The organism is Kitasatospora sp. NPDC059408 (assembly GCF_042751525.1).
In the GTDB taxonomy this organism is placed as follows: domain Bacteria; phylum Actinomycetota; class Actinomycetes; order Streptomycetales; family Streptomycetaceae; genus Kitasatospora.
Genome location: NZ_JBHYWI010000039.1, coordinates 1 through 86,616, shown reverse-complemented (window position 1 = coordinate 86,616; position 86,616 = coordinate 1). Strand labels below are relative to the sequence as shown.

The following is an 86,616-nucleotide window of genomic DNA, read 5'->3' as shown; positions in this document are numbered from 1 at the left end:
TCCCGACGAGGAGGCGGGCCCGTTCGCGCGTCCGTGACCGCTACCGCTCCACCGCGAGCAGCGAGGTCAGCCGCCCGGCCAGCAGGTCCCAGCGCCAGGAGCGCTCCACCCAGCGCCGTCCCGCCTCGCCCATCCGCCGCCGCAGCTCCTCGTCGTGCAGCAGCCGGACGATCCGCTCGGCCGACGCCGACGCCGAGCCGCCCGGCACGACGTACCCGGTCTCGCCCTCCAGCACCGCGTCCGGCGCGCCGCCGGAGTCGCCGGCCACGACGGGCAGACCGGTCGCCGAGGCCTCCAGGTAGACGATGCCGAGGCCCTCGACGTCGAGCCCGCCGCGCCGCGTCCGGCAGGGCATCGCGAAGACGTCCCCGGCGCCGTAGTGGGCGGGCAGCTCCTCCCACGGCACGGAGCCGGTGAAGCGCACCGAGGCGCGCACGCCCCTGGCGTCGGCCAGCTTCTCCAGGTCCGCCCGGTACGGGCCGCCGCCGACGATCAGCAGCACCGCGTCCGGCACGTCGGCGAGGATCTGCGGCATCGCCTCGATCAGGGTGTCCTGGCCCTTGCGCGGCACCAGGCGCGAGACGCACACCACCACCGGCCGGTCCGCCAGCCCCAGCCGGCGGCGCACCTCGGCGCCCCCGGAGGCCGGGTGGAAGGTCGTCTCGTCCACGCCCGGCGGCAGCTGCACCATCCGGCCGGCGGCCTCCGGTCCCACCGCGCCCGCGATCCGGGAGCGGGTGTACTCGCCCAGGTACGTCAGCACGTCGGTGCCCGCGCCGATCCGGCGCAGCAGCTGCCGGGCGGCCGGCAGCTGGGCCCAGGCGGCCTCGTGCCCGTGCGTCATGCCCAGCAGCCGCCCGGCCCCGGCCCGGCGCAGTGCGGGAGCCATCAGGCCGAGCGGCGCGGCGGCGCCGAACCAGACCGAGTCGCACTTCTCCGCGCGGAGGATCTCGGCGGCCCGCCGGGTGACCCGCGGTGTGGGAACCATCACCTTCGTCCGGTCCCGGATCACCGGGAACGGCTGCTCGGCGTCGAAGCGCGCGACCTCGGTGCCGTCGCGCCAGGTCGAGGCGTAGACCACGATGCTCCCGGCGGGCTGACGGACGGCCATGTTGTGCACGAAGGCCTGGATGCCGCCGGGTCGCGGCGGGAAGTCGTTGGTGACGATCAAGGTTCTGTGCATCAGGCCACGGCTCGCTCGGTCGGGGGGTGCTCGGTGTACCGCTGGGTGATCCGTACGATAGGTCAACACCATGACCCGCCGGGAACGGAAGCACGCACGGCAACCGTTCCACCCCCGGGTCAGTCCTAGTACCTGAGCCGCTGAGGACGGCGGCCCGGGCGTCCGTCGCGCGACGCCTCCGGTGGGGACGTCCGAGACGAACGAGGGAGCGCTGTGGAGTTGGCCCCGGCCACCGAGACCGGTACTTCCCGTGCCCGCACGGGCCGCCCGCTCGGGGCGCTCGCGGCACTCGTCGCCACCTGGGCGGGCACCCGGACGCTGCTGCTGCTGTTCGTGACCGGCGTGCTGCGCTCGCCGGGCGGCGACGTCACCGCGGACGTCTGGATGATCTACCACGCCTGGTACGGCGTCCTGCAGACCGGCACCTTCCCGTTCGACGACGTCACCTGGCAGTACCCGCCCGGCGCCGCCCTGGTGATCCTGCTGCCCGGCCTGCTGCCGTGGTCGTACGTGGTCTCGTTCTGGGTGATCTGCGGGGTCGCCGACGCCCTCGTGATGGCCCTGCTGGTCCGCACCGGCCTGCGCCGGGGCCGGGCGCTGACCGGCGCCTGGCTGTGGGTGGTGGCCGTGCCGCTGCTCGGCCCGATGATCTACAACCGCTTCGACATCATCGTCACCGCGAGCGCGGTGGCCGGCCTGCTGGCGCTGATCCGCCGCCCGGCCGTCGGCGGGATGCTGCTGGGCCTCGGCGGGATCGTCAAGATCTGGCCGCTGCTCGGCCTGATCGGCACCCCCTCCGGCCGCCGCACCGGCCGTTCCTGGACGCTCGCGGCGGCCACCGCCGTCTCGCTGGGCTTCCTGCTGGCCGCCGGGATGAACGGCGCCTTCGGCTTCCTGGCGTTCCAGAAGGACCGCGGCGTCGAGGTCGAGTCGCTCGGCGCGCTGCCGCTGCACTACGCGAGGATCGCGGGCGGCTGGGACGGCCGGGTGACGATGAACTACGGCTCGGCCGAGATGCTCGGGCCCTGGGTCGGCGTCGTCGGCAAGGTCATGATGGCCGGCACCGTGCTGGGCTTCGCGTGGCTGCTGCTGTGGCGCTACACCGCCAAGCGCCGCAACGCGGCCACGATGTACGACGCGGCGCTGACCGCGCTGCTGATCTTCACCGTCACCAGCCGGGTGATCAGTCCGCAGTACCTGGTCTGGCTGATCGGCGTCGCGGCGGTCTGCCTGACGGTCCGCGGCAGCAGCCAGCGGCCGGTGGCACTGCTGATCCTGCTCGCGGCGCCGCTCACGCTGCTCGAATTCCCGCTGATGTTCACCCAGGTCCTCGCGAGCGACCCGGCGGCCATCGCCGTCCTGTCGGCGCGCAACCTGCTCCTGCTGGCGGCGACGGTCCTGTCCTGCGTCCGCCTCTGGCGCTCCACGCGGGGCACGGACCGGCTGCCGCCGACCGTCGTGCTGACGCAGCCGGAGCCCGTCCCGGCCGGCTCCTACCCGGTCCGCCCGGGCATCGCCTACGAGCAGGACCTGCTCGACGGGATCGACCGGCCCAACACCCCGGCCGGGCGCTAATTACCCGTCCTAGGCGTTGAGGGCGGCCACCTCGGCCACCCACAGCCGCGTGAACTCGTCCTTCCCGAGGCCCAGTTCGGCCCGGAACAGCCGGTCCATCCGCTGGTCGCGGTCCTCCCCCGCGCCGTCCGCCGCGCCCACCGCGCGGTAGAACGCGACCAGGCGGGCGGTGCCGAAGCGGGCGGCGATCAGCCGGCAGGCGAGCCAGGCCTGTTCGTAGGCCTGGGCGATGCCGGTGGTGCCCGCGGCGAAGTCGCGGTCGGCGGGCAGGGCCGTGGGCACCCTTCCGGCGGCCACGTCCCGGGCCAGCTCGGGGGCGATCTGGCGGGGCGTGCGGCCGGAGTCGCGGTAGGCCGTCCAGTCGGCGACGCCCTCGGAGAGCCACAGCGGCGTCCAGGCCCGGGTGTCGGCCCGGGTCGCGACGTGGGTGGTCTCGTGGGTGACGACCACCTGGCGGCCGAAGTCGCTGAGCCGCCCGAACGCCTCGGGGTTGATCAGTACCCGGTCGGCCGGGGTGTGCGAGGGCGCGCCGGGGGCGGCCACGGTGACCGCCGCCATGCCCGTCCAGCCGGCCGGGTCGGCCTCCAGCAGGCGGGCGAACTGCGGCTCGGTGGCGGGCAGTTCCAGCAGCAGTCGGCCCGCCCAGCCGGTGCCCCAGACCGCGCTCACCGCGGGGACGGCGCGGTCGCCGATCGCGACCGGCCCGGCCGGGTCCGGTCCGGCGGCGAGGCCGAGCACCAGGCACTGCGCGCCGCGCGCGGACCGTCCCGTCCCGAAGTCCCAGAGCGCCGGCGGCCCGCTCGCGGCGTCCTCGCGCTCGACCCGCCAGCCGTCGGCCCGCGTCAGCGTGAGGCGGCGGGGGTAGACGGCGGGGTACTCGTCGTAGCCGGCGACCCGGACGTCCAGGTCGGCCGTGACGGTCAGTCGGCCGGGGCCCGTGCCCGGGGAGACGACGAGGTTGCGGTAGCCGGCGGTCAGCGGCAGTCCGGTGGTGGCCGACAACTCGCGCGCGCGTTCGTCCAGCACCGCCGCCACCTCGGTCCGCTCGTCCGCCCCGCCGAGCCCCCGGCCGGTCGCCGCGGGGGCGACGGGCGGCAGCGACAGCTGGGCCAGCCCTCCGGCGGCGAGCAGCAGGGCGCCGCGCCGGGACAGCACGCAGGGCCGTATCGCGTCCGGTCCGGACGGGGTCGGGCTCAGAGCCGGACCACCCCCGCGACGGGCATCGCGTTGACGCTCTCGTACCGCACCCTGGCCCCCGGGTACGGGGCGTGCACGATCACCCCGCCGCCGGCGTACATGCCGACGTGGTGCATGTCCCGGTAGAAGATCACCAGGTCTCCCGGTCGCGCTTCGGACAGGCTCACCCGCTGGCCGGCGTAGGCCTGGGCCTGCGAGGTGCGCGGCAGGCTCACTCCCGCCTGCCGCCAGCTGTAGTACATCAGACCGGAACAGTCGAACGCGCGGGGACCGGTGGACCCGTACACGTACGGCGACCCGATCATCCGCACCGCCGCCGCGAGCGCCGCCGCCCCGCGCTCGGAGGCGGGCGGGGTGGTGCCGAGGTCCAGCCGGTCGGTGCCGCGGGTGGCGCGCTGCTCGGCCTCCTGGGCGTCCTGCGCGGCCATCCGGGAGCGCTCGGCGGCGCCCAGGCTGTTGAGCAGCCGCTGGGCCTTGGCCAGCCGCTGCTGGATCTCCTGCTTGCTGTCGGCGAGCGTCCGGCGGGCCTGGTCCAGCTCGGCGAGCTTGGCGGCGGTCTCGGTGCGGCGCTGGTCGAGCCCGCGCTGACGGGTCACCAGCTCGTGCAGCGTCTCGTTCTGCCGCTCGGTCGCCTGGTCGAGGCTCCGGGCGCGGGCGAGGTAGCCCTCCGGGTCGGTGGCGAGCATCAGCTGGACGGTCTGCGCCATGCCGCCGGAGCGGTACTCGGCGCCGGCCACGGTGGCGAGGTCGCCGCGCAGCTGGTTGAGCTGGTCCTGGGCGGCGGCGATCTCGCCCTGGAGGACGGTGGTCTCACCCTGGAGCCGCTGCTGGGCCTCCTGCGCGGCGTTGTACTTCTCCGACGCCTGTTCGGCCTCGTTGTACAGCTGCTCGACCTGCGCCTTGACGTCCTTGCGGCTGGGCGCGTCCGGGGAGCCGGGGGCGGCCTGGGCGCTGCCGCCCGTCGTGACGCCCAGGGCGGTGGTGGCGGCCGCGGTCAGCACCAGCGCACGGGCGAGCAGTTGGGAACGGCGGTGCACGGGCATGGCGGCGGCTGCTCCAATCCTGCGGACCGGTCCCGCCGCCGCACCCAAGCGGGCGGTCCTGGAGCGGGAGTCCGGTGGCAGACGTTAGCGAGTCCGGGCAACCGAGTCCAAACCCCTCCCAACCCGAATATTTGATCCTGAATCGGACATCAGTCCGAGGAAAGGAAACGCCGCAGGCCCGGACCTCCGGGGAGGAGGGCCGGGCCTGCGGGAAGCCGAGCGGGGAATCAGACCCGCACGATGGACGAGAGCGGCATGTTGGTGACCGCCTCGTAGCGGACGCTCGCACCCGGCTTGGGCGCGTGCAGCACCTGGCCGTTGCCGGCGTAGATGCCGACGTGGTGGGCGTCGTTGAAGAAGATCAGCAGGTCACCGGGCTGGGCCTGGGAGAGGTCCGTGCCGATCCGGGTCCCGGCGCCGGCCTGCTCCTGCGAGGTGCGCGGCAGCGAGACGCCGGCCTGGTCGAAGGCCCAGACCATCAGGCCCGAGCAGTCGAAGGAGTTCGGGCCGGTGGCGGCCCAGACGTACGGGCTGCCGATCTTGGTGGCGGCGTAGGACAGCGCGGCGGCACCGCGCGAGCTGCCCGCCGCCGGCGGCTTGGCGACCGGCGAGGACGACGGGGCCGAGCCGAGGTCGGTGCGGCTGCTGTCGCGGGAGGCGCGGTCGGCGGCGGCCTGCTGGGCCTTCGCGGCGTCTGCCTTGGCCTTGGCATCGGCGGCGGCCTTGTCCTCGGCCGCCTTGATGGCCTGGCGCTCCTGCTCGGACAGGGTGTTGAAGAGGTTCTGGGCGGCCGTCAGCTTCCCCTGGATCTGCTCCTTGGACGCCTTCAGCTGCTGGGTGGTCGCGTCCAGCTCGGCGAGCTTGCCCTGGGCCTCGGTGCGGTCCTGGTCCAGCTTGCGCTGCTGGTCCTGGAGCTCCTTCAGCTGACCCTTCTGAGTGCTGCCGGCCTGGTTCAGGGCGTCGGCCTGGCTGAGGAAGTTGTCCGGCTTGGACGAGAACATCAGCTGGACGGTCGGGGATATGCCCCCGTTGCGGTACTGCTCGCCGGCGATCTGGGCGAGGCCGCCCTGGAGGTCGGTCACCTGCTCCTGCTGGCGGGCCACCTGGTCCTGCAGGCCGCTGACCTGCTTCTGCAGCTCCTGCTGCTTGGCCTGGGCGGCGTTGTACTGCTCGGTCGCCACCTCGGCCTGCTCGTTGAGCTGGTCGACCTGCTCCTTGACCTGGTCCTTGGTCGGCGCGGGGTCGGCGTGGGCGCCGGACTGCGCGGAGAGGGCGACGGCTGCCGCGGCAACTCCGGTCAGGAAGGAAACTCGGGCACGACCGGCGGGCTTGGGACGACGATGGGACGCCACGAAGGCGGACTCCTTCTTCCTACGTCCGCCTACCGGGTGAGCTGACGGGTTCGGGCCGGAAGCATGCCCTACGACGCCTCACGGCCGTTCCACCGGCCGACCTGGCGCCGATTCACCCCGGAGGAACGTGGTTCCCCGGCTCCGCTCCACAGCGCCCCCTGTCACTGGGCTCCCCTGTCGGACGGTCGCTTCGACCCGTCCCGCTGCTTCACGAACTCGGCGGGAACCACCGCCGCCACCCTGGCTGGGCGATCGACAGTGCGGTGGTCCGGGTCACGACCCTAGTAACTGAACCGTGATCGGTTCAAATCCTTGTCAGAAAAAAGGCGGAAGAATAACCAAGTTCTTTTGTGAAGATGACAGAAGGTGATCGCGGCAGTACGCAAGGCTGATCACTTGTCACGCGAACGCGGCGAAACGCAGGGAAACGCGCTCAAGCGAACGCGCCACCCCCGCTCGGGAGGTGGCGCGGATCACAGGGCCGTCGCGCCGGCCCGCGGCGTGTCGGGGGGTCAGACCCGGCGGATGGTGTTGATCGGCATCGCGTCGGCCTTCATCACCTTGACGACGTCGCCGGTGTGCGGCGCGTGCACCACCATGCCGTTGCCGATGTACATCGCGACGTGGTGCATGTCGGGACCGTAGATCACCAGGTCGCCGGGCTGGGCCTGGTCCAGCGAGGGCACCCGGGTGCCGTAGTGGCCCTGCTCCTGCGAGGTGCGCGGCAGCGAGACGCCGGCCTGGCCGTACGACCAGAGCATCAGGCCCGAGCAGTCGAAGGTGCTGGAGCCGACGGCACCCCACACGTACGGCGAGCCCTGCTTGCTCATCGCCTTGGCCACGGCCACGGCCGCGTAGCCGCTGGCCGGCGGCAGGCTGCTCAGGTCGACCCGGTCGGTGCCGCGCGAGGCGCGGTCGTCCTGGGCCTGCTGGGCCTTCAGCGCGGCGCGCTCGGAGGCGCTGAGCGAGTTGAGGAGGTCCTGGGCCTGCTTGAGCTTGGCGTTGACGTCCGCCTTGGACTGGTTCAGGTCCTTGGTGGTGGAGTCCAGGGAGGCCAGCACCGCGGCGGCCTCGGCCTTCTCCTGGTCCAGGCGGCGCTGCTGGTCCAGCAGGCCCTTGAGCGCGTCGGTCTCGGTGGCGGTGGCCTGCTGCACGCTGGAGGCCTTGGCCAGGTAGTTGTTCGGGTCGGAGGAGAGCATCAGCTGGACGGACGGGTCGATGCCGCCGGTGCGGTACTGCTCGCCCGCCACGCCGGCGAGGCCGGTCTGAAGCTGGGTCATCTGCTCCTGGCCGCGGGCCACCTGGTCCTGGAGCTGGTCGGCCTGCTTGCGCAGCTGGTCGGCCCGCTCCTTGGCGCCGTTGTACTTCTCGGCGGCCTGCTCCTGCTCCTGCTGCAGCTCGTCGATCTGCGCCTTGACGTCCGTCTTGTTCGGCTGCGGCGCGGCGTGCGCGGCCACCTGGGCGGAGAGCGCGACCGCGGTCGCAGCAGCAGCGGTGAGCACGGAGACCCGCGCGCGGCTCGGCTGCTTGGGACGGCGGTGGGAGGCCAAGGGACCTGCTCCTTCTTCCATGGACTCACCGGTTCGGGTGAGAAATCCGGAAAATAGGTTTGACGCCAGACCCTAGTGAACATCCAGGCATTGCGCCACTCCCCCAAAGGCGTGAACTCCGAGCCCCCACGCCGCTTCACCGAATCCGCACATCACCGCAAACCGGACGCTGAGCGGCCGTCATCCCCATCGGCACGGAATCAGGGCCGCGCCAGCCGGTTCAGCAGCAGAACCGAGGCGACCGGGCGCGCGCCGGCCTTCCGCACGCCCTCCGCGACCTCCCGGTCGGCGGAGACCACCACGACCGGACGGCCCTGCGGCTCGGCCCGCACCAGGCGTCTGATCAGCTCGTCCGCCGTCTCGCCGGTCCGGCTGAAGCGCACCCGGACCCCGCGCGGCGGCGCCATGATCACCGGCACGTCCAGGTCCTGCCCGTCGAACACGCACGTGACCTCCGCCTGCGTGCGCTGGGCCAGCATCGCCAGCCCGCCCAGCAGCCGCAGCCGCTGCTGCTCCAGCGGCAGCGTCGGATAGCCGGTCTTCGTCACGTTGTAGCCGTCCACCACCAGGTGCACCTGCGGGATCGCCAGCAGCTGGTCCAGCAGGGCCGGATCGTCTTCCGCGAGCCCGCGCCGGGCCACGTCGTGCGGCGAGGCCGAACCCGGCACCACCGCCTCCACCAGGTCCGCCGGACGGATCTGCGACACCGGCAGCGCCAGCTCGCGCTGCAGCCCCTGCGCCGACTGCAGCACGGTGTCCAGCAGCAGCCGCAGCCGCATGTCCTCCACGCTGCGCCCCTCGCGGGCCGAACGGCGGCCCTGCTCGGCGGCGGTCTCCAGCTCGCCGACGCGGTGCCGCAGCCGCCGGGCCTCGCTCTCGGCCGCACTGCGCTCGGTCGCCGCCTGCGCGCGCAGCGCCTCCAGCTCGCCGGCCAGCCGACGGGTCTCGGCCTGCGCCCGGCGGGTGTCGCTCTCCAGCGAACGCACCTTCTTGCGCAGCGAGTCGGCCTCCCGCCGGACGTCCTCGGACTCGGCCCGCTGCCGGTCCAGGTCCGCGCGCGCCCCGGCCCGCACCTCGGCCAGCTCGGCCTGCAGCTTCTCCACCAGCCGGGCCGCCTCCGCGGCCGCGCCCTCGGCGCCGGCCCGCTCGGCCTCCTCGCCGGCCTCGGCGACCAGCCGGCTCCAGCCCGCCGACCGCACCAGGTAGGCGGCGGCCGCGACGTCCATCGGATCGGCGGCGCCGGGGACGCTGCCCGACTCCAGCGCCTTCACCAGGTCCGGCTGGCCCAGCCGCAGCCGCTCCGCTATCCGCAGCCGGAAGGCCGGCTCCGACTCCAGCGCCGCCGCGATCGCCGTGGCCGCGTACTTGGCCCGCCGGGCCGGGGTGAACTTGGCGTACTGACGCAGGCTCTGCGGCAGCTCACCGGGCGGCAGTCCGCCGAGCGCGTCCGCGGCCAGGCCGACCACGCGCCGGCGCACGCCCTCCGGCAGCGGCCGGTCGAGCTTCTCGGCGGGACGGCCGGCTCCCGGGTCCGCGGCGGTTCCGGACGCGGCGGCACCGTCGGCGGCCCCCGCCGTCCCGGCGGCCGGCTCCGCAGCGGGCTGCCCCTGCGGTCCGGCGGGCTCCCTCGCTGCGTCCACCACGTCCTCGGCTCCGATCCTGGTCCAACGGGTGCGGCCCCGCGGCCGCCGTCCCTGTCGTCACGCTCCGTGCGTTCTGTCTGTATTGTCCCGTGCGGCGGACGGCCGTGCCGTGCACCGTCCACCGCACCGGCGGGGCATCAACCCTGCTCGGCCTCGACCGCCGCGTCGTCCGCGCCCGGGCGGGCGACCAGCTCGACCTGGTCCACCGCGTTGCACCAGCGGCAGCGCACCGTCTCGACCGTCTCGCTCAGGACTTCGGTCTCCTCGACCTTGGACTCGCCGGCCAGGTCGAAGTGCAGGAACTCGGTGACCCGCGCGGAGCGGGTCACGTCGAAGCGGGTGAGGTTGCCGCACAGGGTGCAGCGCCAACGCGTCTCGGCGGTCAGAGCGGGGACGGTCATCGGGGGTCCTCTCGGGTGGTCCCTGGGTGGGCTAGGCGCTCCCCCCGGAGCCCCGGCATCGGCGGCGGGAGGCGGGAATGCCCGCCCCAAGCCTATTGCCTGGGGCAACCATCACGGCCACCGGTTCGGGCGATCGGGACGGCTAGTCCACCTGCCGTACAGCGCGGTGTCACGGAGGGCCCGCGGAGGGATGCTTGGCCGCATGGCGCTCGCGGCCCCCGGCCACACCGACGCGCGGGACCGCGGCCCCGCGGTGCCCGCCCCGGCGGTCACCTACGCCCTGATCGCGCTCAACACCCTGGTCTTCCTGTTCGGGCCGGCCGCCGGACTCAACCCCCTCTACGGCACCGGGCAGGCCCGGCTCTGCGCCGAGCAGCGGTACGAACAGCGCTGGGGCGCCGTCCCCGCCGAACTGCTGGCCGGGCGCCCGCTGACGGCCGAACAGCTCGCCGAGGCCCCGGACCCGGTCCCCGGCTGCCCGGCCGCCCCCACGCCGGGCAAGCGCCCGGCCGTCTCCGTCCTCACCGGCCTCTTCCTGCACGCCGGCTGGCTGCACCTGGCCGGCAACCTCCTCTTCCTCCACGTCTTCGGCCCCACCGTCGAACGGCGGGTCGGCCGGGCCCGCTTCCTCCTCTTCTACCTGGCCGCCGGGAGCCTCGCGACGTACGGCTTCGCCCTCGCCGAGGCGCACTCGGCGGACTCCACCCGCGTCCTGATCGGAGCCTCCGGCGCGATCTCCGCCGTCCTGGGCGCCTACCTGCGCTTCCACCCGCGCTCCCGGGTGACGACGCTCGTCCCGCTGCTGCTCTTCCTGCCGCTGCGGTTCCCGGCCTGGCTGGTGCTGGGCCTCTGGTTCGCCCTGCAGTGGTGGTCGGTGCACTCGGCCGGGCCCGGGGTCGCCTACCTGGTCCACGTGATCGGCTTCTGCGCCGGCTTCCTCTACGCCTGCACCGTCGTCGGTCACCCCCCGAGACGACCCGGCTGAGGCCCGATACGCTGGCGCCACCCCACGAAGGAGCCGGAACAGTGATCACCGCCATCGTCCTGATCAAGACCAGTGTCGACCGCATCCCGGAGATCGCCGAGGCCATCGCCGCCATCGAGGGCGTCAGCGAGGTGTACTCGGTGACCGGCGGCTACGACCTGGTCGCGATGGTGCGGGTGCGCAAGCACGACGACCTGGCCGACGTCATCCCGGGCCGGCTGAACAAGGTCCCGGGCGTCGCCCACACCGAAACCCAGATCGCCTTCCGCACCTACTCCCAGCACGACCTGGAGGCCGCGTTCGCGCTCGGCCTGGACGAGTAGTCCTCAGTCCTCACGGCGAGTGTCGGCGACGCAACGGCCGCCCTCGTTCCGGTAGTTCCACGCCGCGCCGTCCGTGACCAGCTCGCGGACGGCGGTCAGGAAGCGGTCGACGTGCTCGTCCGGGGTCCCGGCGCCGAAGCTGACCCGGATGGCGTTCAGGCTGCGCTCGCCCGGCAGCGACGGCTCCGGCGCGCCGCACTCGGACGGCGCCACGTCCTCGTCGCCGAGCAGCGTGCGCACCAGCGGGTGCGCGCAGAACAGCCCGTCGCGCACGCCGATGCCGTACTCGGCGGAGAGCGCGGCCGAGAAGTGCGAGCTGTTCCAGCCCCGGACGACGAAGGACAGCACGCCCACCCGCGCCGAGTCGGAGCCGAACAGGCTCAGCACCTTGACCTGCGGGATCGCCGCCAGCCCGGCCGTGAGCCGGGCGATCAGCGCCTGCTCGCGGGCCTCCAGCGCGTCGAAGCCGGCCTCGCTCAGCGCCCGGCAGGCGGACGCGATGGCGTAGGCGCCGATGACGTTCGGCGAGCCGGCCTCGTGCCGGGCCGGGCCGGTGTGCCACTGGACGGCCACCGAGCCGTCGGCCTCCCGGGCCACCGTCCGGGTCGCGCCGCCGCCGGCCAGGTACGGCTCGGCCGCGTCCAGCCAGTCCGCCCGGCCGGCCAGCACCCCGGCGCCGAACGGCGCGTAGATCTTGTGGCCGGAGAAGGCGATCCAGTCGACGTCCAGCTCGGCCACCGAGACCCGGTGGTGCGGGGCGAGCTGCGCGGCGTCCAGCACCACCCGGGCGCCGTGCCGGTGCGCGGTCGCGGTGAGCTCGGCGACCGGCCACAGCTCGCCGGTGACGTTCGAGGCGCCGGTGACGCACAGCAGCTTCGGGCCCTCGGGCGCCCCGGCGAGCGCGGCGTCCAGCGCGGCGACGGCCTCGGCGTGCGAGCGGGGAGCGCGCAGGTAGGCGACGTCGAGCCCGGCGTGGGCCCAGGGCAGCAGCGAGGCGTGGTGCTCGGTCTCGAACGCGAACACCCGGGTGCCGGCCGGCAGCGCGGCGGCGAGCAGGTTGAGCGAGTCGGTGGTGGCCCGGGTGAAGACCACCTGGTCGCCCTCGCGCAGGCCGAGGAACTCGCCGACGGTCCGGCGGCTCTGCTCGAACAGGTCGGTGGACAGCTGCGAGAGGTACCCCGCGCCGCGGTGCACGCTGCCGTAGTAGGGGGCGTACGCGGCGACGTCGTCCCACACCCGCTGCAGCGCCGGAGAGCTGGCCGCGTAGTCGAGCGGCGCGTAGCCGACCTTCTCGCCGTTGACGAGCGGCACCTGGACGTCGTGGCCGAGGACGGCGAGGGGGGCGTTCGAAAGGGGGCGGGCGGAGCTCGTCGCAAGAAGGGCGGTGGTGGGCGACGGCTGGGCGGCGAGAGACATGAGGATGCACTCCTTCGGAGGTCGAGGGACCCCGGGAGTGCTAGTCGTCGGGCGTCCGCGCTTGCCTCGCGGACGGTTCGCCGCGTGGCCCGGTCCTCACCCAGGGCACCCCGCCACGGACGGAGGGTTGCCGGACAGCAAGCTGGGGCTTGTCGCTGTCACTCATGACCTGGACAGGACTCTAGGTCGCGTCCGCCCGGTGGTCAAACAGGCATCCACCATCCGGACAGCCGAAGGGGCCCGCGGCGACGAACTGCCACGGGCCCCTCAACTCGCTTGTCAGTCCCGGCCGGTGGCCTCCGACCAGCGCCGCAGCAGCTCCTGCGCCGCGCCCGAGTCCACGGCCGCCGCGGCCCGCTCCATGCCGGCCGCCAGTTGCTCGGCGAGCGGCGCGTCCGTCAGGTCCAGCGCCACCAGCGCCGCCGCCGTGTTGAGCAGGACGGCGTCCCGCACCGGCCCGCGCTCCCCGGCCAGCAGCCGGCGCGCGACCTCGGCGTTGTAGGAGGCGTCCGCCCCGCGGAGCGCCTCGATGCCGACGAGCTCGATGCCGACGTCCCGCGGGTCGAAGGCGGTCTCGGTGACGATGCCGTCCCGCACGATCCACACCTGCGACGTCGTGGTGACGGTCAGCTCGTCCAGGCCGTCGTCGCCGCGGAAGACCAGCGCCGTGGAGCCGCGCCGGGCGAGGACGCCCGCGATCAGCCCGGCGAGCCGGGTGTCGAAGCAGCCGACGGCGTGCGCGGTGACCTTCGCCGGGTTGGTCAGCGGGCCGAGGATGTTGAACGCGGTCGGCACCCCGAGGTCGCGCCGGGCGGTGGCGGCGTGCCGCATCGACGGGTGGAACTTCGCCGCGAAGCAGAAGGTGAGCCCGACCTCCTCGGCCACCTCGGCGACCCGCCGGGCCGACAGGTCCAGGGCGATGCCGAGCTTCTCCAGCACGTCCGACGACCCGCTCGCCGAGGAGGACGCCCGGTTGCCGTGCTTGACCACCTTGGCACCGGCGGCCGCCGCGACGATCGCGGACATCGTGGAGATGTTGACGGTCTTGGCGCGGTCGCCGCCGGTGCCGACGATGTCCACCGCCGGGCCCGGGATGTCCAGCGGCTCGGCGTGCGCGTACATCGCGTCCACCAGGCCGCTGATCTCGTCGACCGTCTCGCCCTTGGCCCGCAGCGCCACCATGAACCCGGCGACCTGGACGGGGGACGCCTCGCCGCTCATGATCCGGTCCATCGCCCACGCGGTGGCCGAGCGGTCGAGGTCCTCCCCCTTCAACAGCGCCGCCAGGAGGTCCGGCCAGGTGCGGACCACCTGCGCGGGGTCGGTACCACCGTTCGCAGGGTTCACGTTCACCATGGCTGACTCCAGCTGTTGTCGGTTCCCCCAGGGGGGACGTCCGTACGGATGGAGTCAGCCTATCGAGCGGCGGGGTACCTCCGGCCCTGTCTTCTCTAGTACTGAGACGGCGCCGCTCAGCGCGTCGCGGGGGCCCGCTTGGCCAGGCGCGCCCGCAGCAGCGTGGCCACCGCCCCGGCCAGCGCGACCGGGTCGACCGGGCGCGAGATCGCCGCGTCGGCCCGGCTCCAGGCGGCCAGCCAGGAGTCCTGCGGCCGGCCGATCAGCACCAGCACCGGCGGGCAGCCGTAGATCTCGTCCTTGAGCTGGCGCCCGAGTCCGAGCCCGCCGGCCGGCACCGCCTCGCCGTCCAGGATGCAGAGGTCGACGCCGCCCTTCTCCAGCGCCCGCAGCACCGCGGGGGTGGTCGCGCACTCCAGGTAGGACAGCTCCGGCAGATCCTCGGCGGGCCGGCGGCCGAGCGCCGTCAGCACCTGCTCGCGGGTGTTGCGGTCGTCGCTGTAGACGAGGACGGTGAGCGTCTCATCGGTCGTGTACGCCATTGACCCTGCTCCCTCAAGTGTGATCCGGACCACGTTCGCCTGACCCGGATGCTACTCCGGATCACCCCCGGCCGAGCCCTCCCCCGCGCGCGTTCCTCCTCAAGGCGCCGCGCCCGGGGCTCACCCGCCCGGAGGACGCCCCGTCACCCGGGCACGCGCAGTCCACCCGGACGGCCGACAGCCGGGCCCGCTCCCCTACCTCCGGGCACTGCGCCGACCGTGCATCGACACGCTGGGCAACGGGGTCCAAGGGCCCTCCGAGGAACCGTCAGAAAAGGGACACGCCGCTGCTCAGGTACCGTCCGGGCACCTGGGTGCCCCCCAAGCGGGCATACCGCACGCACCGGACACTCCGAGGGAGACCCCCCGGCGTGAAGACGGAATAAGGGACCGACATAATGTCCGTCGTGGCGACAGCAACAGCAGTAGAAACCGGGCACGCGCACGGATCGGTCAACCGGCCGAACATGGTCAGCGTCGGAACGATCGTCTGGCTCAGTTCCGAGTTGATGTTCTTCGCGGCCCTCTTCGCGATGTACTTCACGCTCCGCTCCGTCAAGGGGCCGGAGTTCTGGACCGAGAAGGCGCACGCCCTCAACGTGCCCTTCTCCTCGGTCAACACCACGATCCTGGTGCTCTCCTCGCTGACCTGCCAGCTCGGCGTGTTCGCCGCCGAGCGCGGGGACGTGAAGAAGCTCCGCTCGTGGTTCGTCATCACCTTCGTGATGGGCGCGATCTTCATCGGCGGTCAGATCTTCGAGTACACCGAGCTGGTCAAGAAGGACGGCCTCTCGCTGTCCTCCGACCCGTACGGCACGGTGTTCTACCTGACCACCGGCTTCCACGGTCTGCACGTGACGGGTGGTCTGATCGCCTTCCTGCTGGTCCTGGGACGGACGTACGCAGCCAAGCGCTTCACGCACGAGCAGGCCACCGCCGCCATCGTGGTGTCGTACTACTGGCACTTCGTCGACGTCGTGTGGATCGGCCTGTTCGCGACCATCTACCTGATCAAGTAACCAGCTGATCAGGTCGCTGGCCACCGGCTGCGGCCCCCGCCCTCACCGGCGCAGGGCCGCTTCTGCCGGTGCCGACGCTCCCACCGACCGACCGCGCGCGCAGCCCTAGCCGGGCCGCCTCGTGCCGGCCAGACCGGCAGCCGGGTGCACCCACCAGTCGACCAGATCCTGACACCGGGGTTATTCCGTGAAAAAGCTCTCCGCACGACGGCGCCACCCATTGGCGGCGCTGGTCGTCCTACTTCTCGCCCTGGCGGCAACCGGGGGGCTGTACGCCGTGTTCGCGCCCGCCGGCAAGGCGCAGGCCGACGTCGCCGCGCAGTCGCTCGCGATCGACGAGGGTAAGAAGCTCTTCGCCGTCGGCTGCTCCTCCTGCCACGGCCTGAACGGCGAGGGCAGCAGCGACGGCCCGAGCCTGGTCGGCGTCGGTTCCGCCGCCGTCGACTTCCAGGTCGCCACCGGCCGCATGCCGGCCCAGCAGCCCGGCTCGCAGGTCCCGCGCAAGAAGAACATCTACTCGCAGGCCGAGATCGACCAGCTCGCCGCCTTCGTGGCCTCGCTCGGCCCCGGCCCGGTGACGCCGACCCAGGAGCAGTACACCTCGACCAACCCCGAGGACATCTCCAAGGGTGGCGAGCTGTTCCGCACCAACTGCGCCCAGTGCCACAACTTCGCCGGCCAGGGTGGTGCCCTGACCAAGGGCAAGTACGCGCCGTCGCTGGAGGGCGTGGACGCCAAGCACATCTACGAGGCCATGCAGACCGGCCCGCAGAACATGCCGTCGTTCCCGGACACCACCATGCCCGAGGAGCAGAAGAAGCAGATCGTGGCCTTCGTCCGCCACACCACCAACGATGAGCCCAACCCCGGCGGTCTCACGCTCGGCAGCCTCGGTCCGGTGACCGAGGGCCTGTTCGGCTGGATCTTCGGTCTCGGCGTGCTCATCGCGGTCGCGATCTGGGTCGCCGCCCACACCCCCAAGGCCAAGAAGTCATGAGCCACGACATGTCAGAAGAGAAGCTTCCGGAGCACCACGGCTCCGCCGGCGAGGTCGCCGAGCACGGCGACCCGTTCGCCGACCCGGGCCTGCCGGCCCACGAGCCCCGTCGCACCGACATCGACGAGCGGGCCGCCAAGCGCGCCGAGCGCCAGGTGTCGCTGATGTTCGTGATCTCGATGATCGCCACCATCGGCTTCATCGCGTCGTACGTGGGCATCGACCCCGACAAGATCGTCTACATCTTCCCGCTCGGTCACGTCAGCGCGCTGAACTTCGCGCTCGGCCTGACCCTGGGCGTCGCGCTGTTCCTGATCGGCGCGGGCGCGGTCCACTGGGCCCGCACCCTGATGTCGGACGTCGAGCTGCCGGCCGAGCGTCACCCGATCGAGGCCGACGACGAGGTCCGCGCGGACGTCATCGACCAGTTCAAGACCGGTGCCGCCGAGTCCGGCTTCGGTCGTCGGAAGATGATCCGCAACACCCTCATCGGCTCGATGGCGCTGGTCCCGCTCTCCGGCGTGGTCCTGCTCCGCGACCTCGGGCCGCTGCCCGAGAAGAAGCTGAAGGAGACGGGCTGGAAGGAGGCGACTCCGGCCAAGCCGCTGCAGCTCATCAACATGAGCACCAACCTGCCGATGAAGGCCGACGACATCGTCATCGGCTCGCTGACCTTCGCCATGCCCGAGGGGCTGCACGTCCACGACGAGGACTTCCAGCAGGCCATCGCCAAGGACGCCCTGATGCTGGTGCGCATCGCGCCGGACGACATCAAGGACGACAAGTCCCGGGAGAAGGGCTTCGAGGGCATCCTCGCCTACTCGAAGATCTGCACCCACGTCGGCTGCCCGATCAGCCTCTACGAGCAGCAGACCCACCACGCGCTCTGCCCGTGCCACCAGTCGACCTTCGACCTGTCGGACGGCGCGCGCGTCATCTTCGGCCCGGCCGGCCACCCCCTGCCGCAGCTGAAGATCACCACTGACGAACAGGGTCACCTGGTCGCCACCGGCGACTTCGAAGAGCCTGTCGGCCCGAGCTACTGGGAGCGTGCTCGATGAGTAGCGCGAGCAGCACCACCTCCGGTGCCGCCAAGCCCACCAGCACGCGCGCCAACCCCGCCAACAAGTGGGAGGCCGCGGCTGACTGGACGGACGGCCGGCTGGGGATCTACTCCCTCGCCAAGGCCAACCTGCGCAAGATCTTCCCGGACCACTGGTCCTTCATGCTGGGCGAGATCTGCCTCTACTCGTTCGTCATCATCATCCTGACGGGCGTGTACCTGACGCTGTTCTTCAAGCCGTCGATGGCCGAGGTCGTCTACAACGGCTCGTACGTGCCCCTCAAGGGCATCGGCATGTCCGAGGCGTACGCGTCGACCGTGAACATCAGCTTCGAGGTCCGCGGCGGTCTGCTGATCCGCCAGATCCACCACTGGGCCGCCCTGGTCTTCGTGGCGGCGATGCTCGTGCACATGATGCGCGTGTTCTTCACCGGTGCGTTCCGCAAGCCGCGTGAGATCAACTGGGTCTTCGGCTTCCTGCTGCTGGTCCTGGGCATGTTCGACGGCTTCTTCGGCTACTCGCTCCCGGACGACCTGCTGTCGGGCACCGGTATCCGCTTCATGGAAGGCGCGATCCTCGCCGTCCCGCTGGTGGGCACCTACATCCAGATGTTCCTGTACGGGGGCGAGTTCCCCGGCACCGACATCATCCCGCGGTTCTTCACGATCCACGTGCTGCTGATCCCGGGCATCATGCTCGGCCTGCTGGTGGCTCACCTGATCCTGGTCTTCTACCACAAGCACACCCAGTGGGCGGGCCCGGGCAAGACCGAGAAGAACGTCGTCGGCATGCCGCTGATGCCGGTCTACATGGCCAAGGCCGGTGGCTTCTTCTTCCTGGTGTTCGGCATCATCGCCGCCATCTCGGCGATCGCGTCGATCAACCCGATCTGGGCGTACGGCCCGTACCGCCCCGACCAGGTGTCGACCGACGCCCAGCCGGACTGGTACATGGGCTTCTCCGAGGGCCTGATCCGCGTCATGCCGGGCTGGGAGATCAGCCTGTGGGGCCACACCCTGAACCTGGGCGTGTTCGTCCCGCTGATGATCTTCCCGCTGGTCCTGGTCGCGATCGCGGTCTACCCGTTCATCGAGGGCTGGATCACCGGCGACAAGCGCGAGCACCACATCCTGGACCGCCCGCGCAACGCCCCGGTCCGCACCGCCCTGGGCGCCGCGTGGATCAGCCTCTACCTGGTCCTGCTGATCGGTGGTGGCAACGACCTGTTCGCCACGCACTTCCACCTGTCGCTGAACTCGATCACCTACTTCGTGCGCGCCGGCTTCTTCGTGGTGCCGGTCATCACCTTCATCGTCACCAAGCGCTGGTGCCTCGGCCTCCAGCGCCGTGACAAGGAGAAGGTGCTGCACGGCCGCGAGACCGGCGTCATCAAGCGCCTGCCGCACGGCGAGTTCGTCGAGGTGCACGCCCAGCTGCCGCAGAAGGAGCTGTTCAAGCTCACCGCGCACGAGCAGAACCAGCCGGTCCAGCTGCCGGCCCAGACGGACGAGAACGGCGTGGCCGCCAAGGCCGGCGTCTTCACCCGCACCCGGGCCAAGCTGTCCCGCGGCTTCTACGGCGAGGGCAGCCAGATCCCCAAGCCCACCGCCGAGGAGCACCACGAGATCACCAGCGGCCACGGCCACCACTGATCCCGTCCGCACCGCAGCGCCACACCCGAGGGCCGCTGACCAGAGTTCTTCTGGTCGGCGGCCCTCGGGCTTTGCCGTCTCCCCAGCCCCCAGGCACCCTCAGGAGCCCATCGTGCAGCTGTCCGTCGACCCCGCCTCCGCCACTCCCCCGTACGAGCAGATCCGCGCCCGGATCGCCGAGCTGGCCCGCTCGGGCGAACTGCCCACCGGGCTGCGGCTGCCCACCGTCCGGGCGCTGGCCGAGGAGCTGGAACTGTCCGCCGGGACGGTCGCCCGCGCCTACCGGGAGCTGGAGGCCGACGGCGTCGTGGAGACGCACGGCCGGCGCGGCACGCTGATCGCGTCCACCGGCGACACCGCGCACCGGCTGGCCGCCGAGGCGGCCACCGAGTACGCCGAACGGGTGCGCCGGCTCGGGCTGTCGCGCGGGGACGCCCTGGCGGCGGTGGACACCGCGCTGCGGGTCGCGTTCCCGGAGGACTAGGGAGGACCAGGAGGACCGGGAGGGCCGGGAGGGCCGGGAGGGCCGGGAGGACCTGCGGAGGGCCTGCGGAGGGCCGCTCAGACCTCCGGGCGGATCATCCCCGTGGCGGGGGCCTGGGAGGCCGCGACGGTGGTGCTGAAGGGCTTCCCGAGGGAGCTGTGCTTGACCCAGTCCGCCCAGGACACGTTCCAGTCCCCGAAGCCGTTGCCGAACGGCTCCATCGTGGCGCCGTGGCTGTTGACCACCGTCACCAGGTCCCCCACCCGGGTGTTGTCGTAGAACCACTTCGCGTTGTCGGTGCTCATCCCGGTGCAGCCGTGGCTGACGTTCTCGTAGCCCTGCGAGCCGACCGACCACGGCGCCGCGTGGACGTACTCGCCGCTCCACGTCACCCGGGTGGCCCACTCGACGTTGAGGTCGTAGGCCTCCGAGCTGCCCGCGGATATGCCGATCGTCTCGCCGTTCATCCGCACCGAGCGCTCCTGGCCGAGCACCACCTTGACGCCGTTGCGGGTGTCGAAGCCGGGCTTGCCGGTGGTCACCGGGATGGTCCGGATCACCTCGCCGTCGCGCTTCAGGGTGAGCTCGTGGGCGGCGGCGTCGATCACCGACTCGACCCGGGCCCCGATCCGCAGCTTCAGGCTGCTGCGGTCGCCGCCGTACAGGCCGTCGGCGATCCGGGTGCCGGTGCCGTCGAAGGCCAGGCCGACGGTGGTGCCGACGGGCCAGTACTCCTCCGGGCGGAAGTGCAGGTTCTTGTCGTCCACCCAGTACCACGCGCCGGTGACGGCGGGCTGGGAGCTGACCGTCAGGGCCTGCTCGACCTCCTGCCGGGCCTGCGGGTCCTTGACGGCCTCGGAGAGCTGCACGGTCAGCGGCTGGCCGACCCCGTACACGCCGCTGCCGGAGGAGTCCGGGCCGAGCTTCGCGGTCAGCAGGCGCTGGGCGGCGAGGGTGCTGAAGTCCTGGGTGGTCTCGCCGCGCCCGCCCCTGCCGTCGTCCGCCGCGATCCGGACGCTGTACGACGCCGAGGCCTTCAGCCGGCCGGTCGTCTGCCAGCTGCGCTGGTCGTCCGCGAGCCTGCCGGCCACCACCCGGCCGTCCGGGCCGACCACGGTGACGTCGGTCAGCCTGCTGCCGGCGACGGCGGTCACGGTGACCGACTGGGCCGGGTCGACCTTGCCCTCGGCCGAGAGGTGGACCAGCCGCGCCGCGTCGACCTTGTGCGGGCCGGTGCGATCGTCGTCACCACCGGCCGAGCAGGCGGCGAGCGGGGTCAGTACTGCGAGGGCCAGCGAGATGCCGCCGAGACCCGCTATTCCGCGCCTGTCGGCCATGACCGCCTCCGGGGGTTCGCACGATTGATCAGATCGTAGGAACGCCTTGCCGTGGAGCGACATCCGAGCGACCCCGCGTTCACCCGGGTGAGTGAGGGGCTCACCCCGGGGACGCAACAGGGGCCGGACCTCCCGTGTGGGAGGTCCGGCCCCTGCCGGTGCGGCGGAACCTACTGGTTCTGGTTCTCGCCCCGGTAGAACTCGAAGACCCAGCCGAACAGACCGATCAGGATGATCGGGATCGACCAGAACAGCAGCCACCAGCCGAAGATCACGCCCATGAAGGCCAGCGAGCCGCCGATGGCCAGCGAGAGCGGCTGCCAGCTGTGCGGGGCGAAGAAGCCCAGCTCACCGGCGTCGTCCGCGACCTCGGCCTCGGGGTTGTCACCCGCGCCGCTGTCCACCCGGCGGGCGGTGAAGGCGAGGTAGTACCCGATGAAGGCGCACAGCGCGAAGGCCAGGAACAGCGCCGTCGTGCCGGCGGCCTCGACGCCGTGGTCCGAGTGGGTCGTCCACAGGCCGTAGGTGATCGCCATCGCCAGGACGAAGACCGCCAGGCCGAGGAAGATCTTTCCCTGTTCCTTCATCAGGCGTCGCCGTCCTTCTTGCCCTTGCCCAGCTGCGGGGCGTCGTACTTCGCCGGGGTCACGCCAGCGAGGTGCTTGGCCTCCTCACCGTGGTTCTCCAGGTAGTCCAGCGCGGCGATCTCCGGGTGGTGGAGGTCGAAGGCCGGGGATTCGGAGCGGATCCGCGGGAGGGTGAGGAAGTTGTGCCGCGGCGGCGGGCAGGAGGTCGCCCACTCCAGCGAACGGCCGTAGCCCCACGGGTCGTCGACCTCGACCTTCTCGCCGTACTTGGCCGTCTTCCAGACGTTGTACAGGAACGGCAGGATCGACATGCCGAGCACGAACGAGCCGATGGTCGAGACGGTGTTCAGCGTGGTGAAGCCGTCCGAGGCCAGGTAGTCGGCGTAGCGGCGGGGCATGCCCTCCGCGCCGAGCCAGTGCTGCACCAGGAAGGTGGTGTGGAAGCCGAAGAACAGCGTCCAGAAGGTGATCTTGCCGAGGCGCTCGTCCAGCATCTTGCCGGTCATCTTCGGCCACCAGAAGTGGAAGCCGGCGAACATCGCGAAGACGACGGTGCCGAAGACCACGTAGTGGAAGTGGGCGACGACGAAGTACGAGTCCGAGACGTGGAAGTCGATCGGCGGGGAGGCCAGCAGGACGCCGGTCAGACCGCCGAAGAGGAAGGTGACCAGGAAGCCGACCGTCCAGAGCATCGGGGTCTCGAAGCTCAGCGAGCCCTTCCACATGGTGCCGACCCAGTTGAAGAACTTCACACCGGTCGGGACCGCGATCAGGAAGGTCATGAAGGAGAAGAACGGCAGCAGCACCTGTCCGGTGACGTACATGTGGTGCGCCCACACCGTCACGGACAGACCGGCGATCGCGATGGTGGCCGCGATCAGGCCGGAGTAGCCGAACATCGGCTTGCGGCTGAAGACCGGGATGATCTCCGACACGATGCCGAAGAACGGCAGCGCGATGATGTACACCTCGGGGTGACCGAAGAACCAGAACAGGTGCTGCCAGAGCAGCGCACCGCCGTTGGTCGGGTCGAAGACGTGCGCACCGAACTTGCGGTCCGCCTCCAGGGCGAACAGCGCGGCGGCCAGCACCGGGAAGGCCAGCAGGACCAGCACCGCGGTCAGCAGGACGTTCCACACGAAGATCGACATGCGGAACATCGTCATGCCCGGAGCGCGCATGCAGATGATCGTGGTGATGAAGTTGACCGCACCGAGGATCGTGCCGAAGCCGGAGAAGGCCAGACCCATGATCCACATGTCGCCGCCGACGCCCGGCGAGTGCACGGCGTCCGACAGCGGCGAGTAGGCGAACCAGCCGAAGCTCGCGGCGCCGTTCGGGGTGAGGAAGCCGGCGACCGCGATGGTCGAGCCGAACAGGTACAGCCAGTACGCGAACATGTTCAGACGCGGGAAGGCCACGTCCGGTGCGCCGATCTGGAGCGGCATGATCCAGTTCGCGAAGCCCGCGAACAGCGGGGTCGCGAACATCAGCAGCATGATCGTGCCGTGCATCGTGAACGCCTGGTTGAACTGCTCGTTCGACAGGATCTGGGTCCCGGGACGAGCCAGCTCGGCACGCATGACCAGGGCGAGGATGCCACCGATCAGGAAGAAGGCGAACGACGTGCCCAGGTACAGGGTGCCGATCGTCTTGTGGTCAGTGGTCGTGAGCCACTTGATGATGGTCGCACCCGGCTTGCGGGTCCGCTGCGCCCCGACCGTGACGGCCTCGGCGCCCCCGCCGGCCGCGGCGGGCTCGTTGAGGATGGTCACTTCTCTTCACTTCCCATGGAGATGACGCCCGAGGGCACCGCGCCGGCCTGGCCCTTGGCCCGGAGGTCAGCCAGGTGCTTGTCGTAGTCGGCTCGGTCGACGACCTTGACGTTGAACAGCATGCGCGAGTGGTCGGTGCCGCAGAGCTCGGCACACTTGCCCCTGTACTCGCCCTTGACGGTCGGCGTGACCTCGAACTTGTTCACCACGCCCGGCACGACGTCCATCTTCATCATGAAGTTGACGGGCCAGAAGTCGTGGATGACGTCACGCGAGGTGAGACGGAACTGGACCGTCTCGTTGACCGGCAGCCACAGCGTGGGCGCGTCCTTGGGGGTGCCCACCTCGTACGCGGCGTCCTTGTTGGCCGGGTCGGGGTTCTCGGTGTTCTCGTAGTTGAACGCCCAGCTCCACTGGAAACCGACCACGTTGACGTAGTGCTGCGGCTTCGCGGAGACGGCGGTCAGCTTGTTCTCGTCGCGGGCGACGAAGTAGAAGAGCACCGAGACGATGATGATGGGGACCGCGGTGTAGAGCGCCTCGATGGGCACGTTGTACCGGGTCTGCGGGGGGATCTCCACGCCGGTGCGGCTGCGCCGGTGGAAGATCACGCTCCAGATGATCAGACCCCACATCAGTACGCCGACCACCAGCGCCGCGATCCAGGAGCCCTGCCACATCTGAAGGACCATGGGTCCTTCCTTGGTGACGGGGCTCGGGAGGCCAAGCCTGGGGAGGTCGTTGGCCGAGCAGCCGGTGGCGGTCGCGATGACGAGGCCCAGTGCCAGCGCCTGAGGCAGCTTCCGCCGCATCGTGCGCCGCGGCGAGCGGTCGGAGCCGTTGGGACTCACGTAGCGCCTTCCCGAAGTCTCGCCCGCCTTCGCGTCGCCCCGAGGAGGACTGCCCTCCCCGGCGACCCGTCCACGGGCACGGTTTGAATGCTTATGCGGGCCAAACCCTACTCCAGCCTTATGCGCTCCTGACGGGCAGCCCCCGGTAACGCGCCGCCCGGTCGCCCGATCAGGCCCGGCAGGGGCTGCGCCGCAGGTCACCGCAGGCATTCGAGGTCCGTACCCCCGATCGGGGGATGACCTCCCGCAACGTGGGTGACGGTCCGTCGGACGCGGACGAAGCGGACATTCGGGATGATCGACTGACGGGCGGTGAGCACCTGCGCCGGGCTCCGGAGCGGCCCGGCGTGTCGTTAAATGTGACCGTGTACTTCGACGTGGCTTCGACGGCGCCGCTCCACCCCGTCGCGCGGCAGGCCCTGACCGCCGCGCTGGACGAGGGGTGGGCCGATCCGGCGCGACTGTACCGGTCCGGACGGCAGGCCCGGATGCTGCTGGACGCCTCCCGCGAGACGGTCGCCGAGGTGCTCGGCGCCCGGGCCGACGAGATCTCCTTCACCGCGAGCGGCACGCAGGCCGTCCAGCTCGGCATGCTGGGCGCGCTGGCCGGGAACCGGCGGCGCGGCGGGCACCTGGTGCACTCGGCGGTGGAGCACTCCAGCGTGCTGCACGTCGCCGAGAAGCACGAGGCGGCCGGCGGATCCGTCTCGGTGGCGCCGGTGGACCGGGCCGGCCGGGTCGCCGCGGACGGCTTCGCCGGGCTGCTCCGGGAGGACACCGCGCTGGCCGCGCTGCAGAGCGCCAACCACGAGGTGGGGACGGTCCAGCCGGTCGAGGAGGTCGCCGGGCTCTGCCGCGAGGCCGGGGTCCCGCTGCTGGTCGACGCCGCCCAGAGCGCCGGCCGGGTCGGCGTGCCCGCCGGGTGGTCGCTGCTGGCCGCGAGCGCGCACAAGTGGGGCGGGCCGCCCGGGGTCGGGGTGCTGGCGGTGCGCAAGGGCGTCCGGTACGCCTCGCCGCTGCCGGCCGACGAGCGCGAGGGCGGCCGGGTGCCCGGCTTCGTCAACGTCCCGGCGATCGTGGCGGCCGCCGCCTCGCTGCGGGCCGTGCGGGCCGAGGCCGAGCGGGAGAACGCCCGGCTGCACGCGCTGGTGGAGCGGATCCGCAGCCGGGTGCCGCAGCTGGTGCCCGAGGTCGAGGTGGTCGGCGACCCGGTGCGGCGACTGCCGCACATCGTCACCTTCTCCTGCCTGTACGTGGACGGCGAGGTGCTGCTGACCGAGCTGGACCGGGCCGGTTTCGCCGTCTCCTCCGGCTCGTCGTGCACCTCGTCCACGCTGACGCCCAGCCACGTGCTGGCCGCGATGGGGGTGCTCACCGAGGGGAACGTCCGGGTCTCGCTGCCGTACGGGACGGCCGAGGCGGACGTCGAGCGGTTCCTGACCGTCCTGCCGGAGCTGGTGGCCGGCGTCCGGGCGCCGCTCGGGCTGGACCTGCCGGCGCCGGAGCCGGCCGTGGGGACACCGCCCCGAGCCGAAGGGCGGGCCGGTGCCGAGAGCGAAGGAGCGGGGGAGCGAGGAGTTTCGGCACCGGACAGCCGGAGGGCGCGCCCGGAGGCGAGCGGGCGAGTCACAGTGATCGACGCGCTCGGCAAGCGCTGCCCGCTGCCGGTGATCGAGCTGGCCAAGCGGATCGGCGAGGTGCCGGTGGGCGGCACGGTCGCCGTGCTGGCGGACGACGAGGCGGCCCGCCTCGACATCCCGGCCTGGTGCGGGATGCGCGGCCAGGAGTACGCGGGCGAGGCCCCGGCCGCCGACTACGGCGGCGACCGGGGCTCGGCCTACCTGGTGCGGCGGACTACTTGACCAGGTGCGAGCGGACGTCCGCGGCGGCGTCGGCGCCGTAGGCGTTCTCGAAGCGCTTCAGGAAGGCGGCCGGGCGCAGCTCGTACTCCTGGGTGCCGACGGTCTCGATCACCAGGGTGGCGAGCATGCAGCCGAGCTGGGCGGCGCGCTCCAGCTCCAGGTCCCAGGAGAGGCCGGTGAGGAAGCCGGCCCGGAAGGCGTCGCCGACGCCGGTCGGGTCGGCCTTGGTCTCCTCGGGGGCGCAGCCGACCAGGATGGCGGGCTCGCCCTTGCGCTCGATGCGCACGCCCTTGCTGCCGAGGGTGGTGATCCGGGTGCCGACCCGGCCGAGGATCTCGTCGGCGTCCCAGCCGGTCTTGCTCTCGATCAGCGCGGCCTCGTACTCGTTGGTGAACAGGTACGCGGCGCCGTCGACGATCTCGCGGATGTCGTCGCCCTCCAGGCGGGCCAGCTGCTGGGAGGGGTCGGCCGCGAAGGCGTAGCCGCGGGTGCGGCACTCCTGGGTGTGGCGGACCATCGCCTGCGGGTCGTCCGCGCCGATCAGGACGAGGTCCAGGCCGCCGACGCGGTCCGCGATCGGCTTCAGCTCGATGCTGCGGGCCTCGGCCATGGCGCCGGTGTAGAACGAGGCGATCTGGTTGTGGTCCTCGTCGGTGGTGCACATGAACCGGGCGGTGTGGCGGGTCTCGGAGATGTGGACGGACCGGCAGTCCACGTTGTTGCGCTCCAGCCAGCTGCGGTACTCGGCGAAGTCCGCCCCGGCCGCGCCGACGAGGATGGGGTTCAGCCCGAGCACGCCCATGCCGAACGCGATGTTCGGGGCGACGCCCCCGCGGCGGATGTCCAGGGTGTCGACCAGGAAGGACAGCGACACGGTGTGGAGCTGCTCGGCGACCAGCTGGTCGGCGAACCGGCCGGGGAACGTCATCAGGTGGTCGGTAGCGATCGAGCCGGCGACGGCGATGCGCACGGGAGGTCTCCTCAGGATGGCGGCAGGGCCATGGGCGAGCGGGGTTGTTAACCCGTTCACGGTACCGGGCGGGCGCCACGAGGTCCCACGAGTGCCGGAAATGGCACCGGCTGCGGGCGAACGTGTACTACCTCCGAGTAGCACTGGTGGGCGGGAAGAACGTGGTCCTAGGTTGGCCGCAGGGGCGCGCCGGACCGGCCGGCCCCGGTGACCGCGGCAGTGCGGCCGCGGCACGACCCGGATCGGAGCGGTGCCCGATGATGCCCAGCCCTTCCTCGCTCCCCGTGCTGCGCGGCGACGCGGACGGCGAGACGCTCGACGCCCTGGTGGACTCCTCCCGGCGGCTGCGCCGGTTCTGGCCACTGCTGGCGGCCGGCCCCCAGCCGAGCGCCCCCTCGCTCGCCGGCTTCCGGGTGCCGTCCGGCGCCCAGCGGCTGGTCGCGGGGATGGCCGAGTACGGCAACTGAGGCTTCCTGGGGCCCGGACGGAACCGGATCCGTCCGGGCCACGTCACATCCGCGCGGAGCGGCCCCGGAGGCGGCACCGCTGAGCCCTCGGGAGGATGTGCACATGGAGCAGGAGAGGATGCCGCGCGGTCGGCGGGCGGTGGCGCTGGCGGGTCTGGTGCTGGCGGCGGCGGTGACGGTGGCCGGGTGCAACGGGGACGGCAAGTCGTCCTCGGAGGCGGCGGCCACGGCGACGGCCGCGGCGACGGCGACGGGCTCCCCGGTGGCGCCGGTGCCGTCCGACGGCGCGTCGGCCGGCGCGTCCGCGGGCGCGCCCACCGCAGGCGCCTCCGGCGGGCCGGCCTCGTCGGCCACGGCTCCGCCACCGGCCGGGACGACCCCGGGCTCGGTGCCGCCGACCCCGGCGCAGCCGACGGGGGCCACTCCCCCGGGACCCGGCATCGCGGTCGGCGAGCCGAACCCGAACGGGCCGTCGCCGGCGGCGCGTCCGGCGGTCACCTACCGGGTGGACGGCAGCAACAAGCTGACCGTGTACTTCTACGGCGGGGTGTGCCAGCAGTACGCGCTGAAGGCGGACGAGTCGCGCCCGGGCCAGGTGGACGTCAAGGTCGTCGTGGCGGCGCCGGTGAAGTCCGGGCAGGTGTGCAGCGAGCTGGCCAAGCGGCAGACGGTGACGGCCGACCTGCGCGCGCCGCTGGCGGGGCGGACGGTGAACGACCTGTCCACCGGCAACGCGCTCCCGCTGGAGGCGGACCCGCACATGGGCCCGGACCCGGTCTCGCCGGACGGTGCCGCGAAGTAACGGGAGAAGCAGCCGGACGCGGGCACGACGAAGGCGGCCCCGGGGTGCTCCCCGGGGCCGCCTTCGTCAGTCGTTCGAGCGCTGAGCCGCCGGGGCCTAGCTGAACGAGTCGCCGCAGGCGCAGGAGCCCGTGGCGTTCGGGTTGTCGATCGTGAAGCCCTGCTTCTCGATGGTGTCGACGAAGTCGACGGTGGCGCCGCCCAGGTACGGGGCGCTCATCCGGTCGGTGACGACCTTCACACCGCCGAAGTCCTTGACGACGTCGCCGTCGAGCGAGCGCTCGTCGAAGAACAGCTGGTAACGCAGGCCGGAGCAGCCACCGGGCTGGACGGCGACACGCAGCGCGAGGTCGTCGCGGCCTTCCTGCTCCAGCAGGGCCTTGACCTTGCCCGCGGCGGCATCGGTGAGGAGGATGCCACTCTCTACGGTGGTCTCGTCCTGGACGGTCATCTGCTTTCTCCCGGTCTTTGAGAACGGTCTGCCGCCAGTGCCAACCAAAGGCCGTCCGGATTCATTTCCCTGACGGCTGTGGTTTTGCGGCCTCTCGGCGGCGGATTTTCCGTGGGCCGGGTGTGCCACCCGCGTCCCCTACGGTTCCCATGCTCGCACAACCCGGATGGAGCGGGCACCGCCCGAGCCCCCGATCCGGGCGAAGCGGCCTCGCGGCGGCGCCGCGGACGCCAGGATGGTGGGCATGATCCTGCGCCAGGTCAGGGACACCGCCGCCGACGCGGAGGCCGTCCAGGAGATCGCCCTCGCCTCGTCCGCCGCCTCCGGGCCCGGGACCCCGGGCGCGGCACCGACGCCGGTCCAGTCGGCGCGCACCAGACACCTGGCCCGCACGGATCCGTCGGGCTGCTGGCTCGCCGAGAGCGCCGGGGAGGCGGTCGGCGTGGTGCTGTCGATGCGCCGGGAGGGGCTGTGGATGCCGTCCCTGTTCGCCGTCCGGCCGCACGCGCAGGGCAAGGGCGTCGGGCGGCTGCTGCTGGAGCGGGCGGCGGCCCACGGGCGCGGGTGCCTGCGCGGGATGGTGTGCGTGCCGCAGTCCGCGGCGGCGGCCCGCCGCTACCGGCTGGCCGGGTTCACGCTGCACCCGGCGATGCGGCTGGACGGCCGGGTGGACCGGGCCGGCCTGGTCGACCCCGGGGACATCCCGGTGCACCGCGGCAACGCGACCCACCTGCACCTGCTGGACTCGGTGGACCGGCGCCTGCGCGGCTCGGCGCACGGGCCGGACCACGAGCTGATGCTCGGCCACTTCGAGGAGCTGCTGATCGCCGACGCGCTGGCCGGCAGCGGCTACTGCTACCGCGACGGCGGCGAGGTGAAGCTGCTGGCCGCCACCTCCAAGCGGATCGCCGCCCGGCTGCTGCGCGAGGCGCTGGCCCGGGTGCCGGAGGGGGTGCGGGCGCGGGTGGACTTCCTCACCGCCGAGCAGGAGTGGGCGCTGGACGTCGGCCTGGAGGTGGGGCTCAGCCCGGAGCCCGGGGGCTACGTCGGCCTGCACGGGATGCGGCCGCCGGCGCCGTACCTGCCGAACGGGGCCTTCCTGTAGCGGCCTTCCCGTGGGCGCACCGCGGCCCCGCCGGAGGTGCTCCGGCGGGGCCGCGGTGAGGTGTGCGGGGCTCAGGCCATGGTGTCCAGGATCTCCCGGACCATCTCCATCGTGGTGCCCGGGTGCAGGAAGGCGAAGCGGGCGACCGTCTCGCCGTCCCAGCCGGTGGGGGTGACGAAGCCGATCTGGTCCGCGAGCAGCTGCTGCGACCAACGGTAGTAGTCGTCGTTGGTCCAGCCCGTGCGCTTGAAGCAGACCGCGGAGAGCTGCGGGTCGAACAGCAGCTCCAGGTGCTCGGTGTCGCGGATCAGCCGGGCGGTGTCCTGTGCCAGCTTGAGGCCGGTCTCGATGGCGTCGGTGTACGCCTGGGTGCCGTGCACGGCGAGCGAGAACCAGAGCGGCAGGCCGCGGGCGCGCCGGGTCAGGTGGTAGGCGTAGTCGGTGGGGTTCCACTCGTCGCCCTCGGTGTGCAGGACGTCGAGGTAGGAGGCGTCCTGGGTGTGGACGGCCCGGGCGAGCTGCGGGTTGCGGTAGATCAGCGCGGCGCAGTCGAACGGGGCGAACAGCCACTTGTGCGGGTCCACCACGAAGGAGTCGGCGTGCTCGATGCCGTTGTAGCGGGCCCGGACCGAGGGGGCGAACAGGCCCGCGCCGCCGTAGGCACCGTCCACGTGGAACCACATGTCGCGCTCGCGGGCGACCTCGGCGAGGCCCTGGAGGTCGTCGACGATGCCCTCGTTGGTGGTGCCGGCGGTGCCGACGACCGCGATCACCGTCTCGGGGTTCGGGTCGGCGGCCAGGGCCGCGCGCAGCGCCTCGCCGGTGAACCGCCGGTCGACGGTCGGGACCTTGAAGGCCTCGACGCCGATGATGTTGAAGGTGTTCTTGACCGAGGAGTGCACCTGGTCGGCGACGGCTATGCGCAGGCGCGCCTCCGGCCCACTGGGTCGACCGTCCTTGGCGAGCTTGCGGCGCGCGGTGTCGCGGGCCACGACCAGGGCGGACAGGTTGCCCGCCGAGCCGCCGGAGACGAAGCAGCCGCCGGCCGTCTCGGGCAGGCCCGCGCGGTCGGCGATCAGCCGCAGCACCTGGTTCTCGGCGGCGATCGCGCCGGCCGCCTCCAGCCAGGAGATGCCCTGGAGGGAGGCGCAGGAGACGACCATGTCGAACAGCAGCGCGGCCTTGGTGGGGGCGCACGGGATGAAGGACAGGTAGCGCGGGCTGTCGGCGGAGATGACGGCGCGGGACAGCTCGTGGTCGTAGAGCTTGAGCACGTCGGCCGGGCTGTTGCCCTCGGGGTTCAGCAGGCCGGCCAGCTGGGCGCGCAGGTGCTCGCCGTCGCCGGGGTGGTCGAGCGGGACGGGGTCGTACTGCAGCCGCTCCCGCATGTAGTCGAATACCAGGTCGACCAGGTCGTTGTCGGGCCGGTGCATGCGGTCGGGTGCTGCGGACACGGCTGTCCCTCTCGGCTGTGGGGTCGGGGGATCCGGCCGGGCGGGGAGCGTTCACCGCGCTGACCGGACGTGATCAGCGTAGGCAGCGAAGGGGGTGGGCCGCGCGTCGGAACGCGGCTGGTCAGGCAGGTTTCGAGCGTCTTCGGGCCGGTCCGCGCAGGATTCCTGCGTACGCCCCGGAGAGGGCCGTCCGGGTCAGCCGATCAGCTGGGACAGGACGACGGAGGAGCGGCTGCGCTGGACCCCGGGCTCGCGGCGGATGCGCTCGATGACGGCCTCCAGGTGGCGCATATCGGCGGCGCGCAGGTGGACCAGGGCGTCCGGGTCGCCGGTGACCGTCCAGGCGGCGACCACCTCGGGGAACTGGCGCAGGCTCGCGAGGATCTCCTCGGGGGCGGTCCGCTCGCGGCAGTACACCTCGACGAAGGCCTCGGTCTGCCAGCCGAGCACGGCCGGGTCGAGCACCACGGTGAAGCCGCGGACCACCCCGCGCGCCCGCAGCCGGTCGATCCGGCGGCGGACGGCGGTGGCCGAGAGGTTCACCTGGAGGCCGATCTCGGCGTAGGAGGCACGGCCGTCGCTGCCGAGGCGGGCGAGGAGCAGCCGGTCGGTCTCGTCCAGGTCCGCCCCGGTCACCTCGTGCGCTCGGCTGCTGCTCATCGGTGCGGGGCTCCACGGGTCGTGCGGGGATCGGCGGACGGGACGGCAGTGGCCGGTCTGCCGAAACGGTTCGGCATCCATTCTGGCGGATGACATGAGCGAGTTCACCGCTGACAGATGACCGGGAGGCGTACACCAGGGCGCCACTCGTGGTTCAGGTCACCGGCAGCACGATCTTCTCGCGAGTGCGGCCCCCGGCGCTCGGCGCACACCCGGAGCCGCCCGGATACCGATTCGGCCACGCCCGGAAGCATCCGATCCGGCAAGCGGTTCTCGTCACATCGACAGGATGGCCATCGTCACTCTGACGCTAACCGGTTATCATAGATAGTGTCAGATAGACGAAAAGGCTTCACCGCTTGATCGGCCGCACAGAAGGGCACCCGCCCGTGACCACCACCATCACCGAGACCTACGGCGTCGACCCCACTCCGACGCCGCTCGCTCTGCTGCTGCTCGGCCGGGAGGCCGACCCGAACAGCGAGCGCGGCGTCGAGTGCCCCGGTGACCTCCCCCCGGCCTCCGACCCGAACCTCGTCGAGCGCGCCCGGGCGGCCAAGGCCGCGCTGGGCGAGCGCGTCTTCATCCTCGGGCACCACTACCAGCGCGACGAGGTGATCGAGTTCGCCGACGTCACCGGTGACTCGTTCAAGCTCGCCCGGGACGCGGCGGCCCGCCCGGAGGCCGAGTTCATCGTCTTCTGCGGCGTGCACTTCATGGCCGAGTCCGCGGACATCCTCACCGGCGACGACCAGAAGGTCGTCCTGCCCGACCTCGCGGCCGGCTGCTCGATGGCCGACATGGCCACCGCCGAGCAGGTCGCCGAGTGCTGGGACGTGCTGACCGACGCCGGCATAGCCGACGTGACCGTCCCGGTCTCGTACATGAACTCCTCCGCCGACATCAAGGCCTTCACCGGCAAGCACGGCGGCACCATCTGCACCTCCTCCAACGCCAAGCGCGCCCTGGAGTGGGCCTTCGAGCAGGGGCAGAAGGTCCTGTTCCTGCCCGACCAGCACCTCGGCCGCAACACCGCGGTGCGCGACATGGGCTTCTCGCTGGACGACTGCGTCCTGTACAACCCCCACAAGCCGAACGGCGGCCTGACCGCCGAGCAGCTGCGCGACGCCAAGATGATCCTCTGGCGCGGCCACTGCTCGGTGCACGGCCGGTTCAGCCTGGACTCGGTGAACGACGTCCGCGAGCGCATCCCCGGCGTCACCGTCCTGGTGCACCCGGAGTGCAAGCACGAGGTCGTCGCCGCCGCGGACATGGTCGGCTCCACCGAGTACATCATCAAGGCGCTCGACGCCGCCGAGCCCGGCTCCAAGTGGGCCATCGGCACCGAACTGAACCTCGTCCGCCGCCTCGCCAAGGCGCACCCGGACAAGGAGATCGTCTTCCTGGACCGCGCGGTCTGCTTCTGCTCGACCATGAACCGGATCGACCTGCCGCACCTCGTCTGGGCGCTGGAGTCGCTGGTCGAGGGCCGGGTGCCGAACGTGATCACCGTCGACCCGGAGACCGAGCGGTACGCCAAGGCGGCGCTGGACCGGATGCTCGCCCTGCCGTAGCACTCGCCCTGCCGCAACAGCGGCGGACGCACGAAGGGCGGGCCCCCTCCGAGTGGAGGGGGCCCGCCCTTTCGTCTGGCGCCAAGCGGTGCGGAAGGCTACTCCGGGTACCCGGGGATGACGCCCTCGTCATCGGCCATCAGCAGCGCGCGGACCTCGTCGATCGTCGCCTCCGCGGCCGGCAGGATCAGCTCGGACGGCTCCAGCGAGTCGTCCGGCAGCCTGGTGCCGTACTGCTTCACGGCGTCCAGCAGCTTGCCGTACGCCGAGCGGAAGAGCTCCTCGTCGCCCGAGTCGACCGCGGTGACGAGCTCCGCGTCGAGCTCGTTGAGCAGGTTGAGGTGGGCCTCGCCGACCTCGAACTGCCCCTCACCCATGACCCTCATGATCATGCCGTGCGTCTCCCTGGTTCGTGGGTGGAGCTCAGCTCACTTGTTGTAGTTGATGCGCGGGGTGTCCTGCGGCGCATCGTGCGGCTGCTGCTGCGGCTTGCCCTGCTCGATCGCGGCCGGACCGGCAGCCGGACCGCCCGACAGCTCGGCCTTCATGCGGGCCAGCTCCAGCTCGACGTCCGAACCGCCGGCGACGCGCTCCAGCTCCGCCTCGATGTCGTCCTTGCGGCCGAGACCGCTCGCGTCGTCGAGCGCGCCGGAGGCCAGCAGCTCGTCGATCGCGCCGGCCCGCGCCTGCATCTGCGCGGTCTTGTCCTCGGCGCGCTGGATCGCCAGGCCGACGTCGCCCATCTCCTCCGAGATCCCGGAGAAGGACTCGGCGATGCGGGTCTGCGCCTGGGCCGCGGTGTAGGTGGCCTTGATGGTCTCCTTCTTGGTGCGGAAGGCGTCCACCTTGGCCTGCAGCCGCTGGGAGGCGAGCGTGAGCTTCTCCTCCTCGGCCTGGAGCGCCTGGTACTGCGCCTCCAGGTCGTTGATCTGGGACTGCATGTTGGCCTTGCGGGTCAGCGCCTCGCGCGCGAGGTCCTCGCGGCCGAGCGACAGCGCCTTGCGGCCCTGGTCCTCGTACTTCGCGGACTGCTGCTGGAGCTGGGTCAGCTGGAGTTCCAGGCGCTTGCGCGAGGTCGCGACGTCCGCGACGCCACGCCGTACCTTCTGCAGCAGTTCGAGCTGCTTCTGGTAGGAGTAGTCGAGCGTCTCACGGGGATCCTCCGCCCGGTCCAAGGCCTTGTTCGCCTTGGAGCGGAAGATCAACCCCATACGCTTCATGATTCCGTCGCTCATGGGCCTCGGGTGCCCCCTTCTCCGGCCTGCGGTCTCTATCTCGTTACCAGACACGACGAGTGTATGTGCAGCGAGCCCGTCGCCGCAGTGCACCTGCCTGCAACAAGACTGCTACAGCGCTGGGTGCCTCTTCCTCATCCCCCGGGTGGATCCCATTCTCATCCCCCCAATCCTCCACCCGACCGATCCCCTACGGGAAGGGGCCGGAAAACCCCGGGCGGGTTCCCACCTCGCGGATCGATACGCGTTTGCGTCCGAGGCCGCCCCGAGAAGCGCCGCCGCACCCCGTACGCTGGTGGTGTGTTCCGACGCCGTTCAGATGATGCCGCTGCCTCCACCGTGCTGGAGAAGCAGGACGAGACGACCCAGGCCCGCGACCCGCAGGCCAAGAAGGGCCGGCCCACGCCCAAGCGCAGTGAGGCCGAGGCCAACCGGCGTACCCGGGTGGTCGTGCCCAAGGACCGCAAGGAGGCCGCCAAGCAGGCCCGCGACCGGATGCGGGTCGAGCGCGAGAAGCAGCGCCAGGCGCTCATGGACGGTGACGAGCGCCACCTGCCCGCGCGCGACAAGGGTGCGGTGCGCAAGTTCGCCCGCGACTACGTGGACGCCCGCTGGTCGCTGGCCGAGTTCTTCCTCCCCGCGGCCGTGCTCATCCTGGTCCTCAGCATCGTCAAGGTGCCGGCCCTGCAGCTGCTCTCCACCCTGCTGTTCCTGCTGTTCTTCGTGCTGGTCGCGCTGGACTTCGTCCGCCTCGGCCTCGGCCTGCGCAAGCAGCTCGGCGAGCGCTTCGCGGGCCAGAACACCCGCGGAACGGTCGCCTACGGCCTGATGCGCATCCTGCAGATGCGCCGGCTGCGGCTGCCCAAGCCGCAGGTCCGTCGCGGGGAGCGGCCCTGACCGCCGAACCGGTGGACTCCGGCTGGGCCCCGCCGTCCTGGGAGGGGCCCGGCCTCTACGCGCTGCCGGGCCAGGGCGACGGCGGGCACGACCGGCTCGGCCAGGAGCGGGCCGGCCAGGAGCGCCGGCTGCCCTCCCGCAGCGGCTCCTTCGCCGGCGGCACCGCCGCGTGGCTGGACCGGCTCGGCGGACTGCGCAACTTCGTGCGCCAGGAGCTCGTCAGCCGGCAGCTCGCCGACCAGCTGGCCGGCCGCACCGCGCAGCGCGTCCTCGACATCGGCTGCGGCCAGGGCACCCAGGCGCTGCGCCTGGCCCGGGCCGGCCACTACGTCACCGGCATCGACTCCGACCCGGTCGCGCTCGGCGTCGCCCAGGGGGCGCTCGCCGAGGAGGCGCCCGAGGTCCGCGGGCGGATCCAGCTGCTCAGCGGCGACGGCCACCAGTGCGGGCGCTGGTTCGGCCCGCGCAGCTTCGACGTCGTGCTCTGCCACGGCGTCCTGATGTACCTGCCCGACCCGGACCCGATGATCGCCTCGCTGGCCCGGCTGCTCGCGCCCGGCGGACTGCTCTCGCTGCTCGTCCGCAACCGCGACGCGCTCGCCCTGCGGCCCGCCGCCGCCGGGGACTGGCGGGCCGCCCTGCACGCGTTCGAGAGCGACCGCTACTACAACCGGCTCGGACTGGCCGCCCGCGCCGACCGGCTCGCCGACCTGTCCGTCACGCTCTCCGAGGTGTCGGTGCCGCTCAAGCACTGGTACGGCGTGCGGGTCTTCACCGACAACGCCCCCGACGACGCGGCCCCGCCGGTGGACGGGCGCCAGCTGGCCCAGCTGCTGGAGGCCGAGGACCGCGCCGGGCGCACCGACCCCTACCGGCAGGTGGCCGCGCTGCTGCACGTCATCGGGGCCAAGTAGCGCCCCCTGACGGGCGGTTGCGCCGGTCAGTCCTCGTGCAGGCTCATCGAGTAGACGACCCGGTCGTCGTCCAGCAGGACGGCGTTGTCGACACCGTCCTCGGCGAGCTGCTTCCAGGTCTCGCCGATCCAGGTCTCGGCGTCGCCCTGGCCGGCGAACTCCTCGTGCCCGACGCCCGGCGCCACCTCGGTGCCGTCCGCCTTCTCGTACCGCCACGTCCAGACCATGCCCGGCTCCTCCCGCCGACGACCCTGCCAGTGTGCTGCGCACCTTAGCCTGCCCGGCACGATCTTCCGTATGCCCGGTCCGGCAGGATGGGAACCATGGCGACCCACCCCGAACCCTCCCGCACGCTCCTCCTCGGCGGTGCGCGCTCCGGCAAGTCCACCAAGGCCGAACTGCTCCTCGCCGACCGGGCGGACGTCCTGTACGTCGCCACCGGCGGCACCCGGGACGGCGACGCCGAGTGGGCCCAGCGGGTCGCCCTGCACCGCGAGCGGCGCCCGGCGAGCTGGCGCACCGCCGAGACCTGCGACCTGGAGGCGGTCCTCGCGGACACCGCCGATCCGGCCCCGGTGCTCGTCGACTGCCTTGCGCTGTGGCTGACTTCGGTGATGGACGAGTGCGGCGCCTGGGACGACGCGGCCTGGGCTGGCGGCGCGGAGGCCGCCGTGCAGCGGCGGTGCGACGCCCTCGCGCGGGCCTGGGCGGCGACCGGGCGGCACGTCGTCGCCGTGAGCAACGAGGTCGGCATGGGCGTCGTCCCGGCGACCGCGGCCGGCCGCCGCTTCCGCGACACCCTGGGACGGCTCAACATGGCCGTGGCGGACGCCTCGCAGCGTGTGCTGCTGGTCGTGGCCGGGCAGGTTCTGACGGTCAAGCCAGCCGCAGCGTGAACACCTGCGGCGTGTAGCCTCTCGGACGATGGACACGACCGTGGATCTCGATACGTTCTCCTCGCTCGTCGAGCGCCCCGACGAGAGCGCCCGGCGGGCCGCCGACGAACGCTGGCAGGCGGCCGACCGGCCGCGCGGCGGGCTCGGCAAGCTGGAGGAGCTGGGCAGCTGGCTGTCGTCCGTGCAGGGGCGCTCCCCGGTGCGGCCGGTCTCGGCGCCCAAGGTGCTGCTGTTCGCCGCCGACCACGGCGTGGCCGCGCTCGGGGTGTCCCGGCTGCCCGCCGCGGGCGGCACCGCGGCCCGGGTGCGGGCCGTGCTCGACGGCACCGCGCCGGTCGCCCGGCTGGCCTCCCGGTACGGCGCCGACGTGCGGATCGTCGACGTCGCGGTGGACACCGACCCGGCGGACTTCCCGGACGAGGTGGTCGGCCACCGGATCCGGCGCGGCTCCGGGCGGATCGACATCGAGGACGCCCTCACGCCCGAGGAGACCGTCCGGGCCTTCCGGGCCGGCATGGCCGTCGCCGACGAGGAGGCCGACGCCGGGACGGACCTGGTGCTCCTCGGCGACCTCGGGGTCGGCTCGACGACCGTCGCCGGGGTGCTGATCGGCGCCCTGTGCGGGACGGACGCCGCCGCGGTGACCGGGCGCGGCTCGGGCATCGACGACCGCGTCTGGATGGTCAAGTGCGCGACCATCCGGGACTCGCTGCGGCGGGCCCGGCCGGTCCTCGGCGACCAGCTGGCGCTGCTCGGCGCCACCGGCGGCGCGGACTTCGCCGCCATCACCGGCTTCCTGCTCCAGGCCGCCGTGCGCAAGCTGCCGGTCGTGCTGGACGGGGTCGTCTCGGCGGCCTGCGCGCTGGTCGCGCAGCGGATCGCCTTCCGGGCGCCGGAGTGGTGGCGCGCCGGGCAGTCCAGCGGGGAGCCGGCCCAGGCCAAGGCGTACGACCGCCTGACGCTGACGCCGATGCAGGAGCAGGGGATCACGATGGGCGAGGGCGTCGGCGCGCTGCTGGCGCTGCCGCTTCTCCAGGCCGCCGGGGACGCGCTCGCGGACGAGGCGCCGCGCGCGTACGTGCCGGCGGCGCCCAAGGAGCAGCCGAGGCTGCCGTCGGCGGCGGACCTGCTGCGGCGGCTGTAGGCGCGCACCGGTACGGACAACCGGCGGACGGCGGCTCGGATTTCGGGCCGCCGTCCGCCGTCTCACACAGTTAGGAAGTGCGGCGTGGAGCGGGCCGGCTGGGGCGACGGGCTGCGGTTCGCGTTCGGGACGCTGTCGGTCCTGCGGGTGCGGGTCGAGCGGTGGGACCGGGCGGCCGGGGGGCGGGCCATGGTGCTGGCGCCGGCCGTGGGGCTCGTGCTGGGCGGGATCGCGGCCGGGGCCGGGGCACTCGTCGCCTGGCGGGCGGGCGGGCTGCTCGGGGCGGTCACGGCGGTGGGCGTGCTCGCGGCGCTCACCCGGGGGCTGCACCTGGACGGGCTCGCGGACGTCGCGGACGGACTGGGCAGCGGGAAGCCCGCCGAGGACGCGCTGCGCATCATGAAGCAGTCCGATATCGGGCCCTTCGGCGTACTTGTGCTGCTTCTCGCCCTGTTCGCCCAGATCGCCGCATTGGCCGGACAGTTCGGGCACTCGCCGCTGCGCGGGGCGCTGGCGGTTGTGTGCTCCGCGGTGGCCGCGCGGTGCGCGCTCGCATGGGGCTGCCTGCGGTCGGTTCCGCCCGCGCGGCCGGGCGGACTCGGGGCGATGGTGGCGAGCACCGTCGCTCCCCCGGCCGCCCTGGCCGCGACGGCCGCGACGGCGCTCCTTCTGGCCATTCTCGGCCTGTTTGACGGCTCGTCATCCGTTCGCCTCCCCCTGGCCCTCGCCCTCGGGGTCGGCTGCGCGTGGCTGCTGCTCCGCCGCTGCGTACGGCGCTTCGGCGGCATCACCGGGGACGTGCTCGGCGCCGTGGCGGAGACCGCCGCGACCGGCTCGTTGTTCGCCCTGGCGTTGCTGGCCTGACACCGGGCGGCGCGTGATCCCACCATGCGGACTACCATGCGGGGAGCACCGCAGCCCTGCACCGTCGCAGGTCCTGCCCGCCCGGCGCCGAGCGTGGAGCCGGGGCCTCTGGTGTGCGTGTCCGCGAACGGCGGGTGCGCGTAGCCAGGGGACCCGGACCCGGACCGCGCCGGAGGGACACCCGCGACGCCCGCCGGGCTGCGCCGGTGCGGCAGCCTCGCCGCACCCGGCCGTGGACCGCGAAAGAACAGGACGCATTACGTGACTGCATTGTCTGTGAGCACCTCCGCCGCCGCCTCGCTGCGTGCGGACGCGCTGGTGGTCGGTGTCGCGAAGGGCCCCAAGGGCATCGTGCTGGCCGCCGGCACCGACGCCGTGAACGAGGCGTTCGAGGGCAAGCTGGCCGAGGTCCTCACCACCCTGGGCGCGACCGGCGCCGAGGGCGAGGCCGTCAAGGTCCCCGCTCCCGCCGGGCTGAAGGCCGCGCTCGTGCTCGCGGTCGGCCTCGGCGAGGCGGCCGAGGAGGGCTACGGCCTGGAGACGCTGCGCCGCGCCGCCGGTGTCGCCGCCCGCACCCTGGCCGGCGCCAAGAAGGCCGCGCTGGCCCTGCCCGCCGAGTCCGCGGACGAGGTCGAGGCCGTCGCCCTCGGCGGTCTGCTCGGCTCGTACGCCTTCGGCACCTACAAGGGCGAGGGCGGCAAGGAGCCGGTCGGCGAGCTCGTCGTGCTGGCCCCGCGCAAGGGCAGCAAGGACTCCAAGGCCGCCGTGGAGCGCGCCGCCGCGATCGGCGAGGAGATGAACCGGGCCCGCGACCTGGTCAACACCGCCCCGAACGACCTGAACCCGAAGAGCTTCGCCGCGATCGTCCAGGCCGCCGGCAAGGAGCACGGCCTCAAGGTCGAGGTGCTGGACGAGAAGGCGCTCACCAAGGGCGGCTTCGGCGGCCTGCTGGGCGTCGGCAACGGCTCGGCGAACCCGCCCCGGCTGGTGAAGGTGGCCTACACCCACCCGAAGGCCAAGGCCACGCTCGCCTTCGTCGGCAAGGGCATCACCTACGACTCGGGCGGCATCTCGCTGAAGCCGGCCGGCCACAACGAGACCATGAAGTGCGACATGGCCGGCGCCGCCGCCGTCTTCGCCACCGTGGTCGCGGCCAAGCGCCTCGGCCTGGCCGTCAACGTCACCGGCTGGCTCGCGCTGGCCGAGAACATGCCGTCCGGCTCCGCCACCCGCCCGGGCGACGTGCTGCGCATGTACGGCGGCAAGACCGTCGAGGTGCTGAACACCGACGCCGAGGGCCGCCTGGTGCTGGCCGACGCGATCGTGCGCGCCGGCGAGGAGAACCCGGACGCCATCGTCGACGTGGCCACCCTGACCGGCGCCATGGTGCTGGCCCTGGGCAACCGCACCTTCGGCGTGATGTCCAACAACGACGAGCTGCGCGAGACCCTGCACACCGTCGCGGGCGAGGTCGGCGAGCAGTCCTGGCCGATGCCGCTGCCGGCCGAGCTGCGCAAGGGCATGACCGAGTCGACCATCGCCGACCTGGCCAACATGGGCGAGCGCATGGGCGGCGGCCTGGTGGCCGGTCTGTTCCTGAAGGAGTTCGTGGCCGAGGGCACCGACTGGGCGCACCTGGACATCGCCGGCCCGGCGTTCCACGAGGGCGCGCCGTTCGGCTACACCCCGAAGGGCGGCACCGCGAGCGCGGTGCGCACCCTGCTCGCCACCGCCTCGCGCCCGCGGCCGGCTACGGCCTGACCCCCCCCACCCGTCGGGGGGGGCCCCGGCCCACGTGCGCCGGGCCCCCTCCGGCGTTCCGGACGGGTTACCCGCAGGTAGGCCGCCACCCGGCCCCGCACCCCTGTTCGCTGCGGGCGAAACTTTGTTCCGCAGTGCGGAAGCAGCGGCGCCCGAAGGCCGTCACAGCGCCCGCCCGGTGGCTGTCAACCCGGCGTTGAGCTGCAATGATGCCCTTCCGTCGGGGGTGTTCCCACCCCCGTGACCACCCGGTGGGACACCCGCGGGGCGGACCCGGACATCAGCCGCCGTGAACAAGTGCGAAGATGTATTTCCGGCACGACTGGGCGCCCCACAAAGGCTTCCGACCCACCGGACCGCGACCGGCCCGGCGACCCACCCCATTGCATGGAGGACGTGACGTGGCGAACGACGCCAGCACCGTTTTCGACGTAGTCATTCTCGGAGGCGGAAGCGGCGGTTACGCCGCGGCGCTCCGCGCCGCTCAGCTGGGCCTGAGCGTCGCCCTGGTCGAGAAGGGTGAGCTGGGCGGCACCTGCCTGCACCGCGGCTGCATTCCGACCAAGGCGCTGCTGCACGCGGCCGAGATCGCCGACGAGACGAAGGAGGCCGCCGAGTTCGGCGTGCTGGCCACCTTCCAGGGCATCGACATCAACGGCGTCCACAAGTACAAGGACGACGTCATCGCCGGCCTGTACAAGGGCCTCCAGGGCCTGGTCGCCTCCCGCAAGGTGACCTTCATCCAGGGCGCGGGCAAGCTCTCCTCGCAGACCTCGGTGGACGTCAACGGCCAGCGCATCGAGGGCCGCCACATCGTCCTCGCCACCGGCTCCGTGCCGCGCTCGATCCCGGGCCTGGAGATCGACGGCGACCGCGTCATCTCCTCCGACCACGCGCTCAAGCTCGACCGCATCCCGAAGTCGGCCGTCATCCTCGGCGGCGGCGTCATCGGCGTCGAGTTCGCCTCGGTCTGGAAGTCCTTCGGCGTCGAGGTCACCATCGTCGAGGCGCTGCCGCACCTCGTCCCGCTGGAGGACGAGAACTCCTCGAAGCTGCTGGAGCGCGCGTTCCGCAAGCGCGGCATCAAGTTCGAGCTGAAGGCCCGCTTCTCGGGCGTCGAGTACACCGAGGCCGGTGTCCGCGTCTCCACCGAGAACGGCAAGCAGATCGACGCCGACCTGCTGCTCGTCGCCATCGGCCGCGGCCCGGTCTCGGCCGGCCTCGGCTACGAGGAGAACGGCGTCGCGATGGACCGCGGCTACGTCCTCGTCGACGAGTACATGCGCACCAACGTGCCCACCATCTCGGCCGTCGGTGACCTCGCCCCGACCCTGCAGCTCGCCCACGTGGGCTTCGCCGAGGGCATCCTGGTCGCCGAGCGCCTGGCCGGCCTGAAGCCGATGCCGATCGACTACGACGGCGTCCCGCGCGTGACGTACTCCAACCCCGAGGTGGCCTCCGTCGGCATCTCCGAGGCCAAGGCCGTCGAGCTGTACGGCAAGGACAAGGTCGTCACCCTCAAGTACAACCTGGCCGGCAACGGCAAGAGCAAGATCCTGAAGACCGCCGGCGAGATCAAGCTCGTCCAGGTCAAGGACGGCGCCGTGGTCGGCGTCCACATGGTCGGCGCCCGCATGGGCGAGCAGGTCGGCGAAGCCCAGCTGATCTACAACTGGGAGGCCCTGCCGGCCGAGGTCGCGCAGCTGATCCACGCGCACCCGACCCAGTCCGAGGCCCTGGGCGAGGCGCACCTGGCGCTGGCCGGCAAGCCGCTGCACGCGCACGACTGATCACGCCCCCACCCCCGTTCCGGTACTTCCGTACTTCCCGTACTCCCGTACGCAAGACTTGATAGGAGTCGCTGAAACCATGGCGGTCTCAGTAACACTGCCCGCGCTGGGCGAGAGCGTTTCCGAGGGCACCGTCACCCGCTGGCTGAAGGCCGAGGGTGAGCGTGTCGAGGTCGACGAGCCGCTGCTCGAGGTCTCGACCGACAAGGTCGACACCGAGATCCCGGCGCCGGCCTCCGGCATCCTGGCCTCGATCAAGGTCGGCGAGGACGAGACCGTCGAGGTGGGCGCCGAGCTGGCGATCATCGACGACGGCTCCGGCGCCCCGGTCCCCGCCGCTGCTCCGGCCGCCGCGGCCGCGCCCGCCGCCGCTCCGGCTCCGGTCGCCGCCCCGGCCCCGGTCGCCGCTCCGGCCCCCGTTGCCGCTCCGGCTCCCGTTGCCGCTCCGGCCGCTCCGGCCGGCGACGCCACCCCGGTCGTGCTGCCCGCGCTGGGCGAGTCGGTCACCGAGGGCACCGTCACCCGCTGGCTGAAGGCCGAGGGTGAGACCGTCGAGGTCGACGAGCCGCTGCTCGAGGTCTCCACGGACAAGGTCGACACCGAGATCCCGTCGCCGGTCGCCGGCGTCGTCGTCAAGATCCTGGTCGGCGAGGACGAGACCGCCGAGGTCGGCGCCCAGCTCGCGCTGATCGGCGCCCCGGGTGCGGCTGCTGCCGCTCCGGCTCCGGTCGCCGCCCCGGCCCCGGTCGCTGCTCCGGCTGCTCCGGCTCCGGTCGCTGCCCCGGCCCCCGTTGCCGCCCCGGCCCCCGTTGCTGCCCCGGCCCCGGTTGCCGCTCCGGCTGCTCCGGCCCCGGTTGCCGCTCCGGCCCCCGTTGCCGCCCCGGCTCCGGTCGCCCCGGCCGCCCCGGTGGCCGACGCCGGTGACGCCTACGTCACCCCGCTGGTGCGCAAGCTCGCCGCCGAGCACGGTGTCGCGCTGTCCGCCGTCACCGGTACCGGTGTCGGCGGCCGCATCCGCAAGCAGGACGTCATCGCCGCCGCCGAGGCCGCCAAGGCCGCGCCGGCTCCGGTCGCCGCTGCCGCCCCGGCCGCCGCGCCGAAGGCCGCCGCCGCTCCGTCCGCCCTGCGCGGCCAGACGGTCAAGATGACCCGCATGCGCAAGGTCATCGGCGACAACATGCTGAAGGCCCTGCACGAGCAGGCCCAGCTGACCAGCGTGGTCGAGGTGGACGTCACCAAGATCATGTCGCTGCGCGGCAAGGCCAAGGACTCCTTCCTCGCCCGCGAGGGCGTCAAGCTGTCCCCGATGCCGTTCTTCGTCAAGGCCGCCGCCCAGGCGCTGAAGGCCCACGCGGCCATCAACGCCCGGATCAACGAGGCCGAGGGCACCATCACCTACTTCGACACCGAGAACATCGGTATCGCGGTGGACTCCGAGAAGGGTCTGATGACCCCGGTCATCAAGGGTGCGGGCGACCTCAACATCGCCGGCATCTCGAAGAAGACCGCCGAGCTGGCCACCAAGGTCCGCGACAGCAAGATCACCCCGGACGAGCTGTCCGGTGCGACCTTCACCATCAGCAACACCGGCTCGCGCGGTGCACTGTTCGACACCGTGATCGTGCCGCCGAACCAGGTCGCCATCCTGGGCATCGGCGCCACCGTCAAGCGCCCGGTCGTCATCGAGGCCGACGGCGGCACCGCCATCGGCATCCGCGACATGACCTACCTGTCGCTCTCCTACGACCACCGCCTGGTGGACGGCGCCGACGCCGCCCGCTACCTGGTCGCGGTCAAGGAGATCCTGGAGGCCGGCGAGTTCGAGGTCGAGCTCGGCCTCTGACCCCCCGTGGTCCCCGCGGAACCCCGCACCGTCCCCGGACGGCGCGGGGTTCCGCCGTTCCCGGCCCGGCCGCCGACGAACGTTCCGCCGGGCGTCACCAGCGTTTCGCCGGGCCATGGCATGCGCGGAGGCGGGCGAACGGGGATGCTGGAGCGGTGATGGACGAGACCGACTTCTGGCAGATCATCGACGAGACCCGGGAGGCCGCCGACGGCGACCCCGACGAGCAGGCCGACCGGCTGGTGGAGCACCTCGTCCAGCTGACCCCGGACGACGTCATCGACTTCGGCCGGCTCTTCGAGGCCCGCTTCCAGCGCGCCTACCGGTACGACCTGTGGGGCGCCGCCCACCTGCTGCTCGACGGCGCCTCCGAGGACACCTTCGACTTCTTCCGCTGCTGGCTGATCGGCCAGGGCCGGGACGTCTTCGAGGGCGGGCTGCACGAGCCGGACGACCTGGCCGACCTCCTGCCCGAGTTCGACGAGGAGGAGGACGGCGAGGCCGAGGACCTCGGCTACGCCGCCGACGAGGCCTACGAGCAGCTCACCGGCCTGCCGCTGCCCGAGGTGGGCGGGCGGCAGGCGGGCCGTCCGGCGGGGACGCCGCTGGACTTCGAGGACCCGGACGCGATGGCGAAACGCTTTCCCAAGCTCTGGGAGCGCTACGGGGATTAGAGCGCCGTCCTCCGGAGGGTCAGGTGGTGCTGCCCGTGCCGGCGCTGCCGTCCTGCTTGATGCCCCGGAGGATCTGGTCCAGGACGGAGGCGTCCGGCGCGGCCGGGTCGTCGTCCACGCCGCCCTCGAACACGACGAACCCGCCGCCCTTGGCCGGGACGGTGGCCAGCAGGACGTAGCCCTGGGTGCCGTCCGAGGTGCGCACGTGCCAGCGGGAGGCGTAGCCGAGCACCCCGGCGACGGTGACGTAGGCCGAGCCCGAGTCGGTGTGCGAGGTGATCCCGGTGAAGATCGCGGCCGCGTAGTCGGGCATCGCGGCCTCGGCGGCGGCCTTGGCGGTGGCGCCCTGGGCGGTGTCCTTCTGGATCGCGAACTGGCCGCGGATGCAGGTGTTGTTCCCGTCCGGGCAGGTGTAGCGGCCGGAGCCGAGGTAGACCGTCGACTTGGTGTTGTTGGTCTGCGCCTCCCAGCCGTCGAACAGCGGGACGGTGATGGCGTGCTGGGCGTCCGGCACGGTGCCCTTGAGGACGGGCGCGGGCTTGGGCGCCTGCTGCGTCTGTGTCGGGGTCGGCACGGTGGTGGGGAGCGTGTAGGTCGGGCTGGGGGCCGGCTCCTGGCTCCGGGTGACGGTGACCGTCGGGTTCGGGGTCGGGTCGGCCGACGGGGAGCCGCCGGCGAGCGTCAGGCCGGCGATCACCGCACCGACGACGAGGACCGCGACGGCGATGCCGATGACGACGCCCGGCTTCACGCCTCCGCCGCGGGCCGGCGGCGGGTAGCCGTAGCCGGGCGGCTGGGCGCCTGGGTAGGCCGGGCCGTACTCCTGGTTCCCGTAGCCCTGGCCGTACTCGGGGGCGCCGTAGCCCTGGCCCGGGTAGCCGTAGCCGGGGGCCTGGCCGCCGGGGTAGCCGTAGCCGGGCGGCGGCGCGTCCTGCGGGGCCGGGGCTGGGGCTTGGGCGCCGTAGCCGTACCCGGCGGCCGGGGCCGAGGGCCCCGGCGGCTGCCAGCCCTGGGTCGGCGCGTCGGCGACCCGGGCGGCGCCGCCCTGGAGCGGGCGCACCTCGGAGGTCCAGGCGTTGCCGTCCCACCAGCGCTCCTGACCGGGCGCGCCGTCCGCACCGGGTACCGGGTACCACCCGGGAGGCGTCGAGTTGCTCACGGGCGTACCGTACCCGGCACGACGGCGGTCGAGACAGCGCGGGTCGGTCACGACTCTGCACCACTCGTTCACAACTGACACACCGTCAGGAGTGGTGGGCGAACGACCGGCCGGGGCGCTCAGCCGGTGAGGCGGCGGGCCATCCAGATGTCGTCCACGTACGAGCCGTCGATCAGGAACTCCTCGGCGAGCGAGCCCTCGACGACGAAACCGCAGCTCTCGTAGAGGCGCCGGGCCGGGGTGTTCCAGCCGAGGACGCGCAGCGTCATCTTGCGCGCGCCCTCGGCGTGCGCCGCGGCGCACGCGGCCTCGACCAGCTTCCGGCCCACGCCCCGGCCGCGCACGGAGGCGTCGACGGCCAGGCCCTGGATCTGCCGGACGTGCCGGTTGCTGGCGAGCGGGGTGGCCGGGACCGGGCGGATGTAGCCGACGATCCGGCCGTCGAGGAGGGCGAGCAGGTACTGCTCCGGGGCGTGCCGCTCGTCGAAGACGCCGTCCTCCTCGGGCGGCTGCGGGGCGACCTCGGACAGGGGGGACCACGCGGCGCGGTTGAGGGCGGCGAGTTCGCGCTCGTCCTCCGGCCTGGCCGGTCGGATGATCAGATCGTCATCGTGCATGCGCGTCAGCCTAATGAGGGGTGTCCAAACTTCCTACGGGTTAAGAGCTGGGAGGATGGGGCCCATGCGCATCGCTGTCACAGGCTCCACGGGTTTGATCGGTTCGGCGCTCGTCCGCTCCCTGACGGCGGACGGCCACGAGGTGGTCCGGCTGGTCCGGCACCGCTCCAGGACGGGTCCGCAGCCCGACGGCACCACGGCCATCGGCTGGAACCCGCTGCTCGGCCAGGTGGACCGGGACGGACTGGCCGGCGTCGACGCCGTCGTGCACCTGGCGGGCGCCGGGGTCGGCGACCACCGCTGGACGGACGCCTACAAGCGGGAGATCCGGGAGAGCCGGGTGCTCGGCACCGAGACCCTCGCCGTCGCGCTGGCCGAGCTCGCGGAAGCGCCGAAGGTCTTCGTCAGCGCCTCCGCGGTCGGCGTGTACGGGCAGACCGGCGACCGGGTGATCGACGAGGAGTCCCCCCTCGGCGACGACTTCCTCGCCGAGGTGTGCGTGGAGTGGGAGGCCGCCGCGCGGCCCGCCGAGCGCGCCGGGATCCGGGTCGTCCACCCGCGCACCGGGCTCGTGCTGTCCGCGGCCGGCGGGGCCGGCGGGCGGCTGTTCCCGCTGTTCAAGCTCGGCCTGGGCGGGCGGCTCGGCGACGGGCGGCAGTACTGGAGCTACATCTCGCTGGCCGACGAGGTCGCCGCACTGCGCTTCCTGATCGACCGGGAGGACCTGTCGGGTGCCTTCAACCTCACCGCGCCGGAGCCGGTGACCAACGCCGAGCTGACCGCGGCCCTCGGGCGCGTGCTCAGCCGGCCGGCGCTGTTCCCGGTGCCGGAGGCGGTGCTGAAGGCGGTGCTCGGGGAGCTCGCGATCGAGGTCGTCGGCAGCCACCGGGTGGTGCCCCGGCGACTGCTCGACGCCGGCTTCGAGTTCACGCACACGGACGTCGACGCGGCGGTGCGGGCGGCCCTCTGACGGCCCTCCCGTCCCGGGGCCGGGCGTGCGTGCCCGGGGCCGGGAAACGTACCGGGCGTACGGCATTCGTGCTGGCCACGGGCATATGCCGAGCGGGGGTCGGACGGGGCTCCGGCAGGGGGCGCACGGGAGCACGCGGTGGGCGCGTTGCACGCCCCCGGTGACCGTGCGCGCCCGCCGACCCCCGAACCCGGCCGCCACGGCGCACAGTCCGTGACCGCGCCCCCGCCCACGCCCTTCCCGGCACCCGATCCGGCCCGATGCGTTTGTCTGACGCTCACACTGACTGGGCATCACATCGTCGGACCGTGTCCCGGCACCCCGCTGCCTGCGTCGGCCGGAGCCCCGGGAACCAGGGAGGGAGCACGCCCGTGCCCACGTACGACTTCACCCGCCGCGCCCGCCGACCGTCCGACCCGGACGTCGTCGTGGTGGGCGGCGGCCTCGCGGGCCTGACCGCCGCCCGCGCGCTCACCGGCCAGGGCCTCACCGTTCAGCTCCTCGAACGCGCCGACCGGATCGGCGGCCGCATGGCCACCCGCGAGCTGGACGGATTCCGGCTCGACGACGGCAGCCACCTGCTCAACACCGCGTTCCCCGAACTGCGCCGCGCGCTCGACGTCGACCGCCTGGAACTGCGCCCGCTCGCGCCCGGCGTACTCGTGCACAGCGCCGGCCGCCGCTACCGCGCCGGGGACCCGCAGCTCACCGCCGCCCGGCAGGCCGCCGTCCGGGCCCCGCTCGGCAGCCCGTTGGACAAGGCCCGCCTCGGCAGCTACCTGGCCCGGCTCGCCGCCACCCCGGCCGGGCGGATCCACGCCCGCCCCGAGACCACCGCCGCCCGCGCGTTCACCGGCCACGGGCTCGCCCCGCGCACCGTCGACGGCTTCCTGCGGCCGCTGCTCAGCGCCCTGCTCAGTGACCCGGCGCTCGGGACCAGCAGCCGGATCGCCGAACTGGTCCTGCGCTCCTACGCCCGCGGGCGGCTCTGTCTGCCCGCCGGCGGCATCGCGACCGTGCCGGCCCAGCTGGCCGCCGCGCTGCCCGCCGGCACCGTGCGCACCGGGATCGAGGTCACCGGGATCGCGGCCGACGGCGTCGAGACCGCCGCGCACGGCAGGATCGGCGCGCAGGCCGTCGTCATCGCCACCGACGCCCGCTCCGCCGTCGAGCTCATGCCCGGACTGCGGCTGCCGGACTTCCACCCCGTCACGACCTTCTTCCACGCCGCCGACCGGTCCCCGGTGAACGAACCCGTCCTCCTCCTGGACGCCGACCGGCCCGGCGGCCAGCCGCCGCTCGTCTCGCACTCGCTGGTGCTCAGCGAACTGGACCCCTCGTACGCCCCGCCCGGTCAGGCGCTCGTCGCGACCACCGTGCTCGGGCGGCGCGCCTTCGACGCGGGCGGCCCGGCCGGGCTCGAACCGGCCGTCCGGGCCCGGCTCGCGGAGCTGTACGGGACGTCGACCCGGGGCTGGCAGTTCCTCAGCGTCCGGCACCTGCCCGACGCGCTGCCCGCCATGCCGCCGCCGCACAACCCGCAGCGGCCGGTCCGGGTGCTCGCCGGGCTGTACGTCGCCGGGGACCACCGGGACACCAGCTCCGTGCAGGGCGCCCTGGTCTCCGGACGGCGGGCGGCGCGGGCCGTGCTGCGCGACCTCGGGCTGCCGGCCTCCGCGCGGGAGGCGGAGGCCGCGGCCTGACGGCGGTCACGGCTGCCCGGAACACGCGGACAGCCTGCCAGGACGGCGGTCACGGCTGCCCGGAACACGCGGACGGCCTGCCAGGACGGCGGACCGGCATCGTGCCAGGATGCCGCTATGCCCGCTATGACTGCTATTCGTGGGGTTTCACCCGTTGCGGCGCCCGCCGCCGCCCGGGCCCTGCGGCCGGTCGCGCGGTGAGCGCCGCCGTCCACCCGCTCACGCTGATCCTGATCCCCGCCGCCGCGGTGGCCGCGCCGCTGCTCGCCGACCGGCTGCTGCGGTGGATCGCCGTCCCGACCGTCGTGTTCGAGATCGTGCTCGGCGTCCTGATCGGACCGGACGTCCTGGACTGGGCGCACGTCGACGACCTCGTCACCGCGCTCTCCCAGTTCGGCCTCGCGATGCTGATGTTCCTGGCCGGGTACGAGATCGACTTCGCCAAGCTGCGCGGCGGCCCGCTGAAACGGGCGGGCACCGCGTGGCTGGCGACGGTCGTCCTCGGCCTCGGGGTGGGCGCGCTGGTCAACCCGAACCCGCTGGACGGCGCCTTCGCCGGACTCGTGCTCACCACCACCGCACTCGGCACGATCCTGCCGATCCTCCGCGATTCGGGCGAACTCCCCACCCCCTTCGGCTCGTTGGTGATGGCCACCGGCGCCGTCGGCGAGTTCGGGCCGATCATCGCGATCGCGGTCCTGCTCAGCGGCAACTCCCCCGCCCGGACCGCCGTCATCCTCGGCGCCTTCGCCGTCATCACCGCCCTCGCGGTCCTCGGCGCGCAGCGGCCCCGGCCGGACTGGGTCACCCGGCTGATCGAGCGCACCCTGCGCACGTCCGGGCAGTTCGCGATCCGCGCGGTGATCCTGGTGCTCGCGGTGATGGTCGCCGCGGCGATCTGGCTCGACCTCGACATGCTGCTCGGCGCGTTCACCGCCGGGATCGTCTCCCGGATGCTGCTCTCCGGCGTCCGGGCGCACGAGGAGGAGGTGATCGAGGCGAAGCTGGAGAGCATCGGCTTCGGCTTCCTGGTACCGGTGTTCTTCGTGGTCAGCGGGATGAACTTCGACCTGAACGCGCTGCTGGACGACCCCGGCACGCTGCTGCTCGTCCCGGTGTTCCTGGTGCTGCTGCTCGCGGTGCGCGGGGCGCCTGCCGCGCTGCTCGCCCCGGCCGGGCTCGGGCGGCGCGACCGCGGCGCGCTCGGGCTGTACGCCGCGACGGCGCTGCCGCTGGTCGTGGTGATCACGACGATCGAGGTCGAGGCCGGGCACATGCCGTCCTCGACGGCCGCCGCGCTGGTCGGCGCGGGGATGCTCTCGGTGCTCGTCTTCCCGCTCGCCGCGCAGCGACTGCGCGGCGACGTCCGGCCGCCGGCGCCGGAGGCGGGGCGACCGCGGGTGCGCGCCGAGAGCTGGTGAGACTGGGGCGTCTTTCGTCTTTGGGGTCGGGCCGGGCCAGGCGTCTTTCGGGCCGGGCCGGGCCGGTGCGGGCCGGGCGTCGTCGTGCGCCCGGCCCTAGCATCCGTCGGCCTCCGTTGTCCGGCCTGCCGGGGTCAGATCACCCCCGCCTGGCGGGCCGTCTCCTCGAACGCCCGCGCCACCGGGCTGCCCCGGTAGGGCGTGAGGCGGCGGTGGAAGTCCCGGACGTACTCCAGCGAGCGGGCCGAGCGCATCTCCCCCGCCGCCCGCAGCGCGTCGGTGGCCATCGTGCAGGCCTCGTCGAGGTCGCCCATGCCGAGCCGCGCGGTGGCGAGCACCAGCCGGCAGAAGATCCGGCTGCGGGCGTACGCGGGCGAGCGCAGCCGCAGCGACTTCTCGGCGTGCTGGGCGGAGGTGCGCCACTGCTGGAGGTCGCGGTAGCAGTGGGCGAACTCGTCGGAGAGCTGGGCCTCGTCGAAGTACCGTGCCCAGGAGGGCAGTTCATCGCCGGGCCGGGCCGCGGCCAGCGAGCGCTCGGACCGTACGAGCGCCGTGGTGCACGCCCGGACGTCGCCCAGCAGGCCGTGCCCGCGCGCCTCGGCGGCGTGCAGCAGAGACTGGACGACGGGCGGCACCGCGGTGCCCACGCCCTGCTGGGCGACCCGGGCCAGCTGGACCGCCTCCCGGCCGTGGCCGAGGTGGACGGCCTGCTGGCTCATCGTCACCAGCACGTAGCCGCCGAGGGCGCGGTCGCCCGCGGCCTGGGACAGGCGCAGCGCCTGGACGAAGTAGCGCTGGGCGAGGCCGTGGGCGGCGATGTCGAAGGACGTCCAGCCGGCCAGCCTGGTGAGGTCGGCGACCGCGCCGAACAGGGCGCGGCCGATCTGCTCGCCGTAGCGGCCGCGCAGCATCGGCTCGGCCTCGCTCTCCAGGTAGCGCACCAGCGCCTGGCGGGCGTGGCCGCCGCCGTAGGCGTGGTCGAGCGCGCGGAAGAGGTCGCCGACGGCCCGGATGGCGGCGATGTCGCCGCGGCCGACGCGCAGGGCGGGGCGCTGCTCGCGGGCCGGGTCGGCGTACGGGGGCTCGACGGCCGCGGGCGGGCGGCGGCTCTGGGTGGGGACGCGGCTGAGCGCGGCGGCCGTGGCAGCCGGGCGCGGGCCTGGGCCGCCGGGGACCGGTCCGCGTGCCGGGCCCAGGGCCGCCGCACCGGGCGCGTTGGCCGTCGGCGGGCCCGCGGGCGGTGGGCCGGTGGCGGCGTCCGGGCGGGCCAGCGTGGAGCCGTCCCGGGCGACGCGCTCGTCGGTGCGGCCGATCAGCCAGTCCCGGCTGGGGACGACCAGGCCGGCCGGGGTGAAGGCGATCCGGCGCAGCTCGGACTGCGGGCCGTTGTCCTTGCGCCACATGCTCGCCACGATGTCCACCGCCTCCTGCGGTGTCTCGGCGAACTCCAGGCCCGCGTAGACCGGGGCGCAGGCGTCCAGGCCGAGGTCCTGGGCGGTCAGGCGGCGGCCGAGGCGGCGCGTGAAGACCTCGGCGATCAGCGCGGGCGTGGCGCCGCGCGGCTGCTGGCCGCGCAGCCAGCGGGTGACCGAGGTCTTGTCGTAGCGCAGGTCGAGGCCGTGCTCCAGGCCGAGCTGGTCGACCCGGCGGGCCAGGCCGGCGTGCGAGAAGCCGGCCTCCTCGATCAGCGCCGCCAGGTGGCCGTTCTGCGGGGCCGGACCGGAGTGGCCCGCGTGGCCGCCCGGGTGGCCGGCGGCGGGTGCCGGGGGCGCGGCGGTCGCGGTGGCCGTGGCAGTCGCCGTCGCGGTGCCCGCGACGGCCGTGGGTGTCGCGGGCTGGTGCCGGTCGGGCATGGCCTGCTCGGGCAGCCGCAGCTCGTCGGCGGCCGGGGCGTGGGCGGTCAGGGCGTCAGGGGCGTCCGGAAGGGCCCGGCCGACCGGACCGCGGTGCTGGTCGAGCGGGTCGAGCGGTCCGTACGCCGGGCTGTCGGTTGCAGGCCGTTGGGGCATATCAGTCAACACCTCTCGGACGCCGCACCGGGCTCTACCAGCGCTTCGGCTGCCTGTGGCGGCGCCCCCTGTCGGGAATCGGCGTGAATGTAGCGAGCATTCGGGCGCTATGGGTGGATCTGACCGAGCAATCCTCCGAACGGGTGAAGCAACCGCGCCCATTGTGGGGAAGCCGGGACAGGATGGGTTTGGACTTCCAGGGTCGAACCGTCGATCGACCGTCATAGTGGTGACCACCACCGTCCATCAACATGCTGTAGTGGCCCGGCACATGGGAGGCGAGCCGCCGGATTCCTACCGTTCTGGCCCATGGACACCACTACAGCCCGCCCGCTCGACGGCCGCACGGCCCTGGTCACCGGCGCCGCCTCGGGCATCGGCCGGGCCTGCGCCGAGGCCCTCGCCGGGGCCGGCGCCCGGGTCTACGTCGTCGACCTGGCGGCCGAACCGGCCCGGGAGCTCGCGGCCCGGATCGGCGGACACGCCGTCGTCGCGGACCTCGCCGACCCGGCGGCCGTCGACGCCCTGCCGACCGACGCCGACATCGTGGTCAACAACGCCGGCCTCCAACACGTCGCCCCCGTCCACGAGTTCCCGCCCGAGCGCTTCTCCCTCATCCAACGCGTGATGGTGGAGGCCCCGTTCCGCATCCTGCGGCGCACCCTGCCCCACATGTACGCGCGGGGGTGGGGCCGCGTCGTGAACGTGTCGTCCGTCCACGGCCTGCGGGCCAGCGCGTTCAAGTCCGCGTACGTGACGGCGAAGCACGGGTTGGAGGGGCTCAGCAAGACCGTCGCGCTGGAAGCGGCGCCGTACGGGGTCACGAGCAACTGCATCAACCCGGGGTACGTCCGGACTCCGTTGGTGGAGAAGCAGATCGCGGCCCAGGCGGAGGCGCATGGCATCCCGGAGGAGGAGGTGGTCGAGCGGATCATGCTCGACCGCACGGCCGTCAAGCGGCTCATCGAGCCCTCCGAAGTAGCCGCGCTGGCCCTCTGGCTCTGCACGCCCGCTGCTTCCTACATCACGGGCGCGAGCCTGCCGGTGGACGGCGGCTGGACGGCGCACTGAGCGCGGCGGCGCTCCCGCTGCACAGAAAGTCCAGAAACGAAGGCCAGTCCTCGCCCTCCCACCCGCCGCCTCCATCACGGACGCGCGCCCGCCGGCCGACGGGGGCTGGGCGGCACACTGAACGCGGCCACACCCCCACTGCGTAGGAAGTCGATCGGACCGACTTCCTACGCAAAAGCAAAGTCAGCGGCCGCCCGCCACCCGCCGCCTCCATCACACACGCGAGCCCGCCAGCCAACAGCGGCCGGACGGCACACTGAACGCGGCGCCCCACTACACAGGAAGTCGACCGAGCCGACTTCCCACGCAGAAACGAAGGCCAGTCCTCGCCCTCCCACCCGCCGCCTCCATCACGCACGCGAGCCCGCCCGCCGACAGCGGCCGGACGGCACACTGAACGCAGCGGCACCCCACTACGCAGGAAGTCGATCGGACCGACTTCCTACGCAAAAGCAAAGTCAGCGGCCGCCCGCCACCCGCCGCCTCCATCACGCACGCGAGCCCGCCAGCCAACAGCGGCCGGACGGCACACTGAACGCGGCGCCCCACTACACAGGAAGTCGGTCCGGCCGACTTCCTACGCAGAAACGGAGTCGGCGGTCGACCGCATCACGGACGCGAGCTTGCCGGCCGACGGGGGCTGGGCGGCGCGCTGGGGGCGCTTCTCGGTGCCGTACGGGCACGAGTGGCGCCGACGCTATGGCTGACGGCGACCGATCGAAGGCCGCTACAGGTGCGGCAGAGGCCCGGGCGGGGGACGGGGTCGCGGCATTCCGCGCACTCGGCGTACCGGGGTGCGGAGGGGCTTTCCGGGGCTCGGCAGGGCGGCATCTTGTGCTCCAAGCGGTAGCGGAGCACGGCTGCGGCGGAGTGGATCGGGTTGGGCAGGCCGGGGAGCAGGGCTTGGGCGAGGTCGCCCGGGGTGCTGCCACGCTCCATCCACTGGGCGACGAGGGGTGCCAGGAACTCCGCTTCGGCTTGGCCGAGGCGGAGGCGAGGTTCGGGGCGGATCGCCCGGAACAAGGCGGCCACTGCCTGTCGGGTCTGCTCGTCGGCAGCCGGGCTCGCGGGGAGGGTGGGTTCTTGCTGCCGGTCCTTTACGGGAGGGCTGCCTGTGCGACCGACAGCCGGGCCACCGGGCGCCGGACGGGTGGCACCCGGCAGGGAGGACCAGGGGGTGTCGTAGACGTGGGCCTCGCTGCGGAGAGTGCCGTCGGGCAGGCGGACGGTCTCGACGCGGTAGAAGCCGGCGTCGGCGAGCTCCTTGAGGGCTTTGCGGACGGCGCCGCGGCCTTGGGGGCTGGTGGCGGCCATGTGGCGGCCGTCCTCGCGCCAGCCGTCGGGGCGGGAGAGGAGGTCGGCGAGGAGGCCGCGGGCGGTGTAGCTGAGCTTGCGGTACTGGAGGACGGCGTTGGGAAGCACGGTGAAGTGCCGTACCTGTTCGGTACGATGGATGCGCATGGGAGTGTCGACTCCTGGTGCCGGACCCCGGAGCGTTGGCGCGCTGCCGGGGTCACCTGTTTGCTGTTTGGTTCGGAACGTAACACGCGGGGTGGTCGGCCAACTGCCCATCGCCGGAAGGGTGCTTATCGCACTAACCGGCCGCTTCAGACCTCGCCGAACTCGCCAGCCCGGACGGCAACGACGAAGGCCGACCAGGCCTCGACAGGGAAGGCCAGCACGGGACCCTGGGGGTCCTTGGAGTCACGCACGGGAACAGTGTGAACGGAGTTGGCCGCGACCTCGATGCAATCGCCGCCGTTGCTGCTGTAGCTGGACTTGAACCATTCGAGGGGCGTCACAGTTGCCTCCGTAGCTCGCGGATCACCACCAACAAGCATCAGGCTGCAGCAGCCAAGCAGCAAGAAGCCCCTACCCGATTAGGTAGGGGCTCGGCAACGCGGAGCGTCAGACCTCGCCGAACTCGCCAGAGCGAACGGCGGCGACGAAGGCAGCCCAGGCCTCGGCCGGGAAAGCCAGCGCAGGCCCCTCGGGGTCCTTGGAGTCACGGACAGGGACCGCGCCAGGCACGCTGCTGGATACCTCTATGCACTGTCCGCCATTGCTGCTGTAGCTGGACTTGAACCATTCAAGGGGCGTCATAGTTGCCTCCGTAGCTCGCGGATCATCGCCACCGAGTCCGCCTGTGAACAAGCATGGGTCTGTAGCTGATAGTAGGCCGTCAGCCCCGCCGTCACCGCGTTGGTTTCCCGCTCCAGGCGGCCCTGGTGCGCACTCTCCGCATAGGACATGAGCGATCGATCCGGCAATGTCAGGATGGAAACCGGAAGATCGAAGGCCCGGTCCTCGCCGAGCGTGAACGGGGCGATCTGCAGCCGCACAGTGGGCTCGTTGGCGAAGCTTACGAGCCGATCAAGCTGAGCTGCCATTACGGCATCCCCGCCCACGGGGCGGCGGATGCAGCTCTCATCCATGACGACGTGGACAAGGGGCGGCGAGTCCCGGCGCAGGATTGCCTGTCGGTCTATGAGGACTTGCACTCGCTCATCCGCCTTCGCCTGGGTAATGCTGCCCCGGCGAACGGCGGCCGCTGCGATGGCCGTTGCGTAGTCCGCTGTCTGGAGCAGCCCCGGAATCAGGCCGACCTCGAATAGACGCAGCTCGACAGCCCGGCCTTCTTGGGTGACGAACTCGGAGAACCCCGCCAGAAGTGCACCATGCTTGACGTCGCTGGCCTTGTGCCGGAACACCGCCTCCTCAGATGTGTCAAACACTCTGTCAAGCGCTGCCGAGATTGGGGCAGTTGCTCTGCGCCGGCCATTTTCCAGCGCTGAGACGTGCGACGACGTGCAGCCAATTAGCCGCGCAAGATGCTCCTGCGTCCAGCCTCGCTGCTCCCGCCACCTGCGAAGGAAGGATCCGAACTCCGCAGCAGGGGAGGCCTGGGGCTCAAGTTCACGTTTGTTCAAGGCTAGTCGTCCTACCAATCAAGCAGTGTGGACAAGTTGAACACCTGCTGAGCATAGGGGACATTGGGCACTCCCGGTAGTCATCGCGCTACGGATCGGAGTCCCCCTGATGAACAAGAGCACCCCCATGTCCGAAGTCCCCCTCCCCCACGAAGTGGTCATCGACCGCGGACACCTCAGCGACGGCCGGCCGCGCGAGGGGGTCTTCATGGAGCAGTGCGGCGGCATCATGTACCTCCGCCCGGTCGGCGGCGGCGTCGAATGGACCACCCGGGCCGACCAGGTCAGCGTCCTCAACCCCCGCCAGATCGCGCCCGGTTCCGGTGCCCGCTCCCACCGTCGGCTGCTCCAGGAAGAGCCGCCGTGAGCCCGAGCAGCCTCCTGCTGCTCGCCACGCTCCACCTAACTTCCCTGGCCGCCGCCGGATTTGCTGCCGCAGAACACGCAGCGCGAAACCGGCTCCAAGGGCGCGTTGGCGCACAGCCCTTGTCGAGCCGAACCGCTCCCCGCCGGAAGCCTCCTCCAGCGGGGAGCACCAACCCCTCAACTCCTCTCCCAAGGAGCAACGTTGAACGACGACATCGTGCGGAAGCCGCCCGCCCGACGCCTGGGCCAGCAGGCCTTCGTCCTCCGCCACAGCCCCGACGGGCAGGACGAACTCCACGTCCTCCTCGTCGACCCCGTCTACCGCGACGGCTACACGCTCCCCGGCGGCAGCGCCGAGGCCGACGAGCCGCCCCACCTCGCCGCCCGCCGCCACCTGGAGACCGAGACCGGGCTCGTCCTCCCCTTCCGAACGATCCTGACCGTCGACTACGTGGCGCGGCACCAGTACCCCGAGGGCATCAACTTCGTCTACGCGGGCGGCGTCGTCACCCCCAGGCAAGCGAAAGCCGTGAACCTGCACCGCCCGCCGCCGAACATCCGAGCCCTGCACTGGGTCCCGCGCTACCTGCTCGACACCGTGATGCCGCCCGACCAGGCCCTCCGCGTCCACGACGCCTGGGACGCCTGGGAACACGGCGCCGGCCGCCCCCTCCTCCTCCACGGCACCCCCGTCCCGGTCTGCTGATCACACACCACCGGCCTCCCGCCCAAGACTTCCGGGCAGCCTCAGCGGCCCGGCAGCGGGTGGCCGCGCGCTCTCCGCGTGGCTGCTCGACATCACCCTTAGAGAAGAGGAACCATGACCGAGAACCTCTACGAGCTGGCGCTGGAAGGCGAGTTGGTCGCCCAGTGCGGCGGCAACCTCGACAGCGAGGCCGAGTCGTGCGTCAGCGTCGCGCCGCTGACGGGCGTCGCCGACGCCTTCGCGCTCGGCGACACCAAGCCTGAGGGCGCCGGCCTCCAGGTGCGCTACACCGGCACCGAGCTCGACACCTTCGCCGTCCAGTGGGCGCGGAGCCGAGGCCTCACCCTCTGATCGATCCGATCGCCTGAGGCGATCACCTCACAACGCACAGCCGGGTGGCCGTTCCCACCCTAATTGGGAGCGGCCACCCGGTCCTTGGAGGATACCCATGACTCCCGAGGCATTCGCCGAACGCGGTGGACACTGGCACGGCTACGGCCCCTGGGTCGGATCACGCAGGCTCATGGAACTGGAATACCTGCGCCGCCCCGCATCACTGGACATGAGCCTCCTGCGCGTCCCCAGCGGAATGAACGCACACCCGCAGGAGACCTTTCTGCCCTTCGCCCAACGCACCATTCCGCCCATGATGACCGGCCACTACCTCCTGCGCCGCCCCGAAGGCCTCGACCAGCGCACCTGGACCACCGTGCCCCCGGCCGTCGACTGGCTCACCACCATCTACAAGCAGTTCCCGCCCCTGCGGCGGCCCGACGGAAAGCAGGCCTACGCGTCGCTTGAGTGGCACCAGGAGTGCGCTCACCGCACCCTGCTCCACGGCTCGGACGTCGTGTGGTCGCACTACCTCGAAGACCTGCGGTTCACGAGCTCCGCCGTGATCTGCTGCCCGTCTCTGCCGTTCCACCCCGCCATCAAGTGCCCATTGTCCTAAGGAGACGACGTTGTCTCTGCACGAGCTTCTCGGCGCCCGCGCCAGTGACCTGCTCGCCGCCTGCCCCACGGAACCACGCCTCTTCCGGCGCGAACACGGGGCACTCGACCAGGCCATCACGCTGGACCTGATGAACACGTACATCGACCACGGCCTCACTGCCCCGTCGCGTACTGCGGCGGTCAAGGACGGCCGGGCCGTTCACCCCGGACGCTTCTCCGAGAACGGCCGGATGCGTCCCGGGAAACTGCGCGGCCTCATCGCGGAGGGGCATACGGTCAACCTCCGCGAGATTCAGCGGAACGCACCCTTCCTGACCGAGTTCTGTGCCCGGGTCCAGGCCGAGACCGGTTACACCCTGTACGTCTCCGCGATCATCACGCCCGCCGGGGAGACCGGCCTGACCCACCACTGGGACCAGACCACCGTCCTGGTCGCCCAGATGTCCGGCCGAAAGCGCTGGCCGCTGTGGGCTCCGACCGTGCAGCACCCGATGGACGACCACCTCGGCTCCCCCACCCAATGGACGCGGGAGATGCAGCGGATCTGGGACACCACCGACCCGTTCGCCACCTACTCCCTGGAGCCCGGCGACACCCTGGTGGTCCCGCGGGGATGGGTCCACGCCCCTGTCTGCACCGGCGAAGAACCGAGCTTCCACCTGACGTTCGCCCTGCGCGAGCGGACCCCGCTCGACCTCGCCCACCAACTGATCGCCTCCGCACTCGACCACGACACCTTCCGCGAGGGCCTCGCCCCTGCTCAGCTGCGCGCCGACAACCTCGGCAGCACCTTGGGCAACGTGCGCGAGATGGTCACCGACTACCTGGCCGGCCTCGACCTGGACCGCCTCGCCGACCGCATCGCCCCGCAACTGACCGGCACGCCCTGACCATCCCGCCGAAACGCTCTCCTCCCCCCTGCGCAGGAAGTCGGCCTGCCCGACTTCCTGCGACTACGCCATGGCGGATCTCTGCCCCCTGCCGCGAGCGTCGGCAGGGGGCAGAGGCACATGTCCGCGTAGGAAGTCGGCCTGGCCGACTTCCTACGCGCAGCGCACCCCATCGGCCCACGCCATGAACGCCGCGAGTGAAGCGAATTGGAGCCGGGCCGGCCATGGACGGCCGCGTCGCCGATGGTGCGCAGCCGGGAACAATCCGGGTGGAGCCGATGTTCGGCGATCTTGGAAGTCATCGGTACTGCGACTGCAGAGAACGGGTGGACGATCATGTCGAGCAGCATCAGCGTCATAGTGACGATGAAGGCCAAGCCCGGCCGGGAGGCCGAGATGCGCGCACAGGCACGCTCGATGATCGAGCCGAGCCGGGCCGAGCCCGGGTGTCTCTCGTACAACAACTACGTGGACCCGGAGGATCCGTACTCCTGGGTGGTCATCGAGGAGTGGGCCTCCCGCGCGGCGTTCGAGACGCACATGGCCAGCCCGCACCTGGCGGACTCGCTGGCGAAGGTCGGCGATCTGCTGGCCGAGCCCCCGTCGGTTCGGATCCTCAGCACGGCGAACTGAACGAGTCCGGCGCCCCCGCGCAACTGCGGGCCGCCAACCTCGGCAACATCCCGGGCGCCGCGCGCGAGATGGTCACCGACTACCCGGCCACCGACTACATCACCCCGCACAGGAAGTCGGCGCGGTCGACTTCCTGTACGGCTGAGCGATGACGGATCTCTGCCCCCTGCCGCGTTCGCCGGCAGGGGGCCGAGGCACATGTCTGCGCAGGAAGTCAGCTTCGCCGACTTCCTGCGCAGAAGGGGCGGACGCCACCCGGTGCCGAGGTAGATGTATCCGCGTTTCTTGTATCGCGCTGAGGCCGCTCCGGCGCACGCTTGCGCTCGCCGAACAGTCGTCATTCTCACAGCGCGAACGGCCGGTAGGCGAGGGCGAGTTCGACAACCTCAGCCGCTGTCGGCTCCGGCCCGTCGGGCCAGTAGATCAAGTTGCTGACATAGCCACTCGGACAGCCAAGACCCCTGTCCAGCGCCTCAAGTGCGCGGTCGATCTCGGCGTCGTCGGCGCAGTCCCCATCCATGATCTTCTGCACCATCGCAACAGCCGACACACGAGTCATCACCGCTCCAGCCACCCCCTCCGGAATAGTGAGACCTTAGCGAGCTATGTGATCGACCGGCCAAGCCCCAAACCATGCTCGCCGCCTCCCCCAGGTGCGCAGGAAGTCGGCTGGGCCGACTTCCTGCGCGTAGCACGGGCTGTCGGCATGAAGGCCGGAAGTAGAACGCTTCGGAGCCCGGCCGACGCGAGGAGTAGCGGCCCTGCGACTTCCGGTGCTGCTTCGGTGGGCACCGAAGCAGCACCGGAACGGGCAACAGGAGCGAGAGTGGTCAGGCTCGACTGGTTGTGGGGTTTAGGGCTACACAGCTGACGCCGTTGGTCACGCGGGGCATCGTTCCGCGTCGCAGCAATGGTCAGGCCGTGTCGCGCTCCGCAGCCGACGATGAGAGTGGCTGCTCGTCGCGGCTCTCCGGGGTGAAGGCATCGCGGCGGGCGAGAGTCACCGACAGGGGCAGGCCCAGCCGCTCGGCCGCGCGTCGCCGGACACGCACCTGCGCTTGGGTTCTGGGCCGGAACGAGGGAAGCTTCGAGCAGCCGCAACCCGGCCGGTGATCGTAGGTCAGCCCCTCCGCGAGCACGGTGGCAACGACGGACCACGCCTTCGTGTCGCGTCGCCGGGGCGCGGCGAAGTCATAGCCGGCGAAGACGAGCTGCTCACGACAGCCGGGACAGATGCGCTTCCGGATCGGCCACGTACTGCCCTTGAAGGAGAGCCGGCACGCAACGCACGCGTAATGCCGGAAGGCGCCGTTGAACGCGTGGTAGCACATGGTTCGACAGACTACGCATCGGCTGCGGACAGGCCCAGCGGACCGGTGATGCCCGATCTTGGCCAGTCAGTGCCCATCAGTCGCTGAAGCGCACAAGCAAACGAGCGATCCGCCCCTCTGCGACTCCCCCAAGTGCGCAACTCCCCCTTCCTGCGTGGAAAGTCGGCCGGGCCGACTTCCCACGCAGAGCGCGAGGCATCGACGTGAACGTCTACTTGAGGCCGGCAACGTCGCCGCTTCGGTGCTGCCGAAGCGGCGCCGAGACAAGGCGACAGAAGTAGGAAGACGGGCTGGTGAGCTCAAGTCCGAACCTCTGCGCAGGAAGTCGACCAGTCCGACCTCCTACGCAGAAAGGGCGGACACCCACCGGTGCCACTTCGGCGAAGCGACACTGGCACGAACCGCGCCTCGCCCGTCTGAGGCTTCCCTTCAACGCGCAGCCTCTTCTTCCGCATGGGAAGTCGGCTCCGCCGACTTCCTGCGCAACATCATGAGTAGATCGAAAACGGTCTGGGCCTGCGCGGGAAGCGCAGGCCCAGACCGTTTCTGGTCGGCAACGAGACAAGGCAGCCGGGCAGGAGTAGCGGGAAGGCTGGTGAACGTCCTCTTGGCGGACAGCACTAAGCCGGCACCGCCCTTCGGGCTCAGACCCCTTTCTGCATGGGAAGTCGGCCATGCCGACTTCCTGCGCACAGCGTGGGCCGTCGGCCCGGCCCGATCTTCGTCGGCAACCTCGCTGGAACGTTTCTTCTCTTCCCGACCCTGCGACTTCCGGTGCTGCTTCGGCGGGCACCGAAGCAGCACCGGAACGGGCAACTGGAGCGGGAGCAGGGGGTGGGGGGTGCGGGGCGAGGGGTGGGCAGCGGTCCTCTCGGGCTGGGCTGGTTATGGGGTGGAGGGCTGCAAGATGCCGGTGGACTATGTGGGTTGGGCACATGGGCCTCGGGCGCCGGGCTTCCTACGTTGTGGCGACATCGTCGTCCCCGGACCGGAAGTGGTGACCCATGGCAGCATCGGTTGAGAGGCGCTCACTCCCTCGGGTAGTGGCGGCGAGTCTGATCGGGACCACCATTGAGTGGTACGACTACTTCCTGTACGGAACAGCGGCTGCGCTCGTGTTCGGGAAGGTGTTCTTCCCCAACAGCGATCCGCTGACGGGCACGCTCCTCGCGTTCCTCACGTACGCGATCGGCTTCGCCGCGCGGCCGCTCGGGGCGCTGGTGTTCGGGCACTTCGGGGACCGGGTCGGGCGCAAGCGGCTCCTCGTCGTGAGCCTTCTGCTCATGGGCGGATCCACCACCCTCATCGGGGTGCTGCCCACCTACAGCAGCATCGGTGCCGCCGCGCCCGTGCTGCTGACGGTGCTTCGACTGGTGCAGGGGTTCGCGCTCGGCGGGGAGTGGGGCGGGGCCGTCCTGCTGGTGTCGGAGCACGGGGACCAGCGCCGGCGCGGCTTCTGGGCCTCGTGGCCGCAGGGCGGCGCGCCGGCCGGGAACCTGCTGGCGGCCGGGGTGCTGTCGCTGATGACGGCGGTGCAGTCGGACGCCGCGTTCCTCGCCTGGGGCTGGCGGGTGCCGTTCCTGCTGTCGGCCGTGCTGGTGGGCGTGGGCATGTGGATCCGGCTCGCGGTCGACGAATCACCGCTCTTCCAGGCCGCGTTGGCCGCGCAGAAGAACCGCAAGACCGTCGAACAGCCGCCGCTGGTCGCCGTCCTGCGGCACCACTGGCGGGAGGTCCTCGTCGCGATGGGGGCTCGCATGGCGGAGAACATCTCCTATTACGTGATGACCACATTCGTCCTCGCCTACGCCGTCAGCCACGCGCACTTCACCAAGCAGACCGCGCTCAACGCCGTACTGATCGGCTCGGCCATCCAGTTCGCCCTGATCCCGCTGTTCGGCGCGCTGTCGGACCGCGTCGGCCGCAAGCCGGTGTACCTGGCGGGCGCAGTCGGCGTCGGGGTCTGGGCGTTCGTCTTTTTCGGCCTGGTGGACGCGAAGTCGTTCCCCGCCCTCGTCGTAGCCGTCACGGTAGGCCTGGTCTTCCACAGCGCGATGTACGCGCCCCAAGCCGCCTTCTTCTCCGAGATGTTCGCCACCCGGATGCGCTACTCGGGCGCGTCGATCGGGGCCCAGTTCTCGTCCGTCGCCGCGGGGGCGCCGGCTCCCCTCATCGCCACCGCGCTCCTCAAGGACTACGGCAGCCCCACACCGATCGCCGTGTACGTGGCTGCGGCGGCGGCGCTCACGGTGCTCGCCGTCCTCTGCGCACGCGAGACGAAGGGACAGGACTTGGCAGAGACCGACGCCGAGACCGACGCCGAGACCGATGCCGAGACCGACGCCGAGGCCCCGGCGGCCGATACCACCCCGGTCGGCAAGCCCGCCACCGCGTGACGGCCCAGCCGCTACTATCGCGCTCCCGCCCCACTGCCGATTGGCGGCACGCACCATGAACGACCCCCAGACCGGCGCCGCGCCCGCCCTGCGGCAGCTGCTCGACCTGCTCGGATCCGGCGCCGCCACCGAGGACTTCGCCGAGGTGCTGGCCGACGCCCGCCGCCGGGGGGCGCCGGCCGCGGTGCTGCAGGAGATCGACGACGCCACCTGGCAGGCCCTGCGGGTGCACCGCACGCTGCGCCAGCACCGGCGCCGCGAGGCCGAGTTGACGGCGCTGTTCGACACCGCCGGCGACCTCGCAGCGTCCCGCGACCTGGACACCGTGCTGCAGGCGATCGTCCGCCGCGCCCGCCTGCTGCTCGGCACCGACACCGCCTACCTGACCCTCCCGGACGAGGCCGCCGGCGACACGTACATGCGCGTCACCGACGGCTCGGTGTCCGTCCTCTTCCAGACCCTGCGGCTCAGCCTCGGCGACGGCCTCGGCGGCCTGGTCGCGCAGACCGCCCGCCCGTACGCGACCCCCGACTACCGCACCGACGACCGCTTCCACCACACCGGCACCATCGACGCGGGCGTGCTCGACGAGGGCCTGGTCGCGATCATCGGTGTGCCACTGCTGCTCGGCGGGCAGGTCATCGGCGTCCTCTTCGCCGCCGACCGCTCGCCGCGCGCCTTCTCCCCCGACGAGGTCGCGCTGCTCTGCTCGCTGGCCGCGCACGCCGCGATCGCCCTGGACACCGCCAAGTCGCTGGCCGACACCCGTGCCGCGCTCGCCGAACTGGGCGCCGCCAACGAACTCGTCCGCGCCCACTCCGCCGCCGTCCAGCGCGCCGAACAGGCCCACGACCGGCTCACCGACCTCGTCCTGCGCGGCGCCGAGGTGCCGGACGTCGCCGCCGCCGTCGCGGCCCTGCTGGACGGCGAGATAGCGGTCCTGGACGCCGAGGGCGAGCCGCTGGCCGGCCGCGTCGCGTCCGCCGCCGGGCTGGCCGAGGCGATCGCGGCCTCGCGCGCCGAGGGCCGGTCCGTCCGCCACGGCGGCCTGTGGGTGTGCGCCGTCCTCGCCGGGCAGGACGCGCTCGGCGCGATGGTCCTGCGCGGCCGGCCCGGCCTCGACGACGCCGACCGCCGACTGTTCGAGCGGGCCGGCGTGGTCACCGCACTCCTCCTGCTGCTGCGCCGCTCCGTCGCCGAGACCGAGAACCGCGTCCGCGGCGAACTGCTCACCGACCTCCTGACCGCCCCCGACCGCGACCCCGCCGGGCTCACCGCGCGCGGCCGGCGGCTCGGCGTCGACCTCGGCCGCCCGCACCTCGTCCTGGTCGCCGAACCCGCCGGGGCCGCCGGAGCCACCGGGAGCGCCGCCACCACCGACCGCGGCCGGCTCGCGGGCGCGGCCGGGCGCTACCTGTTCGGCTCCCGGGGCATCGCCGCCGAGCACGGCGAGGCCGTCGTCCTGCTGGTGCCCGACGGCGGCGACCCCGAGGAGACCGCCCGGCAGGCCGCCGAACGGCTGGCCCGGCTGGCCGGCTTCCCGGTGACCGTCGGCGCGGGCCGCCCGGCCGCGGGCCCGCCGGCGATCGCCGCCTCGTACGCCGAGGGCCTGCGCTGCCTGCGGGCGCTGCGGGTGCTCGGCCGCGCGGGCGAGGGCGCGTCGGCGCGGGCGCTGGGCTTCCTCGGGGTGCTGCTCGGCGACGGGCACGACGTGGACGGCTTCGTCGGCGCGACGCTCGGCCCGCTGCTCGACTACGACGCCCGGCGCGGCACCGAGCTGGTCCGCACCCTCCGCGCGTACTTCGACTGCGGGGGCAGCCTGACGCGGGCCAAGGACGAGCTGCACGTCCACGTGAACACGGTGGTCCAGCGGCTGGACCGGGTCGAGGCGCTGCTCGGGCGGGACTGGAACGTGCCGGAGCGGTCGCTGGAGCTGCAGTTGGCGCTGCGGCTGCAACTGCTGGCGGAGGCGTGAGTCCACGGTGAGGGGTGGGGGGCGGACGGCTGACGGGTCCGATCGGGCTTGGGCGTACAGTGGCGAGGTTGGTCTCGAACGCCCGGCAAGGAGCGGCAAACGGTGAGCGAGAACGTACGTTTCGTTTCGTTGGGCATAGGCGAGCGCACGGTGCCCTACCAGGAAGCCTGGGAGGAGCAGCAGCGCCTGCACGCGCTGCGGGTCGCGGACGAGATCCCCGACACCGTGCTGCTGCTGGAGCACCAGTCCGTCTACACGATGGGCAAGCGCACCAACCCGGCCGACCTCCCGCTGGACGGCACGCCGGTGGTCGAGGTCAACCGGGGCGGGGAGATCACCTGGCACGGCCCCGGCCAGCTGGTCGGCTACCCGATCGTCAAGCTGCCCGACCCGATCGACGTCATCGCGTACGTCCGCCGGCTGGAGGAGGCGCTGATCCGCGCCGCCGCCGAGTTCGGCGTGGGGACCACCCGGGTCGAGGGCCGCAGCGGTGTCTGGGTGCTCGGCGACACCATCCCGGACGCGGTCGTGGACCCGTCCCAGGTGGTCGACATCGGCAAGCTCACGCTGCGGCTGGGCCTGCCGCTGGGCATCGACCCGCGGCTGGCCGGCCCCGAGTACGCGCCGTCCAACGCCGGGCAGCGCGGCGACGACCGCAAGCTCGCCGCGATCGGCGTGCGCGTCGCGCGCGGCGTCACGATGCACGGCTTCTCGCTGAACTGCGCCCAGGACATGACCTTCTTCGACAAGATCGTGCCGTGCGGCATCCGGGACGCGGGTGTGACCTCGCTCTCCAACGAGCTCGGCCGCGAGCTGTCCGTCGGCGCGGCGCTGCCGGTGGTCCAGCGGCACCTGGCGGACGTGCTCGCCGAGCTGCCGGAGCCCGCGCTCAGTCGCTGAGGCTCCCGGCCGCGGCCCCCGACGACCCGGGACGACCCGGGACGACCGGTGATCACCGGGGAATCTACTGGCCGGTAGCTCTGTTGCCCTGCGATTGCAGGGCGGCACGCCCGGCGAAGCCCGTACAACCACAGGCGTACCCTGGGGGTACCCCGTCTAGTTCTAGGAGTCGCACGTGTCCGCTGTCGCACCCGACGGCAGGAAGCTGCTCCGCCTGGAGGTCCGCAACAGCGAGACCCCCATCGAGCGGAAGCCCGAGTGGATCAAGACCCGCGCGAAGATGGGCCCGGAGTACAACGCCCTCCAGTCGCTGGTGAAGAAGGAGGGGCTGCACACGGTCTGCCAGGAGGCCGGCTGCCCCAACATCTTCGAGTGCTGGGAGGACCGCGAGGCGACCTTCCTCATCGGCGGTGACCAGTGCACCCGCCGCTGCGACTTCTGCCAAATCGACACCGGCAAGCCCGCCGAGTTCGACCGGGACGAGCCGCGCCGCGTCGCCGAGTCCATCGTCACCATGGACCTCAACTACGCGACCATCACCGGCGTCGCCCGCGACGACCTGGAGGACGGCGGCGCCTGGCTGTACGCCGAGACCGTGCGCCAGGTGCACGCGATGACCGCCGACCGCGAGGCCGGCCGCACCGGCGTCGAGCTGCTGATCCCCGACTTCAACGCGGTGCCCGAGCAGCTTGCCGAGGTCTTCTCCTCCCGCCCCGAGGTGCTCGCGCACAACGTCGAGACGGTCCCGCGCATCTTCAAGCGGATCCGCCCGGCGTTCCGCTACGAGCGCTCGCTGGACGTCATCACCCAGGCCCGCGCGGCCGGGCTGGTGACCAAGTCCAACCTGATCCTGGGCATGGGCGAGACCCGCGAGGAGGTCAGCCAGGCGCTGGCCGACCTGGTCGGCGCCGGGTGCGAGCTCATCACCATCACCCAGTACCTGCGGCCCTCGCTGCGCCACCACCCGGTCGAGCGCTGGGTGAAGCCGCACGAGTTCGTCGAGCTCCAGCAGGAGGCCGATGAGCTGGGCTTCGCCGGGGTCATGTCGGGCCCGCTGGTGCGCTCCTCGTACCGGGCCGGCCGGCTGTACCGGCAGGCGCTGGAGCGGCGCGAGCAGGCGTCGGTCTGAGAGCAGTCCTGAGCGGTCCTGAGCCATCGGAAGGGCGGAGCTTCGGCTCCGCCCTTCCGTTTTCACCAGGTTTTGACCGCCGGATCACGGACTGGTAACACGGGGTGGTGACGATGGACCCGACGAGGCCGTTCGGCCCTTGGCCGTTCGGTCCGTCGTCGTTCGGTCCGTCGTCGTTCGGTCCTTCTCAGCCACGAGGGGAGTTGCCCGGGATGCGCATGCGGATCCGGTCGGTCGGAGTTGCGGTGCGGTTCGCCGAGAGCGTCCTGATGGCCGGCGGGCAGCGGCACGCCCGGCGCAACGCCTGGGCGGCGGTCTGCGAGAACCGCCGGCACGCGGCGGACCGGCACCACGACGACGCGGCGCCCGCGGGTGGTGCGGCGGCGCAGCCGGCCCGGAGCTGACGGAAGCGGGCGTTTCGTCGCTGTCAGCGACGACTGCCCGGCACACGGGTCACGGTTCGGTGCGAACGGGTACCCGGGCTTGGAGTTCCCGTACCCGTGGCACGTACCATGAGCGTTATGGCGAGGGAAACATCCGAGAACCCCGGGCGGCTGAAGCAGATCCGCCAGGCGTACATCATGACCAAGAAGGTCGACACCAAGATCGGCCTGATCATCGCCGGCGTCGGCCTGCTGACCTTCGGCGTGTTCCTCGCCATCGGCTTCGCAATCGACCACCCCGTCTATCTGGGCATCCTGGGCTTCATCGTGGCCTTCCTGGCCATGGCGATCGTCTTCGGGCGCCGGGCCGAGCGCGCCGCGTTCGGGCAGATGGAGGGGCAGCCGGGCGCCGTCGCGGCGGTGCTGAACAACATCAAGCGTGGCTGGAGCTCCAACTCCACCCCGGTTGCCGTCACCCGCAACCAGGACGCGGTCTACCGCGCCGTGGGCCGGGCCGGCATCGCGCTGATCGGCGAGGGCAACCCGAACCGGGTCCGCCAGCTGCTGGCGTCCGAGAAGAAGAAGATGGCCCGTGTCGTCGGCGACGTGCCGGTGCACGACATCGTCGTGGGCAACGGCGAGGGTGAGATCCCGCTGAAGAAGCTGCAGATCCACCTCATGCGCCTGCCCCGCGCCATCACCCCGGCCCAGGTCACCGAGACCAACGACCGCCTGCGCGCGCTGGGCGACCTGCTCTCCAAGGCGCCGATCCCCAAGGGCCCGATGCCCAAGGGCGCCCGGATGCCCAAGGGCGGCCAGGTCCGCTGATCCCCTCCCCCGTCGACACGAACGGCCCCGCCACTCCTCTGGAGCGGCGGGGCCGTTCGGCGTTCGCGGGCCTCGGCTAGATCCGGGCCTCGGCTAGATCCGGGCCTTGACCAGATCCGGGCCTCGGCTAGATCCGGACCTCGGCTAGATCCGGACCTCGATGGTGCCGACCGCCTTGTCGTGCAGGCCGCGGGTGTCGCGGTCCCACACCAGCGGCGGCACCAGGAGGCAGAGCAGCAGCGTGCGCAGCAGCACCTGCGGGATCGTCGCGCGGCGGCCGTCCAGCCGGACCACCCGCAGACCGAACAGCCGCTTGCCGACCGTCGTACCGGAGGTGGCGAGCAGCAGTGCGGTGACGCCGAAGAACAGCGGCGTCGTCCACAGGTTGGCCGAGGACGCGGTGCCCTTGCCGAGCAGTCCGTAGGCGACCAGGGAGACCAGCCAGCCGTCCACGAACAGGGCGCCGATCCGGCGGCCGGGGCCGGCCATCGAGCCGGGGCCCTCCTTGGGCAGTCCGAGGCGCTCGCCGCGGTAGCCGAAGTCGGCGCCCATCTTCTCGGCGGCCGCCTTCGGGCCGTCGATCCACGATCCCAACGCTTCTCTGGTGTCCACGAATCCACACTAACCGGGCGGTCGCCGCGCGCCGCCACCGGCTCCCCCGTCGTCCGCGAGCCTTCCCCGACCGAGTGAATCCCGGTGACCGGGCTTACCGAATGGTCCAGACCACTTATCGGAAGACCTGCAGGCCGGTGGGGTGTTTTGCCCTGGACCGTACGACTTTGCCGCCCGTTCGGCGGGTGTGGTTAACATCTAGGAAACGAGCGGGTCACCGGTCGGAAACGGACCGTTCCTAGGGTGAGCCGCATTCGCACGCCGAGGAGGATGCTTTGTTCAACAACGCCGCCGAAGTGAAGCAGTTCATCCAGGACAACGACGTCAAGTTCGTCGATGTCCGCTTCTGCGACCTGCCGGGCGTCATGCAGCACTTCTCCGTACCTGCGGCGACCTTCGACCCGTCCGAGACCCTGATGTTCGACGGTTCGTCGATCCGCGGCTTCCAGGCCATCCACGAGTCCGACATGGCCCTCGTCGCGGACCTCGCCACGGCCAGGCTCGACCCGTTCCGGGCCGAGAAGCACCTCAACATCAACTTCTTCATCCAGGACCCGGTCACCGGCGAGGCCTACAGCCGCGACCCGCGCAACGTCGCCAAGAAGGCGGAGGCCTACCTCGCCTCCTCCGGCATCGCCGACACCGCGTTCTTCGGGCCCGAGGCCGAGTTCTACGTCTTCGACTCGGTGCGGTTCGACACCAGCGCGAACGCGTCCTTCTACCACATCGACTCCGAGGCCGGCGCCTGGAACACCGGTGCGGCCGAGGGCGACGTGCGCGGCTACAAGGTCAAGTACAAGGGCGGCTACTTCCCCACCCCGCCGGTCGACCACTTCGCCGACCTGCGCGCCGAGATGTCGCTGGAGCTGGCCAAGTCCGGCCTGGAGGTCGAGCGCCAGCACCACGAGGTCGGCACCGCCGGCCAGGCCGAGATCAACTACAAGTTCAACACCCTGCTGCACGCGGCCGACGACCTGATGCTGTTCAAGTACATCATCAAGAACGTCGCGTGGCGCAACGGCAAGACGGCCACCTTCATGCCGAAGCCGATCTTCGGCGACAACGGCTCGGGCATGCACGTCCACCAGTCGCTGTGGACCGAGGGCTCGCCGCTCTTCTACGACGAGCAGGGCTACGCCGGACTCTCCGACACCGCCCGCTACTACATCGGCGGCCTGCTGCGGCACGCGCCGTCGCTGCTGGCGTTCACCAACCCCTCGGTGAACTCCTACCACCGCCTCGTCCCGGGCTTCGAGGCGCCGGTCAACCTGGTCTACTCCCAGCGCAACCGCTCGGCCGCGATCCGCATCCCGATCACCGGCTCCAACGCCAAGGCCAAGCGCATCGAGTTCCGCGCGCCCGACCCGTCCTCCAACCCGTACCTGGCCTTCTCGGCGATGCTGATGGCCGGCCTCGACGGCATCCGCAACAAGATCGAGCCGCTGGAGCCCGTCGACAAGGACCTCTACGAGCTCGCTCCCGAGGAGCACGCGAACGTCCCGCAGGTGCCCTCCTCCCTCCCGGCGGTCCTGGAGGCCCTGGAGGCCGACCACGAGTACCTCCTCGCGGGCAACGTCTTCACGCCCGACCTGATCGAGACGTGGATCGACTTCAAGCGCACCAACGAGATCGCCCCGATCGCCCTCCGCCCGCACCCGCACGAGTTCGAGCTGTACTACGACCTCTAAGAGGCACGTCCCGCCCGCGGAATCGCGGGTGGATCCACTCCCGTATGTGCAGGCCGACGATCCGTCGGCCTGCACATACGTCGTTCCGGGGTCCGGCGGCGGGGCGGTTCAGACCTTCCTGCCCAGCGTGTCGGTCTCGGCCAGGATCGTTCCGGTGACGGCGAGGTTGCCCTTGATCGTCATCCCGCCCATACCCGTGCCCGCCGAGACGCAGTTGAGCTCGTCGATGTGGACGTAGATGCCGTTGTGGAGCTCGAGCACGCCCTCGATGTCGCCGCCTCCGGAAACCGACAGCCCGTTGTACACCTGAACCCCGCTGTCGGTGGCTTCCAGCGCGCGCTCGCCTTCGTCGCTGACCTCCAAGCCGCCTTGGACGACGAGGCGGCCCTTCACCCGTCCCTGGCCGGCGAGCAGGTCGTCCAGGTCGGCCTTCCCGGCCTTGACGGTGCCCAGGTCGTTCTGCCCGTCCCGGACCCGGATTCCGGCCTTCGGGAAGTCGATCCAGCCGTCGTCGGAATCGCGACCGTGCACCGACCCGGTGTTCACACGGTCCACGTCCGCCGTACCGGCCGTGACGGTCCCCCGAGCGCCGGTCCCGTTCCGGATCTCCACCCCTTCCGGGGAGAAGTCGACGCGGCTCCTGCTCGGCGTCCCCTCGACCCACGGAGTGCGCGTCCCGCCGTCGAACTCGGGGACGAGCGCATGGACCGTGGTGGTGAGGAAGTAGCCCTGCGACTGTTGCCCGGCACCGGCCGTCCCGGCGATGAGGACGTAGGTGGTGCCTCGCTTCGGCGGGGTGGGTGGCGACCAGGTGTAGGACTGTTGAGTCACCTGCGGTCCCTTGGCCGCCGACTGGACGGGCAGCTCGTTCCCTTGCGGATCGCGGATCCAGTAGTCGAGGTTGTCCGGCCCGTCCCACCGCAGAACGACGTTCCGGCCCGCGTCCACGTCCACCAAGGAGTTGCTCTCCGGGCGGAAGTTGCGCGGGATCCTCGGAGCCTGTTTCACCACCCCGAGAGTGGTGGTGAAATTCGCCCGCCGGATGGGGATGTTGTCGTCACCGCCGCCGGACCGCTCGTGGATCTTCAGGCGGACCGGTCCCGCCAGGTCGGAAACGGGGATGTTCTCCAGGACCAGGACCAGCGACTCCTCGTCGGGCAGGGTCAGCCTCCCCCCGGAGGGGGCATGCGCTCTGAAGCGGCCGAGGGTGCCGTCCCAGCCGAAGGTCGGGTCTTCCTCCCGCCAGACCGTGTAGTCCTTCTCGATGCTCGCACTGATCGCCGTCGGATCACCCGTCAGGTCGTCGCGGCCGCTGCCCACCGGTATCTCCACGTCGATGAAGTCCCACTTCACCTCGGACTGATGGGTGTTGGAGACGATCACGTACACCGTTCCCACCGACGGTGCCCCCGGCAGCGACGCTTGCAGCGAGGTCGGATCCGTGACGACGGCGTAGTGCAGCAAAGAGGGCACGATGAGGACTCCCTACCTCGGCGTTTCACACGATGCGGACGGAAGACACGCAGTGGAGGCTCGGTGTTGGCGGGTGCACGATCGGTGCGGTGACAGCATCGCGCGGGACGCTGGAAGTTCCGGGGCAGGCGTACGGCGCCGATACCAACAGGATTGTACGGATGGGCAGTTGAGGATCCACGATCCTGTATGACTGGCTCGAACACGGCCCCTGGTGACCGAAAGCCGAAGCAGAGGACACGCGCGGTACGGAGCCCGGCCCGGGTCAGGTGGGCTCGGGGGTGAGGGCCAGGAGGGCGAGGTCGTCGGCGAGGAGGCCGGCGTACTCGTGGACGTCCTGGGCGAGGAAGGCGACCACGCGGTCCGGGGACGTCGTGCCGAGGGCGGCGAGGCGTGGGGCCAGGGGGTAGAACGTGCCGGTGGCGTCGCGGGCCTCGCTGACGCCGTCGGTGTAGAGCAGGACGGTGCTGCCCGGCGGCAGGGCCACGGCGGTGGGCTTGCCGTGCTCGTCGGCGGGCGCCAGGTTGCCGAGGCCGAGCGGGAGTTCGTCGGGGCAGGCGATCGGGGTGATGGTGCGGCCGGCGAGCAGCAGCGGGGTGGTGTGGCCGCGGTTGACGATCTCCACGCAGTCGGAGCCCGGGCGGTACTGCAGCAGGACGGCAGTGGCGAACAGTTCGTCGTCGCCGCGGTCGGCGGCGTCACGGAGCACCGCGCGGTCCAGCTGGTCGGCGATCTCGACCAGGTCGGGGGTGTCGTGCGCGGTGGCCCGGAAGGCGCCCAGCACGTCCGCCACCGTCCGTACCGCGCCGAGGCCCTTGCCGCGGACGTCGCCGAGCAGCACCCGCACGCCGAAGCGGGTGTCGCACACCTCGTACAGGTCGCCGCCGACCAGCACCTCGGCCTGGGCCGGGCGGTAGAGGCCGGCCACCCGCAGGCCGCCGGCGCGCTCCGGGACCGGGCGCAGCACGGTGCGCTGGAGCGTCTCGGCGACGGTGCGGGCGTGCAGCAGGTTGCGGTTCTGCCGGATCCGCTGCCAGGACAGGGCGGTGCCCATCACTCCGGAGAGCAGCGTCGCGATGTACACCCAGACGTGGTGCTGTTCGTCGATGTGGCCGGCCCGCAGGGCGAGGACGAGCTGCAGGGCGACCGAGCCGACGGTGGTCGCGGCGGTCACCGCCGGGCCGTAGCTGAACGCCGCGACGACGGGCAGCGCGGTGAGCAGGAACCCGGCGGCGACGGCGTCCGGGACGATCGCCTCGGTGAGGAGGTCCAGGACGAGCAGCAGGACGGGGAGCCAGGGCACCCAACGCGGCACCCTGGATTCCACGGCCGCCCGGAACGGCGGGCGGGGCGCTGCGGGCACGGCGGGAACCTCCTGGACCACCGGGCGGAATGACCCGGTTCGTCCCTCCATGCTCCACCACGGTGGACCCCGCCACGAATGGTCGAACGTCCCGGATGCATGCGGTCAGGGGCGGGCGGCGGAGGGTGACGGGCGGAGGGCCGGTCGGCGCAGGGCCGGTCGGCGGCGGAGGGTGACCGGCCCCGGCGGGGGTCAGCGGACGGTGACCGGGAGCGTCTCGTAGCCGCGCAGGACCAGGCGGTCGCGGCGGGTGGGCACGCCGCCCGGGGCGAGCCGGGGGAAGCGGTCGAGCACGGCCGCGACCGCGATCTCGGACTCCAGGCGGGCCAGCCGGGAGCCCAGACAGAAGTGCGGCCCGGCGCCGAAGCTGAGCGGCTGGCTGCCGGTGCGGGTCGGGTCGAAGACCTCCGGGCGGTCGTAGCGGGCCGGGTCGTGGTTGGCGGCGCCGATCATGACGAGCACCGTGCTGCCGGGCGGCGCGGGCAGGTCGTCGACGGTGAGGCCCTCGGCGAGCGCGATCCGCGAGGTCAGCTGGACCGGTGCGTCGTAGCGCAGCACCTCCTCGGTGAAGGCGGCCGGGGAGAGCGCGCCGGTCCGCAGGGCGGCGGCCGTGCCGGGGTGGCGAAAGAGCAGGGCGAGGCCGTTGCCGAGCAGGTTGGTGGTGGTCTCGAAGCCGGCCACCAGGAGGAGCACCAGGTTGGCCAGCAGCTCGCGGCCGGTGAGGCGCGCGGGGTCGTCCGCGGCGATCCGGGCGAGGTCGGTGACGAGGTCGTCCTGGGGGTGGCGCAGACGCTCGGCGACCAGCCCGGTGAAGTACCCGGCCAGCTCGTCGGCGGCCTCGTCGGCGACGTCGAGCTCGGCCGGGTCCTGGACGAACTCCAGGGCGACGGTGAGGTCCGCCGCGAGGCCGCGGAAGAGGTGGCGGTCGCCCTCGGGGACGCCGAGCAGCTCGCAGATCACGCCGACCGGGAGCCGGTGCGCGAAGGCGTCCATGAAGTCGACCGGCGAGCCGTCCGCACCGGCCCCGGCCATCTCGTCGAGCAGCCCGGCAACCGCGGCCTCGACGGCCGGCCGCAGCGCGGCGACCCGGCGGGCGGTGAACACCGAGGCGATCAGCGAGCGGACCCGCGCGTGGTCGGGCGCCTCGCGTTCCAGGATCGAGCGGCCGAACAGGTCCAGCGAGGAGTGCTCGGCGAACTCGGGGGCCAGGCCGGCCTGCATCTCGGGGGTGGCGACGCCGAAGCCGGGGGTGCGCAGCACCCGGTCGGCGGTGCCGTGGCCGAGCGCCAGCAGGAAGCCGGGCCCGGCCGGGGCGGCACCGCCCAGCTCGTGCGCCCGCGCGTACAGCGGGTACGGATCGGCCCTGCCCTCGCTGGTCAGAAGGTGCTCGACGATCGCCGCGCCGTCCATCCGCTGCTCCCCTCCCCGGCCGGTGTCCCGGGCCCGGACCGCTGCTTCCGGCTCGTGAACCACCGCCGGGCGCCCGGGAGTTCCCGGGGCACGGCCGGTTCGGGTCCGCGGCCCGGACCGGGAGCGCGGCCGGGTCGGGTCCGCTGTCCGGGCGCGCGGCCGGTTCGGGTCCGCGGCCCGGGCCGGAGCGCGGTCCCTCGGGCACGGCGGCGCTCGGTAGGGTGGGCGGCATGGAGATCTGGATCAACCCCCGCTGCGGCAAGTGCCGGTCGGCGCTGACCGAGCTGGAGGCCGCCGGGGCCAAGTACACCGTGCGGCGCTACCTGGAGGACCCGCCGAGCGCGGCCGAGCTGGAGGCGGTGCTGGAGCGGCTCGGCCTGGAGCCGTGGGACATCACGCGCATCGACGAGCAGGTCGCCAAGGACCTCGGGATGAAGCAGTGGACCAAGGAGCCCGGCGACCGGGCGCGCTGGATCGCGGCGATGGCCGAGCACCCGATCCTCATCCAGCGCCCGATCATCACCGCGGACGACGGCCACGCCGTCGTGGCCCGGACCCCCGAGGCGGTCAAGTCCGTCCTGCCGTAGCGCGGCCCGGCGCCCGGGCCGGTCAGTGGAGCATGGTGCGCTCCACCGGCCGGCCGGGGTGCCAGCTGAAGACCCACAGGTGGCCGTCGGCCAGGCCGGTGTGCACCACCTGCTCCAGGTCGAGCCGGAACGCGTGGAACGGGCCGGGCGGCGGCTCGGGCAGATCGGCGACGTAGGCGGTGAGCTCGGCCTCGTCGGTCAGCTCCACGGCGCGGCCGGACAGCTTGGAGTCGCCGCCCGCCATGGTCTCGTCGCCCGGGTGCGAGTGCAGCGCGAAGCGGCCGTCGCGCTGGAGGTCGCGGGCCTTCATCGAGCCGTACATCGACCCGAGCATCGCGTCGGCGCCGATGAAGTCGACCTCGCTGCCGCTCACCCGGGGCGATCCGTCCTTGCGCAGCGTCGCCAGGACGTGGTGCTTGTTGGCCTCGAACCGGGCCCGTACCAGGGGCGCGATGTCGGGGGCCTCCTGCTCGAAATCCTGCCAGGTAGCCATGGCGCCAGTCTGGCACCGGGTGCTGACAACCGCCCCGCCCGCCGCCCCCCGCCCGCCGCGAAGGCCTTGTCGGTGGGCGGTGCCAGACTGGCCGGGTGACCACCACGACCACGTACATCGCGTTCCTGCGGGCCATCAACGTCGGCGGCCGCACCGTGAAGATGGAGCGGCTGCGGGCGCTCTTCACCGAGCTCGGGCTGGCCGGCGTCCGCTCGTACATCCAGACCGGCAACGTGTTCTTCACGACGGACGAGCCGGACCGCGCCGCCCTCACCCGGCGCATCGAGCGGCACCTGGCGGAGTCGCTCGGCTACCCCGTCCCGGTGATGCTGCGCACGGTCGACGAGGTGGCCGCCCTGCTGGCGGCCGAGCCGTTCCGGGGCGTCGAGGTGACGCCGGACGTCCGGCTGGTGATCGCCTTCCTCTCCGAGCCGCTGCCCGCGGACCTCGCCGCGCCGCACACCTCGCCGAAGGGCGACTACGACGTGCTCGGGGCGGACGCCGGCGCCGCGTACGTCGTGGTGCACCTGAAGGACGGCAGGTGGGTCACCAACGACCTGTTCGACAAGCGCTACCAGGGCTCGGTCACCTCCCGCTTCCTGCACACCACGGAGAAGATCCTGGCCGCCGCCAGGAAATCCTGACCGACCGGCGGAACCGCCGGCCGCCCGGTGGTGTCCTGCTTCCCGGGGGGGAGGCGGGAACACCGGGCGGCTGGCGGCCGGAACCTGGACAGCCGGGCACGGCGCCGCCGACAATCGGGACATGACGCAGCCTGAGATCCGGACGCACGCCGTCCGGCCGTCCGAGGACGAACGGGACCGGGCCCTCGGGGTACTGCGCGACGGCGCGGGCAGCGGCCGGCTCTCGCACGACACCTTCCTCGGCCGGATGGAGGTCGTCCTCCAGGCCACCAGCCGCGCCGAGTTGGACGCCGTGATGGCCGACCTGCCCACCGGTGGCCCGGTGGAGCGGTTCGTGCTGCGGACGGTGGGCCGGATCTCCGCGTTCGGCGAGCGGATCGGCCGGGCCTGGCGCATCGAGAGGCTGCCCGGACTGAACCTCCCGCAGGCCGGCGCGACGCAGCTGACGATCGGTCGGATCCCCGGCTCCGGGCTGCGGCTGCACGACGCCTCGGTCTCCCGCCACCACGCCGAACTGCGGCACGAGGGCGGCGGCTGGGTGCTGTACGACCTCGGCTCGACCAACGGCACCCACGTGAACGGGCACCGCATCGCGGGCGGTGTCCGGGTGCGCCCGGGCGACCAGGTCCGGTTCGGCAACCTGGAGTTCCGCCTCGCGAACGGCTGAGCCCACGGCTGAGCCCACGCATGAGCGCACGGATGGGCGCACGGCGGGGCGCACGGCGGGGCCGGCGAGCCGCAGCGGTCAGTGCGGGAACTGCCGGGGCGGGCGGAGCTTCGGCAGCTCGTCCTGGAACTCCCCGACGACGGTGCTGATCTGCCGCGTCAGCACGGTGCGTTCGAGCCGGTCCAGGTAGCGGTGCTCGGCCGCCAGGGCCTCGACCGTGACTCCGAAGTAGATCGCCATCAGCGGGTTCACGAAGAGCTCGCCGTCCTTGGTGCGGTCGGTGAAGCGGACGTCGCCGAACTCGCCGCGCAGCGCCGCCGCCACCGAGCCGTTGACGATGCTGGGGTGCTCGGGGAACGCGGCCCTGGCGTGCTCGACGGCGTCCAGGTAGAGCGCGCCCTCGCGGCTGTCGCGGGGGACGGAGAAGGCGCCGAGGTAGCCGCCGGCCCGGTCGAGGGCGGCGAGGTTCTCCAGCACCAGCGAGTGGTTGACGCCGTGGTAGGCGTCGACACCGAAGCCCAGGCAGGCGACCAGGCGCTCCGGCACCTCGGTGAGGCCGGCCACCGCGCCGAGGCTGGCCATGTCCTCCTCGGGGGTGCCGAGCCCGGCCTCGTCGCCGCGCATCAGGATGTCGGTGCCGCCGTCGACGAGGAGGACCGCGTCGACGCCCAGGTGGCCGATGAGCAGCCGGTAGGCGTCGCGCAGCGGTTGGACGCCGACCGAGGGGAACGCCCAGACGGTGTCGGGCATGCCGTGCAGGTGCAGCCAGCGGGCGAGGGTGCGCTCCGGGAAGTAGCCCTCAGGGGCCGCGGTGTCCGGGCCGATCCTGGCCACGTCGGGCCCGAACCACACCTCGCCGGGCAGGCCGTAGAGGTGGGTGAAGGAGAGGTTGGCCAGGTGCACCTCCTTGCCGGCGGCGCGCAGGGCGAGCGCGATGGGGAGGCCGGCGTAGACGTCGAAGCCGCCGCCGGCGCCCGCGACGAGGATGCGGTCGGCGGCCAGCAGGCGGGTGATCAGCGGGGGTTGCAGCAGCGAGGTCACCGCCGGGACGGTAGCAGGCCCGTGCGACCGGGGCGCTGTCGGTGGCGGGTGCGAGGATGCGGGCATGACGCAGGAGACGCCGATGCCCGAGCTCGACCCCGAGGTGCTCAGCGAAGCCCGTGACCGGGCCCGCGAGTTGATCCGGTGCGGCTTCCAGGAGCCGGACGAGATAGCCGGGTCCCTGGCCGAACTCCTCGACGACCAGGGGCTGACGGAGGAGGAGGCGGAGCTGATCGTGGCTCCGCTCTGGGAGGAGCGGCTGGCCGAGCAGGCCGGCTGGCCCGAGGTCACCGACGTGGACCGGCTGGGCGCGGCCTTCGACGCGCTGGAGGGGGAGGGCGTCGTCGCGGCGATGGACTTCACCTGCTGCGCGAGCTGCGGCTACGCGGAGATCGGCGACGAGGCCGACGAGGACTCGCGCGGTTTCGTGTTCTTCCACCAGCAGGACACCGAACGCGCCGCCGCCGGGCAGGGTCTGATGCTGCGCTACGGCGGATTCCGGGCGGCCGGCGGGCCGGACGGGGAGGGCTCGGCGGACGCGGCGGCGCTCCGGACGGTGGGGATCGGGCGGGAGGTGGTGGCCGCGCTGACGGCGGAGGGCCTGTCGGTGGAGTGGGACGGCTCGCCGGACAGGGCGATCCTGGTCGCCCCGCTGGAGTGGCTGAACCGCCTGCCGGAGTAGCCGCCCACGCGTGCACCGCATGCCCGCGCGTGCCCCGCATGCCCGCGCCTACCCCCGCATGCCCAGGCGTGCCCCGCATGCCCGCGCCTACCCCCGCGTGCCCACGCGTGCCCCGCCTGCGCCGGGGCCCGTAGGCGGGTCACCGCATATGCCCGTGACACTGCCACGCGCGTAGATCGACGGCCTGCGAAAGGGCCCCGGGTTCAGTCGGGAAGGATCCCCCAGTCGCCCACCGGCCCCCACAGCGGCGAGGTGCAGCGCTCGTAGGTCGCCCGCCAGTGCGGCCAGGAGCGGGCCACGTCGTCGTCGCACTCGGCCAGCAGCCGGTCGACGACGGACGGCTCCACGCCCTCCAGCAGCCAGGCCAGCGCGTCGGCCGAGCCCGGGCCGTCGGCCGAGCGCAGCAGGGCCAGCAGCTCGGGCAGGCCGCCGACCCGCGAGTTGTCGGCGAACACCCCGGCCATCCGCGGGAGCAGCTGGCGCTCCTCGATCCGCAGGTGCGTCTCCAGCCGGGCCGCCAGGTCCTCGATCGCGTACGCCACCGGCCAGACGCTCCCGGTGTCCCGGCTGGCGATCCGGACCAGCGTGGTGACCCGGGTGAACGAGTGGTCGAGGTTGTGGTGGTCCGCCTCCAGCCAGTTGAGCAGCAGCCGCAGCTCGGGCGCGAAGCGGCGCACGATCGGCCAGATCCGGGTGTCCTGCTGCTCGTGGTGGCAGGTCAGCATCGCCGTCACGAAGTCCCAGTGCCGCAGCAGCGCCTCGCCCTTGGCGTCCTCGCCGGGCTGCAGCAGCCGCAGCGCGTTGGGCAGGCGGGCGAGGTCGCGGCGCAGCGCGGCGTGCACCAACCGCAGCCCGGCGAAGCGGACCGCCTGTGGCTCCTCGTCCTCGGTCCGCTCGGGTGCGGTGGCGGACGGCGGCGGCAGCAGGTGGATCGGCATGGCACTCTCTTCACGAATCGGCGGGTCGTGCGGATCACGGCCCCCGGAAGGCGGCCCCGTTCACTGTGCGTGCAGTCGATCAGAGGTGAATCAATGTCCGATTGACGCGCAGGTCACAGCCTTTTGCGCGGCCCGGCCGACGGCGGTGCCGCACGGCCGGGGAGAGTGCCGGATTAAAAGAACCGCCGGTGCCGGGGATCGCTCCCCCGCACCGGCGGTCGGTGTGTCCGCACGGACGGCGTCAGTCGGCCGCCGGGCCCGCCAGGTTCTTGGTGAGCCACTGCAGCGTGTCCGGGATCATCTTCTTGAAGTCCGAGGTCAGGTGCTTGCCGCCGGGCTGCTCGTAGTACTCGATGGCGACCGGCGGGGCGGCCTTGGCCACCCAGCTCTTGACCACGCCCTTCTCGTAGCCGTTGGCGCCGCCGGCGGTGACCAGCATCTTCACGTCGGCCTTGCCCTGGGTGACCAGCACGTCGGGGTTGTTGGCCATCCGCTCGGCGTCGTGGCCCTTCCACAGGTGGGAGTCCGGGATGAAGTAGCCGTCGATCGGGACGGCGGCCTTGTACACGTCGGGGTACTGGAGCGAGAGCTTGGCGCTGCAGAACCCGCCGGTGGAGGCGCCCATGATGCCCCAGCTGTCGCGGCCCTTCAGGGTGCGGAAGTTGGCGCGGACCCAGTCCGGGATGTCCTGGGCCATCCAGGTCGCCATCTTGGGCTGGCCGGGGATGTCGGAGCAGTCCAGCGCGTTGTTCTCGTCGCTGTTGAAGTTCTGCACCGGCATGATCATGATGAACGGGTGGGCCTTGCCGGCCTTGACCAGCTGCTCGTCCTCCTCCTGGATCGGCAGCTGGTTGTCGGTCCAGGTGTTGTAGCCGTTGCTCTGGCCGCCCGCGTAGAGGGTGAGCACCGGGAAGCCGGTCTTCGCGTACTTGGGGTCGTTGTACTCGGGCGGCAGCCAGACCCACACCTGACCGGTGACGCCGGACTTCGGGCCGGCCAGCTTGGTCATCATGATCGGGCCGGCGGCGGTGTCGCGGACCTTGGTCAGCGAGGGCTGGCCGGTCGGCATCTGGACCTTGCCGCCCGAGGCCGGGGCCGCGCCGGTCGGCGCGGGGGCGCCGGTGGCGGCGGCCGGGTCGCCGGGGACCGAGCTCGTGCCGGCCGCGCTCGGGGTGCCGGCCGCCTTGGCACTGTCCCCCTTCCCGCCACCGGAGCTCCCGCAGGCGGCGAGCGAGGCAGCCAGGGTGAGCACGGCGGCACCGGTCAGGACGGCGCGGGAACGGGACGACTGCCTAAGCACGGTGAGGACTCTCCGACCGATGACGCGCCCGGGCCGGCTGGCCGGGCGGCGGCCCCCGGGTGGGGCCGGACAGGCCCGGGGGCGCCTCGGCGCGGCCCCCGGAAGTGCGGCTCGCCGCAGCGCGCCGTCCTGCGATCTTATGACGTGGGCCGGGGCGGGCCGGTTGCGCGTCGGCCACCGGAAATCCAATGTTTGTTCGCGATCAGGTAAAACCCCTCACATGTCCCGTGCGGCCCCCGCCGGACGGCGGGGTGCACAGCGGACAATGCGCCGGGCGACGCGATCTTTGGGTCCTTGCACCAGTGACGGCGGCCCCGCCGATCGGCGACGATCGGCTCAGAACCGAGCCGGCTCGGACCCGAGAACGAGGAGCGCCGCCATGTCCCAGCAGACCGCCGCCGACACCGGAACCGCCGCCGGCACCGGGACCGCCCTCGTCACCGGGACCGCCGTCGTCACCGGAGCCGGCAGCGGGGTCGGCCGGGCCGTCGCGGTCGAGCTGGCCGCCGCCGGCTGGCGGCTGGTCCTGGCCGGGCGCCGCGAGGAGCCGCTGCGGGAGACCGCCCGGCTGGCCGGCGGCCCGGCCGCCGTCGTGCCGACCGACGTCACCGACCCGGCGGCGGTGGACGCGCTGTTCGCGGCCGCCGCCGAGCGCTTCGGCCGGGTGGACCTGCTGTTCAACAACGCGGGCGGCTTCGGCCCGGCCGTCCCGGTGGACGAGCTGGCGGTGGACGCCTGGCGCGCGGTCGTCGACCTCAATCTGACCGGCGCCTTCCTCTGCGCCCGGGCCGCCTTCCGGCAGATGAAGGCCCAGGACCCGCAGGGCGGCCGGATCATCAACAACGGCTCGATCTCCGCGCACGTCCCGCGCCCGCACTCGATCGCGTACACCGCGACCAAGCACGCCGTCACCGGGCTGACCAAGTCGCTCTCGCTGGACGGCCGCCCGTACCGGATCGCCTGCGGGCAGATCGACATCGGCAACGCGGCCACCGACATGACGGCGGCGATGAGCGCCGGGGTGCGGCAGGCGGACGGGCGGATCGCGCCGGAGCCGACGATGGACGTGGCCGACGTCGCGCGCACGGTGCGGCACATGGCGTCGCTGCCGCTGGAGGCGAACGTGCAGTTCGCGACGGTGATGGCGACCACGATGCCGTACATCGGACGCGGCTGACCCACCACTGTCACGTCACTCGTCACTCGTCACGCGTCACTCGTCACTCGTCACTCGTCACTCGTCGTGCGAGTGGCGGTAGCGCAGCTCCCCGCCCTCCCCGCCCAGCCGGTAGACGCTGGTGGTGGGCCAGTACTCGCCGCTCTCGGCGCTGGGCAGCCGGACCCGCAGGAGCATGCGCAGCGAGGGCGGCGGGGCGGCGGCGTTGACGCGTTTGCGGTGGCCGTCCCAACGCCCGCCGCAGAGTTCGACGTCGAGGACGACGGGGGTGGTGCTCATCCCGCGATGGTGCCAGCGCTTTCGCCCGAAACGGGGGTTTGAAACAGTCGGTCCACCCGCAGGAGGGATCCCCGTCACACCGCGCTGACGCGGCCGACGGGGATCCCCGACCCGCTACGGCCGCCAGGTGTCGTTCAGCGCGACCGTCCCCGAGGAGGGCACCGTCGCCGTCCGGTTGGCGCCGGACTCCCAGGTCACCGCCCCGCTCGCGTCCTTGCGGACGTACTTGTACTGGAAGGACGTGCCGGCCGGCAGGGACAGCGCCAGCGACCAGACCGGGTAGCCGGAGGACGAGAGCGGCAGCGCCTTGGCCGGGTCCCAGGCGCCCAGCGCCGGGTTGTCGCCGACGACGTAGACGTTCTGGCCGTACGAGGTCGTCGCGTTGACGTTGAACGACGCGCCGGAGGCGTTCGTCCCGGACCGGACGTACAGCGCGACCGCGTCGCCCGCGCCGACCGTCGCGGTGAACTGCCCGTTCGCGCCGACCTGGTAGGTCGGGCCGGTGCAGCCGCCGCCCGGCTGCGGGTCGCCGTGCTGGACGTCGCAGTAGGTGCCGGCGGGCAGGCCGGTCTGGAAGGTCTGGGTGATCGCGCCGGTCTCGTGGTTGATCGCGACGTAGCCCCGGTTGCCGCGGCCGAAGGCGATCGCGTTGTTGCCGTTGGACCACCAGTCGGTGACGCCGGTGCCGGCGACGGCGTTGCGGAAGCCGACCATGTTGGCGATCTGCCGCCAGGCGTGGGTGCAGTTCCAGCCGTCCTGGTAGCAGGCGTTCACGGTGCCGCCGTTGGGCGGGCCGTCGTCGTTGTTGGTGAACGCGTAGCCGGAGTAGACGTTGGGCGAGCCGTAGGTCGAGGCGAGCAGGAACACGTTGGCCAGCGTGTAGGTGTTCCCGTAGGTGTAGTTGAGGGTTGAACCGTTGCGCTCGGTGTCCCAGTTGTCGATGAAGCTGCGCGCCTGGCCGCTCGGCAGGTAGCCCCAGGAGGCGCCCCAGCCGTTGAGGTTGGCGAGCTTGTCGCCGGTGAAGACGCGCTTGAGGTCGGTGCCGACGCGGAACTCGTCGACGTCGCCGTTGCCGGTGTACTCGGACGGCTGGATCGGCTCGCCGGCTCCGTAGATCACCTCCTGCACCCAGAAGGCGTTGGGGTTGGCCATCTTCGCCTTGATCGCGGCCAGGTCGGAGGCGGCGATGTGCTTGGCGGCGTCGATCCGGTAGCCGTCGACGCCGAGCGAGGCCAGGTCGTCCATGTAGTGCGCGATGGTCTGCTGGACGTACGCGCTGCCGGTGTCCAGGTCGGCGAGGTTGACCAGCTCGCAGTCCTGCACGTTGGTGCGGTCCTGGTAGTTGCTGACCGGCTGGCGGCAGGTGTGGAAGTCCTGGTCCTGGTAGACGCCGGGGTAGGTGTACTTGGTGTAGGCGGTGCCGCCGGTGCCGGTGCCCGAGCCGGCCGTCATGTGGTTGATCACCGTGTCGGCGACGACCTTGACGCCGGCCGCGTGGCAGGTGTCGACCATGTTCTTGAACGAGGTCCGGTCACCGAGCCGTCCGGCGATCCGGTAGCTGACCGGCTGGTAGGAGGTCCACCACTGCGGGCCCTGGATGTGCTCCTGGGGCGGCGAGACCTCGACGAACCCGTAGCCCTTCGGGCCGAGGGTGCTGGTGCAGGCCTGGGCGACGGAGTCGAAGCGCCACTCGAAGAGGGTCGCGGTGACGTCCTTGCCGTTGTCGGCGGGCGGGGCGGCCTGGGCGGTGGGGGCGCCGAGGCCCGCGGTGAACGAGAGCGCCAGCGCCGCCGAGGCGGCGAGCGCTCCGGCCGCGCGGGCGGGCCGGCGGGTCCCCCCGGCCGAAGGCCGGGGGAGGGTGGGGGCGGTGGTGACCACGTCGTCTCCAAGGGGGGCGGCTGGGGTGGGGCAGCCAAGGTGCAGGAAGTTTCTGTAACTTGCCGGAAACTTGCAGCGAACTTAGAGCCGCCGGGAGACACCGTCAAGGCACGGGACGAAACGTTTCCGCATCAGTAGCCGCAGCCGTCGGAGAACCGGGACACGACGAGGGCCCGGCAGCCGCCTCGGCTGCCGGGCCCCGCCTACCGACCGAAGGTCAGCCGGTCTGGATGGAGGTGTCGTCGATCACGAAGCTCGTCTGCAGCGAGGCGTCCTCGGTGCCGGTGAACTTCAGCGTGACGCTCTTGCCCGCGTACGC

General features: G+C 72.3%; 84 protein-coding genes, 1 pseudogene and 2 riboswitches. Of the genes and pseudogenes, 44 read left to right on the top strand and 41 right to left on the bottom strand.

All coding sequences use genetic code 11. The annotated features are described in order from the left end of the window. Positions 1-40 precede the first annotated feature (40 nt). Entirely contained in the window at positions 41-1,183 is a 1,143-nt protein-coding gene (locus ACFXDE_RS25060; protein WP_380496994.1) for a glycosyltransferase family 4 protein, read from the bottom strand. A 213-nt stretch (positions 1,184-1,396) separates the two neighbouring features. On the opposite strand from ACFXDE_RS25060, the gene ACFXDE_RS25055 reads away from it, so the two are divergent. Beyond that, positions 1,397-2,758 (top strand): glycosyltransferase 87 family protein, encoded by a 1,362-nt coding sequence (locus ACFXDE_RS25055; protein WP_380496993.1) that lies wholly within the window; start codon positions 1,397-1,399, stop codon positions 2,756-2,758. Positions 2,759-2,767: 9 nt separating this feature from the next. Here ACFXDE_RS25055 and ACFXDE_RS25050 read toward each other — a convergent pair whose 3' ends face one another. The 6 genes from ACFXDE_RS25050 to ACFXDE_RS25025 form a co-directional block, all read right to left on the bottom strand. Continuing rightward, on the bottom strand, positions 2,768-3,913 hold the full coding sequence (locus ACFXDE_RS25050) for a hypothetical protein (protein ID WP_380496991.1): 1,146 nt from the start codon (positions 3,911-3,913) through the stop codon (positions 2,768-2,770). A 38-nt stretch (positions 3,914-3,951) separates the two neighbouring features. After that, positions 3,952-4,998, bottom strand: a complete 1,047-nt coding sequence (locus ACFXDE_RS25045) for an NlpC/P60 family protein (protein ID WP_380447450.1) — start codon at positions 4,996-4,998, stop codon at positions 3,952-3,954. A 227-nt stretch (positions 4,999-5,225) separates the two neighbouring features. After that, positions 5,226-6,350 (bottom strand): NlpC/P60 family protein, encoded by a 1,125-nt coding sequence (locus tag ACFXDE_RS25040; RefSeq protein WP_380447448.1) that lies wholly within the window; start codon positions 6,348-6,350, stop codon positions 5,226-5,228. A gap of 10 nt (positions 6,351-6,360) precedes the next feature. Then, positions 6,361-6,514, bottom strand: a riboswitch (cyclic di-AMP (ydaO/yuaA leader). 348 nt (positions 6,515-6,862) lie between these two features. Beyond that, a complete protein-coding gene (locus ACFXDE_RS25035; RefSeq protein WP_380447446.1) occupies positions 6,863-7,900 on the bottom strand; it encodes an NlpC/P60 family protein in 1,038 nt (345 codons plus the stop codon). A gap of 200 nt (positions 7,901-8,100) precedes the next feature. Next, on the bottom strand, positions 8,101-9,540 hold the full coding sequence (locus ACFXDE_RS25030) for an NYN domain-containing protein (protein ID WP_380496990.1): 1,440 nt from the start codon (positions 9,538-9,540) through the stop codon (positions 8,101-8,103). A 140-nt stretch (positions 9,541-9,680) separates the two neighbouring features. Beyond that, the gene (locus ACFXDE_RS25025) at positions 9,681-9,944 is read right to left on the bottom strand and encodes a hypothetical protein (RefSeq protein WP_380447442.1); all 264 of its coding nucleotides are present in this window, start codon (positions 9,942-9,944) and stop codon (positions 9,681-9,683) included. Between the two features lie 202 nt (positions 9,945-10,146). On the opposite strand from ACFXDE_RS25025, the gene ACFXDE_RS25020 reads away from it, so the two are divergent. Together ACFXDE_RS25020 and ACFXDE_RS25015 are read left to right on the top strand one after the other, a co-directional pair. Beyond that, entirely contained in the window at positions 10,147-10,929 is a 783-nt protein-coding gene (locus ACFXDE_RS25020) for a rhomboid family intramembrane serine protease (RefSeq protein ID WP_380496988.1), read from the top strand. 41 nt (positions 10,930-10,970) lie between these two features. Continuing rightward, positions 10,971-11,252: an Lrp/AsnC ligand binding domain-containing protein gene (locus tag ACFXDE_RS25015; protein ID WP_380447438.1), complete on the top strand. Its 282-nt coding sequence runs from the start codon at positions 10,971-10,973 to the stop codon at positions 11,250-11,252. Between the two features lie 3 nt (positions 11,253-11,255). Here the strand turns inward: ACFXDE_RS25015 and ACFXDE_RS25010 are convergent, their stop codons facing one another. From ACFXDE_RS25010 to ACFXDE_RS25000, 3 genes are all read right to left on the bottom strand, one after another. Then, the gene (locus ACFXDE_RS25010) at positions 11,256-12,668 is read right to left on the bottom strand and encodes an aminotransferase class V-fold PLP-dependent enzyme (protein WP_380496987.1); all 1,413 of its coding nucleotides are present in this window, start codon (positions 12,666-12,668) and stop codon (positions 11,256-11,258) included. Between the two features lie 52 nt (positions 12,669-12,720). Further along, a riboswitch (SAM riboswitch) is annotated at positions 12,721-12,838 on the bottom strand. Between the two features lie 109 nt (positions 12,839-12,947). Continuing rightward, positions 12,948-14,024, bottom strand: a complete 1,077-nt coding sequence (gene trpD / locus ACFXDE_RS25005) for an anthranilate phosphoribosyltransferase (protein WP_380496986.1) — start codon at positions 14,022-14,024, stop codon at positions 12,948-12,950. Positions 14,025-14,140: 116 nt separating this feature from the next. Continuing rightward, positions 14,141-14,566 carry a hypothetical protein gene (locus ACFXDE_RS25000; protein WP_359967869.1) on the bottom strand — a complete coding sequence of 142 codons (426 nt, stop codon included), beginning with the start codon at positions 14,564-14,566 and terminating at the stop codon, positions 14,141-14,143. A 398-nt stretch (positions 14,567-14,964) separates the two neighbouring features. Here ACFXDE_RS25000 and ACFXDE_RS24995 point away from each other — a divergent pair, with 398 nt between their 5' ends. The 5 genes from ACFXDE_RS24995 to ACFXDE_RS24975 all read left to right on the top strand — a co-directional run bounded on the left by ACFXDE_RS24995 (position 14,965) and on the right by ACFXDE_RS24975 (position 19,782). Further along, the gene (locus ACFXDE_RS24995; RefSeq protein WP_030301107.1) at positions 14,965-15,585 is read left to right on the top strand and encodes a heme-copper oxidase subunit III; all 621 of its coding nucleotides are present in this window, start codon (positions 14,965-14,967) and stop codon (positions 15,583-15,585) included. 187 nt (positions 15,586-15,772) lie between these two features. Next, complete coding sequence (locus tag ACFXDE_RS24990; protein WP_380447432.1) at positions 15,773-16,582, top strand: c-type cytochrome; 810 nt, start codon at positions 15,773-15,775, stop codon at positions 16,580-16,582. Positions 16,583-16,590: 8 nt separating this feature from the next. Further along, the gene (locus tag ACFXDE_RS24985; protein ID WP_380496985.1) at positions 16,591-17,643 is read left to right on the top strand and encodes a Rieske 2Fe-2S domain-containing protein; all 1,053 of its coding nucleotides are present in this window, start codon (positions 16,591-16,593) and stop codon (positions 17,641-17,643) included. Further along, positions 17,640-19,298, top strand: a complete 1,659-nt coding sequence (locus tag ACFXDE_RS24980) for a cytochrome bc complex cytochrome b subunit (protein ID WP_380496984.1) — start codon at positions 17,640-17,642, stop codon at positions 19,296-19,298. Before ACFXDE_RS24985 ends, ACFXDE_RS24980 begins: the two co-directional genes overlap by 4 nt. A 112-nt stretch (positions 19,299-19,410) precedes the next feature. After that, positions 19,411-19,782 (top strand): GntR family transcriptional regulator, encoded by a 372-nt coding sequence (locus ACFXDE_RS24975; RefSeq protein ID WP_380437681.1) that lies wholly within the window; start codon positions 19,411-19,413, stop codon positions 19,780-19,782. Between the two features lie 77 nt (positions 19,783-19,859). Here the strand turns inward: ACFXDE_RS24975 and ACFXDE_RS24970 are convergent, their stop codons facing one another. The 4 genes from ACFXDE_RS24970 to coxB form a co-directional block, all read right to left on the bottom strand. Next, positions 19,860-21,119 carry an Ig-like domain-containing protein gene (locus tag ACFXDE_RS24970; RefSeq protein WP_380496982.1) on the bottom strand — a complete coding sequence of 420 codons (1,260 nt, stop codon included), beginning with the start codon at positions 21,117-21,119 and terminating at the stop codon, positions 19,860-19,862. A 170-nt stretch (positions 21,120-21,289) separates the two neighbouring features. After that, positions 21,290-21,706 carry a cytochrome c oxidase subunit 4 gene (locus tag ACFXDE_RS24965; protein WP_380437677.1) on the bottom strand — a complete coding sequence of 139 codons (417 nt, stop codon included), beginning with the start codon at positions 21,704-21,706 and terminating at the stop codon, positions 21,290-21,292. Beyond that, positions 21,706-23,481, bottom strand: coding sequence for a cytochrome c oxidase subunit I (gene ctaD, locus ACFXDE_RS24960; RefSeq protein WP_380437675.1), 1,776 nt, complete (start codon positions 23,479-23,481; stop codon positions 21,706-21,708). The genes ACFXDE_RS24965 and ctaD overlap by 1 nt, the downstream gene beginning before the upstream one ends. Then, positions 23,478-24,332 (bottom strand): cytochrome c oxidase subunit II, encoded by an 855-nt coding sequence (gene coxB / locus ACFXDE_RS24955; RefSeq protein ID WP_380437673.1) that lies wholly within the window; start codon positions 24,330-24,332, stop codon positions 23,478-23,480. The genes ctaD and coxB overlap by 4 nt, the downstream gene beginning before the upstream one ends. Before the next feature lie 365 nt (positions 24,333-24,697). Between coxB and ACFXDE_RS24950 the strand changes: the two genes are divergently transcribed. Further along, complete coding sequence (locus ACFXDE_RS24950; protein ID WP_380496981.1) at positions 24,698-26,194, top strand: cysteine desulfurase/sulfurtransferase TusA family protein; 1,497 nt, start codon at positions 24,698-24,700, stop codon at positions 26,192-26,194. On the opposite strand, the gene ACFXDE_RS24945 is transcribed toward ACFXDE_RS24950, so the two are convergent. Then, on the bottom strand, positions 26,187-27,164 hold the full coding sequence (locus ACFXDE_RS24945) for a carbohydrate kinase family protein (RefSeq protein ID WP_380437669.1): 978 nt from the start codon (positions 27,162-27,164) through the stop codon (positions 26,187-26,189). The genes ACFXDE_RS24950 and ACFXDE_RS24945 overlap by 8 nt on opposite strands. Positions 27,165-27,421: 257 nt before the next feature. Here ACFXDE_RS24945 and ACFXDE_RS24940 point away from each other — a divergent pair, with 257 nt between their 5' ends. After that, a complete protein-coding gene (locus ACFXDE_RS24940) occupies positions 27,422-27,631 on the top strand; it encodes a hypothetical protein (protein WP_380437667.1) in 210 nt (69 codons plus the stop codon). Between the two features lie 103 nt (positions 27,632-27,734). Beyond that, positions 27,735-28,433, top strand: a complete 699-nt coding sequence (locus ACFXDE_RS24935; protein WP_380496980.1) for a hypothetical protein — start codon at positions 27,735-27,737, stop codon at positions 28,431-28,433. A 96-nt stretch (positions 28,434-28,529) separates the two neighbouring features. On the opposite strand, the gene ACFXDE_RS24930 is transcribed toward ACFXDE_RS24935, so the two are convergent. Then, positions 28,530-28,883: a HesB/IscA family protein gene (locus tag ACFXDE_RS24930; protein WP_380437663.1), complete on the bottom strand. Its 354-nt coding sequence runs from the start codon at positions 28,881-28,883 to the stop codon at positions 28,530-28,532. Between the two features lie 244 nt (positions 28,884-29,127). Here ACFXDE_RS24930 and ACFXDE_RS24925 point away from each other — a divergent pair, with 244 nt between their 5' ends. Beyond that, positions 29,128-29,988, top strand: coding sequence for a GNAT family N-acetyltransferase (locus ACFXDE_RS24925; RefSeq protein WP_380437661.1), 861 nt, complete (start codon positions 29,128-29,130; stop codon positions 29,986-29,988). Between the two features lie 71 nt (positions 29,989-30,059). Here ACFXDE_RS24925 and ACFXDE_RS24920 read toward each other — a convergent pair whose 3' ends face one another. Further along, positions 30,060-31,442, bottom strand: coding sequence for a pyridoxal phosphate-dependent decarboxylase family protein (locus ACFXDE_RS24920; protein WP_380496979.1), 1,383 nt, complete (start codon positions 31,440-31,442; stop codon positions 30,060-30,062). Positions 31,443-31,637: 195 nt separating this feature from the next. Then, a complete protein-coding gene (locus ACFXDE_RS24915; RefSeq protein WP_359967830.1) occupies positions 31,638-32,102 on the bottom strand; it encodes an Lrp/AsnC family transcriptional regulator in 465 nt (154 codons plus the stop codon). 389 nt (positions 32,103-32,491) lie between these two features. Here ACFXDE_RS24915 and nadA point away from each other — a divergent pair, with 389 nt between their 5' ends. Beyond that, positions 32,492-33,676: a quinolinate synthase NadA gene (gene nadA / locus ACFXDE_RS24910; protein ID WP_380437657.1), complete on the top strand. Its 1,185-nt coding sequence runs from the start codon at positions 32,492-32,494 to the stop codon at positions 33,674-33,676. A 98-nt stretch (positions 33,677-33,774) separates the two neighbouring features. Here the strand turns inward: nadA and ACFXDE_RS24905 are convergent, their stop codons facing one another. Beyond that, positions 33,775-34,068, bottom strand: coding sequence for a hypothetical protein (locus ACFXDE_RS24905; protein ID WP_363652151.1), 294 nt, complete (start codon positions 34,066-34,068; stop codon positions 33,775-33,777). 36 nt (positions 34,069-34,104) lie between these two features. Next, the gene (locus ACFXDE_RS24900) at positions 34,105-34,911 is read right to left on the bottom strand and encodes a PspA/IM30 family protein (RefSeq protein WP_380437655.1); all 807 of its coding nucleotides are present in this window, start codon (positions 34,909-34,911) and stop codon (positions 34,105-34,107) included. A gap of 300 nt (positions 34,912-35,211) precedes the next feature. On the opposite strand from ACFXDE_RS24900, the gene ACFXDE_RS24895 reads away from it, so the two are divergent. Then, positions 35,212-35,808, top strand: coding sequence for a DUF3043 domain-containing protein (locus ACFXDE_RS24895; RefSeq protein WP_380437654.1), 597 nt, complete (start codon positions 35,212-35,214; stop codon positions 35,806-35,808). Positions 35,809-36,011: 203 nt separating this feature from the next. Next, on the top strand, positions 36,012-36,722 hold the full coding sequence (locus ACFXDE_RS24890; RefSeq protein WP_380437764.1) for a class I SAM-dependent methyltransferase: 711 nt from the start codon (positions 36,012-36,014) through the stop codon (positions 36,720-36,722). Positions 36,723-36,748: 26 nt separating this feature from the next. On the opposite strand, the gene ACFXDE_RS24885 is transcribed toward ACFXDE_RS24890, so the two are convergent. Continuing rightward, on the bottom strand, positions 36,749-36,949 hold the full coding sequence (locus tag ACFXDE_RS24885; protein WP_359967816.1) for a hypothetical protein: 201 nt from the start codon (positions 36,947-36,949) through the stop codon (positions 36,749-36,751). 96 nt (positions 36,950-37,045) lie between these two features. Here ACFXDE_RS24885 and cobU point away from each other — a divergent pair, with 96 nt between their 5' ends. The 7 genes from cobU to ACFXDE_RS24850 all read left to right on the top strand — a co-directional run bounded on the left by cobU (position 37,046) and on the right by ACFXDE_RS24850 (position 45,694). After that, entirely contained in the window at positions 37,046-37,618 is a 573-nt protein-coding gene (cobU, locus tag ACFXDE_RS24880; RefSeq protein WP_380437652.1) for a bifunctional adenosylcobinamide kinase/adenosylcobinamide-phosphate guanylyltransferase, read from the top strand. Positions 37,619-37,646: 28 nt separating this feature from the next. Continuing rightward, a complete protein-coding gene (locus tag ACFXDE_RS24875) occupies positions 37,647-38,762 on the top strand; it encodes a nicotinate-nucleotide--dimethylbenzimidazole phosphoribosyltransferase (RefSeq protein ID WP_380437650.1) in 1,116 nt (371 codons plus the stop codon). An 84-nt stretch (positions 38,763-38,846) separates the two neighbouring features. Continuing rightward, positions 38,847-39,626 (top strand): adenosylcobinamide-GDP ribazoletransferase, encoded by a 780-nt coding sequence (locus ACFXDE_RS24870; RefSeq protein WP_380496978.1) that lies wholly within the window; start codon positions 38,847-38,849, stop codon positions 39,624-39,626. A gap of 261 nt (positions 39,627-39,887) precedes the next feature. Next, positions 39,888-41,387, top strand: a complete 1,500-nt coding sequence (locus ACFXDE_RS24865; RefSeq protein ID WP_380496977.1) for a leucyl aminopeptidase — start codon at positions 39,888-39,890, stop codon at positions 41,385-41,387. Positions 41,388-41,788: 401 nt separating this feature from the next. Continuing rightward, positions 41,789-43,177 (top strand): dihydrolipoyl dehydrogenase, encoded by a 1,389-nt coding sequence (gene lpdA / locus ACFXDE_RS24860; protein ID WP_380437644.1) that lies wholly within the window; start codon positions 41,789-41,791, stop codon positions 43,175-43,177. A gap of 79 nt (positions 43,178-43,256) precedes the next feature. Further along, positions 43,257-45,020, top strand: coding sequence for a 2-oxoglutarate dehydrogenase, E2 component, dihydrolipoamide succinyltransferase (sucB, locus tag ACFXDE_RS24855; protein ID WP_380496976.1), 1,764 nt, complete (start codon positions 43,257-43,259; stop codon positions 45,018-45,020). 158 nt (positions 45,021-45,178) lie between these two features. Next, positions 45,179-45,694: a DUF4240 domain-containing protein gene (locus tag ACFXDE_RS24850; RefSeq protein ID WP_380437640.1), complete on the top strand. Its 516-nt coding sequence runs from the start codon at positions 45,179-45,181 to the stop codon at positions 45,692-45,694. Positions 45,695-45,713: 19 nt separating this feature from the next. Here the strand turns inward: ACFXDE_RS24850 and ACFXDE_RS24845 are convergent, their stop codons facing one another. Together ACFXDE_RS24845 and ACFXDE_RS24840 are read right to left on the bottom strand one after the other, a co-directional pair. Beyond that, on the bottom strand, positions 45,714-46,853 hold the full coding sequence (locus ACFXDE_RS24845; protein WP_380496975.1) for a DUF2510 domain-containing protein: 1,140 nt from the start codon (positions 46,851-46,853) through the stop codon (positions 45,714-45,716). 119 nt (positions 46,854-46,972) lie between these two features. Next, positions 46,973-47,470 (bottom strand): GNAT family N-acetyltransferase, encoded by a 498-nt coding sequence (locus ACFXDE_RS24840; RefSeq protein ID WP_380437636.1) that lies wholly within the window; start codon positions 47,468-47,470, stop codon positions 46,973-46,975. 55 nt (positions 47,471-47,525) lie between these two features. Between ACFXDE_RS24840 and ACFXDE_RS24835 the strand changes: the two genes are divergently transcribed. The 3 genes from ACFXDE_RS24835 (at position 47,526) to ACFXDE_RS24825 (ending at position 51,564) form a co-directional block, all read left to right on the top strand. After that, positions 47,526-48,440 (top strand): TIGR01777 family oxidoreductase, encoded by a 915-nt coding sequence (locus ACFXDE_RS24835; RefSeq protein WP_380496974.1) that lies wholly within the window; start codon positions 47,526-47,528, stop codon positions 48,438-48,440. A 371-nt stretch (positions 48,441-48,811) separates the two neighbouring features. Beyond that, positions 48,812-50,143: an NAD(P)/FAD-dependent oxidoreductase gene (locus ACFXDE_RS24830; RefSeq protein WP_380496973.1), complete on the top strand. Its 1,332-nt coding sequence runs from the start codon at positions 48,812-48,814 to the stop codon at positions 50,141-50,143. A gap of 197 nt (positions 50,144-50,340) precedes the next feature. Beyond that, complete coding sequence (locus ACFXDE_RS24825; protein WP_380496971.1) at positions 50,341-51,564, top strand: cation:proton antiporter; 1,224 nt, start codon at positions 50,341-50,343, stop codon at positions 51,562-51,564. 134 nt (positions 51,565-51,698) lie between these two features. Here ACFXDE_RS24825 and ACFXDE_RS24820 read toward each other — a convergent pair whose 3' ends face one another. Beyond that, positions 51,699-53,573 (bottom strand): regulator, encoded by a 1,875-nt coding sequence (locus ACFXDE_RS24820; protein WP_380496970.1) that lies wholly within the window; start codon positions 53,571-53,573, stop codon positions 51,699-51,701. Between the two features lie 309 nt (positions 53,574-53,882). On the opposite strand from ACFXDE_RS24820, the gene ACFXDE_RS24815 reads away from it, so the two are divergent. Further along, complete coding sequence (locus ACFXDE_RS24815) at positions 53,883-54,644, top strand: 3-hydroxybutyrate dehydrogenase (protein WP_380496969.1); 762 nt, start codon at positions 53,883-53,885, stop codon at positions 54,642-54,644. 609 nt (positions 54,645-55,253) lie between these two features. On the opposite strand, the gene ACFXDE_RS24810 is transcribed toward ACFXDE_RS24815, so the two are convergent. The 5 genes and pseudogenes from ACFXDE_RS24810 to ACFXDE_RS24790 all read right to left on the bottom strand — a co-directional run. Beyond that, complete coding sequence (locus tag ACFXDE_RS24810) at positions 55,254-56,105, bottom strand: hypothetical protein (RefSeq protein ID WP_380496967.1); 852 nt, start codon at positions 56,103-56,105, stop codon at positions 55,254-55,256. Positions 56,106-56,251: 146 nt separating this feature from the next. After that, positions 56,252-56,485: a DUF397 domain-containing protein gene (locus ACFXDE_RS24805; RefSeq protein ID WP_380496997.1), complete on the bottom strand. Its 234-nt coding sequence runs from the start codon at positions 56,483-56,485 to the stop codon at positions 56,252-56,254. Positions 56,486-56,552: 67 nt separating this feature from the next. After that, on the bottom strand, positions 56,553-56,747 hold the full coding sequence (locus ACFXDE_RS24800; RefSeq protein ID WP_380496966.1) for a DUF397 domain-containing protein: 195 nt from the start codon (positions 56,745-56,747) through the stop codon (positions 56,553-56,555). Next, positions 56,744-57,355 (bottom strand): DUF5753 domain-containing protein, encoded by a 612-nt coding sequence (locus ACFXDE_RS24795; protein ID WP_380496996.1) that lies wholly within the window; start codon positions 57,353-57,355, stop codon positions 56,744-56,746. The genes ACFXDE_RS24800 and ACFXDE_RS24795 overlap by 4 nt, the downstream gene beginning before the upstream one ends. Positions 57,356-57,370: 15 nt before the next feature. Then, a pseudogene (locus tag ACFXDE_RS24790) lies at positions 57,371-57,574 on the bottom strand (helix-turn-helix domain-containing protein); the annotation flags it as partial. Positions 57,575-57,701: 127 nt separating this feature from the next. Here ACFXDE_RS24790 and ACFXDE_RS24785 point away from each other — a divergent pair. The 6 genes from ACFXDE_RS24785 to ACFXDE_RS24760 all read left to right on the top strand — a co-directional run bounded on the left by ACFXDE_RS24785 (position 57,702) and on the right by ACFXDE_RS24760 (position 61,123). Beyond that, positions 57,702-57,941 (top strand): hypothetical protein, encoded by a 240-nt coding sequence (locus ACFXDE_RS24785; RefSeq protein ID WP_380496965.1) that lies wholly within the window; start codon positions 57,702-57,704, stop codon positions 57,939-57,941. 201 nt (positions 57,942-58,142) lie between these two features. Continuing rightward, on the top strand, positions 58,143-58,646 hold the full coding sequence (locus ACFXDE_RS24780) for an NUDIX domain-containing protein (protein ID WP_380496964.1): 504 nt from the start codon (positions 58,143-58,145) through the stop codon (positions 58,644-58,646). 114 nt (positions 58,647-58,760) lie between these two features. Next, a complete protein-coding gene (locus tag ACFXDE_RS24775) occupies positions 58,761-58,997 on the top strand; it encodes a DUF397 domain-containing protein (protein ID WP_380496963.1) in 237 nt (78 codons plus the stop codon). A 97-nt stretch (positions 58,998-59,094) separates the two neighbouring features. After that, positions 59,095-59,598, top strand: a complete 504-nt coding sequence (locus ACFXDE_RS24770; RefSeq protein WP_380496962.1) for a hypothetical protein — start codon at positions 59,095-59,097, stop codon at positions 59,596-59,598. 10 nt (positions 59,599-59,608) lie between these two features. Next, on the top strand, positions 59,609-60,490 hold the full coding sequence (locus ACFXDE_RS24765; RefSeq protein ID WP_380496961.1) for a JmjC domain-containing protein: 882 nt from the start codon (positions 59,609-59,611) through the stop codon (positions 60,488-60,490). A 336-nt stretch (positions 60,491-60,826) separates the two neighbouring features. Continuing rightward, positions 60,827-61,123, top strand: coding sequence for a putative quinol monooxygenase (locus ACFXDE_RS24760; RefSeq protein ID WP_380496960.1), 297 nt, complete (start codon positions 60,827-60,829; stop codon positions 61,121-61,123). A gap of 343 nt (positions 61,124-61,466) precedes the next feature. Here ACFXDE_RS24760 and ACFXDE_RS24755 read toward each other — a convergent pair whose 3' ends face one another. Continuing rightward, positions 61,467-61,658, bottom strand: coding sequence for an e9imm peptide (locus ACFXDE_RS24755; RefSeq protein ID WP_380496959.1), 192 nt, complete (start codon positions 61,656-61,658; stop codon positions 61,467-61,469). A gap of 379 nt (positions 61,659-62,037) precedes the next feature. Further along, the gene (locus tag ACFXDE_RS24750) at positions 62,038-62,454 is read right to left on the bottom strand and encodes a hypothetical protein (protein ID WP_380496958.1); all 417 of its coding nucleotides are present in this window, start codon (positions 62,452-62,454) and stop codon (positions 62,038-62,040) included. A 1,004-nt stretch (positions 62,455-63,458) separates the two neighbouring features. Between ACFXDE_RS24750 and ACFXDE_RS24745 the strand changes: the two genes are divergently transcribed. The 6 genes from ACFXDE_RS24745 to ACFXDE_RS24720 all read left to right on the top strand — a co-directional run bounded on the left by ACFXDE_RS24745 (position 63,459) and on the right by ACFXDE_RS24720 (position 70,065). Beyond that, a complete protein-coding gene (locus tag ACFXDE_RS24745; protein ID WP_380496957.1) occupies positions 63,459-64,850 on the top strand; it encodes an MFS transporter in 1,392 nt (463 codons plus the stop codon). Positions 64,851-64,905: 55 nt separating this feature from the next. Continuing rightward, positions 64,906-66,825, top strand: a complete 1,920-nt coding sequence (locus ACFXDE_RS24740) for a helix-turn-helix domain-containing protein (protein WP_380496956.1) — start codon at positions 64,906-64,908, stop codon at positions 66,823-66,825. 102 nt (positions 66,826-66,927) lie between these two features. After that, a complete protein-coding gene (lipB, locus tag ACFXDE_RS24735; RefSeq protein ID WP_380446950.1) occupies positions 66,928-67,725 on the top strand; it encodes a lipoyl(octanoyl) transferase LipB in 798 nt (265 codons plus the stop codon). Between the two features lie 175 nt (positions 67,726-67,900). Next, positions 67,901-68,854, top strand: a complete 954-nt coding sequence (lipA, locus tag ACFXDE_RS24730) for a lipoyl synthase (RefSeq protein ID WP_380496955.1) — start codon at positions 67,901-67,903, stop codon at positions 68,852-68,854. Between the two features lie 212 nt (positions 68,855-69,066). After that, a complete protein-coding gene (locus tag ACFXDE_RS24725) occupies positions 69,067-69,258 on the top strand; it encodes a hypothetical protein (RefSeq protein ID WP_380496954.1) in 192 nt (63 codons plus the stop codon). 108 nt (positions 69,259-69,366) lie between these two features. Then, on the top strand, positions 69,367-70,065 hold the full coding sequence (locus ACFXDE_RS24720; protein ID WP_380446955.1) for a DUF4191 domain-containing protein: 699 nt from the start codon (positions 69,367-69,369) through the stop codon (positions 70,063-70,065). 144 nt (positions 70,066-70,209) lie between these two features. On the opposite strand, the gene ACFXDE_RS24715 is transcribed toward ACFXDE_RS24720, so the two are convergent. Further along, complete coding sequence (locus ACFXDE_RS24715) at positions 70,210-70,677, bottom strand: RDD family protein (protein ID WP_380496953.1); 468 nt, start codon at positions 70,675-70,677, stop codon at positions 70,210-70,212. A gap of 275 nt (positions 70,678-70,952) precedes the next feature. Here ACFXDE_RS24715 and glnA point away from each other — a divergent pair, with 275 nt between their 5' ends. Next, complete coding sequence (glnA, locus tag ACFXDE_RS24710) at positions 70,953-72,365, top strand: type I glutamate--ammonia ligase (protein ID WP_380446960.1); 1,413 nt, start codon at positions 70,953-70,955, stop codon at positions 72,363-72,365. A gap of 108 nt (positions 72,366-72,473) precedes the next feature. Here the strand turns inward: glnA and ACFXDE_RS24705 are convergent, their stop codons facing one another. The 3 genes from ACFXDE_RS24705 to ACFXDE_RS24695 form a co-directional block, all read right to left on the bottom strand. After that, positions 72,474-73,838, bottom strand: coding sequence for a hypothetical protein (locus tag ACFXDE_RS24705; RefSeq protein WP_380496952.1), 1,365 nt, complete (start codon positions 73,836-73,838; stop codon positions 72,474-72,476). Positions 73,839-74,103: 265 nt separating this feature from the next. Further along, positions 74,104-75,141 carry a PP2C family protein-serine/threonine phosphatase gene (locus ACFXDE_RS24700; RefSeq protein WP_380446964.1) on the bottom strand — a complete coding sequence of 346 codons (1,038 nt, stop codon included), beginning with the start codon at positions 75,139-75,141 and terminating at the stop codon, positions 74,104-74,106. Positions 75,142-75,393: 252 nt separating this feature from the next. Then, positions 75,394-76,611 (bottom strand): cytochrome P450, encoded by a 1,218-nt coding sequence (locus tag ACFXDE_RS24695; RefSeq protein ID WP_380496951.1) that lies wholly within the window; start codon positions 76,609-76,611, stop codon positions 75,394-75,396. Positions 76,612-76,841: 230 nt separating this feature from the next. Here ACFXDE_RS24695 and ACFXDE_RS24690 point away from each other — a divergent pair, with 230 nt between their 5' ends. Continuing rightward, positions 76,842-77,198: an arsenate reductase family protein gene (locus tag ACFXDE_RS24690; RefSeq protein ID WP_380446968.1), complete on the top strand. Its 357-nt coding sequence runs from the start codon at positions 76,842-76,844 to the stop codon at positions 77,196-77,198. 22 nt (positions 77,199-77,220) lie between these two features. On the opposite strand, the gene ACFXDE_RS24685 is transcribed toward ACFXDE_RS24690, so the two are convergent. Next, entirely contained in the window at positions 77,221-77,691 is a 471-nt protein-coding gene (locus ACFXDE_RS24685; protein ID WP_380446970.1) for a pyridoxamine 5'-phosphate oxidase family protein, read from the bottom strand. 95 nt (positions 77,692-77,786) lie between these two features. Here ACFXDE_RS24685 and ACFXDE_RS24680 point away from each other — a divergent pair, with 95 nt between their 5' ends. Further along, positions 77,787-78,335: a DUF1697 domain-containing protein gene (locus ACFXDE_RS24680; RefSeq protein WP_380446972.1), complete on the top strand. Its 549-nt coding sequence runs from the start codon at positions 77,787-77,789 to the stop codon at positions 78,333-78,335. Positions 78,336-78,456: 121 nt separating this feature from the next. Continuing rightward, on the top strand, positions 78,457-79,002 hold the full coding sequence (locus ACFXDE_RS24675; protein WP_380446975.1) for an FHA domain-containing protein: 546 nt from the start codon (positions 78,457-78,459) through the stop codon (positions 79,000-79,002). 78 nt (positions 79,003-79,080) lie between these two features. Here the strand turns inward: ACFXDE_RS24675 and ACFXDE_RS24670 are convergent, their stop codons facing one another. Then, the gene (locus ACFXDE_RS24670) at positions 79,081-80,043 is read right to left on the bottom strand and encodes a DUF1152 domain-containing protein (protein WP_380496950.1); all 963 of its coding nucleotides are present in this window, start codon (positions 80,041-80,043) and stop codon (positions 79,081-79,083) included. 64 nt (positions 80,044-80,107) lie between these two features. On the opposite strand from ACFXDE_RS24670, the gene ACFXDE_RS24665 reads away from it, so the two are divergent. Next, the gene (locus tag ACFXDE_RS24665; protein WP_380496949.1) at positions 80,108-80,725 is read left to right on the top strand and encodes a DUF6891 domain-containing protein; all 618 of its coding nucleotides are present in this window, start codon (positions 80,108-80,110) and stop codon (positions 80,723-80,725) included. A gap of 203 nt (positions 80,726-80,928) precedes the next feature. On the opposite strand, the gene ACFXDE_RS24660 is transcribed toward ACFXDE_RS24665, so the two are convergent. Further along, positions 80,929-81,663: a hemerythrin domain-containing protein gene (locus ACFXDE_RS24660; protein WP_380496948.1), complete on the bottom strand. Its 735-nt coding sequence runs from the start codon at positions 81,661-81,663 to the stop codon at positions 80,929-80,931. Positions 81,664-81,904: 241 nt separating this feature from the next. Continuing rightward, positions 81,905-82,963: an alpha/beta hydrolase gene (locus ACFXDE_RS24655; RefSeq protein WP_380446984.1), complete on the bottom strand. Its 1,059-nt coding sequence runs from the start codon at positions 82,961-82,963 to the stop codon at positions 81,905-81,907. Between the two features lie 379 nt (positions 82,964-83,342). On the opposite strand from ACFXDE_RS24655, the gene ACFXDE_RS24650 reads away from it, so the two are divergent. Next, a complete protein-coding gene (locus ACFXDE_RS24650) occupies positions 83,343-84,140 on the top strand; it encodes an SDR family oxidoreductase (protein ID WP_380496947.1) in 798 nt (265 codons plus the stop codon). A 57-nt stretch (positions 84,141-84,197) separates the two neighbouring features. Here the strand turns inward: ACFXDE_RS24650 and ACFXDE_RS24645 are convergent, their stop codons facing one another. Together ACFXDE_RS24645 and ACFXDE_RS24640 are read right to left on the bottom strand one after the other, a co-directional pair. Further along, positions 84,198-84,419, bottom strand: coding sequence for a hypothetical protein (locus ACFXDE_RS24645; RefSeq protein ID WP_380446987.1), 222 nt, complete (start codon positions 84,417-84,419; stop codon positions 84,198-84,200). 114 nt (positions 84,420-84,533) lie between these two features. Further along, positions 84,534-86,204 (bottom strand): carbohydrate-binding module family 20 domain-containing protein, encoded by a 1,671-nt coding sequence (locus tag ACFXDE_RS24640; RefSeq protein WP_380496995.1) that lies wholly within the window; start codon positions 86,202-86,204, stop codon positions 84,534-84,536. Between the last annotated feature and the right edge of the window lie 412 nt (positions 86,205-86,616).

Bases quoted from the DNA above. Each gene is read 5' to 3' on its own strand.
- ACFXDE_RS25010 (WP_380496987.1), bottom strand. From the start codon at position 12,668: ATGTCTCTCGCCGCCCAGCCGTCGCCCACCACCGCCCTTCTTGCGACG.
- ACFXDE_RS24760 (WP_380496960.1), top strand. From the start codon at position 60,827: ATGTCGAGCAGCATCAGCGTCATAGTGACGATGAAGGCCAAGCCCGGC.
- cobU (WP_380437652.1), top strand. From the start codon at position 37,046: ATGGCGACCCACCCCGAACCCTCCCGCACGCTCCTCCTCGGCGGTGCG.
- ACFXDE_RS24800 (WP_380496966.1), bottom strand. From the start codon at position 56,747: ATGACGCCCCTTGAATGGTTCAAGTCCAGCTACAGCAGCAATGGCGGA.
- ACFXDE_RS24925 (WP_380437661.1), top strand. From the start codon at position 29,128: ATGATCCTGCGCCAGGTCAGGGACACCGCCGCCGACGCGGAGGCCGTC.
- ACFXDE_RS24750 (WP_380496958.1), bottom strand. From the start codon at position 62,454: ATGTGCTACCACGCGTTCAACGGCGCCTTCCGGCATTACGCGTGCGTT.
- ACFXDE_RS24685 (WP_380446970.1), bottom strand. From the start codon at position 77,691: ATGGCTACCTGGCAGGATTTCGAGCAGGAGGCCCCCGACATCGCGCCC.
- ACFXDE_RS24675 (WP_380446975.1), top strand. From the start codon at position 78,457: ATGACGCAGCCTGAGATCCGGACGCACGCCGTCCGGCCGTCCGAGGAC.
- trpD (WP_380496986.1), bottom strand. From the start codon at position 14,024: ATGGTGAACGTGAACCCTGCGAACGGTGGTACCGACCCCGCGCAGGTG.
- ACFXDE_RS24885 (WP_359967816.1), bottom strand. From the start codon at position 36,949: ATGGTCTGGACGTGGCGGTACGAGAAGGCGGACGGCACCGAGGTGGCG.
- ACFXDE_RS24785 (WP_380496965.1), top strand. From the start codon at position 57,702: ATGTCCGAAGTCCCCCTCCCCCACGAAGTGGTCATCGACCGCGGACAC.
- ACFXDE_RS24755 (WP_380496959.1), bottom strand. From the start codon at position 61,658: ATGGTGCAGAAGATCATGGATGGGGACTGCGCCGACGACGCCGAGATC.
- ACFXDE_RS25025 (WP_380447442.1), bottom strand. From the start codon at position 9,944: ATGACCGTCCCCGCTCTGACCGCCGAGACGCGTTGGCGCTGCACCCTG.
- ACFXDE_RS24650 (WP_380496947.1), top strand. From the start codon at position 83,343: ATGTCCCAGCAGACCGCCGCCGACACCGGAACCGCCGCCGGCACCGGG.
- ACFXDE_RS24805 (WP_380496997.1), bottom strand. From the start codon at position 56,485: ATGCTTGTTGGTGGTGATCCGCGAGCTACGGAGGCAACTGTGACGCCC.
- ACFXDE_RS24980 (WP_380496984.1), top strand. From the start codon at position 17,640: ATGAGTAGCGCGAGCAGCACCACCTCCGGTGCCGCCAAGCCCACCAGC.
- ACFXDE_RS24900 (WP_380437655.1), bottom strand. From the start codon at position 34,911: ATGAGCGACGGAATCATGAAGCGTATGGGGTTGATCTTCCGCTCCAAG.
- ACFXDE_RS24745 (WP_380496957.1), top strand. From the start codon at position 63,459: ATGGCAGCATCGGTTGAGAGGCGCTCACTCCCTCGGGTAGTGGCGGCG.
- ACFXDE_RS24820 (WP_380496970.1), bottom strand. From the start codon at position 53,573: ATGCCCCAACGGCCTGCAACCGACAGCCCGGCGTACGGACCGCTCGAC.
- ACFXDE_RS24850 (WP_380437640.1), top strand. From the start codon at position 45,179: ATGGACGAGACCGACTTCTGGCAGATCATCGACGAGACCCGGGAGGCC.
- ACFXDE_RS24665 (WP_380496949.1), top strand. From the start codon at position 80,108: ATGACGCAGGAGACGCCGATGCCCGAGCTCGACCCCGAGGTGCTCAGC.
- ACFXDE_RS24810 (WP_380496967.1), bottom strand. From the start codon at position 56,105: ATGCGCATCCATCGTACCGAACAGGTACGGCACTTCACCGTGCTTCCC.
- ACFXDE_RS24995 (WP_030301107.1), top strand. From the start codon at position 14,965: ATGTCCGTCGTGGCGACAGCAACAGCAGTAGAAACCGGGCACGCGCAC.
- sucB (WP_380496976.1), top strand. From the start codon at position 43,257: ATGGCGGTCTCAGTAACACTGCCCGCGCTGGGCGAGAGCGTTTCCGAG.
- ACFXDE_RS24970 (WP_380496982.1), bottom strand. From the start codon at position 21,119: ATGGCCGACAGGCGCGGAATAGCGGGTCTCGGCGGCATCTCGCTGGCC.
- ACFXDE_RS25020 (WP_380496988.1), top strand. From the start codon at position 10,147: ATGGCGCTCGCGGCCCCCGGCCACACCGACGCGCGGGACCGCGGCCCC.
- ACFXDE_RS24815 (WP_380496969.1), top strand. From the start codon at position 53,883: ATGGACACCACTACAGCCCGCCCGCTCGACGGCCGCACGGCCCTGGTC.
- ACFXDE_RS24940 (WP_380437667.1), top strand. From the start codon at position 27,422: ATGATGCCCAGCCCTTCCTCGCTCCCCGTGCTGCGCGGCGACGCGGAC.
- ACFXDE_RS25060 (WP_380496994.1), bottom strand. From the start codon at position 1,183: ATGCACAGAACCTTGATCGTCACCAACGACTTCCCGCCGCGACCCGGC.
- ACFXDE_RS24645 (WP_380446987.1), bottom strand. From the start codon at position 84,419: ATGAGCACCACCCCCGTCGTCCTCGACGTCGAACTCTGCGGCGGGCGT.
- ACFXDE_RS24775 (WP_380496963.1), top strand. From the start codon at position 58,761: ATGACCGAGAACCTCTACGAGCTGGCGCTGGAAGGCGAGTTGGTCGCC.
- ACFXDE_RS24720 (WP_380446955.1), top strand. From the start codon at position 69,367: ATGAGCGTTATGGCGAGGGAAACATCCGAGAACCCCGGGCGGCTGAAG.
- ACFXDE_RS24930 (WP_380437663.1), bottom strand. From the start codon at position 28,883: ATGACCGTCCAGGACGAGACCACCGTAGAGAGTGGCATCCTCCTCACC.
- ACFXDE_RS24690 (WP_380446968.1), top strand. From the start codon at position 76,842: ATGGAGATCTGGATCAACCCCCGCTGCGGCAAGTGCCGGTCGGCGCTG.
- ACFXDE_RS24985 (WP_380496985.1), top strand. From the start codon at position 16,591: ATGTCAGAAGAGAAGCTTCCGGAGCACCACGGCTCCGCCGGCGAGGTC.
- ACFXDE_RS25000 (WP_359967869.1), bottom strand. From the start codon at position 14,566: ATGGCGTACACGACCGATGAGACGCTCACCGTCCTCGTCTACAGCGAC.
- ACFXDE_RS24935 (WP_380496980.1), top strand. From the start codon at position 27,735: ATGGAGCAGGAGAGGATGCCGCGCGGTCGGCGGGCGGTGGCGCTGGCG.
- ACFXDE_RS24770 (WP_380496962.1), top strand. From the start codon at position 59,095: ATGACTCCCGAGGCATTCGCCGAACGCGGTGGACACTGGCACGGCTAC.
- ACFXDE_RS24905 (WP_363652151.1), bottom strand. From the start codon at position 34,068: ATGATCATGAGGGTCATGGGTGAGGGGCAGTTCGAGGTCGGCGAGGCC.
- ACFXDE_RS24740 (WP_380496956.1), top strand. From the start codon at position 64,906: ATGAACGACCCCCAGACCGGCGCCGCGCCCGCCCTGCGGCAGCTGCTC.
- ACFXDE_RS24965 (WP_380437677.1), bottom strand. From the start codon at position 21,706: ATGAAGGAACAGGGAAAGATCTTCCTCGGCCTGGCGGTCTTCGTCCTG.
- ACFXDE_RS24695 (WP_380496951.1), bottom strand. From the start codon at position 76,611: ATGGACGGCGCGGCGATCGTCGAGCACCTTCTGACCAGCGAGGGCAGG.
- ACFXDE_RS24840 (WP_380437636.1), bottom strand. From the start codon at position 47,470: ATGCACGATGACGATCTGATCATCCGACCGGCCAGGCCGGAGGACGAG.
- ACFXDE_RS24835 (WP_380496974.1), top strand. From the start codon at position 47,526: ATGGGGCCCATGCGCATCGCTGTCACAGGCTCCACGGGTTTGATCGGT.
- ACFXDE_RS24875 (WP_380437650.1), top strand. From the start codon at position 37,647: ATGGACACGACCGTGGATCTCGATACGTTCTCCTCGCTCGTCGAGCGC.
- ACFXDE_RS24725 (WP_380496954.1), top strand. From the start codon at position 69,067: ATGCGCATGCGGATCCGGTCGGTCGGAGTTGCGGTGCGGTTCGCCGAG.
- ACFXDE_RS24915 (WP_359967830.1), bottom strand. From the start codon at position 32,102: ATGAGCAGCAGCCGAGCGCACGAGGTGACCGGGGCGGACCTGGACGAG.
- ACFXDE_RS24660 (WP_380496948.1), bottom strand. From the start codon at position 81,663: ATGCCGATCCACCTGCTGCCGCCGCCGTCCGCCACCGCACCCGAGCGG.
- ACFXDE_RS25045 (WP_380447450.1), bottom strand. From the start codon at position 4,998: ATGCCCGTGCACCGCCGTTCCCAACTGCTCGCCCGTGCGCTGGTGCTG.